This is a genomic window from Mesonia aquimarina, assembly GCF_003667275.1.
GTDB classification, from domain to species: domain Bacteria; phylum Bacteroidota; class Bacteroidia; order Flavobacteriales; family Flavobacteriaceae; genus Mesonia; species Mesonia aquimarina.
Map to the genome: position 1 here is coordinate 115,344 of NZ_RCNV01000004.1, position 97,414 is coordinate 212,757.

The 97,414-nt window shown below is 32.4% G+C and carries 94 protein-coding genes, 1 other RNA gene, 2 pseudogenes and 1 riboswitch (1 of these 98 running past the window's edge); of the genes and pseudogenes, 50 read left to right on the forward strand and 47 right to left on the reverse strand.

Going from position 1 to position 97,414, the window contains the following annotated elements:
• The 5 genes from D9R05_RS07590 to D9R05_RS07610 form a co-directional block, all read right to left on the reverse strand.
• Positions 1–608 carry the start of an HlyD family secretion protein gene (locus D9R05_RS07590; protein ID WP_121666623.1) on the reverse strand. It extends 763 nt beyond the left edge of the window, so the window shows 608 of its 1,371 coding nt (coding positions 1–608); the start codon lies at positions 606–608; the stop codon falls past the left edge of the window.
• On the reverse strand, positions 601–2,214 hold the full coding sequence (locus D9R05_RS07595; protein WP_121666624.1) for an ABC transporter transmembrane domain-containing protein: 1,614 nt from the start codon (positions 2,212–2,214) through the stop codon (positions 601–603). The genes D9R05_RS07590 and D9R05_RS07595 overlap by 8 nt, the downstream gene beginning before the upstream one ends.
• A gap of 3 nt (positions 2,215–2,217) precedes the next feature.
• Complete coding sequence (locus D9R05_RS07600) at positions 2,218–2,886, reverse strand: TetR/AcrR family transcriptional regulator (protein WP_121666713.1); 669 nt, start codon at positions 2,884–2,886, stop codon at positions 2,218–2,220.
• A gap of 92 nt (positions 2,887–2,978) precedes the next feature.
• Positions 2,979–3,206 (reverse strand): hypervirulence associated TUDOR domain-containing protein, encoded by a 228-nt coding sequence (locus D9R05_RS07605; RefSeq protein WP_121666625.1) that lies wholly within the window; start codon positions 3,204–3,206, stop codon positions 2,979–2,981.
• 61 nt (positions 3,207–3,267) lie between these two features.
• Positions 3,268–5,589 carry an ATP-dependent helicase gene (locus D9R05_RS07610; protein WP_121666626.1) on the reverse strand — a complete coding sequence of 774 codons (2,322 nt, stop codon included), beginning with the start codon at positions 5,587–5,589 and terminating at the stop codon, positions 3,268–3,270.
• 145 nt (positions 5,590–5,734) lie between these two features.
• Here D9R05_RS07610 and D9R05_RS07615 point away from each other — a divergent pair, with 145 nt between their 5' ends.
• Together D9R05_RS07615 and D9R05_RS07620 are read left to right on the forward strand one after the other, a co-directional pair.
• Positions 5,735–7,339 (forward strand): FMN-binding glutamate synthase family protein, encoded by a 1,605-nt coding sequence (locus tag D9R05_RS07615; RefSeq protein WP_121666627.1) that lies wholly within the window; start codon positions 5,735–5,737, stop codon positions 7,337–7,339.
• A gap of 28 nt (positions 7,340–7,367) precedes the next feature.
• On the forward strand, positions 7,368–7,889 hold the full coding sequence (locus D9R05_RS07620) for a DUF7935 family protein (RefSeq protein WP_121666628.1): 522 nt from the start codon (positions 7,368–7,370) through the stop codon (positions 7,887–7,889).
• A 2-nt stretch (positions 7,890–7,891) separates the two neighbouring features.
• On the opposite strand, the gene D9R05_RS07625 is transcribed toward D9R05_RS07620, so the two are convergent.
• Both D9R05_RS07625 and D9R05_RS07630 read right to left on the reverse strand, forming a co-directional pair.
• Positions 7,892–8,797, reverse strand: coding sequence for a patatin-like phospholipase family protein (locus D9R05_RS07625; RefSeq protein WP_121666629.1), 906 nt, complete (start codon positions 8,795–8,797; stop codon positions 7,892–7,894).
• Positions 8,797–10,878 carry a M1 family metallopeptidase gene (locus D9R05_RS07630; protein WP_121666630.1) on the reverse strand — a complete coding sequence of 694 codons (2,082 nt, stop codon included), beginning with the start codon at positions 10,876–10,878 and terminating at the stop codon, positions 8,797–8,799. Before D9R05_RS07630 ends, D9R05_RS07625 begins: the two co-directional genes overlap by 1 nt.
• Positions 10,879–10,967: 89 nt before the next feature.
• Between D9R05_RS07630 and recG the strand changes: the two genes are divergently transcribed.
• On the forward strand, positions 10,968–13,073 hold the full coding sequence (recG, locus tag D9R05_RS07635) for an ATP-dependent DNA helicase RecG (RefSeq protein ID WP_121666631.1): 2,106 nt from the start codon (positions 10,968–10,970) through the stop codon (positions 13,071–13,073).
• 1 nt (position 13,074) lies between these two features.
• Here the strand turns inward: recG and D9R05_RS07640 are convergent, their stop codons facing one another.
• Positions 13,075–13,254 (reverse strand): hypothetical protein, encoded by a 180-nt coding sequence (locus D9R05_RS07640; RefSeq protein WP_121666632.1) that lies wholly within the window; start codon positions 13,252–13,254, stop codon positions 13,075–13,077.
• Positions 13,255–13,301: 47 nt separating this feature from the next.
• Entirely contained in the window at positions 13,302–13,751 is a 450-nt protein-coding gene (locus D9R05_RS07645) for a hypothetical protein (protein ID WP_121666633.1), read from the reverse strand.
• A 129-nt stretch (positions 13,752–13,880) separates the two neighbouring features.
• Between D9R05_RS07645 and pheT the strand changes: the two genes are divergently transcribed.
• Together pheT and D9R05_RS07655 are read left to right on the forward strand one after the other, a co-directional pair.
• A complete protein-coding gene (gene pheT, locus D9R05_RS07650; RefSeq protein WP_121666634.1) occupies positions 13,881–16,310 on the forward strand; it encodes a phenylalanine--tRNA ligase subunit beta in 2,430 nt (809 codons plus the stop codon).
• Between the two features lie 191 nt (positions 16,311–16,501).
• Entirely contained in the window at positions 16,502–16,951 is a 450-nt protein-coding gene (locus tag D9R05_RS07655; RefSeq protein ID WP_121666635.1) for a hotdog fold thioesterase, read from the forward strand.
• Between the two features lie 38 nt (positions 16,952–16,989).
• Here D9R05_RS07655 and D9R05_RS07660 read toward each other — a convergent pair whose 3' ends face one another.
• Positions 16,990–17,547, reverse strand: coding sequence for a fasciclin domain-containing protein (locus D9R05_RS07660; RefSeq protein ID WP_121666636.1), 558 nt, complete (start codon positions 17,545–17,547; stop codon positions 16,990–16,992).
• A 176-nt stretch (positions 17,548–17,723) separates the two neighbouring features.
• Here D9R05_RS07660 and D9R05_RS07665 point away from each other — a divergent pair, with 176 nt between their 5' ends.
• The 3 genes from D9R05_RS07665 (at position 17,724) to D9R05_RS07675 (ending at position 20,389) form a co-directional block, all read left to right on the forward strand.
• Complete coding sequence (locus tag D9R05_RS07665) at positions 17,724–18,443, forward strand: hypothetical protein (protein ID WP_121666637.1); 720 nt, start codon at positions 17,724–17,726, stop codon at positions 18,441–18,443.
• 328 nt (positions 18,444–18,771) lie between these two features.
• Complete coding sequence (gene lysA / locus D9R05_RS07670) at positions 18,772–19,977, forward strand: diaminopimelate decarboxylase (protein ID WP_121666638.1); 1,206 nt, start codon at positions 18,772–18,774, stop codon at positions 19,975–19,977.
• Positions 19,978–20,146: 169 nt separating this feature from the next.
• On the forward strand, positions 20,147–20,389 hold the full coding sequence (locus D9R05_RS07675) for a putative signal transducing protein (RefSeq protein ID WP_121666639.1): 243 nt from the start codon (positions 20,147–20,149) through the stop codon (positions 20,387–20,389).
• Between the two features lie 49 nt (positions 20,390–20,438).
• Here D9R05_RS07675 and D9R05_RS07680 read toward each other — a convergent pair whose 3' ends face one another.
• Positions 20,439–21,254 (reverse strand): M48 family metallopeptidase, encoded by an 816-nt coding sequence (locus D9R05_RS07680; RefSeq protein ID WP_121666640.1) that lies wholly within the window; start codon positions 21,252–21,254, stop codon positions 20,439–20,441.
• A 132-nt stretch (positions 21,255–21,386) separates the two neighbouring features.
• On the opposite strand from D9R05_RS07680, the gene msrB (D9R05_RS07685) reads away from it, so the two are divergent.
• The 4 genes from msrB (D9R05_RS07685) to lpdA all read left to right on the forward strand — a co-directional run bounded on the left by msrB (D9R05_RS07685) (position 21,387) and on the right by lpdA (position 24,405).
• Complete coding sequence (gene msrB / locus D9R05_RS07685; RefSeq protein ID WP_121666641.1) at positions 21,387–21,866, forward strand: peptide-methionine (R)-S-oxide reductase MsrB; 480 nt, start codon at positions 21,387–21,389, stop codon at positions 21,864–21,866.
• A 12-nt stretch (positions 21,867–21,878) separates the two neighbouring features.
• Entirely contained in the window at positions 21,879–22,274 is a 396-nt protein-coding gene (msrB, locus tag D9R05_RS07690; protein ID WP_121666642.1) for a peptide-methionine (R)-S-oxide reductase MsrB, read from the forward strand.
• A 10-nt stretch (positions 22,275–22,284) separates the two neighbouring features.
• Positions 22,285–22,827 (forward strand): hypothetical protein, encoded by a 543-nt coding sequence (locus D9R05_RS07695; protein ID WP_162984922.1) that lies wholly within the window; start codon positions 22,285–22,287, stop codon positions 22,825–22,827.
• Between the two features lie 186 nt (positions 22,828–23,013).
• Positions 23,014–24,405, forward strand: coding sequence for a dihydrolipoyl dehydrogenase (gene lpdA / locus D9R05_RS07700; RefSeq protein ID WP_121666644.1), 1,392 nt, complete (start codon positions 23,014–23,016; stop codon positions 24,403–24,405).
• Positions 24,406–24,481: 76 nt separating this feature from the next.
• Here lpdA and D9R05_RS07705 read toward each other — a convergent pair whose 3' ends face one another.
• The 6 genes from D9R05_RS07705 to D9R05_RS07730 form a co-directional block, all read right to left on the reverse strand.
• Complete coding sequence (locus D9R05_RS07705) at positions 24,482–25,036, reverse strand: hypothetical protein (RefSeq protein ID WP_121666645.1); 555 nt, start codon at positions 25,034–25,036, stop codon at positions 24,482–24,484.
• Positions 25,037–25,132: 96 nt separating this feature from the next.
• Positions 25,133–25,852 carry a Dph6-related ATP pyrophosphatase gene (locus D9R05_RS07710; protein WP_121666646.1) on the reverse strand — a complete coding sequence of 240 codons (720 nt, stop codon included), beginning with the start codon at positions 25,850–25,852 and terminating at the stop codon, positions 25,133–25,135.
• Positions 25,845–26,276 carry a type II 3-dehydroquinate dehydratase gene (aroQ, locus tag D9R05_RS07715; RefSeq protein ID WP_121666647.1) on the reverse strand — a complete coding sequence of 144 codons (432 nt, stop codon included), beginning with the start codon at positions 26,274–26,276 and terminating at the stop codon, positions 25,845–25,847. The genes D9R05_RS07710 and aroQ overlap by 8 nt, the downstream gene beginning before the upstream one ends.
• Positions 26,277–26,350: 74 nt before the next feature.
• Entirely contained in the window at positions 26,351–26,869 is a 519-nt protein-coding gene (locus D9R05_RS07720) for a porin family protein (RefSeq protein WP_121666648.1), read from the reverse strand.
• A 133-nt stretch (positions 26,870–27,002) separates the two neighbouring features.
• Positions 27,003–27,500 carry a hypothetical protein gene (locus D9R05_RS07725; protein ID WP_121666649.1) on the reverse strand — a complete coding sequence of 166 codons (498 nt, stop codon included), beginning with the start codon at positions 27,498–27,500 and terminating at the stop codon, positions 27,003–27,005.
• 158 nt (positions 27,501–27,658) lie between these two features.
• Positions 27,659–28,288 carry a porin family protein gene (locus tag D9R05_RS07730; protein ID WP_121666650.1) on the reverse strand — a complete coding sequence of 210 codons (630 nt, stop codon included), beginning with the start codon at positions 28,286–28,288 and terminating at the stop codon, positions 27,659–27,661.
• A gap of 114 nt (positions 28,289–28,402) precedes the next feature.
• Between D9R05_RS07730 and xerD the strand changes: the two genes are divergently transcribed.
• Together xerD and D9R05_RS07740 are read left to right on the forward strand one after the other, a co-directional pair.
• Positions 28,403–29,302, forward strand: a complete 900-nt coding sequence (gene xerD / locus D9R05_RS07735; protein ID WP_121666651.1) for a site-specific tyrosine recombinase XerD — start codon at positions 28,403–28,405, stop codon at positions 29,300–29,302.
• A 102-nt stretch (positions 29,303–29,404) separates the two neighbouring features.
• Positions 29,405–30,341: pseudogene (locus D9R05_RS07740) on the forward strand (aldo/keto reductase).
• A gap of 313 nt (positions 30,342–30,654) precedes the next feature.
• On the opposite strand, the gene D9R05_RS07745 reads toward D9R05_RS07740, so the two are convergent.
• The gene (locus tag D9R05_RS07745) at positions 30,655–31,674 is read right to left on the reverse strand and encodes a threonine aldolase family protein (protein WP_121666652.1); all 1,020 of its coding nucleotides are present in this window, start codon (positions 31,672–31,674) and stop codon (positions 30,655–30,657) included.
• 100 nt (positions 31,675–31,774) lie between these two features.
• Here D9R05_RS07745 and prfB point away from each other — a divergent pair.
• From prfB to D9R05_RS07765, 4 genes are all read left to right on the forward strand, one after another.
• A protein-coding gene (prfB, locus tag D9R05_RS07750; protein ID WP_121666653.1) for a peptide chain release factor 2 occupies positions 31,775–32,870 on the forward strand; the annotation gives its coding sequence in 2 pieces (ribosomal slippage) (positions 31,775–31,837 and positions 31,839–32,870; 1,095 coding nt in all).
• Between the two features lie 54 nt (positions 32,871–32,924).
• On the forward strand, positions 32,925–33,266 hold the full coding sequence (gene arsC / locus D9R05_RS07755) for an arsenate reductase (glutaredoxin) (protein WP_121666714.1): 342 nt from the start codon (positions 32,925–32,927) through the stop codon (positions 33,264–33,266).
• Positions 33,267–33,338: 72 nt separating this feature from the next.
• Positions 33,339–33,710 (forward strand): hypothetical protein, encoded by a 372-nt coding sequence (locus D9R05_RS07760; RefSeq protein ID WP_162984923.1) that lies wholly within the window; start codon positions 33,339–33,341, stop codon positions 33,708–33,710.
• Between the two features lie 123 nt (positions 33,711–33,833).
• Entirely contained in the window at positions 33,834–36,317 is a 2,484-nt protein-coding gene (locus tag D9R05_RS07765) for a TonB-dependent receptor domain-containing protein (protein ID WP_121666655.1), read from the forward strand.
• A gap of 73 nt (positions 36,318–36,390) precedes the next feature.
• Here D9R05_RS07765 and D9R05_RS07770 read toward each other — a convergent pair whose 3' ends face one another.
• On the reverse strand, positions 36,391–36,573 hold the full coding sequence (locus D9R05_RS07770; RefSeq protein WP_121666656.1) for a hypothetical protein: 183 nt from the start codon (positions 36,571–36,573) through the stop codon (positions 36,391–36,393).
• Positions 36,574–36,678: 105 nt separating this feature from the next.
• Entirely contained in the window at positions 36,679–37,062 is a 384-nt protein-coding gene (locus D9R05_RS07775) for a VOC family protein (protein WP_121666657.1), read from the reverse strand.
• 167 nt (positions 37,063–37,229) lie between these two features.
• On the opposite strand from D9R05_RS07775, the gene fumC reads away from it, so the two are divergent.
• Positions 37,230–38,627 carry a class II fumarate hydratase gene (gene fumC, locus D9R05_RS07780; RefSeq protein ID WP_121666658.1) on the forward strand — a complete coding sequence of 466 codons (1,398 nt, stop codon included), beginning with the start codon at positions 37,230–37,232 and terminating at the stop codon, positions 38,625–38,627.
• Between the two features lie 152 nt (positions 38,628–38,779).
• Here fumC and D9R05_RS07785 read toward each other — a convergent pair whose 3' ends face one another.
• On the reverse strand, positions 38,780–39,859 hold the full coding sequence (locus D9R05_RS07785; protein WP_121666659.1) for a PAS domain-containing sensor histidine kinase: 1,080 nt from the start codon (positions 39,857–39,859) through the stop codon (positions 38,780–38,782).
• A 7-nt stretch (positions 39,860–39,866) separates the two neighbouring features.
• The gene (gene ccsA / locus D9R05_RS07790; RefSeq protein WP_240463000.1) at positions 39,867–43,091 is read right to left on the reverse strand and encodes a cytochrome c biogenesis protein; all 3,225 of its coding nucleotides are present in this window, start codon (positions 43,089–43,091) and stop codon (positions 39,867–39,869) included.
• Between the two features lie 126 nt (positions 43,092–43,217).
• Between ccsA and D9R05_RS07795 the strand changes: the two genes are divergently transcribed.
• The 7 genes from D9R05_RS07795 (at position 43,218) to D9R05_RS07825 (ending at position 50,965) form a co-directional block, all read left to right on the forward strand.
• Positions 43,218–43,967, forward strand: coding sequence for a Rossmann-like and DUF2520 domain-containing protein (locus D9R05_RS07795; protein WP_121666661.1), 750 nt, complete (start codon positions 43,218–43,220; stop codon positions 43,965–43,967).
• Positions 43,960–44,466, forward strand: coding sequence for a KdsC family phosphatase (locus D9R05_RS07800; RefSeq protein ID WP_121666662.1), 507 nt, complete (start codon positions 43,960–43,962; stop codon positions 44,464–44,466). Before D9R05_RS07795 ends, D9R05_RS07800 begins: the two co-directional genes overlap by 8 nt.
• A gap of 12 nt (positions 44,467–44,478) precedes the next feature.
• On the forward strand, positions 44,479–45,390 hold the full coding sequence (locus D9R05_RS07805; protein ID WP_121666663.1) for a geranylgeranylglycerol-phosphate geranylgeranyltransferase: 912 nt from the start codon (positions 44,479–44,481) through the stop codon (positions 45,388–45,390).
• 1 nt (position 45,391) lies between these two features.
• Entirely contained in the window at positions 45,392–45,973 is a 582-nt protein-coding gene (locus D9R05_RS07810; protein ID WP_121666664.1) for a Maf family nucleotide pyrophosphatase, read from the forward strand.
• Between the two features lie 85 nt (positions 45,974–46,058).
• Positions 46,059–46,598, forward strand: coding sequence for a mechanosensitive ion channel domain-containing protein (locus tag D9R05_RS07815; protein ID WP_121666665.1), 540 nt, complete (start codon positions 46,059–46,061; stop codon positions 46,596–46,598).
• Positions 46,599–46,670: 72 nt separating this feature from the next.
• Entirely contained in the window at positions 46,671–49,160 is a 2,490-nt protein-coding gene (locus D9R05_RS07820) for a PIG-L family deacetylase (protein ID WP_121666666.1), read from the forward strand.
• Between the two features lie 119 nt (positions 49,161–49,279).
• A complete protein-coding gene (locus D9R05_RS07825; protein WP_121666667.1) occupies positions 49,280–50,965 on the forward strand; it encodes a sodium:solute symporter family transporter in 1,686 nt (561 codons plus the stop codon).
• A gap of 57 nt (positions 50,966–51,022) precedes the next feature.
• Here D9R05_RS07825 and D9R05_RS07830 read toward each other — a convergent pair whose 3' ends face one another.
• Positions 51,023–51,865 carry a DUF2911 domain-containing protein gene (locus D9R05_RS07830; RefSeq protein WP_121666668.1) on the reverse strand — a complete coding sequence of 281 codons (843 nt, stop codon included), beginning with the start codon at positions 51,863–51,865 and terminating at the stop codon, positions 51,023–51,025.
• Positions 51,866–52,006: 141 nt separating this feature from the next.
• Between D9R05_RS07830 and D9R05_RS07835 the strand changes: the two genes are divergently transcribed.
• On the forward strand, positions 52,007–54,241 hold the full coding sequence (locus D9R05_RS07835) for a zinc-dependent metalloprotease (protein ID WP_121666669.1): 2,235 nt from the start codon (positions 52,007–52,009) through the stop codon (positions 54,239–54,241).
• A gap of 5 nt (positions 54,242–54,246) precedes the next feature.
• On the opposite strand, the gene D9R05_RS07840 is transcribed toward D9R05_RS07835, so the two are convergent.
• Positions 54,247–54,705, reverse strand: coding sequence for a hypothetical protein (locus D9R05_RS07840; protein ID WP_162984924.1), 459 nt, complete (start codon positions 54,703–54,705; stop codon positions 54,247–54,249).
• 175 nt (positions 54,706–54,880) lie between these two features.
• Here D9R05_RS07840 and D9R05_RS07845 point away from each other — a divergent pair, with 175 nt between their 5' ends.
• From D9R05_RS07845 to D9R05_RS07855, 3 genes are read left to right on the forward strand one after another with little or no spacing between them, the layout of a single operon-like run.
• Positions 54,881–55,345: an SRPBCC family protein gene (locus tag D9R05_RS07845; protein WP_121666671.1), complete on the forward strand. Its 465-nt coding sequence runs from the start codon at positions 54,881–54,883 to the stop codon at positions 55,343–55,345.
• A 2-nt stretch (positions 55,346–55,347) separates the two neighbouring features.
• A complete protein-coding gene (locus tag D9R05_RS07850; RefSeq protein ID WP_121666672.1) occupies positions 55,348–56,043 on the forward strand; it encodes an SDR family NAD(P)-dependent oxidoreductase in 696 nt (231 codons plus the stop codon).
• Positions 56,043–57,353 (forward strand): cryptochrome/photolyase family protein, encoded by a 1,311-nt coding sequence (locus D9R05_RS07855; RefSeq protein ID WP_121666673.1) that lies wholly within the window; start codon positions 56,043–56,045, stop codon positions 57,351–57,353. Before D9R05_RS07850 ends, D9R05_RS07855 begins: the two co-directional genes overlap by 1 nt.
• Here D9R05_RS07855 and kdsB read toward each other — a convergent pair.
• Complete coding sequence (gene kdsB / locus D9R05_RS07860; protein WP_121666674.1) at positions 57,350–58,099, reverse strand: 3-deoxy-manno-octulosonate cytidylyltransferase; 750 nt, start codon at positions 58,097–58,099, stop codon at positions 57,350–57,352. The genes D9R05_RS07855 and kdsB overlap by 4 nt on opposite strands.
• A gap of 6 nt (positions 58,100–58,105) precedes the next feature.
• A complete protein-coding gene (locus D9R05_RS07865; RefSeq protein WP_121666675.1) occupies positions 58,106–59,527 on the reverse strand; it encodes an ATP-dependent DNA helicase in 1,422 nt (473 codons plus the stop codon).
• A gap of 123 nt (positions 59,528–59,650) precedes the next feature.
• On the opposite strand from D9R05_RS07865, the gene D9R05_RS07870 reads away from it, so the two are divergent.
• From D9R05_RS07870 to D9R05_RS07880, 3 genes are read left to right on the forward strand one after another with little or no spacing between them, the layout of a single operon-like run.
• Positions 59,651–60,301 carry a hypothetical protein gene (locus D9R05_RS07870; protein ID WP_121666676.1) on the forward strand — a complete coding sequence of 217 codons (651 nt, stop codon included), beginning with the start codon at positions 59,651–59,653 and terminating at the stop codon, positions 60,299–60,301.
• A complete protein-coding gene (locus tag D9R05_RS07875) occupies positions 60,282–61,115 on the forward strand; it encodes a DUF3822 family protein (protein ID WP_121666677.1) in 834 nt (277 codons plus the stop codon). Before D9R05_RS07870 ends, D9R05_RS07875 begins: the two co-directional genes overlap by 20 nt.
• Positions 61,106–61,642, forward strand: coding sequence for an RsmD family RNA methyltransferase (locus tag D9R05_RS07880; protein WP_121666678.1), 537 nt, complete (start codon positions 61,106–61,108; stop codon positions 61,640–61,642). Before D9R05_RS07875 ends, D9R05_RS07880 begins: the two co-directional genes overlap by 10 nt.
• 404 nt (positions 61,643–62,046) lie before the next feature.
• Here the strand turns inward: D9R05_RS07880 and rnpB are convergent.
• An RNA gene (gene rnpB / locus D9R05_RS07885) (RNase P RNA component class A) lies at positions 62,047–62,350 on the reverse strand.
• A 135-nt stretch (positions 62,351–62,485) separates the two neighbouring features.
• Between rnpB and dnaX the strand changes: the two genes are divergently transcribed.
• Genes dnaX through D9R05_RS07900 form a run of 3 tightly spaced genes read left to right on the forward strand, consistent with a single transcriptional unit; the run spans position 62,486 to position 65,416 of the window.
• The gene (gene dnaX / locus D9R05_RS07890; protein ID WP_121666679.1) at positions 62,486–64,207 is read left to right on the forward strand and encodes a DNA polymerase III subunit gamma/tau; all 1,722 of its coding nucleotides are present in this window, start codon (positions 62,486–62,488) and stop codon (positions 64,205–64,207) included.
• A 3-nt stretch (positions 64,208–64,210) separates the two neighbouring features.
• Positions 64,211–64,792 carry a tRNA-(ms[2]io[6]A)-hydroxylase gene (gene miaE, locus D9R05_RS07895; RefSeq protein ID WP_121666680.1) on the forward strand — a complete coding sequence of 194 codons (582 nt, stop codon included), beginning with the start codon at positions 64,211–64,213 and terminating at the stop codon, positions 64,790–64,792.
• A gap of 9 nt (positions 64,793–64,801) precedes the next feature.
• Positions 64,802–65,416 (forward strand): class I SAM-dependent methyltransferase, encoded by a 615-nt coding sequence (locus D9R05_RS07900; RefSeq protein WP_317124595.1) that lies wholly within the window; start codon positions 64,802–64,804, stop codon positions 65,414–65,416.
• Between the two features lie 62 nt (positions 65,417–65,478).
• On the opposite strand, the gene D9R05_RS07905 is transcribed toward D9R05_RS07900, so the two are convergent.
• From D9R05_RS07905 to dnaK, 10 genes are all read right to left on the reverse strand, one after another.
• Complete coding sequence (locus D9R05_RS07905) at positions 65,479–66,381, reverse strand: Ppx/GppA phosphatase family protein (RefSeq protein ID WP_121666682.1); 903 nt, start codon at positions 66,379–66,381, stop codon at positions 65,479–65,481.
• A gap of 7 nt (positions 66,382–66,388) precedes the next feature.
• Positions 66,389–68,461 carry a polyphosphate kinase 1 gene (gene ppk1, locus D9R05_RS07910; protein ID WP_121666683.1) on the reverse strand — a complete coding sequence of 691 codons (2,073 nt, stop codon included), beginning with the start codon at positions 68,459–68,461 and terminating at the stop codon, positions 66,389–66,391.
• Positions 68,462–68,947 (reverse strand): SixA phosphatase family protein, encoded by a 486-nt coding sequence (locus D9R05_RS07915; protein WP_121666684.1) that lies wholly within the window; start codon positions 68,945–68,947, stop codon positions 68,462–68,464.
• A 17-nt stretch (positions 68,948–68,964) separates the two neighbouring features.
• The gene (pdxH, locus tag D9R05_RS07920; protein WP_121666685.1) at positions 68,965–69,612 is read right to left on the reverse strand and encodes a pyridoxamine 5'-phosphate oxidase; all 648 of its coding nucleotides are present in this window, start codon (positions 69,610–69,612) and stop codon (positions 68,965–68,967) included.
• Positions 69,613–69,720: 108 nt separating this feature from the next.
• Complete coding sequence (locus D9R05_RS07925; protein ID WP_121666715.1) at positions 69,721–70,629, reverse strand: ribonuclease Z; 909 nt, start codon at positions 70,627–70,629, stop codon at positions 69,721–69,723.
• Between the two features lie 11 nt (positions 70,630–70,640).
• Positions 70,641–70,979 (reverse strand): ribonuclease Z, encoded by a 339-nt coding sequence (locus tag D9R05_RS07930; RefSeq protein WP_121666686.1) that lies wholly within the window; start codon positions 70,977–70,979, stop codon positions 70,641–70,643.
• Between the two features lie 5 nt (positions 70,980–70,984).
• Entirely contained in the window at positions 70,985–71,914 is a 930-nt protein-coding gene (locus D9R05_RS07935) for an aspartate carbamoyltransferase catalytic subunit (RefSeq protein WP_121666687.1), read from the reverse strand.
• An 11-nt stretch (positions 71,915–71,925) separates the two neighbouring features.
• Positions 71,926–72,465 carry a bifunctional pyr operon transcriptional regulator/uracil phosphoribosyltransferase PyrR gene (gene pyrR / locus D9R05_RS07940; protein WP_121666688.1) on the reverse strand — a complete coding sequence of 180 codons (540 nt, stop codon included), beginning with the start codon at positions 72,463–72,465 and terminating at the stop codon, positions 71,926–71,928.
• A gap of 76 nt (positions 72,466–72,541) precedes the next feature.
• Positions 72,542–73,555: an LLM class flavin-dependent oxidoreductase gene (locus D9R05_RS07945; RefSeq protein WP_205589279.1), complete on the reverse strand. Its 1,014-nt coding sequence runs from the start codon at positions 73,553–73,555 to the stop codon at positions 72,542–72,544.
• Between the two features lie 76 nt (positions 73,556–73,631).
• On the reverse strand, positions 73,632–75,557 hold the full coding sequence (gene dnaK / locus D9R05_RS07950; protein ID WP_121666690.1) for a molecular chaperone DnaK: 1,926 nt from the start codon (positions 75,555–75,557) through the stop codon (positions 73,632–73,634).
• A 240-nt stretch (positions 75,558–75,797) separates the two neighbouring features.
• On the opposite strand from dnaK, the gene D9R05_RS07955 reads away from it, so the two are divergent.
• Positions 75,798–77,231: an L-serine ammonia-lyase gene (locus tag D9R05_RS07955; protein WP_121666691.1), complete on the forward strand. Its 1,434-nt coding sequence runs from the start codon at positions 75,798–75,800 to the stop codon at positions 77,229–77,231.
• Between the two features lie 75 nt (positions 77,232–77,306).
• Here the strand turns inward: D9R05_RS07955 and D9R05_RS07960 are convergent, their stop codons facing one another.
• Genes D9R05_RS07960 through D9R05_RS07975 form a run of 4 tightly spaced genes read right to left on the reverse strand, consistent with a single transcriptional unit; the run spans position 77,307 to position 79,344 of the window.
• The gene (locus D9R05_RS07960) at positions 77,307–77,870 is read right to left on the reverse strand and encodes a DUF4252 domain-containing protein (protein WP_121666692.1); all 564 of its coding nucleotides are present in this window, start codon (positions 77,868–77,870) and stop codon (positions 77,307–77,309) included.
• Between the two features lie 8 nt (positions 77,871–77,878).
• A complete protein-coding gene (locus D9R05_RS07965) occupies positions 77,879–78,403 on the reverse strand; it encodes a DUF4252 domain-containing protein (RefSeq protein WP_121666693.1) in 525 nt (174 codons plus the stop codon).
• A gap of 4 nt (positions 78,404–78,407) precedes the next feature.
• Complete coding sequence (locus tag D9R05_RS07970; protein ID WP_121666694.1) at positions 78,408–78,848, reverse strand: hypothetical protein; 441 nt, start codon at positions 78,846–78,848, stop codon at positions 78,408–78,410.
• Entirely contained in the window at positions 78,835–79,344 is a 510-nt protein-coding gene (locus D9R05_RS07975) for an RNA polymerase sigma factor (RefSeq protein ID WP_121666716.1), read from the reverse strand. The genes D9R05_RS07970 and D9R05_RS07975 overlap by 14 nt, the downstream gene beginning before the upstream one ends.
• A gap of 108 nt (positions 79,345–79,452) precedes the next feature.
• On the opposite strand from D9R05_RS07975, the gene D9R05_RS07980 reads away from it, so the two are divergent.
• From D9R05_RS07980 to D9R05_RS07990, 3 genes are all read left to right on the forward strand, one after another.
• Positions 79,453–80,856 carry a S41 family peptidase gene (locus D9R05_RS07980; protein WP_121666695.1) on the forward strand — a complete coding sequence of 468 codons (1,404 nt, stop codon included), beginning with the start codon at positions 79,453–79,455 and terminating at the stop codon, positions 80,854–80,856.
• Between the two features lie 99 nt (positions 80,857–80,955).
• Positions 80,956–81,432, forward strand: coding sequence for a hypothetical protein (locus D9R05_RS07985; RefSeq protein WP_121666696.1), 477 nt, complete (start codon positions 80,956–80,958; stop codon positions 81,430–81,432).
• A gap of 33 nt (positions 81,433–81,465) precedes the next feature.
• A complete protein-coding gene (locus D9R05_RS07990; protein WP_121666697.1) occupies positions 81,466–82,065 on the forward strand; it encodes a porin family protein in 600 nt (199 codons plus the stop codon).
• Positions 82,066–82,407: 342 nt separating this feature from the next.
• Here D9R05_RS07990 and D9R05_RS07995 read toward each other — a convergent pair whose 3' ends face one another.
• Positions 82,408–83,505 carry a YncE family protein gene (locus tag D9R05_RS07995; RefSeq protein ID WP_121666698.1) on the reverse strand — a complete coding sequence of 366 codons (1,098 nt, stop codon included), beginning with the start codon at positions 83,503–83,505 and terminating at the stop codon, positions 82,408–82,410.
• 6 nt (positions 83,506–83,511) lie between these two features.
• On the reverse strand, positions 83,512–85,344 hold the full coding sequence (locus tag D9R05_RS08000) for a TonB-dependent receptor plug domain-containing protein (protein WP_121666699.1): 1,833 nt from the start codon (positions 85,342–85,344) through the stop codon (positions 83,512–83,514).
• Positions 85,345–85,377: 33 nt separating this feature from the next.
• A riboswitch (cobalamin riboswitch) is annotated at positions 85,378–85,586 on the reverse strand.
• 68 nt (positions 85,587–85,654) lie between these two features.
• On the opposite strand from D9R05_RS08000, the gene D9R05_RS08005 reads away from it, so the two are divergent.
• The 7 genes from D9R05_RS08005 (at position 85,655) to D9R05_RS08035 (ending at position 91,512) form a co-directional block, all read left to right on the forward strand.
• The gene (locus D9R05_RS08005; protein WP_121666700.1) at positions 85,655–86,791 is read left to right on the forward strand and encodes an ABC transporter substrate-binding protein; all 1,137 of its coding nucleotides are present in this window, start codon (positions 85,655–85,657) and stop codon (positions 86,789–86,791) included.
• 1 nt (position 86,792) lies between these two features.
• Entirely contained in the window at positions 86,793–87,815 is a 1,023-nt protein-coding gene (locus tag D9R05_RS08010) for a FecCD family ABC transporter permease (RefSeq protein WP_121666701.1), read from the forward strand.
• Positions 87,816–88,595 (forward strand): ABC transporter ATP-binding protein, encoded by a 780-nt coding sequence (locus D9R05_RS08015; RefSeq protein ID WP_121666702.1) that lies wholly within the window; start codon positions 87,816–87,818, stop codon positions 88,593–88,595. It abuts the gene before it with no gap.
• A gap of 77 nt (positions 88,596–88,672) precedes the next feature.
• A complete protein-coding gene (gene rmuC, locus D9R05_RS08020) occupies positions 88,673–90,070 on the forward strand; it encodes a DNA recombination protein RmuC (RefSeq protein ID WP_121666703.1) in 1,398 nt (465 codons plus the stop codon).
• Positions 90,071–90,076: 6 nt separating this feature from the next.
• Complete coding sequence (locus D9R05_RS08025) at positions 90,077–90,442, forward strand: 6-phosphogluconate dehydrogenase (protein ID WP_121666704.1); 366 nt, start codon at positions 90,077–90,079, stop codon at positions 90,440–90,442.
• Between the two features lie 26 nt (positions 90,443–90,468).
• Positions 90,469–91,017, forward strand: a complete 549-nt coding sequence (locus tag D9R05_RS08030; protein WP_121666705.1) for an acyl-CoA thioesterase — start codon at positions 90,469–90,471, stop codon at positions 91,015–91,017.
• 105 nt (positions 91,018–91,122) lie between these two features.
• Positions 91,123–91,512, forward strand: a complete 390-nt coding sequence (locus D9R05_RS08035) for a hypothetical protein (protein ID WP_121666706.1) — start codon at positions 91,123–91,125, stop codon at positions 91,510–91,512.
• 44 nt (positions 91,513–91,556) lie between these two features.
• Here D9R05_RS08035 and D9R05_RS08040 read toward each other — a convergent pair whose 3' ends face one another.
• From D9R05_RS08040 to D9R05_RS08050, 3 genes are read right to left on the reverse strand one after another with little or no spacing between them, the layout of a single operon-like run.
• Positions 91,557–91,949 (reverse strand): DUF423 domain-containing protein, encoded by a 393-nt coding sequence (locus D9R05_RS08040; RefSeq protein ID WP_121666707.1) that lies wholly within the window; start codon positions 91,947–91,949, stop codon positions 91,557–91,559.
• Positions 91,946–92,974 (reverse strand): cytochrome d ubiquinol oxidase subunit II, encoded by a 1,029-nt coding sequence (locus D9R05_RS08045; RefSeq protein ID WP_121666708.1) that lies wholly within the window; start codon positions 92,972–92,974, stop codon positions 91,946–91,948. Before D9R05_RS08045 ends, D9R05_RS08040 begins: the two co-directional genes overlap by 4 nt.
• On the reverse strand, positions 92,968–94,275 hold the full coding sequence (locus D9R05_RS08050; RefSeq protein WP_121666709.1) for a cytochrome ubiquinol oxidase subunit I: 1,308 nt from the start codon (positions 94,273–94,275) through the stop codon (positions 92,968–92,970). The genes D9R05_RS08045 and D9R05_RS08050 overlap by 7 nt, the downstream gene beginning before the upstream one ends.
• 223 nt (positions 94,276–94,498) lie before the next feature.
• Here D9R05_RS08050 and D9R05_RS08055 point away from each other — a divergent pair, with 223 nt between their 5' ends.
• The 3 genes and pseudogenes from D9R05_RS08055 (at position 94,499) to D9R05_RS08065 (ending at position 97,169) form a co-directional block, all read left to right on the forward strand.
• The gene (locus D9R05_RS08055; protein WP_240463001.1) at positions 94,499–95,113 is read left to right on the forward strand and encodes a SatD family protein; all 615 of its coding nucleotides are present in this window, start codon (positions 94,499–94,501) and stop codon (positions 95,111–95,113) included.
• A complete protein-coding gene (locus tag D9R05_RS08060; RefSeq protein ID WP_121666710.1) occupies positions 95,110–95,817 on the forward strand; it encodes a DUF3307 domain-containing protein in 708 nt (235 codons plus the stop codon). The genes D9R05_RS08055 and D9R05_RS08060 overlap by 4 nt, the downstream gene beginning before the upstream one ends.
• 114 nt (positions 95,818–95,931) lie before the next feature.
• Positions 95,932–97,169, forward strand: a pseudogene (locus D9R05_RS08065) (IS3 family transposase).
• A gap of 63 nt (positions 97,170–97,232) precedes the next feature.
• Here D9R05_RS08065 and D9R05_RS08070 read toward each other — a convergent pair.
• On the reverse strand, positions 97,233–97,414 hold a 182-nt coding region (locus D9R05_RS08070), incomplete at its 5' end, for a T9SS type B sorting domain-containing protein (protein ID WP_162984925.1).

Below are 97,414 nucleotides of genomic sequence, written 5' to 3' on the forward strand. Positions count from 1 at the left end.
CTAGACTTCAACCCCTCTTCGTAAAGTGATTCAATTCGATCAAACTGATTTTCCGCGATTGACTGGTTTACTCTTGCTGCTTCTAACGCAATACTATCGCTTTTAATCTTTAAGCGAGCTTGTTGTAATTTATTTCTTGTTTGTTTTAATTTAAGTCCTTGTTCTTTTCGTAAAGCCTGTAATTGATTTCTTAATGCATTTACTTTCTCTTGATAAGATGATGCAGATTGATTTTTTGAATTAATCTGACTATCTGTTCTTTCAATTAAATTTGGATCAAAATATTCACTTTTTACTTCTGAAATATGCAAAATTGTATCTCCTTTATTTACAAAATCCCCTTCACTTACATACCATTTTTCAATCCTCCCAGGAATTGGAGATTGGATAGTTTGCGGGCGCTGCTCCGGTCTTAAAGTTGTAACATAACCATTACCTTGGATTGTTTGTGTCCAAGGTAAAAACAGTAAGATGACTAAAAATATAGCTACTCCCAGCATAATTTTAGCAATAAAATTATGCAAATTTCTATCTACTATAGATGAGTAGGCTTCATATTTAGAGAAATTTACCTCTGCATCTACTTCGCTATTCGATAAATTAAGCATCTCCGTTTGTATTTAAAGTTATGGTTCTTAAATTTCCTTTGAGCTCACTTTTACTTGCCAAAATAATAGTACAATCATAAGTTTCTGCATATTGAACCAGGTATTCTATATCACGATCGTACAGAATAAACTCCTCTTCAATCATTAAAAATTCAGGAAATTTCAATAATTCTCTTATTAATCTAATTTTTTGTACTAAGGCGTGACTTATCAATCTTGTGCCGGGAAAAACGTGTGTATCTACACTTTGTGATAGGCTATTAATTTCTTCAAGTACTCCAAATTCTTCTAAAAAATCATAAATTACATCCTCTTCTAGCGAAATATTATTTAAGGTTAAATTTTGCCAAATAGTTCCATCAAATAAATAGTTTGTATTTAATACCAAGCCAATACGCTTTCGGTAATCATCTAAATTGATATTGGAAATCTCTTTTCGGTTTAAGTAAATTTTACCATTACGAGTTTTTTTCATTGCAGCCAGAAAATGAAATAATTCATAAATATGTAAATGTTTACCTATTATATTTACAACATCTCCTCTTTCTATGGTAAAACTATTTGCTCTATTATAATCTACTTCTAGAGCTTCTACCTGAATTGGAAAAATGGTGTTTTTCTTATTACTGACACGTGCTTTTTTATCGATCTTTTTAGAACTTACCTCATCTATTTTCTCTATAGCTGTAACAACATCATAAATGGTTTCTAAGCTAAAACCTATTTTATCTATTGAATTAATAATTAAGAGAATAATAATTTCTGCAGCCACAAATTGACCGATATTCATTTGTTGCGATAAAACTAAAAGACCACCAATTAACAATAATCCTAGCGTCATAATTACTTTGAAGCCTACCAGTTGTTTAAACTGATTTTTTACAATTTTAAAATGACGTTGTCTATCATTTAAATAATTTTGGACCAAATCGTTATTTCGCTGTTGTTCATATTCGTGGGAAGTATTCTTAAAAGTCTTAAAATTTGCTGCTACCTGCTGTATCCAGAAAGCCACTTTATACTTCTGCTTTGATTCTGAAATGCTTGTAGCAACAGCTTTCTTCATACTGATTTTGAAAAAAATGTATAACAAAATAACTAACAGCAATCCTAAACCAATAAAAAATGGGTGATAAAAAGATAATAGAAATAAGCCAAAAACTATTTGTATAACGGCTGCGGGGAAATCTATCAATAATTTTTCTAATCCCTTCTGTAAAGTCAGTACATCAAAAAATCGATTTGAAAGTTCCGGTGGAAATGTATTTTCCAGTTCGCGAACTCTAATCTTCGGGAATTTATAAATAAACTCAAAAGCTGCTCTTGCAAAAACTTTTTCTTGTATATTTTCTAAAATATCTAATTGAAGCACTTGTAAAGCACCCATTAAACCAACTCCTATTGTTACCAATGCAGTTAATAAAATCCAAGAACTAGAAACTTCTGCGCCTTGAATTAAATTGATAATTGCTTGAATTCCTAACGGAAGTGTAAGACTTATTAAACCTGCAAAAACGGCATAATAAAGTACTTGCAACAAATCGCGGCGCTCTAACTTTAGTAAGTTGTAAAGTTTATTCCAAGGAGAAATTGAATTACTAGCCATAATTTAATCAAGTAATTTAAACGTTAAGGTTTGAAAATAGATTTTAATATGCTCGCAATTTTGCTGATTATTATCGGTTAAATGCGGAAAATGTTGATTTAAAAAATTATGTTTTAACGCTCCTTGTAAAATTGTATTTGCCAACATTTTTGGAAACTTAAAATCTGAATTATAGTCAAGAATTAATTGACTTAACCTATCTATTAATCTTCTATAAATAATAAAATATCCATTCTGATTTTCTTCATCTACATCTTTAGTCTGAAAAATTTTTGAATATTCATGAATTATGATTTGATGTAAAGCAACTTCGTCTATAAAACCAAAACTTTCGTCTTTTTTAGGATTTTCAGTTATTGCGCTTATTGCTCGACATAAGACTTCTTTTTTGTCGGTTAAGTTATTTGTAGAAAAAACCAACTTATATTCCAACCATCCCCAATACCAGGAAACAAGATAAAGCATAAGCATATGCTTGTTTTCAAAATAACGATAGATAGAACTTTCGTTAGACTGAATTTCTAGGGCTAATTTTTTAAAGGTAAAACCCTCAATCCCTATTTTATCTATTAATATAATTGAAAACTCTAAGATTCTCCTGCCTAATTTAGAAGACTGCGGATCTTTGATATAGATATTTTCAGGAATGGTTAACGTTAAACTTGATAGCATGTGACTTAAAAACAAAATTACAGCTTACAAAAATAAAAGTATTACTTTCATTTTCAATTTTTGGTAAAAAAATAGCATTAATTTAACATTTGTTAATGCTGCTTTTTTGAATTATGTTTTTCTACCTCACTTTCTAATTTTAGTACTTTACTACCGTCTTCTTGCATTATAAGTAAAGCCTTATTACCTTCTTCTCCTTTTCGGGTAATTTTACTGCCGTCAATAGTTTTGCTGATTTCATCTGTATAGGTTTCTTCAACCTTTCCGGTTGCGGTTCCGTTACCCCATTTCCACTGAACTTTACTTCCTTCTCTTATCATTTTTTAGTGAAAAGATAAGAATTTTCAGTCTTACTTAATCTCGGCCTAACAGAACTTTAACCTATAAAACTTTCAGTTTAGCAAAACGTAAAAGTAATTTTTTTAGTCCGCCTTTTTCAAAGTCTATTTCGGCTTTTTTATCTTGACCAATTCCTTCAATATTAATCACCTTCCCTTTACCAAAGCGCATATGCTCTACTTCTTGTCCACTTTGTAATTGTAGCGCAGGTGAATCACTTTTACTTGGTTTTTCTGCATCGGTTGGTCGTAACCTTCTCATTTTCCGCAATTGTTCTTCGGTAGGTTTATGAGCAGGTGGTGGCGTTCCTTTTTTAGGTTTGTTTTGTCGTAATTTACTTTTATCTACTTCGCCAAAAATATCGGAATCTATAAGTGGTTTATATTTATAATCGTCTTGCGGGACCATTAAATCTAAAAACTTTTCGTCTATTTCTTCAATAAAACGACTCGGTTCAGCATCTATTAATTTCCCCCAACGGTAGCGTGATTGCGTATACGTAAGATAAGCTTGCTTTTCGGCTCGGGTTAAAGCCACATAAAATAAACGGCGTTCTTCTTCTAATTCTGAACGTGTATTCATACTCATTCCCGAAGGAAATAAATCTTCTTCCATTCCAACAATATAGACGTATGGAAATTCTAGCCCTTTTGCCAAATGAATAGTCATCAGCGCAACGCGATCTTCATCGCCGGTATCTTTATCCATATCGGTTGCTAAAGCGACATCTTCTAAAAATTCTGATAAGGAACCATCGGCATCGGCGAGTTCTTTTTGTCCTTCCACGAAATCACTCATTCCGTTAAGCAACTCTTCTATATTTTCAATTCGGGCAATTCCTTCAGGTGTACCGTCTTTTTTTAATTCTTGTAATAAACCTGTTTTTTTAGCTACGGTTTCAGCAACGGTAAACGCATCTTTATTTTCAGCAATTAACTGAAAATGCTTAATCATATTCGAAAAATTGGTCAGTTTATTTTTGGTTCCTTTATTTATTTTGAGATCAATTTTTTCAATATTTTCAATGACTTCAAAAATGGAACGCTTATAATGATTTGCAGCGAGTGAAAGTTTATCCATCGTTGTCGCGCCAATTCCTCTCGCCGGGTAATTAATCACACGTTTTAACGCTTCCTCATCTTTCGGATTCACAAGCAAACGCAAATACGCCAAAACATCTTTAATTTCTTTACGCTGATAAAATGAAAGTCCACCATAAATTCTATACGGTATATCTTTTTTTCGCAACGCATCTTCCATCGCTCTACTTTGCGCATTTGTTCGGTATAAAATCGCAAAATCTCCATTCTGAAGTTGATGTTCCATTTTATTTTCAAAAATAGAGCTCGCCACAAAACGACCTTCTTCTCCATCGGTTAGCAAACGATTCACAATTATTTTTCCGCCATCTTCATTTTGCGTCCAAACCACTTTGTCTAATTTGGTTTGATTTTTATCGATAACTGAATTTGCTGCGTTGACAATATTTTTTGTAGACCGATAATTTTGTTCTAGGCGATACATTTCAACGCCATCATAATCACGCTGAAAGTTTAAAATATTATTGATATTCGCTCCACGGAAAGCATAAATACTTTGTGCATCATCGCCAACAACACAAATATTTTGAAACTTATCGCTCAAGGCTTTCACAATTAAATATTGCGAGTGATTGGTATCTTGATACTCGTCTACCAAAATGTAGCGAAAACGATTTTGGTATTTCTGAAGCACTTCCGGAAAACGATTTAACAATTCATTTGTCTTCAATAATAAATCATCAAAATCCATCGCACCGGCTTTAAAACAACGGTCCACGTAATTTTGGTAAATTTCACCCAACCGCGGACGTTTAGCCATCGCATCTGCCTCTTGCAGTTCTCCATTTTGGAAATATGCTTTTACGGTAATCAAACTATTTTTATAGGAAGAAATTCGAGAATAAACCTGTTTGTATTTATAAACATCTTTATCTAAGCCCATTTCTTTGATAATCGCAGAAATTAAACGTTGCGAATCTTGCGTATCGTAAATTGTAAAATTGGAAGGATAACCTAATTTATCAGCTTCAAAACGAAGAATCTTCGCAAAAATAGAATGGAAAGTTCCCATCCATAAATTTTTTGCTTCGCTATTTCCGACAATACTCGCGATACGACTTTTCATTTCGCGAGCTGCTTTGTTGGTAAAAGTAAGCGACAAAATATTAAACGGATCTACACCTTTACTCATTAAATAAGCAATTCTATAAGTAAGCACTCTGGTTTTACCGGAGCCCGCGCCGGCAATAACAATTAAAGGTCCTTCTTGATGCAATACGGGCGCTAATTGCGCTTCATTTAACTCTGCTAAATACTTTTCCAATCTACTTCCGTTTTAAGCCGTGAATTTACCAAAAATGGTAAAAATCCAATAAAGAAGGTGGAGTAATTTATAAACAAAATACTTAATCTCAATTTTATAAGAAATTATAAATATATTAGTAAACATCTATTTATAATTCTTCTTTATGGAAAATATTATAGACTTTTTAAGCGAAATTACCTGGTGGCAATGGATTATTATAGCACTTATTTTAATTGCTATTAAAGACATTTTTCTTAATAAAGAACATACAATAAAACATAACTTTCCTATTGTTGGTCATTTTAGATATATCTTAGAAAGTATTGGTCCAGAGCTCCGCCAATATATTGTAGCTAATAATAGAGAAGAGCTTCCTTTCGATCGTATTGAGCGTAGTTGGGTTTATGCTTCGGCTAAAAATGCTAATAATTATGAGGGCTTTGGAACGGATAGAGATATCAATGAGACAAATTATATTTTTATCAGTAATGCGATGATTCCTTTTGTGATGCCTGAAAAACATCCGAATAAAAAAGACCCCTATTTTTTACCTTGTGCAAAAGTCATGGGTTTAGCAAATAATAGAAAAAAACCATACCGACCAGCTTCAGTAATTAATGTATCGGCTATGAGTTTTGGTAGTCTATCTGCAAAAGCTATTGAATCTTTAAATAAGGGAGTAAAAAAAGCATCAGCATATCATAATACCGGAGAAGGCGGATTATCTCCTTATCATAAGCAAGGTGGCGATGTTATTTTTCAAATAGGTACGGGGTATTTTGGAATTCGGGATGAAAATGGAAATTTTTCAATGAATACACTTAAAAAATTGGTTGAAGAAAATCCCTGTATTAAAGCTATAGAAATAAAATTATCTCAAGGAGCTAAACCCGGAAAAGGCGGTGTTTTACCCGCTTCAAAAATTTCTAAAGAAATAGCCGAAATCCGTAAAGTTCCGATGGGGAAAGACGTAATTTCCCCACCATACCACACTGCCTTTAAAGGTATGAAAGGCTTATTAGCATTTATTGAATCTATTGCTAAAGAAACCGGATTGCCGGTTGGTATAAAATCAGCTATAGGAAAAATGGATCAGTGGGAAGAATTGGCAACAATGATGAAAGACAATAATAGCGGACCGGATTTTATAAGTGTAGATGGCGGTGAAGGGGGTACCGGTGCTGCACCGCCTAGTTTTGCAGACCACGTTTCTTTGCCTTGGGTTTTTGGTTTTAGAGATGTGTACAAGGTTTTTAAAAATCACGATCTAACAGATAAAATTGTTTTTATAGGAAGCGGAAAATTAGGTTTTCCCTCTCAAGCGGCAATGGCCTTTGCTATGGGAGCTGATTGTATAAATGTTGCTCGTGAAGCTATGCTGAGTATAGGTTGTATACAAGCTAAATCCTGTCATACAAATACCTGCCCTACGGGTGTAGCTACTCAAAACAGATGGTTGCAAGCCGGAATTAATGTTAAACAAAAATCTGAACGCGTAAATTATTACTTTAAAAATTTTAGAAAAGAGTTTATTGAAGTAACACATGCTTGTGGTTACGAGCATCCTTGTCAGTTTACAATGGATGATGTTCAAGTAAATTTAAGCGATCAAGATTTTACAAAAACGCTTGCCGCTTCTTATGAATATCATAAAGTAGAAGTTCCTTTTGAAGATATGCTTACTTTGCAAAAATGTAAGTATCTTGGCGGAAATTATAGGCGAAAAGAATCTGAATCCTCAATAAACAAAGAGGAAGTTCGTTATTAATCTGTAAACCAAAAATTTAACCGCCACTATGGAAGACATCAATTTAATGCAAATAGTTTTTTATACTTTACCTGCTTTAGTTATTGGTATTATTGCTTATTATTTTTTCAGTTCTCATTTAATGAATGAAGAAAAAATGCGTTATTTTTTAATGAGACGCGAAACTCAAAAAGAAGCTATTCCTTTTAAATTGCAAGCTTTAGAACGCATGACACTTTTTCTAGAGCGCATAAATCCCGGTAATTTATTAGTTCGTGTTAAACCGTATAATGACGATAAGCATGATTATGAAAACTTATTAATTCAACAAATTGAAAAGGAATTTGAACATAATTTAGCGCAACAAATTTATGTGAGCGATAAATGTTGGCAAGCTATTCGTGCTACAAAAAATGCAACCATTTCATTGATTAGAAAAACTAATATGAGCGAAAACGTAGATTCGCCAGATAAACTTCGTGAAGTTATTTTAACTGATTTACTGGATAAAAATGCGCCTAGTCATACTGGTTTAGCTTACATTAAAAAAGAAGCGCAAACTATTATGTAAAATTATTTAAGCTCATTTTCCTTATGTTCTAGTGTTTTTTTATCGGCATAATCAAAACCTTGTTGCCACCACTCTGTCATCAGTTTTTTATTGAATACTAAAGAATTTTCAGTAAGCCTACTCGGCGTGTAATACAAGTTCAAAATTACATCTCTATTTACGGCGGCTAGTTTTCCTTCAATTATGTTGCTACGCTCTATTTGGTCTATCACAAAACCGTATAAATTGACCATTAATGAGAATGGATTTTTACCTAAAACTTTATTATGTGCCATATTTTCTGACTCTAGAATAATGGCATCTATCTCTGTTGCACCTCTTCTAATGGCTTCGCGTATGGGTACAACACTACCAAAACCACCATCGGCATATTCGCAATTATTCTTGTTTACTAAACTCATAAACGGCACATAATTACAAGAAATCCAAATCCAATCGCAAAATTCTTTGTAGCTAAAATCGTTTATACTTTTATATTCAATTTTATTTTTAGTTAAGTTAGAGACGGTAACAACAATATCTTTTGTTCTTGCTTTTGCAACTTCAAATTCTTCTTCAGTAATATTTTTTTCAATTAATTTTCGCAAGTTTTTACTCTCTCCAAAAGTGCGCTTACTTTTTAGAAATTGTAATATTGTGTTTAAATAATTTATGGTTACATATTCTCGATCGTCTTTATGTTTTATAATAAACGGATTTAAACTAAAAATACTGTTCTGCTTAACGTTGGTATAAATATGATAGAGTTTATCAATTTTTCCGGTTGCCAAATGCGTCAGTAATAAACTGCCGGTAGACGATCCTATAAACATATCGTAATTACGTTTTTGCACTCGAATTAAATGTTCGGCTACGCCACCGGCATAAGCACCTTTACTTCCCCCTCCTGAAATGACTAATGCACGCATTATTTAAGTTGTTTTTGTAAATATTCTTGTTGCGACGCGGAATATTCTTGTTGAAATTGTAAAATTCTTTTTTGGTGATAATCATTAGTCAATAATTCTCGTAATAATTCTCTACAAAAACTTCTAAAACGCCATACTTGATGCTCACAACCTTGTAATAAATCTTTATAGTTTTCTGCTGAAAATGAATCGATTTGAAATAAATATCCAAAAGCATTTTCTCTAATCTCATATGCAAATTGAGGCGAGGTATAACCCGAAAGTTGCTGATAAATTTGCTGCTTTTTCTGAGGCTGATAATCTTGGGTAACCAAATGTAAGGTTAACCACAACAACTCAACATTTTTATTACTAAAACCTTCTATACCGGCTAACGCATCTAAATATTGATGTCGATTTTGAGGGAAATTTTGCCATAAATTAAAAAGTGCTTTTTCCTTTGTTAAATAGGAATCGTCTTGTAGCAAACTTTCATATTCAGTTTTTAATTGCTTCGGAATTTGCGTTAAGCTTGAAGCAATTGCTTGACGAACTAAGATGTTATTGGTTGCAAATGCTTTTTTATAAAGCTCAAGAACATTTTGTGGATTCTCCTCGGCTAATTGATAAACTACTTCTTGTCCAATATATTCATTCACTGGAAAATTTAAAGCTTTTGCTAACTGCTCCCGTTTTTCTTGAAGCGGAATTTTTCTTAAAGCCGAAATTTGAAAAAACTTCAGCATAAAAGGAGATTTCTTAAGAGAATTAAAAGCTTGCGTAGATTGAAAAGCTGATTGTTCTAGCCAGTCTACTTTAAAGTTATTTAAATCTATTCCGCTAACAGATTCTATTTCGGAGAGAAAATCTGAAGTTTCTACATTGTTAAATCCATTTTTTAACAAATAATTTTGCACTCCTTTTTTAAACGCCTCTGCCCCTACTTTTTCACGCAAAATATGTAACGCCCAAGCACCTTTTTGGTAAAAAGTAAGCGAACTTGCTTTTCCGTTTAAAAGTGCTTCGCCTTTTCCGTTATTACTCATTTCACGTAATTGCTCAGCAGTTTCGTATAATTTATGGTAATAATAATCTTCTCCAAAAATTTCTTTTTCGGCCATTAAAGCATAAAAAGTTGCAAAGCCTTCGTGAAGCCAATGATGCGTTGAAGATTTTTCGGTTACAAAATCACCAAACCATTGGTGTGCTAATTCGTGTGCGTTTACGTTGACATAATTTCGATCGATAAATCCAATAGAATCGGTTAAAAAACTATCAGAAAAAATTGTAGCGGTCGTATTTTCCATTCCTGCATAAAGAAAATCGCGTACAGGAATTTGTTTATAATTTTGCCACGGAAAAGGAACACCGATTTCTTCTTCAAAAAAATCGAAGATTTGTTGAGAATAGCGATAAGTTGGTTCTACTTTTAATGAGTCTTTCGGTTCAAAATACAATTTCATCGGAATACCACTAGCTGAAGAAATTTCTTTAGCTTGAAAATTTCCAAAGGCAACCGCGACTAAATAACTACTCATCGGATTTTTCATATCGAATTTCCAGGTCGTTGTTTTAGCTTCGGTATTTTTATCAACTAATTTCCCATTGGCAATTACGCTATAGTTTTTAGGCACTTTATATGAAAGATCAAATTCTATTTTATCATTCATATCGTCTATACTCGGCAACCAGTGCGAGGTGTATTTTCCTTGTCCTTGCGTCCAAACTTGATTGCTCGCAGAGTTTTCCCAGCCAACAAAATAAATGGTTTGTTTAGGTTTTACCGTGTAATTAAATTTTATAGTGTAGTTTTTTTCCGCTTTAAATTTTTTCTTAATCCAAATTTTATCTGCTGTTGTATTTAATTTCACTTTAGTTGAAGAATCTTCTGCTAATGCAACCTGAATGTTTTTAGCATCCAAAAAAATAGAATCAGTGTTTTTTAGTATTGAAAAATGATAACTGATTTCACCTTTTAGCAGTTTTTCTTGTGGTAAAATTTCTATTACACCTTCAGCTTTATTAAAATTTACACTTTCAAGTTGTTGCGCAAATAAAGACGTGCTAATAAAAAAAAAGACAATTACAAAAACGTTTTTCATACATGAAATTTGAATACCCCGCAAAATACAAAAAATCGTTTTCTCGGGATAACCAAAGTTGATTTTAGAAGTTTTCCTATCTTCGTTTTATGAATTCAGGAAATCTGCAAACTCCCATAGATTATCTAAAAGGCGTCGGACCGAATCGAGCCGATATCCTTCGCAAAGAATTGGGTATTCATATATTTGGCGACTTACTGAATTTATTTCCTAATCGATATATCGATAAAACGCGTTATTATAAAATAAACGAGCTTCAACAAAATTCTGCTGAAGTACAGATCGTTGGAAAAATAACACATATAAAATCGGTTGCACAAAAACGCGGAAAACGCTTGGTTGCTGACTTTGTAGATGAAACCGGAAAAATGGAATTGGTTTGGTTTCGCGGAAATAAATGGCTGAAAGAAAGCTTAAAAATTAATGAACCTTATGTAATTTTTGGGAAAGTAAATTGGTTTAACGGTAGTTTTTCAATGCCGCATCCCGATATGGAATTGCTAAAAGAGCATCAGCAAAATATGCGCGTGGCGATGCAACCTATTTATCCTTCTACCGAAATATTGAGCAACCGCGGAATTAGCAATCGCGTGATTATAAAAATTATTCAGCAGGTTTTTCTAGAAAATAAAAAAGGATTTTTAGAAACCTTGCCGCAATCGCTTCGGAAAGAATTAAAATTAATTTCAAAAACCGAAGCACTTTTTAATGTTCATTTTCCGCAATCGCCAGAAAAATTAACGCAAGCGCAATTCCGATTAAAATTTGAAGAGCTTTTTTATATTCAGCTTCAATTATTGATTAAAAATAGGTTACGAAAGCAAAAAATTAAAGGTTTTGTTTTCGATGAAGTTGGCGAATATTTTAATCAGTTTTATAAAAATTTTCTTCCGTTTGAATTAACCAATGCGCAAAAACGCGTTGTGAAGGAAATTAGAAACGATTTAGGAACCGGCGCCCAAATGAACCGTTTATTGCAAGGCGATGTGGGTTCAGGAAAAACCATTGTCGCTTTTATGTCGTCTTTACTGGCGCTAGATAATAAATTTCAGGCGTGTATTATGGCACCAACCGAAATTTTGGCTACGCAACATTATAACGGTTTACAAGAATGGTGCGAAAAACTCGGAATTACGATTGAGCTACTGACCGGTTCAACAAAAAAATCTGGCAGAAAAATCATCCACGAAAATTTAGAATCGGGCGAACTTCATATTCTAGTTGGAACACACGCTTTGCTAGAAGATAAAGTTCAGTTTCAAAATTTAGGACTCGCTATTATTGATGAACAACATCGTTTTGGCGTGGCGCAACGTGCTAAACTTTGGAAGAAAAATACTATTCCGCCGCATGTTTTAGTGATGACCGCAACGCCAATACCACGAACTTTGGCGATGAGTTTGTATGGCGATCTCGATATTTCTGTAATTGACGAATTACCACCGGGAAGAAAATCGATTAAAACGGTGCATCGTTTTGATAATAATAGGTTGAAGGTTTTTCGATTTATTCGTGATGAAATAAAAAAAGGAAGACAAATTTATATTGTTTATCCGTTAATTGAAGAAAGCGAGTCGATGGACTACAAAGATTTAATGGATGGGTACGAAAGTATTGCGCGTGATTTCCCGATGCCGGAATATCAAATTTCTATTGTTCACGGAAAAATGAAACCCGCCGATAAAGATTACGAAATGAAGCGTTTTGCCAATGGCGAAACGCAAATTATGGTGGCAACTACGGTAATTGAAGTCGGTGTAAATGTAACCAATGCCAGCGTAATGATTATTGAAAGTGCAGAACGATTCGGGCTTTCGCAATTGCACCAATTGCGCGGTCGCGTTGGTCGTGGCGCTGAACAAAGTTATTGCATTTTAATGACCGGCCACAAACTTTCTAGTGATAGTAAAACACGTTTAGAAACGATGGTAAAAACCAACGACGGTTTTGAAATTGCTGAAGTAGATTTAAAATTACGTGGGCCCGGAGATATTATGGGAACGCAACAAAGTGGCGTTTTAAATTTAAAAATTGCTGATATTGTAAAAGACAATCAGATTTTAAAAAGTGCGCGGTTTTATGCTATGAAATTATTGAAAGAAGATCCAAATTTAGAAGAGGAAGATCATAAAATTGTTCGTTATACTTATAATCTTATCGCTAAAGACAAAACCATTTGGAATTATATAAGTTGATTTAAAAAGATCTAAGCATAATTGCCTGCGCTAAAAATGCCAGAAACCATATTCCCCATAAAACAAAAAAAAGTTTATTTTCTTTAATTTTAGAAGCGTATTTTTGTGCAACTGTTTTTGCAAAATAGACTACTGCAAAAGAAGCAGTCACAGAAAATAAAATTAATAAAACGTTTTCCATAAAGAAATTTGGTGGGTGAAAATTTCAAATATATAGTTTTAAAATTTTTACTGCCTGATTTTTTTTAAAACAAATAAAACCTCTTTTTCATCATCAGCAATTCGAGCAATTAAATTTTCGTCTTTAATTTTATAATCAATAATTTTCGGAAAATAATTAATATCATTTCTAGCCCTAAAGTTATCTTTCTTTATATCCTCAAGCGGAAATAAAACCGGATTTTCGTGAACACCTTCCACTTTATAAATCCACTGATTTTTCTCCTTCAATAAAGTCAAATTTTCTTTAAAGACAGTATCGCTTTCTTTTAAAGTGAAACCAATACCTACATATTTTTTGGTATTAATTTTTTTCCAAATTTCAAATGTTCTTTCATCTGAATTTTCATTAATTCGCTGCCAATTTCCGATAAGCCAATCAAAGTTAACTTCCGGTTTTTCACAGCTAATAGATATGAATAAAAACCCAATAAATAATATTGAAAAATAGCGATTCATATTCAGAGAATTTAATTGTTAAAGATAAGTTTAAAATCAAGATTATTTTTCAAAAAACCTAGTGTAATTTTGCTTCTAGATTTGCCAAAATTAATCCTATCTTTGCCAACCGAAAAAAGCACATAAACCATGAAAGTTTCATACAACTGGATAAAACAATTTATTAAAACCGATTGGAATGCCGAAAAAACCGGAAAACTCTTAACCGACCTTGGTTTGGAGGTTGAAGGAATCGATAAATTTGAGTCGGTAAAAGGTGGCTTAGAAGGTATTGTGGTAGGTCACGTGCTTACCTGCGAAAAACACGAAAATGCCGACCGGTTAAAAGTTACCACGGTAGAAATTGGTGAAGATGAACCGGTGCAAATTGTATGTGGAGCGCCAAATGTAGAAGTTGGTCAAAATGTGCCCGTAGCCACTGTTGGCACAACTTTATATACTGAAGCCGGCGAAGCTTGGAAAATTAAAATGGGTAAAATTCGTGGTGAAGTAAGCCATGGGATGATTTGTGCCGAAGATGAATTAGGTCTAGGAAAAAGCCACGACGGCATTATGGTTCTTGATGAAAAACTTACTCCGGGAACACCCTTAAAAAAAGTTTTTGATGTTGAAACCGATAATATTTTTGAAATTGGCTTAACACCAAACAGAGCTGATGCGATGAGTCATTACGGCGTAGCTCGCGATTTAAAAGCAGGCTTTATTCAGCAAGAAATAAATACCGCTTTAGATTCTCCTTCGGTTAGTAATTTTCATGTAGAAAACAGAAGCAAAAGAATTTTAATAGAAGTTGAAGATTACGATTTAGCACCGCGTTATTGCGGAGTTACACTTTCTGAAATAAAAGTTGGTCCTTCTCCTAAATGGTTACAAAACCGATTAAAAGCAATTGGCCTAACTCCTAAAAATAATGTAGTTGATGTCACAAATTACGTGATGCACGAGTTAGGACAACCGCTACACGCCTTTGACGCTGACCAAATTTCCGGGAATAAAATAAAAGTTCAGCGTGCTAAAGCTGGTACAAAATTTACAACCTTAGATGAAGTTGAACGCAAATTGCACGAAGATGATTTAATGATTTGCGATGCCGAAAAACCGCTTTGTATTGCCGGTGTTTTTGGTGGACTAGATTCTGGAGTTACTGAAAAAACGAGTAGCATTTTTCTAGAAAGTGCCTATTTTAATCCGGTAAGCGTTCGTAAAACTGCTAAACGTCACGGACTTAATACCGATGCGTCTTTTAGGTTTGAACGCGGAATTGACCCTAACATTACAAAATATGCCTTGCGAAGAGCTGCATTATTAATTCAGCAAACTGGTGGTGGTTATGTTTCTAGTGATATTGATGATGTGTACCCAAAGAAAATTGAAGATTTCCAGGTATTTTTAACTTTTGATAAAATCAACAAATTAATCGGGCAAGAAATTGAAAGTGAAACCATTAAATCTATTCTAGCTTCACTGGAAATTCGTGTCAATAATGTAACTGAAAGTGGTTTAGGCTTAACTATTCCCGCATACCGAGTTGATGTGCAACGTGAAGTTGATGTAATTGAAGAAATTCTTCGTGTTTATGGTTATAACAATATTGAATTTAATGAGAAACTAAACGCATCCATTTCAAATTCAACTCGATTTGAAGATTATAAACTTCAGAATATTATTGCTAATCAATTGGTTGGACAAGGATTTTACGAGATGATGGCCAACTCATTAACCAGTAAAGAATACGCAGATTTATCTGAAGATCTAAAAGCAGAACACAATATAGAAATGCTAAATCCGCTGAGTCAAGATTTATCAGCAATGCGCCAATCTTTATTATTTAGCGGTTTAGAAGCTGTCGCTTATAATTTGAATCGGAAAAATGAAAATTTAAAGTTTTTTGAATTTGGAAAAAGCTATCATAATTTTCCCGGTTCCGGAAGAACAGAACAAAAGCATTTAAGTCTTTTAATAAGCGGAAACAGAACACAAGAACGTTGGAACAGCGCTCCTAAAAAAAGTGATTTCTTCTATGCAAAGGGAATAATCACTGCTGTTTTAGAACGTTTAGGAATTACAGATTTTGATTTTAAACCTTTAACTTCTACTAATTTTTCTGAAGGTGTAGCATTGCACTACAAGAAAAATAAATTAGTAGAATTTGGTGTAATTAAAAAATCGATTTTGAAAAAATTTGCAATAGACCAAGAAGTGCTTTTTGCAGATTTTGATTGGAGTAAAGTAATAGAATTTGTAAAAAAACAACAAACTAGTTTTACGGCTATTTCTAAGTTTCCGTCAGTGAGGAGAGATTTTGCCTTATTGTTAGATGATTCGGTGAGCTTTCAAGATATTTATGACATCGCTGTAAAAACTGAGAAGAAAATTTTAAAACAAGTAGAACTTTTTGATGTTTATGAAGGAAAAAATCTTCCGGATGGTAAAAAAAGTTATGCAGTAAGTTTTACTTTTCTGGATGAAAAGAAAACCTTAACCGATAAGCAAGTTGATAAGGTGATGAATAAACTTCAAACACAATTTGAAAAACAACTAAACGCATCCCTTCGATAAAAAATTAAAGAGGCTGTCTAAAAAGAATAAAAAAAATGTCATTCTGAATTTATTTCAGAATCTCATCTTTCTGAATTACAATTAAATATGAGAACCTGAATCAAGTTCAGGTTGACAAAAGTAGACTTTTTAGACAGCCTCTTTTTTTATGCCTAAAATTCCTATTTTTAGAAAAGTAACAATCAATTTTTATGGAAATTAATAAAGAATTCATTATTAAAATGGCAGAAAACTTAATTCCGCTTCATCAGTTTTTAGGTCTTAAAGTTTTATCTTTAGAAAGCGGTTATGCAAAAGTAAGAGTTCCTTTTAAAAAAGAAGTTGTTGGCGATGTTAGAAATAATCGCTGGCACGGTGGGATAATCGCAACAATAATGGATTCAGTTGGAGGAATTGTGGGAAGCACTTACGGCTCTTCTACCAAAGATAAAATGGCAACAATAGATTTGCGTGTAGATTATTTAAAAGCTGCTCAAGACTCTGCCTTAATTGTTGAAGGAGAACTGGTGCGCTTAGGAAACAGAATAATGGTAGTAAGAATGCGTGCATTTTCTGAAAATGATGAAAACAACTTGATTGCTGAAGGAAAAGGCGTTTATAATTTTATTAGAATGCAAAAAAAAAAGCGACCAATAAATTGATCGCTTTTTTGATTTTCAAAGCAATAAATTTTCCCAAATTATTTTTTAGGAAGTAAAACCGTATCAACAACGTGAATTACCCCATTAGATTGCATAACATTTGCAATAGTTACTGTAGCTACGTTTCCGGCAACGTCTTTAATTTTCACCATATCGCCATCCATCATTGCAGTTAACTTTTCGCCATTTACAGTTTTGAAGGTAAATTTTCCATCATTTTTTTTAATCATCTTCATGATTTTTTTTGCGGTCCATTTTCCTGAAGCTACGTGATAAGTTAAAATTCCTTGTAACATTTTTTTATTTTCCGGCTTCAATAAAGTTTCTACAGTTCCGTTAGGTAATTTTTCAAAAGCTGCATTGGTTGGTGCAAAAACCGTAAATGGTCCTTCTCCTTGTAAAGTTTCAACTAAACCTGCAGCTTTTACAGCAGCAACAAGCGTTGTGTGATCTTTAGAATTTACTGCGTTTTCAACAATATTTTTTGAAGGATACATTTCAGCTCCGCCAACCATTTTAGTTTGTGCATAAGTAAATCCACTTAGCAAAATTGTTATTGCTAAAATTGTCTGTTTTAAAACACTTTTCTTTTTCATAATAATTAATTTTTAGTTCGCTACATAAACGAGATTAGCTTCACGTAAGGTTTTACAAATTATCTACTTTAATAATTTTTTAACTATTGTAAATTAATAAGGCAGGTGTTAAACTTTGATTTTTAATTAAATAGAAAAATAAGATTGATTAATTTAGTTGAACTAATTTAGATGCTATGAAGATTTCTAAAACAAATATTCAAGAGAAACTTAGCAACTTAAAAAATAAACAGGTTGCCGAAAAGGAAATTTTAGATGATGTTTTTAAGATTTTAAAAGAAGATACTCTAATTGAAGAAAGCATTATTGAAAGCTTAGGCGAAGAATCTGCAGCTATAAAAAATGACTTCAATTTTGAATTATTAGAAACTGCTCATATTTATCATCTAGACCACATCAAAGAAATTTGTATTCAATACAGACTTCGGTTTTTAGATTCTCATTTATTTAAACATGAAATCCCAATAGAAGCCATTTATAAAATAAAACACTTACAAAAAACACATAATCTAAATTTAAGAGGCTTTAAAATCATGGCTCCGTCAAAGGCTTTTAAACTAAAAAATGCAGACGATCCGTTATTATTTGCGCCAATCGGTAACGGCTATTTTTATTTAATACATAAATGGGGAAATGATTTACATCCGTTTAGAAAATTTAAAATGTGGTGGTTTAAAAGTTTAGAAAATTTTCTGCTTTTACTATTCATAATGAGTTTTGCGATTACTGCACTATTGCCCTCTAATCTATTTACAAAAGATCAAAGTGGCGCAGAGTTTTTAATGATTGCTTTTTTTATGTTTAAATGGATTGGCGGAATGGCGATTTTTTACGGCTTTAAAAAAGGGAAAAATTTTAACACTTCAATTTGGAATAGTACCTATTTTAATGCGTAGTTTTGGCGCCGAATGATTTTAAAAAATGCCATAATCAGGTTTTCAACACCTTTTATAAGCTTACTATTTATTAGCATAGGCTTTTTTTCGGCTGTAAATTTAAATTCAATAAGCACTTATTTTCATACGTTTATAGCGCTTAATTTTGTTTTAATTTCATTCATTTTAAGCATAAATATTCTTTACAAAAAAGATAAACGTTTTTCTAAACGTGTCAAACAGGTCAAACCTGTGTTTATTAAGAAGTAACCTGTTGATAATACGCCATTACTTCTTTTCACTAACAATTATCCTAATTTTATTTTACTAGTTATTTTAACCATTTATCATGAAAAACAAAGACCTCTTAAAAATTGCAGAAGATTTTGGTAGTCCAGTATATGTTTACGACAGCGAAAAAATTGCTTCACAATATAAACGCTTAACAGGTGCTTTTAAACAGGTAAAAAAACTTAAAGTAAATTACGCTGTAAAAGCTTTATCAAACATCAATATTTTAAAATTACTTAAAAACTTAGGAAGTGGTTTAGATACAGTTTCTATCCAAGAAATAAAATTAGGTTTAGAAGCAGGAGTTCCAGCAGAAAAAATAATTTACACGCCAAACGGTGTTTCGCTAGAAGAATTAGAAATGGCGGTAAAATTAGGCGTTCAGATTAATATAGATAATTTATCAATTCTAGAACAATTTGGCACAAAATTCCCTAAAACTCCGGTTTGTATCCGTATAAACCCCCACGTTATGGCCGGTGGAAATACTAATATTTCTGTAGGACATATTGATTCTAAATTTGGAATTTCCATTCACCAAATGCCACATTTATTGCGCATTGTTGAAAATACCGGAATGCACATTAACGGAATTCACATGCATACCGGAAGTGATATTTTAGATGTTGAAGTTTTCTTATATGCTTCTGAGATTTTATTTGATGCTGCTAAAAATTTCAAAGAACTAGAGTTTATTGATTTTGGAAGCGGATTTAAAGTACCTTATCACGAAAATGATATTTCAACAGATGTTGAAGAATTCGGAAAAAAATTAAGTAAACGTTTTAATCAATTCTGTAAAACTTACGGAAAAGAATTAACCTTAGCATTTGAACCTGGAAAATTTTTAGTGAGTGAAGCTGGTTATTTTCTGGTAAAAGTAAATTCTGTAAAACAAACCACCTCTACGGTTTTTGCTCAAGTAGATTCGGGATTTAATCATTTTATTCGTCCAATGTTTTATGGCACTCAACATGAAATTGTAAATATAAGTCATCCTACAAAACACAAACGTTTTTATTCTGTAGTAGGCTACATTTGCGAAACCGATACCTTTGCTAACAATAAACCTATAGCTGAAATTTCTGAAGGAGATATTTTAGCCTTTAAAAATGCGGGAGCTTACTGTTTTTCTATGGCTAGCAATTACAACGCACGTTTTAAACCTGCTGAAATTTTATGGTATAATAACGAAGCTAAATTGATTAGAAAACGTGAAACATTTGAAGATTTATTGCATAATCAAGTAAGTGTTGATTTATAATTTTGTACGTTAAACTCTACTTAAATTGAATTTTCTATTGAAGTGAAAACCTTAACTTTAATAAACTATCTCGAGACAAACCCACGAGGTAGTTTTTAGAAACAAATTTTCAATTTTATGGCAAGTCATCGAGTTTTTCCCTTTGGCGGTGCCAATAAAAACTAAAGTTATGAGTAACGAAGAATCAATTTATGAAACCGTTTACACCGGAAGCGAAGTAAATATTCAATATTTACAGTCTATTTTAGAAAAAGCCGATATTCATTCTATTGTAAAAAATAATTTTGAATCTGGTTTACGTGCAGGTTTTGGCGGTGGTTTACCAGGTCAAGTACAATTATTAGTAGAAAAATCTCATTTAGACGAAGCAAAAAAAATTGTTGAGGCAACTTTTTCTTCAGAAAACGAATAAAAAAAGCCCGGAATATTTTCCGGGTTTTTTTTATGTGGTTTCACTCTAATTATTTTATAAAAGAAGTTACTCCAAATTTTTTAGCTTCAGCTTTCGCCTCATCAGACCACGCTTGCAAATTATTTATTCTTGTATCGTTAGACGGGTGTGTACTCAATAATTCTGATGGTGCTCCTCCTCCACTATTTGCTTTCATGCGTTGCCATAATTTAGCCGCTTCATCAGGATCGTATCCGGCAATTGCCATTAAAGTTAAACCAATTTTATCGGCTTCCGTTTCGTGACTTCTGCTAAAAGGTAGCATTACGCCCACTTGAGAACCTACACCATAAGCGGTATTAAAAATTTCTTGGTTTTCATCTTCAAGAGCTACATTTCCAACAACAGCACCAAGCTGTTGCAACTGTCCTGCACTCATACGCTGTTGTCCATGATTAGCCAAAGCGTGAGCAACTTCGTGTCCCATAACCACAGCTAAACCTGCTTCATCTTGAGTAATTGGTAAAATACCTGTATAGACTACAATTTTTCCACCCGGCATACACCAAGCATTTACAGCTTCATCTTTTACTAGATTATACTCCCACTTATAATTTTCTAAATATCCTTCATATCCATTTGCATTCAACCATCGTTCTGAAGCAGTAGCAATTTTTTGTCCTACGCTCTTTACCATTTGAGATTCAGAAGTTCCTCGTATTACATTATTTTCTTGTAGAAACTGATCGTATTGTTGAAATGAAGTAGCTAAAACATTAGAATTAGGAACTAAAGCTAAGGTTTTCTTACCGGTAAAAGGATTCTTATTACACGAGCTTAAGAGCATTAAAACACCCAAAAAAATACTAATTTTATTCAATTTCATAAGAGTTGGTTTTTTGTTATTGATATTAAAATTACAAAATTGATTTAGATGAATTTTAAAGTTTATCATCGCTTTAACAAAACCGAATAAAAAGAACGGTACAATATTTGTAATTTTATTAAAAAATAAATGATGAAAAAATTAAGTCTCTTGATATTATGCAGCGTTTTTCTTTTTAGCTGCAACGGAAATGCGCAGAAAAAAAAGAAAAGTGAACAATTTGAAATTCAAAAAACAGATGCCGAATGGAAAGCTGAATTATCAGATGAAGAATATTATATTCTCAGAAAAGCAGGAACCGAAAAACCATTTTCTAGTCCGTTAAATAGTATTAAAGAGCCAGGAACTTTTGTTTGTGCTGCTTGCGAAAATAAACTTTACAAAACAAAACATAAATTTAAAAGCGGTACCGGATGGCCAAGTTTTGACAGACCTATTGAAGGTGGTGTTTTTTATTCAACTGACAATAAATTAGGGTATACCAGAAACGAAGTTTTATGTGCAAAATGCGGCGGACATTTAGGACATGTTTTTGATGATGGGCCGCCAGAAACTACAGGAAAACGCTATTGTATGAATGGTGATGCAATGAAGTTTATTCCAGAAAAATAATAACATTTCAATATGAAAAAATATAGCATAGAAAAATCTGAAGAGCAATGGAAAAATGAACTCTCAGAAGAACAATATAGAGTTTTACGTAAACAAGGAACCGAAGCCCCTCACACCGGAAAATACAACATGCATTTTGAAAATGGTAAATATTTTTGTGCCGGTTGTGGCAACAAATTATTTGAAAGCGAAGCAAAGTTTAAAAGCAATTGCGGTTGGCCAAGCTTTGATAAATCTGTTGAAGGAAGTATTGAATATAAAAAAGACAACACCTTTAGAATGATTAGAACAGAAATTCTATGTGCTAATTGTGGCGGTCATATTGGTCATGTCTTTGACGACGGTCCAACAGAAACAGGCCAGCGCTATTGCGTAAATTCTGCAAGTATAAATTTTGATAACCAATAATATAAATACCATGAAAAAACTTATTCTTATATGTCTATCTATTTTTACATTGATCGCTTGTGAAGGGGATCGTGGTCCACAAGGACCTCCGGGATTTGACGGACAAAATATTTTAGGAAGTACCATAGAATTTACAGCTGATTTCCCGTTAAGTAACGAAGTCTACTTTGATTTTTTTGATAACGGAATTGAAGTTTTTGAATCTGACGCTATTTTAGTTTATCGTTCAGAACAAACTATTTCAGATCCTTCTGGTCCCATAAATGTTTGGAAACAATTGCCGCAAACTATTTATTTTAATAATGGTACAGAATTGGCCTATAATTTTGACCATACATTTGAAGATGTTCGCATTTTTATTGAAGGAACAACAAATTTTGACACCCTAAATCCGGATGAATATTATAACAATCAATTATTTAGAATAGTTATTGTTCCTTCAGACTTTGCTAACGATCCTAGTATAAATCTAGAAACTTATCAATCGCTACTTAAAGAAGTTCAAAAACAAGGATTTCAACTGGATCCAAAAACAATACGTGTAGAAAAATAGGCTAGAATAACACTATAACTAACAAAATATTGATGAAAATAACTTTTAATTTTTATTCAACTAAAAAATAAGATATTTAATAAAAGTAATTTTTATAAACTCACACTAAAAAATCCCTATAACTTTTCGTTATGGGGATTATTGTTTAAATTCGCAATTCTTAATTCAGCTTAAAAAGTATTAGACATGAGTAAATATGATATTATTGTTTTAGGTAGTGGCCCTGGAGGTTATGTAACCGCAATTAGAGCCTCTCAATTAGGTTTTAAAACCGCTGTAATCGAAAAAGAAAATCTAGGTGGTGTTTGCCTAAACTGGGGGTGTATTCCTACCAAAGCTTTGCTAAAAAGTGCAGAGGTTTTTGATTACCTAAACCATGCCGAAGACTATGGATTGAAAGTAGAAAAAGCTGACAAAGATTTTAGTGCGGTTGTAAAAAGAAGTCGAAATGTTGCTGAAGGAATGAGCAAAGGAGTTCAATTCTTGATGAAGAAAAACAAAATTGATGTTATTAATGGCTTCGGAAAAGTAAAATCAGGAAAAAAAGTTAGCGTTGAAGATAAAGATGGCAACAAAAAAGATTACGAAGCAGATAACATAATTATAGCTACAGGTGCACATTCTCGCGAATTACCAAATTTAAAGCAAGATGGCGAAAAAGTTATTGGCTATCGTGAGGCAATGAGCTTAAAAAAGCAACCTAAAAAAATGATTGTTGTTGGCTCTGGAGCAATTGGTGTAGAGTTTGCTCATTTCTATAATACGATGGGAACTGACGTTACTGTAGTAGAATATTTACCAAATTTAGTTCCGTTAGAAGATCAAGATGTTTCAAAACAATTTGAAAAATCATTCAAAAAAGCCGGTATAAAAGTAATGACCAACGCCTCTGTAGAAAGTGTTGATACTTCAGGTAAAACAGTAAAAGCGAAGGTTAAAACCAAAAAAGGTGAAGAAACTTTAGAAGCTGACGTTGTTCTTTCTGCCGTTGGTATTAAATCAAATATAGAAAATATTGGTTTAGAAGATTTAGGTATTAAAACCGATAAAGATAAAATTGTGGTAAACGAATGGTACCAAACTAACGTTCCTGGCGTTTATGCAATTGGAGATGTAGTAGCCGGACCGGCATTAGCGCACGTTGCTTCAGCTGAAGGAATTCTTTGTGTTGAAAAAATTAAAGGGATGAAAGTAGAAGCCTTAGACTACGGTAATATTCCTGGTTGTACTTATGCTACTCCGGAAATCGCGAGTGTAGGTATGACAGAAAAACAAGCTAAAGAAGCAGGTTATGAATTAAAGATTGGTAAATTTCCATTCTCTGCCTCAGGAAAAGCAAGTGCAGCCGGTAAAAAAGATGGCTTTGTAAAAGTAATTTACGATGCTAAATATGGTGAATGGTTAGGTTGCCATATGATTGGTGCCGGAGTAACTGACATGATTGCTGAAGCAGTTTTAGGTAGAAAGTTAGAAACTACCGGACACGAAGTCTTAAAAGCAGTTCACCCTCACCCAACCATGAGTGAAGCGGTTATGGAAGCTACTGCAGCAGCTTATGATGAAGTAATTCATATCTAGATATATAATTGATATATTTTGAATCAAAAAAAGTCCCGAAAAATTCGGGACTTTTTTATTAATTATGCTATTAGAATTATAATGATGGATTGATCTTTGCTTCAAACTCCATATCTAATTCTACTTCTAAGTTGTTAGCATCTTCTGTGCTTTCAAATTGTATAACTAACATTAAACTTTCAGATTTAGCATATTCATCTAAATATTGATCGGTAGTAGTGAGATCTATTGTTGTACTTCCCGAAGGTATATTATCTGTACTTGCAACCTCCAAATACTCTAAATTATCGGTTCTTAATCCTAAAGTCACAGAGTTTACAAAATCAAAATTCTCCTGATCGTCTGCACTTAGTAACGATATGTCCAAATCATCTAATTGAATATCTTCAACTTGGTCTATTGTCTCATCTGAACCTGTTTCATCCTCTAATGCTCCACGAAGATTAAGTTCAGTTTCTACCGGGATTTCAAAAATATTTGCGGGTAAATATTCAATACTGGCAGTTTCACTAACAGAAATATTATCAATAGTTCTGATTTGATCTACAGCATCTTCAACATCATCTTCACTACATGAAGTAAAAATAAGTCCTAAAAATAATGCGGGTAATAAAAAAATTCTCTTGTTCATAATAATAGTTTTTTGTTCAATTCAAAACAAGAAAAATTATAATGACTAGTCTCTCAAGTTCTCGTTAAATATTACATAACAAAAACTTAATACGTTTTATCCTAAAATCAAATCTTGATACCAGAATTGATAATCCCAAGAAGCTTTTTCTTCTTTAAAACAATCATCTTCATCAGAAGGAGTGTAATCTCTCAGAACTTTTTCTCCTAGTTTAAAACGAACAGGTTTATAGAATAATGGACCATCAAAAACAAATGTGTGAAACTCGCCATTTTCTCCACAAGGGTCTACATCTGAAGGTAAATCGTTTAAAAATTGATTATCTATTATTCTTCCGCAAAAGCTCTCATCTAAATATTTAGCGCTTGTACAAACCACAATTGCTTTATAGCCTAATTGAATAAATTCAGTAATTAGTTTATGTGTATTTTTTTTCCATAAAGGAAAAACCGGTTGTAAATTAACTACTAGTAGTTCCTTTTCACGATAGGCTTTTAAATCTTCCAAAAATATATCACCAAAAATAGCGTGGGTAAAACCTTCTTTCTTTAAAAGTTGTACATGGTTCTTCATTTTGGTATTGTAGGTTTCTATTGACACATTTCCACTTAGAGGAATTGTATGTAAAGGAATTTGTAAAGCTTCTGCTTGCTGTTCGAGTAAATTGATGGAGAGACCATGCATTGAAACTCTATTAAAATCTGTATTTACAGTGGTTACCAATTTTTCAATGGTATACTTTTTTTGATTTTTCAACATATGTAAAGCAAACATCGCATCCTTACCGCTACTCCAATTGATATAAGTCTTATTCATTCTTATCTAATTCTAAAAAACTTAATACTGCTAATTCATAACTTTTTAATCCAAAACCACTAATACTACCGAAAGCGTGTGCTGATATATATGATTTCTGACGAAATTTTTCGCGGGCATAAATATTAGAAATATGAACTTCTACAACTGGAATAGAAATTGCTCTTACAGCATCTGCTATTGCAATAGAAGTATGCGTATAAGCTGCAGCATTTAAAATTACTGCTTGAAAAGTTTGTTTAGCTTCTTGTAAGGCGGTTACTATATCTCCCTCACTATTACTTTGATAATGGGAAAGTTCTACATCTTTTAGCTTAAACTGCAGTTGCATAAAATAATCATCAAAACTTTTGCTACCGTAGATTTCCTGTTCTCGTTCTCCTAAAATATTAAGATTAGGACCGTTTATTATTAGTATTTTCATAGGTTAAAGATAGTATTTTCCATAAAAAAAGCGAAGAGTTTAAATCTTCGCTTTTTTCACATTGAGTGTTTATATTAGAATTTGTAACCTACACCAATCTGCAAAGAATTAATATGACCTTTAAAATCATCTCCTCCATCTTTGAAACGATTTGTTAACTCAAAACTATATCTAGCGTCAATAAAAAAGTTTTCTGTGATATCATAACTTGCGCCAAAAGTAGCATCAATTCCAAAAGTATTAACTCCTTCTACAGCTTCTTCTAAATCTAATGTTCCTTGAGGACCAGCGAGGATTGCAAAACCACTATCTGCAATATAATATTTTGCTAATATTGGAATAAATAAAGCACTTCCTTCTCCAGCATTTCCATATAAAAGTTCTGGTTGTACATGAAAGTTTTCTGAAACTCCTATATCAACCAATCCTCCAATTAAAAATCCAGCTTCGCTGTTAGAAACATCGCCATCGGGAGTTTCAATTTCTGCTTGAACATTTAAAAATCCAGCTTTAACGCCAAAATCTACTGTTTGTGATTGAGCTGTAAAAACACCCATTGCTACAACAACAGCTGTTAAAAATAATTTTTTCATAATTTGATTTAGTTTAAATTTTGCTGCAAATATATTATTTTAATACAAACAACTATTTCATATAAAACTTTATTTCATAAAAAAAGCGAAGACTTTAAATCTTCGCTTTTTAATAGTATTTAAAATTCTCGGTTTAGAATTTATAAGCTGCACCTATTCCTAAAGCACTAGCATTACCTCCATCTAAACTAATTCCTTTGTAAAATGCAAAAACATCAATTTTCATAGTTTGATACCCTGCTTTTGGTTGATAGTAAAAACCAGAATCACTAACTTCATCATCTGTACTTAAAGCATAACCTAAGTCTACTCCTCCAAACCAGTTTTCTGCGAAACTATATCTTGCAGAAGCAGCAACAGGAATATAACTTAAATCTTCGGCTTCAACTGTCCCTAATGGAGTGTCAAATTCTTCTCCTAAGAAAGTAGTATAACCAGTAGCAATACCAACATCAAAACCTTCTCCTACGTTCCAATGATAGCTAGCATCAATTCCTAAGTTTAAAGTAGTAAATTCTTCTACGTCACCCATAGGTAAACCTACATGTGCTCCTAATTTAAAACCCTCTTGAGCTTGTGCTCCAAAAATTCCCAGTGTTGCAATTGCAACAGTAAGTAACATTTTTTTCATAATAGATTTATTTTAGTTTTAATTTATAGCCAAATATAAAATTATTTTTAAATAATTATGTTAAAAAATTAACTTTAAACATAACTTAATTTTCAGATAACATTATAAAAAAAGAGGGGTTTAAAAAACCCTCTTTTTTCTTTTTGACTAAATTTTACTTAAAACATAAAACCTACACCAGCTTGCCATACAGAATTTTTAATATCAACGCCTGAGTCGTCATCACTAAAAATTTTCGATAATCCGTGGTTGTATCTTCCTTGAATAAAGAAACCATTATCAAACTTATACTCTACCCCGGCGGCTATGCTAAAATCAATATCATTTGGTTCTGGTAATAAATCTGAATTGATATCACCACCATCTGAATTTGGTTGGTAATCTACCTCGTCATTAATTAAAAATCCAATTTGTGGACCTGCGTGTACGTTTAGACCTTCAATTAAATAAATTTTTGCTAATACAGGAATTTGAATGTAATCTAATTGATATTCTATATTTTCATCATTATCAAAAAGATTGTCTTGATCTATTTGTTTGATGTCAAACCCTTGTCCGGAATACAAAACCTCTGGTTGAATAGAAAACCGCTCTCCAAAAGGAACTTCGGCTACAAAACCAGCATTAAAACTTGTTCTAGATTCTGAATCCCAAGAATCATCTCCTGTGAAGTTTGAAAAATTAACTCCTCCTTTTACTCCAATTTGCACTAAATCAGAATCGGCTTGTGCATGAGCACTTCCTAAACCTAATACTGCCAAAGCAGCTGTAAACAATAGCTTTTTCATATCATAAATGTTTTTTGTTCGAGGGCAAATTTATGAGTCATTACATCAACATTATCACAATAAAAATTAAAATTCACTTAAATATTTATTAATATTATTCCTAATTTTACCAATGTGAAATGGAATCAATTACTTAAAGATTATCAACATTATCTTAGAATAGAACGGGGTTTATCTTCAAATTCTATTGAGAATTATAGTTACGATATTCATAAGCTAATTAACTATTTAAAAGCGCATCAAATTAAAGAATCTCCAGCAGACATTCAAGAAAGTACCATTCAACAATTTATTTATTCAATTGCTAAAAGCTCTTCAAGTGTAAGAACTCAAGCTAGAATTATAGCGGGTTTACGAGGTTTTTTTTCTTATTTAATTTTTGAAAATTATAGAGAAAATAATCCGCTAGATTTAATTGAAGCTCCAAAGATTGGCAGAAAGCTCCCCGATACTTTATCTACACAAGAAATTGATGAACTAATAAAAAATATAGATTTAAGTAAGCCAGAAGGAGAAAGAAATAAAGCTATTATAGAAACTTTGTATAGTTGCGGATTACGTGTTACTGAGCTTGTTAACCTTAAAATTTCTGACCTTTTTTTTGAAGAAGGCTTCATAAAGGTAAGCGGAAAAGGAAATAAAGAACGTTTTGTACCCATTAGCAATTATACTACTAAACTAATTGAAACGTACAGGAATAAAATCAGGGTTCATATTTCTATAAAGAAGCAGTTTGAAGATACTTTATTTCTAAATAGAAGAGGAGGAAAACTAAGCCGAGCTATGATTTTTACAATTGTAAAACGTTTAGCAGAAGAAGCTCAGTTAAACAAAAAAATAAGCCCTCATACTTTTCGTCATTCATTTGCTAGTCATTTATTAGAGAATGGAGCAGATTTAAGATCTATTCAACAAATGTTAGGACACGAGAGTATTACAACTACTGAAATTTATATGCACACTGATAGGTCTCAACTAAAAAAAGCCATTCAAAAATTTCATCCTAGATCATAAAATTGAGCTATGTTAGGAATTCATATTAAAATTCTGCTAAAGTGACATTTATATTTCTAAACTCTTACTAATAAATTTATCTTAGGTAAAAAATTAATTACTATGAATTATTTAGAATTTAGAAACGGAGATAAAATGCCAGCAATAGGTATCTGAACCTAAAAAAGTAGAAAAAGCAGTTAAACACGCTTTAAAAAATGGATATGAACACATAGATTGCGCAGCGGTTTATGGTAATGAAACTGAAGTTGGAAATGCTTTACAAGCCGTGTTTAATGAAGGAGAAATTAAACGAGAAAATGTTTGGGTTACCTCGAAACTGTGGAACAATGCACATAAAAAAGAAGATGTAATACCTGCATTAAAAAACACTTTAAACGACCTAAAATTAGATTATTTAGATCTTTATTTAATGCACTGGCCAGTAGCTTTTAGACCAGGGTTAGAGGGGTTTCCTGAGAAAGATGAAGACTTTTTATCCTTAGATGAAGTTCCAATTATAGAAACCTGGAACGCTATGATAGAAGCTAAAAAACAAGGATTAGTAAAACACATAGGAGTTTCTAATTTTAGCAGCAAAAAATTAGCTGACCTACTTGAAAAAACAAATGATGCGCCAGAGATGAATCAAGTAGAACTGCATCCTTACTTACAACAAAAAGATTTAATAGATTATTGCAAAAAAAATAATATCCATCTTACTGCTTACTCTCCTTTAGGTAGTGGTGATAGAAGTGATGAAATGAAAGCTGAAAATGAACCATCATTACTCGAAAATGAAACTATAAAAGCAATTGCTGAAAAACATGAAGCATCTGCAGGCCAAATTTTAATTAAATGGGCAGAACAAAGAGGAACAGCGGTTATACCTAAATCTACCAACGAGGGAAGAATTGAAGAAAATATTAAAAGTGCTGCTATAAAATTAAATGAAAACGATTTAAATGAAATCAAAAAATTAGATAAACATTTTAGATATGTAACAGGAGAGTTTTTTGTAACCGAAGGAAACTCATATTCGAATATTTATGATGAGTAATTATTTGATAAATCCATTATAGGAATTAAAATATTTAATAACGATCAATAATTAATTCTTGTAATGGATTTATTAAACATCATCACTTTCTTGTTAAATTTATTAGTCTTTTTAATAATTATAACTTCAGACAATATTGATATAAAATTTCCTTTCAGAATAGTTGTTATAACACTCAATGCCTAACCCTTAATCTCATAAATAATTGGTAAAACATTGAAAAATGTTACTAAATTGAGCTCAGGAGAGTGGAACATTAATTTTTTTAATTGAGAATAATCTCAATATTTTATAACTTTTTAAAAATAAATTATTAGTTGAGGTTTTTCAAAATTGCTTTAAGCTCCTCGTGGTTTTGCTTGGTATAATCTAAATGAGTTACTATGCGTAACTTACCTTCACCCATTGCACTGATAATTATATTTTTTTCTTGAAGTAAATTTAAAAAACCTGACTGATCAATTTTATCTTTCAAATAAAAAATCACAATGTTTGTTTCTATAGGTTCAACCTTTTCTACATAAGCTTGTTCTGATAAAATCTCTCCTAATTCATACGCTCTTTTATGATCTTCAGCTAAGCGTTCAATATTATTTTCTAAAGCATATAAACCAGCAGCAGCCATGAATCCAATTTGTCGCATTCCGCCGCCTAAAACTTTTCGAACCCGCATAGCATTTTTCATAAGTTTTTCATCTCCTATCAAAACAGATCCCATTGGGGTTCCTAAGCCTTTAGAAAGACAAATTGATATCGTATCAAAAACTTCTCCGTATTGTTTTGGGGACTCTCCTTTTGCTACCAATGCATTAAAAAGTCTGGCGCCATCAAGATGTAATCCTAAACAATGCTTCTCACAAACTTTTTTAACACGTCTTATTTCTTCAAAATTATAGCAAGCTCCGCCTCCTTTATTTGTAGTATTTTCTAAACAAACCAAACGCGTTAACGGACTGTGGTAAAAATCTGGGGGGTTTATTGCTTTTTCAATTTGTTCTGCTCTAATCATCCCCCGATCTCCATCAATCAACTTACAAGAAACACCACTATTAAAAGAAGCTCCACCTCCTTCATAGTTATATACGTGAGCCCATTTATCACAAATTAGTTGTTCACCGGGCTGGGTGTGTAATTTTATTGCAGCTTGATTTGCCATACTTCCAGTAGGAAAAAAAAGGGCATGTTTTTTTCCAAACATTTTTGCTAAACGCTCCTCTAATAAATTTACTGTAGGATCTTCCTTATACACGTCATCTCCTACCTTTGCATTTAAAATAGCCTCCATCATCCCGGGTGTTGGCTTTGTAATTGTATCACTTTTTAAATCAATCATTATTATATTTTTGATCTTTAAAACTATAAAATAAACCTGAAATAATTTTGCAAAAACAAGCTAAATCCTATTTTTGTTTATAATAAATATTTCAAAAAAGATGATAACCCAAGAACAGGTAAAAAACTTAAAAGATCGTGTAACCTCTCTAAAACAATATCTTTGACATAGATGCCAAAAAGGTAGAAATTGCTAATGAAGAGGAAAAAACCTTTGCCCCAAATTTTTGGGATAATCCTCAAAAAGCAGAGAAAATTTTAAAAGCACTTAACTCAGAAAAGAACTGGGTGACTGATTACAAAGAGGTTAAAACCTTAGTTGAAGATCTTGAGGTGATTTTTGAATTTTTTAAAGAAGATGAAGCTTCTGCAGAAGATGTAGAAAATAGATACACAAAAGCACTTCACAAAATTGAAGATTTAGAATTTAGAAATATGCTTTCTGAAGAGGGCGATACGTTAAGTGCTGTTCTTCAAATAACTGCCGGCGCAGGTGGAACAGAAAGTTGTGACTGGGCTGCTATGTTAATGCGAATGTATTTAATGTGGGCAGAAAAACAAAACTACAAAATTAAAGAACTTAACTACCAAGACGGAGATGTTGCCGGCATTAAAACAGTAACCCTAGAAATCGAAGGCGATTATGCATTTGGATGGTTAAAGGGAGAAAATGGCGTGCATAGATTAGTAAGGATTTCACCATTTGACAGTAATGCAAAAAGGCATACTTCTTTTGCTTCGGTTTATGTTTACCCAATGGTAGATGATTCTATTGAAATTGATATAAATCCTTCAGACATAGAGATCACCACTGCTAGATCTAGTGGAGCTGGTGGACAGAATGTAAATAAAGTTGAAACTAAAGTTCAGCTAACCCATAAACCAACCGGAATTCAGATTTCTTGTTCTGAGACACGATCTCAACACGATAATCGCGCAAGAGCTTTACAAATGTTAAGATCTCAGCTATATGAAATAGAGTTACAAAAGCAATTGGCACAACGGGAAGACATCGAAGCTGAGAAAAAGAAAATAGAATGGGGTTCTCAAATTAGAAATTATGTGATGCATCCTTATAAGTTGGTAAAAGATGTACGTACAGCAGAAGAAACAGGAAATGTAGACGCTGTAATGAATGGACACATAGATCCTTTCTTAAAATCGTATTTAATGATGATGGGCCAACGTGAAGAATAATTGTTTAAACAGAAAAAATTAGTTATATTATATTCAAATAATTTAAAAAACACTATGATTAAAATTTACCACAATCCCCGATGTTCTAAATCTAGAGAAGGATTAAAAATATTAGAAGAGTCTGGTAAAACATTTACTATTGTTAAATATTTAAATCAGCAGTTAGAAAAAGAAGAAATTGAAGAAATTTTAAATTTACTGGATATTCCTGCTGAAAAGCTTATTAGAACCAACGAGAAAATTTGGAAAGAAAATTTTAAAGGAAAAGACCTTTCTAAAGAAGAGCTAATAAGTGCGATGCAAGAACACCCAAAATTGATAGAGCGTCCAATTGTAGTTACGAAAGAAAAAGCTATTATTGGTAGACCTCCTGAAAAAATTAAAGACATTTTATAGGTTTTTAACGTTAGAATAGCAATTAGATCATTTTTTTTATTTAATTTGTAAATTATACCTAAAACTTAAATTATGAAAAGAATACTATTACTCTTTACAATTATGATTTTTTCTTGTCAATTTTCAGTTGCACAAGACTTACTTCAAGGAGATCCTAAAAAAGGAGTTGAAGAAAACGTCAACCGGTACACAGAATACCTTAAAAAAGAACTTGTTTTAAATACAAAACAGGAAAACATTGTAGAAAGCAATTTAACAGAATTCTACATGAATATTAGAGACTTAAAGCAAGCTAACATGAATAAAAAAGACTTCAATAGAAGATTTGTTGTTTTAAAAGAAAATAATATTAATCGAATGCGCAATGTATTAACAAAACCACAATTTGATAAATACATTACAATTTTAGAAAAAGAACAAGAAAAATTAAATAAAAAGAAATAACTTTTTATTTAATTTTTTTATTGAACCACCTTTAAGACAAAGGTGGTTTTTTTATTAGCATAGATTTAACACACTTTCATTTAAACGTATTGCTTTTTTGAGTGTCATAAAATAAAAAACTACATGAAATTACTTTTTACAAGCGCAAAATTAAGTCTTGTCTTTTTTCTATTATTTATTCCGCTTTTGGTATTCTCTCAAGATTCTTATACTGTAAAGGGAAGTGTGGTAGATAAAGATGCAGGAATCCCACTAGAATATGCTACAATTACCTTTAAAGATACTGCTGGAAATTATGATGATCAAGGTGGAGTAACCGATTTTGATGGAAATTTTAATGTAGAAGTAAAAGAAGGTACTTATAATATATTGGTTGAATATATTTCTTTTGAACCAAAAACTTTTAAAAATAAGACTGTCAACAGTAATACCAATCTTGGTAAAATTTCTTTAGGAATTAGTGCCGATAATTTAAATGAAGTTGTAGTTACAGCAGAAACAACACAAGTAGATGTTAGGCTTGATAAAAAAATATATAATATAGGTAAAGACTTAACTACACAAGGAGCAACAGTAAGCGACGCTTTGAGCAATGTACCTTCAGTTACGGTAGATATTGAAGGTGGCATAAGTTTGCGAGGAAATGAAAATGTTAGGATTCTAATAAACGGAAAACCTTCTGCAATGGCAGGTTTTGGCGATACAAATGTTTTTCAACAATTACCAGCAGATGCTATTGAACGTGTTGAAGTAATTACCAGTCCCTCTGCGAGATATGATGCTGAAGGTTCTGCCGGTATTCTCAACATTATCTTAAAGAAAGAAAAAACACTTGGTTTTAATGGTTCGGTTTCAGCAAACTTAGGTTTTCCCGCAAATAGTCAAATTTCGACAAACTTAAATCTACGTACCGATAATTACAATATTTTTACAACCATTGGTAATTATTATAGAAAATCTCCCGGTAATGCTTTTTTTGATAATGACTATAATACTGGTAATTTTGATAGAATTATTGAAGATCGCGAATATGATAGAAACTATACGGGCTTTAATGCAAATGTTGGAATGGAATATTTCTTAAATGATCAATCTTCTATTACCGCTAGTATTTTCACACGTTTTGGTGATGATAAAGATGTTACCTCAAACAATACTTCTCGATTTAATAATAATAGCTTAGATAGTAGAACATTTAGAGAACAGATAGAAAAAGAAAAGGACGAAAGTTACCAAGCTTCAGTAAATTATATCAATCGTTTTAATGACGAAGGTCATGAGTTAACCGCAGATGTACAATATTCTTATGATAATGAGGATAAACCAACTTCTATTGAAGAAAACCTAACTTTTCCTTCTAGTTCATTAATTGCCAGAGAAAATATTTTTGAAATCGAAACTCAAAATGAATTTCTTATTCAAGCAGATTATGTTTTACCCATGGGTGAAGCACAATTTGAAGCCGGTTATCGTGGTAACTTTGAAGAAGAGATTACAGATTATACACTAGACACACTTGATATCTCTACAGGAAATTTTAATACTGACCTAACACTTTCAAACAAGTTTACCTACACAGAAAACGTAAATGCTTTTTACTCACAATACGGTAATAAATTAGGCGATTTCTCATTCTTGTTAGGTTTACGATTAGAGCATACACAGCTTAAAGGAGAAGTAGAAACTTTATTACCTGAAAATTCCTTAGAAGATATTTTAGGAGTTGATTTTGATACTAACTTCAACAAAAATTATTTAGGTTTATTCCCAACTGTAAATTTAATATACGAACTCCAAGAAGACGAAAATATTACCTTAGGATATAATAGAAGAATTAACAGACCACGTGGTTGGTATATCAATCCATTTCCTTCGCGTTCTAGTAGAACAAATGTTTTTCAAGGAAACCCTGATCTAGACCCTGCATTTTCCAACCAATTTGATTTAGGTTACTTACGTAAATGGGAGAAGCTTACTTTAACTGGATCTGTTTACTATCAACGGGAAACCGGTTCTTTTGAACGGGTACAATTAGATCCTGATGATTCTAATGTTACAGCAGACGGAATACCAATTGTACGTACAATTCCTATTAATCTTGCAACTGAAGAACGTTTTGGTGGTGAAATAGGAACCATTTATAATCCTGCAGATTGGTTGCGATTAAACGCAAGTTTTAACTTTTTCCGCTCAGTAACTGAAGGAGAATTTCAAGATGTAGATTACGGAAATGAAAATACCAGTTGGTTTGGACGTTTTAGTGGAAAAGTAACCTTACCCGGCCAGATTGATTGGCAAACTAATACTTTCTATCGTGGACCACGACAAAGCGCTCAAACAGAAACTGAAGGTATTTTTTCTATGAACCTTGCTTTTAGTAAAGAGGTAATTCCAGATAATTTAACCGCTTCATTTAATATAAGTGATGTATTTAATTCTAGAAAAAGAAATTCATTAACAGTGACAGATAATGTAACCACAGATAGTGAATTTCAGTGGAGAGAAAGACAATTTACCGTTTCTTTAATTTATAGATTTAATCAGCCGAATAAAAAAGGTAGAAACGAAAGCAGTAATTCTGATTTTGAAGGAGACGACGGCTTTTAGGCTCTAGAAAAAAGAGTATAAAAAAAAGGGAAGCAAAAAATTTGCTTCCCTTTTTTTTATTGAATACTATATATTATTTAGAGCTTAACTCTTTTTCTTTTTTCTTTTCGTCACGTTTTTCTTTAATCATTTCAATAATAGAACCTCCAATCCAATAAGGAACTACAAAAGTGATTAAAAAAATCATCAACCAAAAACCAATGGTTGCAATTGTTCCAAACGCTAAAAAACCAAGATACTGATCAAATTCAAACATAGTAGAGATGTTACATTTTAATGCAAATATAAAACAAAGCATTCACTAACTCCAAATGAAATTTTAATTTTATCAACAATAAAAATTCAAAACTTTGCTTTAGTATTATTGACTAGAATGTAAACCTATCATATTTCCCTCAGAATCTTGAACTAAAGAAACAAATCCGTGTTCACCGATAGACATTTTTGGCTGTATGATTTTTCCTCCAGCACCTTCTACTCTTCCTTCTTCTGCAGCACAGTCTATGCAAGAAAAATAAACAATGGTTCCATTTCCTTGTATTTGCATGTTTTTTATTTTCACCAAAGCACCAGAAGTATTCAGGCTTTTCTCATCCATCGGGAAAGCAAGCATTTCTAGTTCATCATTATCTATTGGTAATTTCGATAATTGAAATTGAAATACTGTTTCATAAAATTTTTTAGCACGGTTTAAATCATTTACATAAATTTCAAACCAGCCTACGGGATTAATTGGCTTTTCCATAATAATATTTTTGTTTAATATTTATCTCAACTCTAATTGTAAAATTACAGTTTAAAGGTATTTAATTAAATTATAATAAGTCAAATTCAATGTATTAAACATTGATTTTATAGCAGAATTAACTTCAAAATCTTATTTTTGAAATCCTAAATTAAAAACACCAAATCATGTCATATCGTATAGAAAAAGATACTATGGGCGAGGTAAAAGTACCTGCCGATAAACTTTGGGGAGCACAAACTGAACGCTCTCGTAATAATTTTAAAATAGGACCTGCAGGATCTATGCCATTAGAAATTGTGTATGGTTTTGCTTATTTAAAAAAAGCCGCTGCTTATACAAATGAAGCTGCTGGCGTTCTACCTACAGAAAAAAGAGATCTTATTGCTAAGGTTTGTGATGAAATTTTAGAAGGAAAACATGACGATCAATTTCCGTTGGTAATTTGGCAAACCGGATCTGGTACACAAAGTAATATGAATGTGAATGAAGTAATTGCAAATAGAGCTCACCAATTAGCAGGAAAAACAATTGGTGAAGGTGAAAAAAGTTTACTTCCTAATGATGATGTAAATAAATCTCAATCTTCTAACGATACTTTTCCTACAGGAATGCATATTGCAACCTATAAAAAAGTAGTAGAAACTACCATTCCTGGAGTGAAACAATTACGTAATACACTTCAGAAAAAAGCAGAAGAATTTAAAAAAGTAGTGAAAATTGGACGTACACATTTTATGGATGCTACTCCCCTAACTTTAGGGCAAGAATTTAGTGGTTATGTTTCTCAATTAGATCACGGCTTAAAAGCATTAGAAGCCACTTTACCTCATTTAGCTGAATTGGCTTTAGGAGGAACCGCAGTAGGAACAGGTTTAAATACCCCAAAAAATTATGCCAATGATGTAGCAAAATATATTGCTGATTTTACTGAACTTCCTTTTACTTCTGCTGAAAATAAATTTGAAGCTCTAGCTGCACACGATGCTTTAGTGGAAACACACGGAGCTTTAAAACAGTTGGCGGTTTCATTGAATAAAATAGGAAACGATATTAGAATGTTAGCATCGGGACCTCGAAGTGGAATTGGAGAAATTATTATCCCGGCAAACGAACCAGGTTCTTCTATTATGCCAGGAAAAGTAAATCCTACGCAATGTGAAGCTTTAACCATGGTTTGCGCACAAGTTATTGGTAACGATGTTGCGATGAGCGTTGGTGGTATGCAAGGACAATTTGAATTAAATGTATTTAAACCAGTTATGGCAGCCAACTTATTACAAAGCGCTCAATTACTTGGTGATGCTTGTGTTTCTTTTGAGGAGCATTGCGCAAATGGAATTGAGCCTAATCAAGAACGAATTGATGAGTTGCTTAAAAATAGCTTGATGCTAGTTACTGCTTTAAACACTAAAATAGGTTATTATAAAGCAGCAGAAATTGCAACAACAGCACATAAAAACGGAACTACACTAAAAGAGGAAGCTGTTAATTTAGGATACACTACAGCAGAAGAATTTGATGAGTGGGTAAAACCTGAAGATATGGTTGGAGAAATAAAATAAATATTATCTAAATTAAAAGAGGCTGTCTAAAAAGATTATAAAAGGGTCATTCTGAATTTATTTCAGAATCTCATATTACTGAAATACAAATCAATATAAGAACCTGAATCAAGTTCAGGTTGACAAAAGTAGACTTTTTAGACAGCTTTTTTTTATGCTTTAAAATTTAATGTAAACGTCGTTCCTACATTTACTCTACTTTCTACTTGAACGCTTCCACCCAAAGTTTCTATCAGGTTTTTTACCAAATATAAACCTATACCTCTACTCTCATGGTTTGAAGTAAATTTTTGATGTAAACTAAAAATTTTATCTCCTATTTTTTTCATATCAAAACCTATTCCGTTATCAGAAAAAATAAGTTGAGGGATGTTATTAATTTTACGAGACTTAATAGAAATGATTAGTCTACGATTGTTGCTAGAGTATTTTAAGGAATTAGAAATTAAATTTAATAATATGCTTTGAAGAAAAAACTCATTAGATGTAAGATGCGTTAATTCAGAAAAATCTACTTCAAATTTTGCATTAGATAAATTCACTAACTCATTTATTGAATTTTTCACATTAGAAAAAACGTCTTCTAAATATATTTTTTCAACAGACTCATTTATCTTTTTATCATTACTAACCGCATCAACATATTTATTGAGCGTATTATTCATCTCTAAATTAGCGTCATTTAAAAGTGCAACATACTTTCTCGTTTCCGAATCTTCAATTTTTGAAAGATCTAATAAACTGAATAAAGAAATTACATTACTTACTGGTGATCTTAAATCATGAGAAATCATATAAGTAAATTTCTTAAGATCTGCATTAGATTTTGCAAGCTTCAATAAAAGTGAATTTCGCTCCTCTTCTAATTTTTTTATATGAGTAATATTTTTAGCAACCGCATAAATTAAATCATTTTCTTCCTCAGAAATTGAAGTCCAAGAAAGCCAAACAATATCTCCATTTTTAGTGATGTATCGGTTTTCTAAATTTAGAAGTGGAACCTTATTCTTTAGGCTATTTCTGAATTCTGAGGTTTTTTTTTTATCTTCTTCATAAATCAAGTTATTTATGGGAATTTTTAATAACTCATCTATACTGTAACCAAGAAGATTAGAAAAAGCGGGATTTACTTTTTTTAAATAGCCATCATAACCCGCAATACAGAGAATGTCTGGAGTTAAATTAAAAAAACGTTCTAGATTAAATTCGCCTTCTTTAGTTGGATTGAGCATTTATATTTTACTTTTTGAAATAACGTTGGTATTTTCTTCTCGCTAAGAATCCAACTAAAATCCAAACTCCAAAAGCTATTCCTATAAATTTATAACTAATTATTTGATCTCCGCTTGCATAAGAATGTAAACCGGTTAAATAAAAATTCACACCAAAGTAAGTCATCATAATTGAAGAAAAAGCAAAAACTGCTGCCCAATTAAAAGCAAACTTACTACGCAAACCAGGCACTAATCGCATATGAATTACAAATGCATAAACCATAATACTAATTAAAGCCCAGGTTTCTTTAGGATCCCATCCCCAATAGCGCCCCCAACTTTCGTTTGCCCATTGACCACCTAAAAAGTTTCCGATCGTAAGCATTACTAAACCAACGGTTAAAGCCATTTCTGTAATGATTGTAAGCTCATTGATGTTGAGCTGCATCTTTCTTCGATTTTTATCGGTAGTTAAAATCATTAAAATTAAAGAAACCAATCCTAAAATCATTCCCAACGTAAACGGACCGTAACTTGCCACAATAACAGCCACATGAATCATTAACCAATAAGAATCTAGAACTGGGACGAGATTAGCTATTGCTGGATCCATCCAGTTCCAATGTGCAATCATTAAAATCATAGCAGCTACAAAAGCAGTAGATGCAATTGTTAAATCACTTTTTCTGCCAAAAGCTAAACCAAAAAACATAGTTGCCCAACCTACATAAATCATACTTTCGTATGCATCACTCCATGGAGCATGACCCGAAATATACCAACGGGCAATAAGACCTGCAGTATGCAAAATGAAGAGAAGCAGAATAATAACTTTACTAATATTTACAATTATTCTAACGCCTTTTTTATCATAGAAAATTTGAAGAATAACAAATAAAAACATCACTAAACCAGCCAGCATATATTGCCAAAATAAACCTCTAAAAACATCATATTTATTATAAAGAATTTCAGCTTCTATTTTTTGTTCTGAAGGCATTACTTCTGCACCATATTTTTTCTGAAAATCTTTTATACTAGCTAGCATTTCGTCTGCTTTACTATAATTATCTGTTGACTTTGCCGTTTGGATAACCTGCATATAATATGGAAGTATTTTACTTACATATAGCGAATCTGCCCCTGTGAATTTACCCGGATTTTCTCTAATTTCCATATAAGAAAGCCACTTGTTATTTTCGGCGTTTGGAATTGGAAATATCTTTAAAACTTTTCCTTCTAATGCATTATAAAGTAGATTCACCTTTTCATCTGCAGAAATAAAATCTTTTTGAAACTGATTTTTCACTTCAGTTCTATAGGCGTTTTCTAAATATGGAGAAAGTTTATAATTTCCTTTAGCATCAAAAAAGTTCGCCAAAGGAATGTGTTTTTTACCTTCTTCAACTCCTAAAATATGATGTAAACTATCGTTTTTTGCTTTTACGTTAATTAAAGGAACATTGTACCAAATGGTCGGGTTTTCTGTCATAGAAAATAAAACCTGATCACTATTTAAACCTTCATAAGAGTCGCTTTTACTTAGTTTTCTTAGCAATTCTGATGAATATGTATTTGCAGGTTTCATTCTTCCGCCGGCATCTTGAATAACTAAACGGCCAAAGTTTTTAGCATGCTTTTCTGAAATTGCATTGTTCTTTATAACAGAATCAATTTTAAATTTCTCAAACTGCATCGGCATAGTGTTATGCGTTTGGTGTGCATCAACTTCCGCTATAGTGTCGCGCTGTTCATTAATTTCTCCTGAAGTAGCATCTTGTGCAAAACTTGAAAAACCGATTAAAAATGCTAATACACCAAGCATTTTAGCTTTCTTATTTTTCACTTTATCTAATTGTACTTTTAGTTTTCCGAAGCGAGAACCTTTATCAAAAAGAATAAGCATCAAGCCCAAATAGAGTAAAAAGTAACCGATATAAGTTATCCAAGTTCCCCACCAATCATGATTTACTGAAAGAATGGTTCCTTTTTCATCAGGATCAAAAGAGGCTTGAAAAAAGCGATAACCTTCATGATCTAACACATTATTCATATAAATTTCGTGCGCAGTAGTTTCGCCATTATCTATTAAGTCAACTTTACTTTTAAACGATTGATAACTTGGAGTAGGATTATCTTCGGTTCCCGGATATTTTTTGGCGATAAAATCTTTTAAACGAATAGCAAATGGAAGTTCATATTCTTTACTTCCATAACGAACATTAACATCTAAACCACCAACTTTTATCGTTTTTAATTCATTAACCATTCCTTTGGCGCCCAGTAAATTTACTTCTTTAGATTCACCCTTACTTGTTACTTTTAAAACCACACCATCTGCTTGTCCTTTTTGCATTGTTTCTGAAGGTACCAAATCATATTTACCTTTTACCACAGGATCTGGAAATACAAACTGCATGCCTGCCATGTTGTAGAGAGAACGCATCATAAGCGGCTGTACAGAATCAGCTACAACATTGCCTTGTTTTCTATCTGCCATCCGCATATAGCTTCCTTCAAAAGGGGAAGAAATTTGATAACCTTCTTCACTTACTTGAATATTTATTGCACCTTCAGTAGGTTTATTATAAGCAAATAAAATATTGTGAATACTGCTAATCTCGCCTTCTTCTAAATAATGATCGTGTCGGTTTCCGTCTCCTGCTTCTACAATCTTTAAGTAATTTTTTCCGTTTTCATCAGGAATTAATCCTTCCTCTGCTCCTTCAATATAATTTACGACTTCAAAATTTACCGGTTGTCCTTTAAAATCTGTAGAAATCTTTTTATTGTTATTAATTCCCGGCGCTAAAAGCAGCTCATGGTTTTGAGATCTACGCAATGGTTCACCATTAAATTCACCATCAATTATAGTGGTTAAATATGTTTTTTCTGACAACATTTTATTCGTCATCTCGCCTTCTCGAATAGGCATAATTCCTTCGTATCCAATATAACGCGTTACGCCAGCACCTATAATTATTAAAAAGAAAGCAACGTGTAATAAAAGTGTGCTCCATTTTTCTCTTTTCCAAAGTTGGTATCGCTTTATATTTCCCGCAAAATTAACGGCAAAAAGCACCATAATTGCTTCAAACCACCAGGCATTATAAATCCAGACTCTTGCTGTTGCAGTGGTGTAAGAATTTTCTACAAAAGTTCCTACGGCCATTGCCAACGCAAAAACAATAAATAAAAGGGCCATTAATCGAGTTGAAAAAAGAAATTGAGTAAGCTTCTTTTGAATCATGAGAGGGTATTTAAAAACGCTGCAAAGTTATTGATTTTTGTCTGATTATAGGGCTTATAACAACAGCAAAATACACGTAAAAATGTTAATTTTAGACGACTCAAAGATTTTTAATATTTTAGCGGAATGATAAAAGTTGTTTTACTAGGCGCAGGAAATGTTGCAACCCATTTATTTAATGCTTTTGATGAAGCTAAAAACATTTCTATTGAGCAGGTTTTTAGCCGAAAAGAAAGCTCATTAACTTCTTTTGAAAAGAAAACTGCAGTTACAACTTCTTTAGAAAATCTTAAAGAAGCTGATGTGTATATTCTAGCTGTAAAAGATGATGCGGTAAAAAATGTGATTGAAAAAATTCAGTATAAAAATGGCTTAATTGTACATACTTCGGGCAGCGTTCCTTTATTAAAATCGGCTAAAAATAACGGTGTGTTCTATCCGTTACAGACATTTTCTAAAAATACTGCAGTAGATTTTTCTAAAATTCCGCTTTGCATTGAAGCTGATATTGATGAAAATTTAGCTTTATTGCATCAACTAGCAAATTCTATTTCTAATTCGGTTTACGAAATTTCTTCAGAACAACGAAAATCGCTTCATCTTTCTGCGGTTTTTGTGTGCAACTTTGTAAACCATTTGTACAGTATTGGCGAAGATTTATGTCAAGAAAATAAAGTTCCGTTTGAAATTTTGCATCCCTTAATTTTAGAAACAGCAAGAAAAGCAAGTGTTAATTCTCCAGCTTCTGTACAAACGGGTCCGGCGGTTAGAAATGATCAAAAAACAATAGATTTTCATTTAGCGCAATTAAACAAGGCTGATTATTCTAAAATTTATACCTTGCTCACCGATTCAATTCAGCAAAAAAATGGATAAAAATTATAAAGAAATTTTAAACGACATTAATACGTTTGTTTTTGATGTTGATGGCGTTTTAACCAACGGTTCTATTTTAGTTTCTACGGAAGGCGAATTATTGCGTTCTATGAATATTAAAGATGGTTACGCTTTAAAAAAAGCCGTAAAAGCCGGTTATACAGTTTGTATTATTTCCGGCGGAAAGAATGAAGGTGTTCGCCAGCGTTTGCGCGGTTTAGGAATTACCGATATTCATTTAGGTGTAGAAAATAAAGTAGATTGTTTAGATGAATTTTTTGATGTCTATAATATAAATCCAGATCATGTAGTTTATATGGGCGATGATATGCCAGATACGCATCCAATGAAATTAATTGGTTTACCAACTTGCCCGCAAGATGCGGTTTCTGAAGTAAAAGCAATTTCTAAATATGTGTCGCATAAAAAAGGCGGCGAAGGTTGTGCTCGTGATATTATTGAGCAAGTCTTGAAAGTGCAAGGAAAATGGAACTCTTAAAATTTTAGTCCGTTGAAATATTTAAAACTCATACAATTACCGGAAGTTTTTTTGGTAATTTTTACGCAATATTTAATTAAATATTATTTGTTTGAACCTTTTGGAATAGATATTACGCTAAATGGTTTCGGTTTGTTTTTAGTTTCGCTTTCGTCGGCTTGTTTGGTGATGGGAAGCCAAGTTATTTCGGCTATTTTTCAAGCAAAATCTATTCAAATAAACGAACCTGAAAGCACTATTGTTGGTAAAGATATTTCTGAAAAAAATGCCTATAATTTTTTTATCGTTTTAAATGTAATTGCTGTTTTAATTGGTTTTTATCTAGCTAACATTATTGGCAAACCCATGTTTTCTGCCCTATTTATAGTTGTTTCTGCTTTAACTTATATTCACGCTTCTTTCTTAAAAAATTATGCTTTTATAGATAACATTCTGTTGAGTATTTTAGGTGCTTTTAGTGTATTAGCGTTAGGTTTATTCGATTTGCTTCCAGCAATTACAACAACTAATCAAGCATCGCAAACAACAATTTTTTCAATTTTAATTGATTATACTGTTTTTGCTTTTTTAATGGTTTTATTACTTGAATTAATTAATGATCAAAAAAATGTAAATGGTGATTATAAAATTGTTATAAAAACTTTACCTATAATTTTAGGAAAAGAACGGACAAACAAAATTATTTTTATCCTGTCAATTTTGCCTATCGCCGCAGTTTTGTATTACATGTATACGTATTTGTATCATAATCAATATGCATTGTTATACGTTTTGCTTTTAATTGTAGCTCCACTACTCTACTTTATGGTAAAAATTTGGAACGCTTCAACACAAAAAAATTATAAGCATTTGGCTTTTATTTTGAAAATTATTTTGTTTCTAAGCGTTATGTCTATTGGACTTTATCAATACATCCTTTTATAATATGCTTCAAGAAAAATTAAAAAATAATCAACTTATTTTAGCTTCGGGTTCACCTAGGAGACAACAATTTTTAAAAGATTTAGGACTCGAATTTTCAATTGAATTAAAACCGGTTGAAGAAGTTTACCCGCCTGAATTAAAAGGAGCAAAAGTAGCTGAATATTTAGCTGAACTAAAAACAACTCCTTTCAAAAATAAATTAAAAGCGAATGAAATTCTAATCACCGGCGATACGATTGTTTGTTTAGATGAAAAAGTCTTAGGAAAACCCGCAAATGAAGAAGAAGCACACCAAATGTTAGAATTGCTTTCTAACAGAAGTCACGAAGTTATTTCGTCAGTTTGTTTAACTTCAGCGGAAAAAAGTGTTGTTTTTCACGATGTTACTAAAGTGCACTTTAAGGAATTAACTATTGAAGAAATTAGCTTTTATATTCAAGCGCATCAACCGTATGATAAAGCAGGAGCATATGGAATTCAAGAATGGATCGGTCAAATAGGCGTCGATAAAATTGAAGGTTCATATTTTAATGTCATGGGAATGCCGCTTCATTTATTGTACAAATATTTAATGGATTTTTAAGCCTATTTTTTAGTTTAAAATCTTATTCCTAAAGTTTTTCGAGTTTATAAAATGCTATCTTTGTCTAAAAAAGTAGGGCATTTTTATGCAAGAATTATTTCAACTTTACCAAAAAGAAATTACCTATACTATTGCCGTAATTATTATTTTATTGGTGTTTCGTTTTAGTTTAAAAACCACCGCAAATAAAGTAGGAAAACGACAAGATATAAATCTTGCGCGCATAAAATTAATGTTCCGCTACATTAATGTTTTAGTGATTTTTATTGCCATATTTTTATTGCTACTGGTTTGGGGACTAGAAGTTTCTCAACTTTCTCTGGTATTTTCTTCGGTTTTTGCAGTTGTAGGCGTAGCGCTTTTTGCGGTTTGGTCTATTTTAAGCAATATTACTTCTGGTGTAATTTTGTTTTTCTCGTTTCCCTATAAAATTGGTGATCAGATAAAAATTCACGATAAAGACGCACCTATAGAAGCTGTTATTGAAGACATTAAAGCTTTTCAATTGCATTTAAGAACAACCGATGGAGAGTTTATAACTTATCCTAACAATTTAATTTTACAAAAACCGGTTTCTTTAATAAAGAAAGATGCCTTTGTAGATGATGATAAAGATGCGCTCTAACAAAAGTTAAAATACTTTTCCTTGCTTATAAAGTTGTTATATTTGAAGTGATTTCAAAAAAAAAAGCTTCAAATGAAGAAATTCTTCCTACTTATTTTAGTAGCATTTACAAGTCTTAGCAACGCACAAGCTCCACAAAAATTAAACAGTTCAGAAATTTACCAGGCCATAGAGCAACTCAATTTTTTGGGTTCTGTTTTATATTTGGCAGCGCATCCAGATGATGAAAATACAAAATTAATCTCTTATTTTTCTAACAAAGTTCATGCTAGAACCGCTTATCTTTCTTTAACACGAGGCGATGGCGGACAAAATTTAATCGGCCCCGAAATTAGAGAAGCCTTAGGCGTAATTAGAACACAAGAATTATTAGCCGCTAGAAAAATTGACGGCGGAAATCAATTCTTTTCCAGAGCAAACGATTTTGGATATTCAAAAACACCACAAGAAACTTTAGAAATTTGGAACAAAGATGAAGTATTGAGTGATGTAGTTTGGATGATTAGAAAATTTCAACCCGATGTAATTATAAATCGTTTTGATCATAGAACTGAAGGTACCACTCACGGTCATCACACTGCTTCGGCGCAACTAAGCGTAGAGGCTTTTGATATTGCTCCAAAAAAAAGTAGTTATCCAGAGCAATTAAAATTTTATGATACGTGGCAACCTAAACGCCAGTTTTTTAATACTTCTTGGTGGTTTTACGGAAGTCAAGAACGTTTTGAAAAAGCAGATAAATCTAATATGTTTACCGTAGATATTGGTGCGTATTATCCTTCTAAAGGAGTTTCTAACACAGAAATTGCTTCAGCCAGTAGAAGTCAGCATAAATCGCAAGGTTTTGGAAATACTGCAAAACGCGGAAGCGAAACAGAATATATTGAATTTATAAAAGGTGATTTTCCTAAAAATCCTACAAGTGTTTTTGACGGAATTGATACAAGTTGGAATCGTGTAAAAGACGGTAAAAAGATAGGTGAAATTTTAGCTGAAGTACAAGAGAATTACAATTTTGAAAAGCCTTCAGCCAGCTTGCCAAAACTATTAGAAGCTTATCAACTTATCCAAAATTTAGGGAATAAACATTGGAAACGTGTAAAAACGGCAGAGATTAAAAATATTATTCTAGCCTGCGCCGGTTTATATTTAGAGGTTTCTACTAATCAAGAATTAGCAACACCTTCAGAAGAAATTCAGCTTTCTATTGAAGCTATTAATAGAAGTGATTTTGAAACAAAATTTACAACAATTTCTTTTCAACCGACTGATGAAAATTTAGAAATCGAAGAGAAATTAAATTTCAATGAAGTTTATCAAAAAAATATCAGCCTAAAAATTCCGAGTAATTTTCAATATTCTTCTCCGTATTGGTTAAATGAAAATAGCAGCTTAGGAATGTATAGCGTTAACGATCAAGAAAAGCGTGGTTTACCGGAAAATAAGCCAACATTAACTGCATATTTTTATTTAGACTTTAATGGCGTTAAAATTCCTTTTGAAAAACCTGTAGTTTACAAAACAAACGATCCCGTAAAAGGTGAAGTTTATAAACCTTTTTCTGTAGTTCCTAAAATTTCAGTTTCAACTGAAAATGCAAACATTGTTTTTAACAGTCAAAAACCACAACAAATCGAAGTTAGTTTAACTTCGTTTACAGATCATATTTCAGGAGAATTAGTACTTCCCGCTCCCAACGGATGGAAAATTTCACCAGAAAAAATTAGCATAGATTTTTCAAAAAAAGGGGAGCAAAAAAAGTTTTATTTCAATGTCACACCTCCAAAAAATAAAGATGAAGTTTTTCTTTATCCTGTTTTTAAAACTGAAGCTCAGCAATTTAATCAGCAATTAACCAGTATAGATTATAATCATATTCCGAAGCAATTAATTTTGAGTGCTTCAGCTATAAAACTGATTAAACTTTCTATTGAAAAACGCGGAAAAAATGTGGCTTATATCCAAGGCGCCGGTGATGTTGTTCCGCAAAGTTTACGCACAATTGGTTATCAGGTAGATATTATTTCACCTGAAAATATTACCAAAAACAGCCTAAAAAATTACGATGCACTTATCTTAGGAATCCGAGCGTATAATACAATTGAAAATTTAAATTATAAGCAAAACCTATTTTTTGATTATGTAAAAAATGGTGGAAATATGATTGTTCAATACAATACCACAAGGGGTTTAAAAACCAATAATTTGGCGCCCTATTCTTTAGAACTTTCTAGAAATCGAGTAACCGATGAGTTTTCGGAAGTCAATTTTTTAGCACCAGAACATTCTGTTTTAAACTATCCAAATAAAATTACAGCCGAAGATTTTAAAGGTTGGGTACAAGAACGCGGCTTATATTTCCCTGATAAATGGGATGAAAAATTCACCCCAATTTTGGCCATGAAAGATAAAGGAGAACAAGAAACCAATGGAAGCCTACTGGTTGCTCCATATGGAAAAGGACATTATATTTATACAGGATTAAGCTTTTTTAGAGAGTTTCCTGCCGGAGTTTCTGGAGCATATCGTTTGTTTGCCAACTTAATTTCAATCGGAAAATAATGAAAGAAAAACCCGAAAAATACCATTGGAAAAAAGCGTATACCTATATGCTAATTGCCAATGCCGTTTATTTAATTGCCTTTTACTTTTTGATGAAATTATTTTCCTAAGCCTTTTCTATGCATTATTTAGATTTAATTGTACTTCTTGCCACGCTTTCTTTCATTGTAATTTTCGGGTATTACAACACCCGAAAAAACACAAGCGTTAACGATTATTTAAAAGGCGGAAATGAAGCGCGTTGGTGGACAGTTGGTCTTTCGGTTATGGCAACTCAAGCAAGTGCAATTACTTTTTTATCTACCCCAGGACAAGCTTTTCATAGCGGAATGGGTTTTGTTCAATTTTATATTGGACTTCCTATCGCTATGATTATTATCTGCATGGTTTTTGTGCCCATTTATCACCGATTAAAAGTTTACACGGCTTATGAATATTTAGAAAGTAGATTCGATTTAAAAACACGTACGTTAACTGCACTACTCTTTTTAATTCAACGGGGTTTAGCAGCAGGAATTACCATCTTTGCTCCTGCCATTGTATTATCTGCTGTGTTGGGCTGGAATTTAGTTAGCTTGAATATTATTATCGGAATTTTGGTTATAGTATACACCGTTTCGGGCGGAACAAAAGCAGTTAGCATTACCCAAAAACAGCAAATGGCAGTAATTTTTATAGGAATGATTACTGCATTTTTTCTGATTACGAGTTATTTACCTGAAAATATTACCTTTTCTAATGCCATAGAAATTGCTGATGCAAGTGGTAAAATGGAAATATTAGATTTTTCTTTTGATTTTGATAATCGCTATACGTTTTGGAGCGGAATTATTGGTGGTACTTTTTTAGCACTATCGTATTTTGGCACAGATCAAAGTCAAGTACAGCGCTATCTCTCGGCAAGCTCTTTAAAGCAGAGTCAGATGGGACTTATTTTTAACGGCTTTTTAAAAGTACCGATGCAATTTTTCATCCTGCTGCTCGGGGTAATGCTGTTTGTGTTTTATCAATTTAATAATTCTCCTTTAAATTTTAATCCCGCCGCAAAAAATGCAGTTGAAAATACTTCTTATGAAAAAGAGTACAATCAGTTACAAAATCAATTAGAAAAAAATCGGCAAAAAAAATCTACTGCTGCTTTAAATTTTGCTCAAACACCGGCTAGTCAATTCGATAAAAAGAAAGCCTATAAAAATGAATTACAACAGCTTAATCAACGAGAAGTTGAGTTAAGAGAGAAAGGAAATGAAGTTGTAAATCAGGCTAATAAAACCATAGAAACCAACGATAAAGATTATGTTTTTATTCATTTTATTTTGAATAATTTACCGCGCGGCTTAATCGGTTTATTATTGGCAGTAATCTTAAGCGCAGCCATGTCTTCTACTGCATCAGAATTAAATGCTTTAGCTTCTACAACGGTAATCGATTTATATAAAAGAAACGTTTCTGAAGAAAAAAATGATGCCCATTTTTTAAAAGCTTCTAAACTTTTCACCTTGATGTGGGGTGTTTTAGCAATTCTTTTTGCGTGTACAGCTAATTTATTCGATAATTTAATTCAGGTTGTCAACATTATCGGATCCATTTTTTATGGAAATGTTTTAGGAATTTTTCTGCTTGCTTTTTTTATAAAATTTGTAAAAAGCAACGCTACTTTTATAGCTGCATGTATTACTCAAGCAATTGTTGTTACAGTTTGGTGGTTAGATATTATGCCCTATTTATGGCTTAATTTATTAGGCTGTGCATTGGTAATGGCGCTAGCAATAACATTTCAATTAACAAGCCCGAAAAAAGATTAATTATCGTAAAAAAAAGCCGGATAAAAATCCGGCTTTCTTGCATTTAGTTGTTGAATCTTAATTACTCCACTCCTCAATAGAAGCTTCATTCATTTTTACATAATCAGTATTTCCTGCTTTTTTAGCTCCTTCAATAGAAAGTTCAGCTGTTTTAATAGCTTCTTTTTGCATTCCTAATTCTGCTTGAATTAATGCTTTTTTACGCATCATATAAAAAGGTAAGCCATTTTTTTGCATTTTTTCTGATTTTTCAATCCACTCTAATGCTTGGTCCATATCTTTATTTGCTTCGTAATAATAATTTGCGGCAGCATAATAATCGTTTGCTGTTGGATTTCCTTTCAGTGTTGTCTTAATACTTTCCATTGTTTTTTCCTCAGTAGGAACTTCAATAGAAACATAAGCAACGGTAGATTCCCAAATAAAGTTCAAAGTTGCTGAATTATTTGATAAGTTATCTAGCATAATGGTAAAGGTTTCCATATTAAACGGAAGCTGATCTGTTTTTGCTTCTACATTTACAGCAACTTTACTTTTGTCCCATTCTTTTGGTAACCCCCAATTAGAGGCATCTTTATAAAAAATTACTTCCCAACGATCTTCCATCGGTTTTGTAAAAACTGCATAAGTTCCTTTTTCTAATTTTTTACCACCAATTTTCACATCATCACTAAAAGTAATTTTTGTATTTTCGTTAGCTCCTGTTCTCCACATTTTATTGTAAGGTACTAAGCCTCCAAAAATTGTTCTTTCACGCATTGCTGGTCTAGAATAAGCAATTGTAATTTCTGTAAGACCAACCATTTGTTCTGTTTTTGCAAGCGGACTTGGTTGTGGTGCTTTTACTTGTGCAGAGACAAAAGCTGTTGTTAAAAATAAAAGTAAGGCTAATTTTTTCATTGTATTTTTTTGTTTTTGTTCTAGGTAAAAATAAAAGAAATAATTGATTTAAAATTGAGAAAACTGAATTTATAAACTTATGTGTAAATTATTATTAAAAAAACAATAAGCTTGTTATCTTTACAATTACAATTCAACATTATGAAAAAAGTTCTACCATTTATAATTTTGCTATTTTCTGGTTTTATGCTATTTGCTCAAAACCCTTGGTCTAAAGCAAACCAGCGAGGTGCAAATGAAGATGACCTTTTAAATAAAAATTTAACTGTCAAAAATTATACACTTTTTGCTTTAGATGAATCATTTTTAAATCAACATATTTCTAAAGCACCACAGAGAAACACCACTGAAAAAAGTAATGCAGAATTATATTTTCCAGTTTCCGGTTCATCGTTTAAACTATTCAAGCTGTATAAAACGAAAACGTTGAGTGAAGGTTTAGCTAAAAAATTCCCATCAATAAAATCGTACATAGGAGAAACAGCAGACAAAAAATACAAGATTAGAATCACCTTAAGTCCGCAAGGTTTTTTTGGAATGATTTCTCATGGGGAAGAAATAACTTATATTAATCCTAACAACAAATCTGGAAGTATTTACACTGTATTCAGGAAGAAATCAATTACCGCTACAAATACTTTTCTAAACTGTTTATCTGATAAAAAAATATCCGCAAAGAAATCTACACAACCGGTAACACAGGCTGATGTAGATGATGCAACCTTACGAAATTATGAACTTGCCGTAGCTACAACAGGAGAATATGCCCAGTTTCATATTAATCAAATGAATTTAAATAATGCCTCTACATTTCAACAAATGACAGGAGTCTTGGCAGCAATCACCACAACGATTGATCGCGTAAATGAAGTTTACGAGCGTGATTTAGCAATAACATTTACATTAGTTCCTAATAATGATTTAATTATTTATTTAAATCCAAATACAGATCCTTTTACAAACTCCAACCCAGGAATTCTCATTAACGAAAGTCAAACAGAAATTAATAGTACAATTGGTAACTCAAATTATGATATTGGTCACACATTTAGTACAGGAGCTGGTGGATTAGCTGCACTTTTTTCGGTTTGTACTAATGCAAAAGCTAGCGGAGTTACTGGAATATCGGCACCTATAGGAGATCCTTTTGATGTGGACTATGTTTGTCATGAATTTGGCCACCAATTTGGCGCTAACCACACGTTTAATGGTGATAATGGAAGCTGTGGGAGTAACAGAAATAATGCAACCGCAGTAGAACCCGGAAGTGGTGTAACTATAATGGGATATGCCGGTTTATGTCCGGGTGAAAATATTCAAAATAATAGTATTCCCTTTTTTCACGCCATTAGTATAGATGAAATTTTTAATAATCTAACTAATGGTCCAGGGGGAGCTTGCCCTGATAATCAACCTATTTCAAATCAAGCTCCGGTTATACAAACGGTTCCTAATTATACTATTCCCTCAAGAACTGCTTTTGCCTTAGAAGCTAGCGCAACGGATGCTGATGGAGATAATTTAACCTATAGTTGGGAGCAGGTAGACAATGAAATTGCCATAGCACCACCTTCTGCTTTTTCTTCAGAAGGCGCTTTATTTAGATCTGTTGATGCTTCAAGTTCACCTATTAGATATTTTCCTCAATTAGCGAATATAGTAGATGGTAATCTAACACCCACTTGGGAAGTTATACCGATTGTAGCTAGAGATATAAATTTTAGCTTAACGGTCAGAGACAATAATCCTAATGGCGGTCAAAATACTCGTGAAGATTTTTCTATAAATGTCACTAGTAATGGACCATTTAGAGTCACTAGTCAAAATAACTCAAGTCTTTCCTATAATCAAAATGAAACCGTTCCTATAACATGGGATGTTGCAGGAACTACTGGCAACGGAATTAATACACCAACAGTTGATATTTTATTATCTTATGATAATGGAGTAACTTTTCCTGAAGTTTTAATAAGTAACGTCCCTAATGATGGATTACAAAATATTTCTACTCCAATAGGTACCGCTTCTGAAAATTGTAGAATTATGGTAAAAGCTGTAGATAATATTTTTCTGGCCGTAAATTCTGAGCCTTTTGAAATTACAAATATTTTGAGTAATCCTACGGTACAAAATATTCCATTTGCTTTATACCCTAACCCTACAAATAATGGAAAATTTGTTGTCAATTTAGATAATAGTGGAGAACCGGCAAGATTAACAATTTATAATTTACAAGGTAGATTAATCTACACTCAAGATTTACAACAGAATATTAATAAACATTCTATAAACTTAAACAATCCACAATCAGGCCTTTATCTTGTAAAAGTTTCTAAAGGATCCAATACTATTGTAAAGAAATTGCTTGTTAAATAGATAACTTAATAACTCAACTCTAAACTATCTATTATTTGCGGAACACTATTATTTTTGAAGTCTAATTGCAGCTTTCCATTTTTTATAGAAAGTCTACCTTCAGTAATTTTAAAATAACCTGCTGCACCTTTGCAATAGCAAAACCTACCATGAATTAATTTTACTTTCTGTAAATTATCATTTTCATAGAACAAAGTGTTTTCTTGTGAAGGGATTTCAAAAATAACTTCTTCTTTGTATTGAGCATCTTCTGCCTCTTGAGCCATTTTTTGTGTATAGGTAAATTTTATAACTTTAGAAGATGTATTTGTTATAAATTTTGGAAATAACATATCTGCGTCATCTTTTTGCATCAATATACTCGTGTCCTCCATAACTTCCACAATGCAATCTCCTGATTTTTTGCAAGCACTTTCTAAAGTAACATTCTGACTAATAGACTTTTCAAAAGATTCTGTTTTCACGGATTTACACGAAAAAAATAATGTCAACACTAGTAATAAAAATACTCTCATAAAATAGGGTTTTTTTAAAAATAAGCTTTTTCAAATGCTTTAAACCGTATTGAAAGAAAAGAATAACTTTTGTTTAACTTTTTTTGCTTTTATTTAAACATAAAGTTGATTAATTTAGTTTTTGATGAAAATATATACACTACACAAAAAACAAAATTTGCCAATATCTTTAGAAAAAGCTTGGCAATTTTTAGCAGATCCAAAAAACCTTAAAGAAATTACGCCAGACTATATGGGCTTTAATATTAAAGGTGGCGCAGATCGTCAAATGTACGAGGGTCAAATTATTGAATATATAGTTACACCAATTTTAGGAATTAAAACTAAATGGGTTACGGAAATTACGCACGTAAAAAATAAAGAATATTTTGTAGACGAACAACGCTTCGGCCCTTATAAGCTTTGGCATCATAAACATTTTATAAAAGAAATTGATGGTGGCGTAGAAATGGAAGATTTACTACATTATAAATTACCGATGGGAAAATTAGGTCAGCTAACACATCCTTTTTTGGTAAAACCAAAACTCGAAGAAATATTTCAATACAGAGAGAAAAAATTAGAAGAACTTTTCGGAAAATATAAATAGTTATGAAAAACATCTTACTCATTGGCGGAAGCTACGGAATTGGTTTTCAAGTTGCTAAAGAACTTCAAAACGATTACAACATTTTTATAGCCTCAAGAACAAATGAAAAATTAAACGATTTAAATGTAACGCATCTAGAATTTGATGCTTATAAAGACGAAATCGAAAATTTAGATCTTCCCGAAACCATAGACGGTTTAGTTTATTGTCCAGGAACAATCAATCTAAAACCTTTTAAAATGCTTTCGGCAGAGGCTTTTGAGAAAGATATACAGAAAAATTTCATTTCATTGGTAAATGTTCTAAAAGGCTTACTTCCAAAACTTCAAAATTCAAATCAAGCAAGTTTGGTTTTTTACAGTACTATTGCTGTGCAAACCGGAATGCCTTTTCATACAAGCGTTGCCGCAGCAAAAGGTGCAATTGAAGGTTTCGCAAAATCACTTGCAGCAGAATATGCACCAAAAATTCGAGTAAATGTAATCGCGCCATCGCTAACCGACACGCCACTTTCTGAGAAACTATTAAATAATAACAAGAAAAAGGAAAAAATGAATGAGCGTCATCCGCTTAAGCGTGTCGGTAAAAAAGAAGATTTGGCTTATATGACTGCTTTTTTACTGTCTGATAAAAGTAGCTGGATTACCGGTCAGGTTTTTGGAGTCGATGGCGGACTTTCTTCATTAAATTTAAATTAATGAGTACACAAAAATATAGCATATTTTGGTTTCGAAGAGACTTAAGAATAGACGATAATGTTGGTTTTTTAGCTGCTTTAAAAAGTGATTATCCGGTTTTACCCATTTTTATTTTTGATACTGAAATTTTAAACGATTTACCAAAAGATGATGCTCGTGTAACTTTTATATATCAGAAAACTCAAGAAATAAGAAGAATTTTTCAAGAGAAATATGACAGTTCACTTGCTATTTATCAAGGAAAACCTGAAGAAATTTTTAAAAAACTAGTTGAAGATTTTTCGATTGCTGAAGTTTATACTAATCGCGATTATGAACCTTACGCAAAAGAACGGGATGAAAAAATAGATGATTTTTTAGCTGACCATAATATTGAATTTAAAACCTTTAAAGATCAAGTTATTTTTGAAAAAAGTGAGGTTGTAAAAAAAGATGAAACGCCATATTTGGTTTACACGCCATATATGAAACAATGGAAGAAAAAATTTGATACTAAAAAATTAAGAATTCATTATACTTCGCAATATTTAAAAAATTTAATTCAAAATTCTCGCTTACCAAACTTATCACTTTCAGATATTGGTTTTGAAAAATCTACTATTGAAGTGCCAGAATATGAATTAACGCCTACTTTAATTGAAGAATATGATGAAAAAAGAAATATTCCTTCTAAAAACGGAACTTCAAATTTAAGTCCGCATCTGCGATTTGGAACTGTTGGCATCAGAAAAATAATAAAAAAAGCGATACAAGAAAAAGATGAAACTTTTTTTGAAGAGCTCATTTGGCGAGAATTCTTTATGCAAATTCTATATCATTATCCTAAAACGGTAACCGATGCTTTTAAAGAAAAATACGACCGAATTGAATGGCGAAACAACAAAGCTGAATTTAATAAATGGAAGGAAGGAAAAACCGGCTATCCTTTAGTAGATGCGGGAATGCGACAATTAAATAATTCTGGAATAATGCACAATCGAGTCCGAATGGTTGTGGGTAGTTTTTTATGCAAACATTTATTGATCGATTGGCGTTGGGGCGAAGCTTATTTTGCTGAAAAATTACTCGATTACGAAATGTCTTCTAATGTGGGAAATTGGCAATGGGTTGCTGGAAGTGGCGTTGATGCTACGCCTTATTTCAGAATTTTTAATCCGACTTCGCAACTCGATAAATTTGATAAAGACCGAAAATACGTAAAAAAATGGGTTCCTGAATTTGATACCGAAGATTACCCAGAACCAATGGTAAATCACAAAGAAGCACGTGAACGTTGTTTAAAAGTTTATAAAAAAGCGGTTAGTAATTAATTAGCTAATAATTTTCTAGCTTTTTCTAAATCCTCCGGGGTATCGATACCGATTGTTTTTAAATCGGTTTCTACCATTTTTATATTTTTCCCGTATTCTAAATAACGGAGGCATTCTATTTTTTCAGCATTTTCAAGCTCAAGCATAGGTAAGTTGTAAAAATCCATTATAGCTTTTTTTCTAAACGCATAAATTCCAATGTGTTTAAAATGCGTAACATTGGCTTCTTCATTTCGAACAAACGGAATTGGCGATCTTGAAAAATAAAGTGCAAAATCATTCTTATTGGTGATCACTTTTACATGATTCGGGTTCAAAATATCTTCTTCGGTTTCTAAAGCTGTTTTTAAGGAAGCTAAATCTATTTCGGCAGCATCTTCTGCATAAAAAACTTCTAGCAATTTTTCTAAACTTTTTTGCTGAATAAAAGGTTCATCTCCTTGAACATTTACGACAATATCAACCTCTAAATTTTCTACAGCTTCTGCAATTCTATCACTTCCGCAGTCGTGTTCTTTTTTACTTTTTATAGCCTTCCCTCCTATTTTTTCAATTTCATTAAAAATAATATCGCTATCGGTTACCACGTAAACTTCCTGAAAAAGATTGGTTTCTACTGCAGCTTCATAAGTTCGTTGAATTACTGTTTTTCCTGCTAAATCTTTCATTAATTTTCCGGGAAAACGAGAAGCGGCATAACGCGCCGGAATCATTGCAATAACTTTTAATTTTGAAGGCTTTTTCATAAAAAATTAGTTAAAAAATTCATCTTTAAATCCGATAAGGTATAATTTGTCTTTAGCGCGCGTACAAGCGGTGTACAACCATCGCAAATAATCTTCGGTAATTCCGTCTTTTAAATAAGGTTGTTCTACAAAAACGGTGCTCCATTGCCCACCTTGCGATTTATGACATGTCATTGCATAGCTGAATTTTACTTGTAAGGCATTAAAATATTTATTGTTTTTTACCTTCAAAAATTTCTTGTATTTACTGCGTTCATCCTCATAATCTTTCATTACTTCTTCGTACAATCGGTTAGATTCTTCGTAAGGTAAAGAAGGCGTGTTAGCATCTAAGGTGTCCAAAATTAAGACCGTTTCAAACGGGCGCATATTTGGGTAATCTACCATCTGAATTTTCACTTCAGCAAAGCGAAAACCGTATAAATTTTTAATGTCAAAAATTTCTAATATTTCAATTATATCGCCATTCGCAATAAATCCGGCATCAGAATTTGGTTTAATCCAAAAATAATTATTTTTGACCACCATTAAAAAATCACCGGCAGCTAATTCACTTTCGCGAAAAAGAATTCTAGATCTAATTTGTTGATTGTAAATGTTTGCTCGCTTGTTAGACCTTACCACAATTGCGGTTTCTTCGTGCCCATTATTATCGTAAGCTTCATTAATAGCGTTCATAATTTCGTAGCCATCGGTTAAGCGCTCGAAATCTTTCCCGACTTTTTCTTTAAATTTAAACGTATCGTAAAATTCATCTTTTAAGGCTTCACGAAGTAAGGTTGCGTTTTCTAAAATTCCGCTTTTTTCTTGCTGACGAACAACTTCGTTTAACTCCAAATGTGTTACTTCTTTTTGATAAGTTAAGCCTAGCTTATTTTGATCTAAAGCCGGACTCAATGTTAGATTTACCGGTGGTAATTGTGCAGTATCACCTATAAAAATTAATTTACAGTTATGTCCTGCGTAGACGTAATCTATTAAATCATCTAACAACGAACCGTTTTCAAAAAGTTTAGAATCGCTAGGATAATCCGAAATCATAGAAGCTTCATCTACAATAAAAATAGTATTCTTATGCTTATTGGGTTGAAGTGTAAACTGCAATTTTGCAGCTCCAGATTTTTTTGGGTAATAAATTTTTTTATGAATGGTATGCGCCTGATATCCTGAGTAATTACTCATCACTTTTGCAGCTCTACCGGTAGGTGCGGCCAATACAGGACTTTTTTTTAGCTTCCATAAATTTTTAACAACCGTACCAATTATAGTAGTTTTTCCAGTTCCGGCATAACCTTTGAGGACAAATAATTGATCTTTGTCATCGCTTACAATAAATTCTGAAAGTTTTTGTAAAGCTATATCTTGTTGACTTGTTACTTGATGTTCAAAGTCTTTTATTAAAAGTTTATAAAATTCTTGTGCAGTCATTAAAAAGTAAAGCTTTAGATAAAAACCAAAGATAACCACGGATTTTTATCTTGGAAACTTTTACGAATAAAAAAAAGTTGTAGATTTGCGTAGATACAAATTAAATTATAAAAATACTTGGGAATGAGACTTGTAATTCAATTGATTCTTTGGGCGGTTATTGGTGTTTTAGGTTACCTTACTTTTATGTCTGTGTATGAACCTATTCAATTTAATAAAGTAAAAGAAGCCCGTTACCAAAAAGTAATTGAACGTTTAAAAGATATTCGTAAGGCAGAACTTGCTCATAAAGAGGTAACAGGGAAATTTACCGGAAGCTTTGATAGCTTAGTTCGTTTTATAGATACAGCAGAATATACGATTACACAGCGTAGAGATACTTCATATTTAGATAAAGAATATCAAAAAAATTATGGAGTAGATAAAATGATTCAAGATGTAATTGTAGATACTATTGGTACTGCACCGGTAAAAGATTCTATCTTCAAAAACTCTAGTCGTTACAAGAAAATGATGTATGTTCCTACAACAGATAAGAAAAAGTTTGACTTAGCTGCCGGAACGGTTTATAAAAACAATACAAATATTCCTGTATTTGAAGTAAAGGTTGCAAAAGATGTAATCTTAGCAGATCAAGATTCTGATGAAGTTGCTTTAGAAAAACAAGTGATTTCTGTTGATGGCGTAAATGGAGAATACTTAAAAGTAGGTTCTTTAGAAGAAGTAAACACCAACGGAAACTGGCCTAAAGTTTATGGAGCAAACGACGAGTAAGCCTCATACAAAACAATATAAATTGTCCATCTTGATTAATCAGGGTGGACTTTCTTTTTGTATTTCTAATATAGAAAACAATAAACTTGTGTCTTTTTTTACCGAAGATTTTTCTGAAAAAAAAGATCCTGAATATATTGAAAAGCAATTAGAACATATTTTAGCATATAAATTGAAAGATTATAAAAGTCAAATTGAAAAAGTAATCGCAATTTATGCTAATCCTCTTTATACGCTTGTTCCACGGGCTATCTTTAATGAAAAAAAACTAACAGATTATTTAAAATATAATATTAAAATCTTACCGACAGATGTGGCGGCGGTAGACCAACTTTCCACAACTGCTATAAATACTGTTTTTATTCCCTTTACAAATATTAATAATTACTTATTTGATAATTTTGGAGAGTTTACATTTAAGCATGCTTCTAGTGTCTTAACTGAAAATGCAATCAAAAATAGCGGTGCAAAAACTCAAGTTTACATAAATGTACAGCATTTTAGTTTTGATATTTGTATAGTAGATAGTAATAATAAATTACTGCTTTGTAATAACTTTCCTTATGAAAGTCCAGAAGATTTTGTGTACTATATTTTATTTACTTTTGAGCAACTTTCACTAAATCCTGAAGAAATCCCAATTTATCTAAGTGGTTTTATTGATGAGGAAAAATCAGCTTACGCTCTGTTATACAAATATGTACGACATATAAATTTTGTAGAAAATACTAGTCAAATAAATTTTGATGAACGTATTTTTACCAAACAAAAATATCATCAACATCACCTTATATTAAGTACCTTATGCGAATAGTTTCCGGAAAATTTAAAGGAAAACGAATTGTAGCCCCAAAAAAGCTTCCAATCCGCCCCACAAAAGATATGGCAAAAGAGGCACTTTTTAATATTTTAGCTAATCGTGTACACTTTTCAAGTCTTTCTGTTTTAGACCTATTTGCAGGTTCTGGGAATATTAGTTACGAATTTGCTTCTAGAGGAACCGAAAATTTAATAGCAGTTGATGCTAATTATAATTGTATAAAATTTATTAGTCAAACCTCCAATCAACTAGAAACACCAATAAACACTATAAAAAGTGATGTATTTAGTTATTTAGAAACATGCAAACAAAAATTTGATCTTATTTTTGCTGATCCACCTTATGATTTTGAAACTGAGAAATTTCAAGAAATAAGTCACCTGGTTTTTTCTAATAATTTAGTAAATGAAGAAGGTCTTTTAATTATTGAGCATTCTAAGCATACAGATTTATCAACTACTAAAAATTTTAAAGAACAGCGAAAATACGGAGGCTCTGTATTTTCTTTTTTTCACACTTAACACTAATTAAATTTTTTTATGATTTCTCACGCCCCAGTTAAAATCATTAAAAATGAAATTGCATACCTAGAACTTTACGAAGATTATATTTTAAGTTCTGTAAATGAAGGAATTTTAATAGATGACGACATACTTCATTGGTTTCTTATGCTTTTTGATAAATATTATCCCAAAAAAAAATTTGGATATATTACTAATAGAATTAATCAGTATTCTCTAGATCCTACAGTTTACCCACTTTTGGCTATGCATAATAGTCTAGAAGCTATGGCTGTAATCAGTTATACAAATTTAGGTCAACAAAATGCTTTTTTTGAAAAAGGCTTTTTTAATAAACCTTTTGATGTTTTTTCTAATATAGAAGAAGCTAAAAATTGGGTCTTTTCAGTGTTACATATAAATAAGAAAAAAGTAGACCTGTAAGCCGGATTCTGTTTATTTTAAAATAAAATACCCTTATCATTTATCTAGAATTTTTGTTGCCAAAAATTTCTGAGCTGCCTACCCTCCAGCATTGACTGAGCAATCTTAAACGCTGGTTTACATGACATTGCACCGCATAGAGTTTACCTGATTTCACTACAGCATTACCTGTACATTCTTTCTGCTGCACTTGTCCTGATTTCACAACCGACGGCCGTTAGCCGCTATGCTGCTCTATGGTGTCCGGACTTTCCTCTAAAAATTAGCGATAAGGCGGTCTACTTTACTGCAAATATAATTTATCAAATAGTTTATCGTCATAATAATAGAGAAATTGTGAATAAAATTTTACAGAATTAAATTGAAAGCCTGTCATCTTTTTCAAGCTATTTATATATTTGCTGTAAGTTTATAATTTCTATGGAACAATTTGTAGTATCAGCCAGAAAATACCGCCCAGAAACTTTTGAAGATGTTGTGGGCCAAAAGGCTATTACAAACACCTTAGAAAACGCCATAAAAAATAATCATTTAGCGCAAGCTTTACTTTTTACGGGTCCGCGCGGTGTTGGCAAAACTACTTGCGCCAGAATTCTAGCCAAAAAAATAAATCAACAAGCTACCGAAGATACCCAAGAAGATTTCGCTTTTAATATTTTTGAGTTGGATGCGGCTTCAAATAACTCGGTAGATGATATTAGAAATTTAATAGATCAGGTTAGAATACCTCCACAAGTTGGAAAATATAAAGTCTATATTATAGACGAGGTTCATATGCTTTCGCAAGCAGCTTTTAATGCTTTTTTAAAAACCTTAGAAGAGCCCCCAAAACACGCAATTTTTATTTTAGCGACTACAGAAAAGCATAAAATAATACCTACTATTTTATCGCGTTGTCAAATATTTGATTTTAAACGAATAACTGTAACCGATGCTAAAGAATATTTAGCTAGAATAGCTAAAAACGAAGGAGTAAACGCAGAAGACGGTGCATTGCATATTATTGCTCAAAAGGCAGATGGTGCTATGCGTGATGCACTTTCTATTTACGATCGTGTTGTTAGTTTTAGCGGAAAAGATCTAACAAGAACTGCCGTTACAGAAAACTTAAACGTTCTTGATTATGAAACTTATTTTACTTCAACCGATTTAATTCTTGAAAATAAAATTCCAGAACTTCTTCTTCAATACAATGAGGTTTTAGCGAAAGGTTTTGATGGGCATCATTACATTGCTGGCTTAGCTTCTCATTTTAGAGATTTGCTCGTTTGTAAAAATCAGTCTACAATTCAACTTTTAGAAGTTGGCGAAGAAACTAAAGCAAAATATTTTGAACAATCTCAAAAAGCTTCACAAGAATTTTTGTTGAAAGGAATTGAATTAGCAAATGAGTGCGATTTAAAATACAAATCGAGTAAAAATCCGCGCCTGCTGGTAGAATTAACCATTATGCAATTAGCCTCTATCACTTTTGATGGAGAAAAAAAAAAGTCTGAGCGCTTCATAATACCGGCTTCTAATTTTATAAGCACTAAAAAAGCAGTTCCGGTTTCTTCAGCATCTAAAGAAATTATTCAGGAAAATGAGCATCCTGTAGATGCCTCTCCCGTAATAGCCGGTGAACGTAATTCTTTACCCGAAAAATCTACATCTACACGGCCTAAATTAGGGTTAAAATCTAAAAAGAAAACTTCAGGTTTATCTATAAAAAGTATTAGTGAGAAGAAAAAATTGCAAGAAGAACAGGCAAAAAAGGTAATGGCAAGTAAAGTAGAACTTGATGAAGACTTTACTGAAACGCAAGTTCTAGCTGCTTGGAACGAACATATTACTAAACTAAAAAAAAGAGGCGCAAAAATTTTAGCTTCCATTTTAGAAACAGACACACCAACTATAAACGGAAAAGTTTTACAAATAGAACTTCCAAATTCTACTATGAAAGTAGAGTTAAATCGAGCAAAAGGACCGCTTTTAAATTACATAAGAAAGCAAGTGAAAAATAGTTTTATTGAGCTCGAAATTACAGTAAATGAAGAAGTTTCAAAAAAATATGCTTTTACAACGCGCGAAAAATTTGAAAAACTTAAAGAAAAAAATCCGTTAATAGATAAATTACGTTCAACTTTTGATTTAGATATTTAATTTATGCTAGGTTTAAAACTTCCCACAGACCCAAGATGGGCAAATATTGCCGAAAAAAACATCAAAGAAATTTTAATAGATCACGCTTATTGCGAACAGAAAGCGGCTTCAACTGCAATTTCGTTAATTGTAAGTTTTCCGGAATATGAAGAATTAGTAATCGCAATGACCGATTTAGTGCAAGAAGAGATAAGCCATTTTAAAATGGTTCACGATAAAATCGTGGAACGAGGCTATACCATGGGAAGAGACCGACGCGATTATTACGTGGTAGAATTGATGAAGTTTTTCCCGAAAGGTGGAAGCAGAATCAACCAAATGGTTCATCGATTATTATACGCGGCATTAATTGAAGCAAGAAGTTGCGAACGGTTTAAATTGTTATCTGAAGAGCTAGAAGAAAAAGAATTACGCACGTTCTACAAAAAATTAATGATTAGTGAAGCCAATCATTATACCATGTTTTTAAATTTTGCCAGGAAATATGGAGATACAGAAGAGGTAAATCAAAAATGGCAAGAACTCTTAGAATACGAAGCCAAAATTATGCAGAGCTTTAGCGATGGCGAAGGAATTCACGGATAAATCATAAAAATGAGTAACAAGAAACAACATTGGGAAAATGTTTACGAAACTAAAGATTTAAATCAAGTGAGTTGGTATCAAACTACGCCCAAAACTTCACTAGAGAGTATAAAAAAAGCGGAGTTAAAAAAAGATGCAGCAATTATTGATATTGGTGGCGGACATAGTTTTTTGGTTGATCATTTAGTCAATTTAGGCTACACAAATATTAGCGTATTAGATATTTCTGAAAAAGCGCTAAAAAAAGCTCAAGATCGTTTAGGTGAACAAGCTACAAAAGTGAATTGGGTTGTAAGTGATGTTACTTCTTTCCAGCCTTCACAAAAATATGATTTATGGCATGACCGCGCGGCTTTTCATTTTTTAACTGAAGAAAATGATATTCAAAATTATTATAAAGTTTGTACTTCTGCTTTAAAAAGTGGAGCGCAATTAATGATAAGTACTTTTGGTGAAAATGGTCCAAAAAAATGTAGTGCTTTACCTACAGAAAATTATAATTCCGAAAAATTAAATCAAGTTTTTAACGAAAATTTTGATCAGGTAAATTGTTTTACTGAAAATCATATCACGCCAAATAAGAAAAATCAGGAATTTCAGACCTGTATTTTTCAGAGAAAATAAACTATTTCAGGTCAAGCCCACGGAGCATTTTAATAGAAAAAAAATTCAATTTCAAAACAAGTCTAATTTTCTTCGGCTTTTGCTTCGTTGTAAAGTGATTTTATAATTCCATCGGCAAGTCCAATTTTTGGAACATAAACTTTTCTGGCTCTGCTCCATTTCATGGCAGAAAGGTAAATTTTTGCTGCTGGAATAATTACATCTGCCCTATCTTGATTCAAATTCAATTCAGAAATTCGTTCTTCGTATGTAAGCGAATTTAACAGCTGATAATAAGAGCTCAAATAAAAATAAGATAAGGGTTTACCCATTTTTTTTCCGCTTGATTTGAATATATTATTAATATTTCCTCCGGAACCAATTAACGAAATTTTTGAGTAATTTTTTGTTTGCATTTTAATCCAATCTTCTACATCATCCCACATTTTATCTTCTACAATATCATTTAATAAACGTACTGTTCCTAATTTAAATGATTTTGAAGCAATAGTCTTTCCGTTAGAATACATGGTTAATTCGGTACTTCCACCACCTACATCTACATACAAATAGTTTTTATCATCTTGTATTAATTCGTGTAAATCTGTTGCTGCTATTATAGCCGCTTCGTGTTCACCATCAATTATTTCAATATCTATTCCGGTATCATTTCTTACTTTCTCCGCTAACATTTTTCCATTGGAAGCATCGCGCATTGCAGAAGTAGCACAAGCTTTGTAGCGTTCTATTTTATGAGATTTCATCAATAAATCAAAAGCGCGCATGGTATCTTCCATCCGAAGTAAATTTTCTTCAGAAATTTTTCCATTAACAAAAACATCTTCCCCTAGACGGATAGGTACACGCACTAAGGATGTTTTTTTAAACGTAGGTTCTTTATTTTCGGGTTCGGTAATAGTAGAAACCAATAATCTTACGGCGTTAGAACCGATATCAATTGCTGCGTATTTTCTGATTTTTAGCACGTAGTTTTTATTTATGATGAGCCAATTTTTCTAAGTAATAATCGTAAGTAGCAAACTGACTTCTTAATTTAGGCTTTTTATTTTTTCTATAATCGTTTTCTTTAGTTGATGAAAAATCGCGCGCTTTTACATTGTCATTCCAACAAATATTAAACGTGTCTAATAATTCTTTTTGAATGTCTTCTTGATAAATTGGGCAAGTAATTTCTACTCGATTATCGAGGTTTCTTGTCATCCAATCTGCGGAAGAAATAAAGGTTTTTCTATCGCCTCCATTTTCAAAAATATATAATCGCGGATGTTCTAAGTATTTATCAATAATACTAATAGCTTCAATATTCTCACTCATTCCCTTAACACCAGGGATTAAACAACAAATACCACGAACAATAATTTGTATTTTAACTCCCGCATTACTCGCTTCATATAATTTATCAATCATTTTTCGATCAGACAAACTATTAAACTTAATTTTTATACCGTTTGGCTTTCCTGCTTTTGCGTTGGCGATTTCTACATTAATTAAACGCTCAAAAGCATTTCTAGAATAATGTGGAGAAACTATAATATGCTTGTATTTATTTACTTTATAATTAATTTCAAAAAAGTTGAATACCTTATTTACATCTTTTAATAAAGATTGATGTGCCGTAAAAAGTGTATAATCAGTATAAATTTTTGCTGTTGCTTCATTAAAATTTCCGGTACTTATAAAACCATATTTTTTTAATTTTTTATCTTCTAACCGCTCAATAACACAAGCTTTACTATGTACTTTTAGTCCAGGAACCCCAAAGATTAATTTTACTCCTTCACGCTGCATTTGTTCTGCATAACGAATATTGTTAGCTTCGTCAAAACGAGCGCGTAACTCAATTGCCACTGTTACGGTTTTTCCATTTTTAACGGCATTGATTAACGAACTGGCAATGTGGGAAATTTCTGCTAATCGATAAATGGTAATTTTAATACTTTTTACCATAGGGTCTAATGCGGCTTCTCGTAAAAATTTAACCGTATAAGAAAAAGTATGGTAAGGTGTATATTGCAAATAGTCTTTATGCTCTATTTTTTGAAGTAAACTTCCGTTTAGCGATAAACCTTCTACCGGCAGGGCAGCATATTTTGGATACAATAAATTTTTTGCATTTAAGCTCGGAAAATTCATATAATCTTTCCTGTTATGATAACGACCACCGGGAATAATACTATCAGAATCATCAATTCCCATCTTAGAAAGTAAAAATTTAAGCGTATCCTTATCTATATTTTTATCGTAAACAAAACGAACAGGTTCTCCTTCTATTCTATCTTTTATACTTGATAATAGTTTTTCAATATAACTTTTATCTAAATCGCCACCCATATCCAATTCTGCATCTCGTGTAATTTTAATCATATGTGCAGAAATAGTTTCGTAATCAAAAATGCTAAAAAGGCTCTTTAAATTATATCGAATTAAATCATCTAAAATAATAATATATTTATCCTGATTTTCTGAAGGCAACTCTACAAAACGCCCGATTCCTCTCGGGATTTCGATTAAAATATAGCGTTTTTCTAAGGCTTTTCCTTCTTCTTTTTTCAAGGTCATTTTTACGGCTAAATAAGCAGCACTATCTTTTAAACGCGGAATTTCTTCTAAATCGTTTAATACAATAGTTACCAATGCTGGACTCACTTTTTGAAGAAAAAAATCTTGTACAAATTGCCCTTGTTTTTCTGAAACCTCATCTTCTTTAATAATAAAGATACCGTGTTCTTTTAACTTTCGTTGAATATTACTCAGAATCTTTAGACTTGTACTTTGCTGCTGAATAACTATTTGCGTAATTTCCTTCAGCAGTTCACTTGCTGTAACACCTCCCAGTGCTTTTTTACCACCTTTCCCGGCTTGATCAATTCGTTTTACGGTAGCGTAACGCACCTTAAAAAACTCATCTAAATTATTTGAAAAAATTCCTAAAAACCGAAGCCGTTCTAATAATGGTACGCTCTCATCTGCGGCTTCTTGCAACACACGTGCATTAAATTGTAACCAACTAATTTCTCTATTAATGTAGGTTTTTTTATTATCCATCTATTTAAAAGTCTTAGGAAATAAGGTTACTAATGTTTTTCCTTTGCTGATTTCTTTCCAAGAATTTACGTCAAAATCTATAACCACTAAACCTGTAGTCGGCACATTATCTATGGCTTTATCTCCCAGTAAATTCACTAAAACTGTCATAGCAGGATTATGACCAAAAACCATCAATTTATCTATTGAATTATCTTGATTTTTGATTATCGAAAGTAATTCATCTTCATCAAAAGTGTATAAATCGTCTATTACTTTAAAATCCTCATCAGCTACAGAAAGTCCTTTTTTAAAAAGTTTTGCAGTTTCTAAAGCTCTAACCGCTTTGCTTGAAATTAGTTTTATCGGTTTATTTGCATATAACTTAAATGCATTTATTATTAATTCAGCATCAGTATAACCACGTTTTTTTAGTGGTCTTTTTTCATCAGGCAAATTATTTTCCCAAGAAGATTTTCCGTGACGTACTAAAATTAATTTTTTCATTTTTAAAACGTTTTAAATTAAGGTGCTAAGCGAATTACATTCCACTTATTATCTTTATCTAACGAATATTTAAAGCGATCGTGTAATCTATTTGGTCTGCCTTGCCAAAACTCAATTGCATGAGGTATTACAAGATAACCGCCCCAATTAGACGGCCTCTTTATAGTTTTGTTTTTATATTCTTCTTCAGTTGCTTTTAATTTTTTTTCCAGCACTTCTCTATTGGCTACTGGTTCACTTTGAGGCGAAACAATTGCCCCTAAACGACTTCCTTCTGGTCTGGAATTAAAATAAGCATCAGATTCTTCTTCAGAAACTTTTTCTGCTGTACCTGTAATAATAACTTGACGTTCTGCTGCAGGCCAAAAAAAAGATAATGAAACGCGCGGATTTTTAGCGATTGATTTTCCTTTTTCACTTTGATAATTGGTATAAAAAACAAAACCTTCTTCTTTAATTTTTTTAAGAAGTACTACTCTATTTTTAGGAAATCCATCTAAACCAACTGTACTAATTGTCATAGCGTTAGCTTCATCTATAGCTCCTAAACTTTCGGCATAAGCAAACCACTGCTGAAAAAGTGTAATCGGATTTTTTTCTAAATTCTCTAAACGAAGCTCGTCCTTTTTATAGACTTTACGATAGTTTTCTAAATTTTTTTCCATACTGCAATTTACAAGAATACAGCTTAAGGAAAAAGTGAAATTTAAAAGTTTAATTGATAATTAAAGGTTAATGATCCAAAATCTATTTTAAACTTTTTTGTCCAAAAATTAATCAAATTGAATTTTCTTTCCGTCTTGAGCTAAAATCACTTGACTAAAAACGCTTTCTGCTTCTTGTTTAAAAACCTCAGTTCCATCATAACGCGTGGAATAGTGACCTAATATTAAATTTTTTGCTTCAGCTAATTTTGCTATTGTAGCAGCTTCTTTTGCTGTAGAATGCTTTGTGGACTGACACAAATGTGAGTGAGTTTCTAAAAATGTTGCTTCGTGATACAAAGCGGTAACCCCTTTAATTTGTTCGGCAATTTCTGGCTTAAAAGCTGTATCACTGCAAAAAGCATAACTTTTTGGTGACGTTGGCGGCGCAGTCAATTTTTCATTAGAAATTACAGTCCCGTCTTCTAAAATTGCGTCTTTACCTTTTTTTATGCTTCTGTAATAGGCTACATCAATTTCATAATTCAATACCTCATTCATCAATAATTTTCTGTCGCCTTCTTTTTCTTTAAATAAAAAACCATTGGTATAAACTCGATGATCTAACGGAATGGTTTCTACACTTACTTTTTGATCTTCAAAAATAAGTTCTGAAGATTTATCTTCTAATTCATGAAAAATTAATTGATAACTAGTCCAAGATTTTGAAAGCTTCAATTGAAGCATAATTATTTCTTTAATTCCTTTTGGACCGTAAATATGAAGCTCCGTTTTTCTATTCAGTAAACTAAAGGTTGAAATTAAACCAATTAATCCAAAAAAATGATCGCCGTGTAAATGTGAAATAAAAACGTGCTTAATTCTAGAAAATTTGATTTTATGCTTGCGTAAAGCAACTTGAGTTCCCTCTCCACAATCAATTAAAAAAAGTTGGTTATTAATTTCTAATACCTGAGCTGTAGGATTATTAAAGGTTCTAGGAGTTGCAGAATAACAGCCTAATATGTTAAGCTTCATACAAGCCAAAATTAAAACGCGCCTAAATCGCGCTCTATTTCTTCCATCTGAATGATGTCTCCGGCTTCTCTTAGGGTAGGAACTACCAATAATTCTTCTGGTACGTTATCAACATCAATTGCTGAAGTTACTAAAACAAATGAATGATTTTCTGAACGATGCTTGTTAGATAAATTCAAAAAATTAAAAATGTCTTCTAAAGTTGTTTGTTTTTGATTCAATAAATTTACAACAACATTTTTATCGCTAAACTGATTGTAAGCTTCATTCTCTAAAAATTGAGCAAATTCTTTTAAACTTTTATTGTTGTCTTCAAGAATCCAATAATTTTCTTCTTTTTTAATATCCATCTTGCTTACTGTTTAATTTTTGAGGCCAATAAATAAATAATTGCCATTCTTACTGCTACGCCATTTTCTACTTGATTAAGAATAATTGCGTGATCAGAATCGGCTACATCACTGGTTATTTCTACTCCTCTATTTATAGGACCCGGATGCATTACCGTAATTTCTTTAGATAGCGAATCAAGTATTTTTTTATTTAAACCGTATTGCTGTACATATTCTCTTGTACTTGGAAAATAACTAATTTCCATTCGTTCATTCTGTACGCGTAACATATTAGCTACATCGCACCATTCTAGTGCTTTTCTTAAATTAGTTTCTACCTCAACACCTAAACTTTCTATATATTTTGGCATTAAAGTTTTTGGACCACAAACTTTTACATTTGCCCCTTGCAATTTCAAAGCAAAAATATTACTTAATGCCACACGACTATGTAGAATATCGCCTACAATAACCACATTCTTTCCGGCAACTTCACCTAGTTTTTCTCTTATGGAATAAGAATCCAATAAAGCTTGAGTTGGATGCTCATGAGCACCATCCCCGGCATTTATTATACTGGCATTTACGTGTTGTGAAAGAAAAACGCCAGCTCCTGGATTGGGGTGTCTCATCACAACCATATCTACCTTCATTGATAGGATATTATTTACCGTATCTATTAAAGTCTCTCCTTTTTTTACGGAAGAAGAAGCTGCAGAAAAATTAACTACGTCAGCGCTTAAGCGTTTTTCTGCTAACTCAAATGAAAGTCGAGTTCGGGTACTATTTTCAAAAAATAAATTAGCAATGGTAATATCTCTAAGCGAAGGAACTTTTTTAATAGGCCTATTGATCACTTCTTTAAAATGATCTGCTGTTTTAAAAATTAAATCTACATCTTCTTTAGTGATGTATTTTATTCCCAATAAGTGGTCTACACTTAATTCACTCATGCTAATATTTATTAATTATTTACAAGGTAAACACAATCTTCTCCTTCGTTTTCTTTCCAATTTACCTTTACACGTTCCTCATTTATCGCGTCAACTTGTCTTCCGTTATAATCTGGTTGAATGGGTAGATGACGGCTAAATCTTCGGTCTATTAACGTCAATAATTCTATTTCTTTAGGTCTTCCAAAAGATTGAATAGCAGTTAAGGCTGACCGAATACTTCTTCCGGTATATAATACGTCATCTATAAAAATTACACGTTTGTCTTCAACTAAAAAATCAATTCTAGTTTTATTGGCTTCTAAAGGTTTTTTACTTCGTCTAAAATCATCTCTATAAAAAGTAATATCAAGTTTTCCTGTTTTTACTTCAGTAATTTGATAATCCCTTTCTAATTTTTGTTGTAAACGTTCGGCTAAAAAAGTACCTCTAGGCTGAATTCCAATAAACACCGATTCAGAAAAATCATTGTGTTTTTCTATAAGTTGACAAGCCAAACGGTGAAGTATGATCTCTATTTCTGTTTCGTTCAGTAAGATTTTTTGGCTCATCGATGTCAATTTCTAATTGAATTCTTGTCACAAAAGTAAGGAAAATTATTATTTTGATAATCAAGCCCGGCAAGTTTTACGAGGCATTATTTTTTAATTCTTTCATTATTTCAGAAAATAACTTATAAGAGTTTATACGGTCTTCGTGTTTATAAATGTGAGAAGCTACAATTACCTCATCTACTTTTGTTTCTTCTAAAAAAGCTTTTGTTTTTTCTTTAACAGTCTCTTTGCTACCAATAAAGGCATAACGTGTCATTTGCTGAATGCTTGGATGATTTGCTATTTGCAATAGGTCCGGAGTCATTTCTGTGGGTGATTGTATGTAATCTATATTTCCTGTAACTACTCCTAAAATCATTTTCAACATAGAAGTAGAAAGTACCTCAGCTTGTTCATCTGTTTCTGCCGCAATAACATTTATACCTGCAATAGTATACGGTTTATCCAAAAATTCTGATAGCTGAAAATTTTGATGATAAATTTGTAAAGCTTGGTGTAATTGCGCAGGAGCAAAATGACTTGCAAAAACATAAGGCAATCCTTTTTTTGCTGCTACATGTGCGCTATCTGTACTGGAACCCAAAATATAAATAGGAACTCCTACGCCTTCTGAAACGTAGGAACGTACTTTTTCAGAATTTTCTTTTGAAAAATATTGTTGAATTTTACTAACCTCTTCTGGAAATTGATAAACCGCTTTCATTCTATCGGAACGAATTTCGTGTGCAGTTTCTTGATCCGTTCCCGGTGCTCTTCCTAAACCTAAGTCAATTCTATTGGGGTAAAGATTTCCGAGCGTTCCAAATTGTTCTGAAACCACTAAAGGTGAATGATTGGGAAGCATTATTCCTCCAGAACCTATACGAATTTTTTTAGTTCCACCCGCAATATAACCTATTAATACAGAAGTAGCTGCGCTGGCGATACTTTTCATATTATGGTGTTCTGCCAACCAAAATCTGTTATAACCAAATTCTTCTGCTTGTTGAGCAAGGTCTAAACTTTTAGCAAAAGTTTCTGCTGGAGTAGAATTATTGGCTACTGTTGCTAATTCTAAAATTGAATATGGAATATTTTTGCTCATTATTTTTTTGTTTAGAAAAGAAAACGCAACTCCAAAGAGTTGCGTTTTTCAAATATATTATTTCAAAAGATATTGTGTATTACTTTACTTCTTCAAAATCTACATCTTCTACACCACCATCTTTATCTTTCTCTGAGTTATTGTCTGCTTCACCTTGCGCTCCAGTTGCTCCTTGTTGCGGACCACCTTGTTGCTGCGCTTCGGCTTGTGCTTTATACATTTCTTCAGAAACAGATTTCCAAGTTTCGTTTAACTTTTCTAAAGCTGGTTCTATCTTTTCTAACTCTTTAGTTTCATATGCTTTTTTCAATTCTTCTAAAGCATCTTCAACTGGTTTTTTCTTATCGTCAGAAAGTTTATCTCCAAACTCTTTTAATTGCTTTTCAGTTTGGAAGATCATAGTATCAGCCTCATTAAGCTTATCTACTTTTTCTTTCGCTTTTTTATCGGCATCAGCATTTGCTTCTGCTTCTTGCTTCATTTTCTCGATTTCCTCTTCGGTTAATCCAGAAGAAGCTTCAATACGAATATCCTGCTTTTTACCAGTTGCTTTATCTTCAGCGCTTACTTGAATAATTCCGTTTGCATCAATATCAAAAGTTACTTCAATTTGAGGCGTTCCTCTTGGCGCTGGTGGAATTCCATCTAAGTGGAATCTACCAATGGTTTTATTATCTGCTGCCATTGAACGTTCACCTTGCAATACGTGAATTTCTACAGAAGGCTGATTATCTGCTGCAGTAGAGAATGTTTGTGACTTTTTAGAAGGAATAGTTGTATTAGCTTCAATAAGTTTTGTGTTAACGCCACCCATTGTTTCAATTCCTAAAGAAAGTGGAGTTACATCTAATAGCAACACATCCTTAACATCTCCGGTTAAAACTCCACCTTGAATTCCTGCTCCAATTGCAACAACCTCATCTGGATTTACACCTTTACTTGGTTTTTTACCAAAGAATTTTTCTACTGCTTCTTGCACTGCAGGAATACGTGTAGAACCACCTACTAAAATTACTTCGTCGATATCTCCTTTTGAGATACCAGCGTCTTTCATCGCTTTTTCACACGGGGTGATTGTTCTTTTTACTAAATCTGCAATTAATTGCTCAAATTTAGATCTAGAAAGACTTCTTACTAAGTGTTTTGGTCCGCTTGAAGTTGCTGTTACGTATGGTAAATTAATTTCAGTTTGTGTTGAAGAAGACAATTCAATTTTGGCTTTTTCTGCAGCTTCTTTTAAACGTTGCAATGCCATCGGATCTTTTCTAAGATCTATATCTTCATCTTTTTGAAATTCTTCTGCTAACCAATCGATAATTTTTTCATCAACATCATCACCTCCTAAATGTGTATCTCCATCTGTAGAAAGTACTTCAAAAACGCCATCTCCTAATTCTAAGATAGAAACATCGTGCGTACCACCACCAAAATCAAATACTACAATTTTTTGGTCTTGCCCTTTTTTATCTAAACCATATGCTAAGGCGGCAGCAGTTGGTTCGTTTATAATTCTGCGTACTTTAAGTCCTGCAATTTCACCAGCTTCTTTTGTAGCTTGACGTTGCGAATCATTAAAGTAAGCGGGAACAGTAATAACTGCTTCCGATACATCTTGTCCTAAATAATCTTCTGCTGTTTTCTTCATTTTCTGAAGAATCATAGCAGATAATTCTTGTGGAGTATATAAGCGTCCATCTACATCTACCCGTGGTGTATCGTTATCTCCTTTTTTTACATTATAGGCTACTCTACTCGCTTCTCTAGAAGACTCTGAGTATTTATTCCCCATAAAACGCTTAATAGAAGAAATTGTTTTTTCTGGGTTTGTTACCGCTTGTCTTTTTGCTGGATCTCCAACTTTAATCTCTCCTCCTTCTACAAATGCAATTACAGAAGGTGTTGTACGTTTTCCTTCGGCATTAGGTATTACCGTAGGCTCGTTACCTTCCATTACAGAAACACAAGAGTTGGTTGTCCCTAAGTCTATACCAATTATTTTACTCATAGTTATGTATTTTATTTTTTTTTCTATTTTTTATTACGCTTACAAATAGTCAATCTTTATGCCAGCAGATTTTTTATGACAGGATGTCACTTCGCTCGAAAACAATTGATCAAAATGGCATTTTACGAATTAACATACACTTTTTTATGCTCATAAATTTTTCAATCTTATTTAATGAAAAGCTCAAAAATTTCTATAATATTTGTGCCTGACTATTTTGACTCATAAATTTGTGATGATATGAAGAAAATTGAATGTATTAGCGTTTTTGATATGCTGAAAATTGGCGTTGGGCCGTCGAGTTCTCACACCTTAGGTCCTTGGCGTGCAGGACAACGTTGGTTAGCTGAGTTGAAAGAAGAAAATATTTTTGATTTAATTGAAGAAGTTAAGGTAGATTTATACGGTTCTTTATCTTTAACCGGAAAGGGACACGCCAGCGACATTGCTTCTATTTTGGGTTTATGCGGTTACGATCCTGTAACAATGGATTTAGATAAGCTAGATCCTGAAATAAAGAAAATTCAGAAAGAAAAAGAGCTACTTTTAAACGGCGAAAAAAAGGTCAATTTCGATCCGCAAGAACAAGTGGTTTTTAATAAAGAGTTTTTAGATTTTCACCCTAACGGAATTACATTTACCGCGACTTTAAGTAATGGTAAAAAAGAAACCTCAACTTTTTTCTCGATCGGAGGAGGTTTTGTTGTTAAAGAAGAACGAAAAAACGCAAAAAAGAAACAGGAAATTTTTCAAGAATTTCCTTACCCTGTAGAAAAAGGTGAAGATCTTTTAACCTTATGCAAAAAACATAATAAGAAAGTTTCAGAAATTGTTCTTGAAAATGAACGTTCCTTAAGAACTGATGAAGAAATTGATAATGGCTTAAAAGCTATTTGGCAAGTGATGTTAGAATCTATGTACACTGGCTGTCATACCGAAGGAACTTTACCTGGCGGATTAAATGTAAAACGTCGTGCTTTTGAAATGCATCAAAAATTGATTGGTGATGTCACTTATTCTTCACCACAAGAATGGTTAGAAGGGATTAGAAAAACCGAAGTTAAATTTCGTCAGATTTTAAAATGGGTAAGCTGTTATGCCATTAGTGTTAATGAAGTAAATGCTTCTCTAGGTCGTGTGGTTACTGCTCCTACAAACGGTAGTTCAGGAACCGTTCCTGCGGTAATGATGTATTACATGACAATTGAAAATCACGATGCTACTTTTGAAGATCTAAAACAGTTTATGTTGGTTGCCGGAGAAATAGGAAGTTTGTTTAAAAAAGGAGCTACAATTTCTGCTGCAATGGGAGGTTGCCAAGCTGAAATTGGCGTATCTTCCGCAATGGCTGCAGGCGCATTAACAGAGCTTATGGGCGGAACTCCTGAACAAGTTTTAATGGCAAGTGAAATTGCAATGGAACATCATTTAGGCTTAACTTGCGACCCAATTGCCGGCTTGGTTCAAGTTCCTTGTATAGAGCGAAATGCAATGGGTGCAATTAAAGCGATAAACGCTGCCGAAATTGCTTTAGACAGTGATGCTAGTAAAGCAAAAGTACCCTTAGATAAAGTTATTGAAACTATGTGGGATACTGCTAAAGATATGAATTCTAAATATAAAGAAACTTCTAAAGGTGGCTTAGCAGTAAAAGTAAATTTAAGCGACTGTTAGACTTATAAAGTTATAAAAAAAACAGGCTGAAAATATTATAATTTTTCAGCCTGTTTTTTTCTGTAAATTTAGCGCTTATTGAACACTATCTTTATCCTCTAAAATGTCATCTAACTGATCAAAAGCACTCATATTTACATCTATATCTCCTTCTCCAGCAGATTTCATTAGTTTCATGATTGCTCCGGGATTCATATCATCTCCTAAAATTCTAGCCACAGCAAAACCTTTTTCATTATGAACTCCATATAAAATAAATTCGTCTATAGCGTCTTCTTCTCCTAAGTACATTAATCTCACCCCCTTTGCTACAGAACCCATTCTAAAAAGTAGTTTGTATTTTTTCTGAGTGAAAATCTGATCTACATTCTCTTTTTCCTTTTCAAAAATTTCTTGGTTATCACCGCTAATTGGAAATGCTAGTACATTGGCTTTCTCTATACTTTTTAGTGCTGTTTGTTGCTCTTCAGATAAAGTTGAATTGCTACCTAAAAAAAGACTTGCCGGTACATCTATTACTATAAAATTAGCATCGTTTTGCTTCTCTACATAATATTTTTGTAAAGATGGTTCTGTGTTGCACGCAATTGCTGCAAAAGCTAGCAAGCACATTAATAATATTTTTTGTATACTTTTCATCCTTTTTACTATTTTTCTTCTATTTTCTTTAATTCTTCTGCACCCGGAACTTTTAAATCTTGTGCTAGTTTAGAGATCTCCTTTAGATTGATATTTCCGGTAATTGAAAGGGCTACAGTTATTGGTTCTCCTTCTTCTTCTCCTTTAAATAACATTACCAATTGTTTTACAAAAGCCGGTTTGCTGCCCGGTTTAGAATAAAAACGAACATTTTTATTTTCATCTTTAAAACGCATCAATTCTTCTAACGCATTGCTGGTAATGTAAGTATTTACGTCATTTTCCATTTGTTTGCCAATACTAATATTATTGGTAGAAATTACTTTAATGTCTTCTAAACTTTCTATCAACTTTATGTATTGCTGAACTTCAGCATCATCACTTTCTACGTCTATTTCTGCTAAAAGTTTAAACATATTGCTCGTCATAACCATTGCATTTACTTCCTTCATATTTTCATACTTCTGAAAGTTTTGCGCTTTACTTAAAAAGGGTATGGTTACTAGCAGACTAAAAATTATTAACTTTCTCATAGTTTTATTTATTTCTGATTATTTGATTTTTTGTTGTTTCAAATTCTTTTAAATATTTCAATTGATTTTTACCATCATTCATTACATTGGTCATCATGTACAGTAAATCTTGTGTGTTTTTCATCGCTAATTCATGATTTACTTTTCTTGTATTATTATGTTCTTCTTTTTGTTGACTAAAAAAATAAACTGAACAAACTAGCACAATACTCGCCGCAATACTTAACCATTGAAATGATATTTTTTTGGTTTTATTAATTTTTGGCTTTTCTATATATTTTATCTCTTGCTCTTTTTCAAAAAAGGTAAACAGAGGTTTAAATTCTTCAAAAGCTGGATCTATTGCTGAGGAAGTAAAATACTCTCGTAATTTTTTTTCTTCAGCAAGACTTGTTTCGCCTTCTAAATATTTATCTAATAATTCTTTTATTTTAGACCGTTCCATAGCGGTGTTTTTTTAAAATTTCTTTTCGTATTTTTTTTCTAGCTCTAGACAGAGAAACTCTAATTGCAGTTTCCTTCATTCCGGTAGTTTCTGAAATTTCCGTATATTCGAGTTGCTCTACATCTCTTAATTGAATTAAAATCTGTTCTTGTTCACTCAAACTTTTTAATATTTCAGAAACATGATTCAATTCATCTTTCGCTTCTATTTGTTTTTGAAGCGAGGTTTTTTCATCTTCATAATTATTATGTACAATTCGTAAATTGTTATTCTTCTTTAATTTTAACTGATCTAAACAGTGATTTTTAGTAACCGTCATTGCAAAAGCTTCAGGACTATTATAATTTTTTAGTGTACTTTTTTTATTCCATAATTTCACAAAAACCTCTTGCGTAGCGTCTTCTGCTGCTTCTTTTGAAACCAGCAAACGTAACGACAACCGATACATTTTATCTTTTATGGGTTCTAAAAACGCTAAAAACTCTTGCTGGTTCATTTTGTGCTTGGTTTCATCTTGATGACGATTCAACTTAAATTTTGTTACAATATATTTTTAAATTACAATATTGTCTTTACTTTTAATGTTTTATATAAAAATTCATTTATGAAATTTACTCGGGCCTTTTTTCTTTTGCTAAGTTTTAGTTTTTTATGCACTGCTTGTTTTGAAGATCAAGACGATGTACGCGTAGCTGCATCTACTGCAGAAATTCAAGATTTTATTTACCGTGGACTAGATTTTACTTACCTCTATAAAAGTGATGTTCCACAATTAGCTGAAGATGCTTTTGCTGATGAAAATGCGTACACCAATTTTTTACAATCTTACGCAACGCCAGAAGCACTTTTTGATGAACTTATTTTTCAAGAAGAAGACCGATTTAGTTTTTTAATTGAAGATTACCGCGTGTTAGAAGAAGCCTTAAACGGCATTAGCTTAAACAATGGAATGGAGTTCGGCTTGGTACAATTACAGGAAAACGGACAAATTTTCGGCTATGTTCGTTATGTAATTCCAAATTCATCTGCAGACCAACAAGGCGTTAAACGTGGCATGCTATTTAATCGTGTTGATGGAACTACCTTTACCGAAAATAATTTTAATGATTTATTATCGCCAAATTCTTATACCATCGGTTTAGCCAGTTTTGACGGCGAAAACCTTAATGATTTACCCGAGACAATTACACTAACAAAGCAAGAACTTACAGAAAATCCGGTTTATATTGCCAAAACACTTGATGTTGAAAGTCAACAAATAGGTTATTTAATGTACAATGGCTTTACACGAACTTTTGATGATGATTTAAATGCTGCTTTTGCAGATTTTAAAGCACAAGGAATTTCTGATTTAGTAGTCGATTTACGCTATAACAGTGGCGGAAGCATAGAAACCAGTAATGATTTAGCGAGTATGATAACCGGGCAATTTCAAGGTGATTTATTTTCGACACAAGTCTATAACGAAAATTTTGAAGACGAAGAACTTCTTTTTAATACTGAAGTTTCTTCCGGTGGAAGTATAAATAGCCTTAATTTAAATCGTGTGTATGTTTTAACAACAAGCTCTACGGCTTCTGCAAGCGAATTATTGATTAGTTCCCTACGTCCGTATATTGAGGTTATTCAAATTGGCGATGTTACTACCGGAAAATTTCAAGGGTCTACCACATTATATGATTCGCCAGATTTCTCTAGAAATAATGTAAATATTGGTCATCGTTATGCTATGCAACCACTAATTTTAAAATCGGTTAATGCAAATGGTTTTACGGATTATGTTGATGGACTTACGCCTACAATTCAGCAGAAAGAAGACTTCTTTAATTTAGGAGAACTCGGCGATCCACAAGAGCCTCTTTTACAAACTGCAATAAATACTATTATTGGTGGCGGCAGACCTTTTTATTCTTCCTCTTCTGTAAGAGAGTTTTCTGAATTAGGAAATAGCGATATGAGCTCTCCTATTTATCAACGTATGTATGTGGATTTTAAAGTACAAGAGTAAAATTAAGCTGTTCTATTTGTAAAATATTTAACTACTAACAGTTTATAATAAAATTATACTTTTGTTTTTATATAATTAGTTGTACGCAATACACATGATATGACCCGAAAAGAAGCAAAATTAGCGGATAAGTTACTTCTAGAACTTGTTAAAAAAGAAAACAAAGATCGACTTAGTTGGGTTAATATTCATAATTTAAATTTTAGTGAAGCAGATACAAAAAAATTAATACAACTCACCTATTTGATTAGAAGAGAACAGAATGAGTTGCCAGATAAGCTAATTACCGGAAGTAATGTATCGTTAAGACCTAACGAACCTCATATTAATGATTTTAAGGCTTCTGGCGGTTTTTATAGAATATATAAGCAACGAAAAAAACAAAGATTGGTTGAAATTCTTAAAATATCTATAGCTATAATTACTTTGGCTATATTAACCTATTCAACTTTTATTAAAAACTCACAAACTGAAAAAAAAATAAAATCAGAATCGATAGAGTCTTTAAATCAAAATCAAATTAAAAATGAAACTCCTTCTAATATTAAGAATACTGTAAATATAAAAAACAATTAAAAAGTACAGCTGCCAAAAATATAAAACCAAAAAATGAAAAAAATACATCTTTCTTTCCTATTAATCATTTTAAACTTTTTTTTTATAAACGCTCAAGAAAAGGATAATATAAAAAATACTCAGTTCGGCTTTAAAGGAGGGATTAACATTTCCACCATAAGCGGATTACCAAGTAACAATTTCTACACTTTAAAAACATATAATGGATTTTATGGTGGATTTTTATTGCAAATAGACCTAAATAATTATTTTTCTATACAACCAGAAATATATTACTCTCAACAAGGATTTGAACTGAGAAACAACGATTCTAGTAGAATAATATACAGAGTAGATTATCTTCAATTACCTGTACTACTAAAAGCTTATATAATTGGTGGTCTAAATGTACAATTAGGACCACAATTAGGATTAAAGCTAAGCGAAGAAATTAATGGAACTAAACAAAGTATATTTTCAGAAAAAGATAAATATTTTGAAAAGACGGATATAGGATTTATTTTCGGTCTAGAATATAATTTTGATAAGACATTTTTATTAAATGTTCGTTACATACCAAGTATCACAGAAATTCAAGAAGGTACAGAAATTAGAAACTCTGTATTTCAAATTGGAGTAGGATTTTTATTTTGAAATAATTTTTAAAAAAATCAATAAACAATATAGAACCATTACGGCAATATTAATCTCAAGTACTTTATTCAGCGCAGGACACTTAGATTATTCTTTTTATTAAACAGTATTTTTTATTGGTGTGATATTAAGAAGTACTGTTGTAAAAAGCAAGTAAAACTCATTAATTTTTGACTAAAGTACTTCTATGAGAATCATCATAAGACAAACGATTTACCACCAACAGAGTTAAAAAACTGAAATAAAAAAACAATTCTAAACTTAAACATTTCAACTAATAAAAAATCCCACTTAAAAAAGTGGGATTTCAGATCAATTCAAATAAATGAATAATAGCTCACATTATTCATTAAAGTAAAACCCATTTGGAGCTATACCAACCTCTTGAGTTTTTATTAAATTACCTTCTATATCGTAGATTTTCACAAAACTGTCAGAAGCAAAATCGCCACCATCAGCAACAAAAATCCGGTTATTCTCTACTTCAAAACCATACATAACTCCATAAGCTGAAGAAGTTTCATAAGAAAACAAAGCTTCATTTGGTGCGTTTGTTTCACCTAAAGCAAATTTATATACAGAATTTTCTACCGTAAAATAAACTTGATCATCTTCAATATTTAAATTATTAGCTAAAAGCGGTTCCTCTGCTGTTCCGTAAGCTAACTCCATTTCATTAAGCAAATTGGTATTGCTTAAGTTAAAAGTTTGCAATTTTGTTCCTGTTAAAGCGTAAAGGTTTCCGTTTTCAATTTCAAAAGAATTTAAGCCATCTGCGGTGCTAATAACATTTTCAATCTGCATAGAAGCCATATTCATTACTGTAACAGATCCGCCAGAACCATAATTAGAATTTTGAATATATAATTTTCCATTTTCTTCTTCAATATTGGCAACATAATCGCCAACGGTAACGGTATTTTCAACCTCGTAAGATTGTAAATCAATTACAGCTACATAATCATCTTCACCAGAATCAAAGCTAGCTAAGTTGGTAACATAAGCTTTTCCATTTTCAGCAACTCCATAATAAGGAACATCTAAACCGCTGTCAATTCTTGCCACCAACTCAAATGTATCACGATTTACAACCGTAATTAAATTAGATCCGTTGGAAATAATAAACGCTAAATCGTCTTCAAAGAAAATAGATTGTGCATAAGCGCCTATATCTTCTCCATTATTATTTTGTTGAAAGATAGCCTGTTCAACTGTTTCTAAATCCTCACTAAGGTAGGTTACTGTTCCTACTCCACCTTCATTTAGCACAAAAATTCCTTGAGCATATTTTCCTTCTTCTTCGCCTGGTTCTTCAGGGTTTTCTGGATTTTCCGGATTCTCAGAATCTTCCGGTGGCGTAAAAGCATCATCATCACTACAAGAAACTAAAAAGAATACGCTGCAAAAAATAAGAGCTAAAAATCGTGTTGTTTTTTTCATAATAAATTAAAAATTAAGGGTTATATAAATTGAATAATTAATACCGGGCATTTGCCGGTTTTCTACGTTTTGGTAAGGAGCATTAAAAAGATTGCGGATTTTTGTACCGAGCGTAAAATCTCTTTTTTTACCAAAGTGATAACCAAAACCTAGGTTCGAAAGCAAATACGTATCTAAATTATGGGCAGAATCATTATCAGTTCTGGTAAAAACTTCTCCATTATATAAAAATTGATATTCTAAAAACCAGTTTTTATATCCATAATAAAGTGAAGCCGTCGCCTTGTGAAACGGAACATAAATCAGTTGATTTCCGGTTGCTTTATTTTCTGAAATAGTATAAGCATAAGTTCCATTAACTTGAAGTTGATGTTGTTGCCAATTCTTTTTCCAATTCAGTAAGAACTCGGCGCCATAGGTTTCTACTTCATCTACATTTTCAGGTTGCCAAAATCCATTATTGGTTGGAAGCCAGCGAATCATATTTTCAATAGAATTATAATAAGCGGTTAAACTGAATGTAAAACTGTTGAAAGAAAATTTATTTCCAATTTCAAATTGCTGCGCTTCTTCGGCAGCTAAACTTGGATTTCCACCGGTTGACCAATACAAATCGTTAAACGTGGGAATTCTGAAGTTTTTTGATATTTTTGCCTGAAGTAAATAAAATTCTGTTGCTTGAAAATCTGCAGCAACCGCATATAAAAATGGACTTTCATAAGCTGCAGTTACTTCCTTCCTAAAAGAAATTTCATACTGAAGTTTCTCTAGAGCTTGATGTTTAAACAATAGTGAAGCCGAAGAAATTTCCCGGTTTTTTTCAGTAATATTACTTCCTACACCTTTTGTATTATTGTATGATAAAATTCCGTTAAGCTGCATGACAGAAGAAATATCATAATTCAAATCATATTTTGCGATCCACGTTTTTGCCTTGCTCGATGAAAAATTATCTCGCTTTATATTTTGGAAGTATTTATATTCTTCTTCTAAATAAGCAATTTTTGCTAGCGAAGTAAATTTACCAAAACCAATTTCCCATTCCAGTAAATTTCTGCTATTAACATCATCGTATTTTGTTCTATTTTCCGAAGGTCTAATCAAAGAAAAATGCCGCTCACTCTCGTAAAACTGACTATAAAATCGAATAATATTTGCTGAAGAAAACCGATAACCAACCGCAGTATTTAAACTGGTGTTGTAAAATTCTCCATTTAAATTTTTACCGTCATTTTCAGGATAATCGTAATCATTATCAGATTGATTTCGCGTCACCGAAATTTGCGTACTCCATTTTTTACTTGAAATATTTAAACGATAGCGCGCATCCAAAGTATTGAAACTTCCATAACTCAAATGGACTTGATTTTCAACTTTTTCATTAAAAGCAAGTGTATTGTTCAAATGAACCGTACCGCCAATTGCACCGGTTCCGTAAACAATACTTCCACCACCGGGACGCACGCTAATTTCATTAAAACTTCCTGCATTTATTGTATTAAAATCGGTTTGGCCGTTAAATTGTGAATTTATATTTATTCCATTCCAAATTACCGCAGTTTGTTGGGCAGTTGTGCCGCGAAAGCTTGGCGAAGAAACCATTCCCAAACCATTTTCTTTAAAATAAATGGGCGTATTATAATTTAAAACCGAGCTTAACGAAGGCTGATTGTAATTCAGCAAAGAATCTGAAATGGTGGTTAATTGCTGACCGGTAGAAAAATCGGCTAACTTTTTATCAGTTAATACAACTGTTTGCAATTCGGTTATAGAATCCGATTGCGAAAATAAGGGCAAAATCGCGCCAAAAAATAATATAAGTGCTAAAAAATGTTTCATAAACCGAAGACCTTTTACCCGAAAGTCTTTGCGTTAAAATTTATAAAACTGGCAGGTCTCCTGGCTTGCGTCTTTTGGCGATCCTTCCCGTCTAAAAAGACAGTGGAATGAAGTTTACCAAAAGCATTTCTTAACGAAACAAAGCTTACAGTTGCGGGAACAGCTTAGGATTTTTACACCTAATTCCCTTTTAATAAACAGTCTTTTACAAATACTGTTTAACCAATTTGCTTGCAAAAGTAAACATTTTGTTGTCTTTGCGCATCAGAAAATGAAATAATCTTACTTTTGTGGCATAAAATCTTTCAGCGTGAAAAAAATAATCATACTTTTTAGTTGCATTTTTATAGTAGCTTGTAATCAAAAAAACAAGCATGAAAAATCTGTTTCAACTGCTGAAGGAAAAAAAACGTCCATTAATTATGCTGAAGGTTTTACCATTACAGATTTTGGCGATTATAAAATCATAAACGTTCCGAGTCCGTGGCCAAAAGCCGAAAAAAAATTCACTTATCTTTTAGCTGAAAAAAATGCTGAAATCCCTGATGATGTAAACTACGATCAAAAAGTAACTATTCCGGTTCAAAAAATTGTCGTTACTTCTACTACGCATATTCCTTCCTTAGAAAGTTTAGGTGTAGAAAATACCTTAGTTGGTTTTCCGAACCTCGATTATATTTCTTCTGAAAAAACCCGAAAATTAATTACTGAAGGAGAAATTCAAGAACTCGGCGAAAATGAATCGATTAATACCGAAGTTTTACTGAATTTACAACCCGATGTAGTCATTGGTTTTGCGGTAGAAAGCGGAAATAAAACCTTTCAAACCATCAATAAAAGTGGAATTCCTGTGATTTATAATAGCGATTGGACCGAAGCAGATCCGTTAGGAAAAGCTGAATGGATTAAATTTTTTGGAGCCTTCTACGGAAAAGAAAAACTAGCCGATAAAATTTTCGAGGAAATTGAAAATGAATATAATTCAGCGAAAAAACTAGCCGAAAAAGCGCAAAAAAAACCGAGTGTTTTAAGCGGCGCGATGTATAAAGATGTTTGGTATTTACCGCACGGAAAATCTTGGCAAGCACAATTTATAGCAGATGCAAACGCAAGTTATTTGTACAAAAAAACCGATGGAAACGGGAGTTTATCACTCGCTTTTGAAAGTGTCTTGGTAAAAGCGAAACAAGCCGATTATTGGATTGCGCCCGGCGCTTTCACCTCTTATGAAGCGATGAAAAACGCAAGCGAACATTATGCTAAATTTGATGCTTTTCAACAGAAAAAAATTTATTCGTATGCCGGTGTAACAGGAGAAACTGGCGGGGTTTTATTTTATGAATTAGCACCTAACCGACCTGATTTAGTGCTGAAAGATCTCATTAAAATTTTTCATCCGGAATTATTAGAAAATTACCAACCTACTTTTTTTAAACCGCTCGATTAATTTGAAAAAAGTCGCTACATATCTTTTACTCGGAATTATTTTACTTCTCATAGCTTTACTTATTAATGTAAGTTTGGGTTCGGTTTCCATTCCGTTAAAAGATGTAATAAAATCTTTTTTTAATCAGGAAGTTTCAAACGATACTTGGCGATATATCATTTTAGAATATCGGTTACCAAAAGCATTTACAGCAATTTTAGTAGGTTCGGGTTTAGCGCTCAGCGGACTTCTTATGCAAACGCTTTTTAGAAATCCGTTAGCCGGACCTTACGTGTTAGGCTTAAGTAGCGGCGCAAGTTTAGGCGTTGCGTTGGTTATTATGGGCAGCAGTTTTTTTGGCGGAATCGCCGCAGGATTATTCCTTTCAAAGTGGACCTTAGTGATTGCATCGAGTCTAGGAAGTTTTTTGGTTCTACTCGCCGTTTTAGGAACTTCATTTAAAATAAAAGATACTATGGCTTTACTGATAATCGGGTTAATGTTTGCTAGCTTAACTTCAGCAGTAGTAAGTGTTTTGTCTTATTTTAGTCCGTCGCAACAATTACAACAATACATTTTTTGGTCATTCGGAAGTTTAGGGAATTTATCGTGGACAGAACTTAGCCTTTTATTCCTTTTTTGGTGCTGCGGAATTTTACTCAGCATTTTTTGTATTAAAAATTTAAACGCCCTTTTATTAGGAGAAAAATATGCAAAAAGTTTAGGAACCAATTTAAAACAAAATCGGTTTTTTGTGATTTTAGCTACCAGTTTACTCGCCGGAAGTATAACTGCTTTTGCCGGACCAATCGCTTTTATCGGCTTGGCAGTTCCGCATTTAGTTCGGCAAATTATTCCGAAAAATAATCACTTATTTTTGATGCCTTCTGTTTTAACTGGTGGAGCAATTTTAATGCTTTTTTGTGATAGTATTTCGCAAATTCCGGGTAGTGAACTTACGTTACCAATTAATGCGATCACGTCAATTATTGGCGCGCCGGTCGTAATTTGGTTGTTGGTGAGAAAAAAGAAATTGATTTTTTAGATGAAAAATTCAGCTTCACATACAAAATTATCAACCAAAAATTTATGTATTGGTTATGCTGATAAAACAGTTGCCAGCGGAATTAATCTGAATATAAAATCGGGAGAATTAATCGCGGTAATTGGTACAAACGGTTCAGGAAAATCGACACTTTTAAAAACAATTATTGGTGAATTAGAAGCAAAATCTGGGGAAGTTTTCTTAGAAAATGAGAAAATTCAGCAATTTTCAGCAAAAAGCATCGCCGAAAAAATCAGTATCGTTTTAACCGAAACACATTTCTCTAAAAATTTATCGGTAGAAGAATTGGTCGCACTCGGCAGACATCCGTATACAAATTGGTTAGGAATTTTGACGGAGGATGATAAAAAAGCGATTAAAAACGCCTTAGCATTAATCGATCTTACCGATAAAGCCAAACGAAAATGCAGCAGTTTAAGTGACGGACAATTACAAAAAGTAATGCTCGCGCGAGCCTTGGCGCAGGATACTTCGCTAATTATTTTAGACGAACCCACAACGCATCTCGATTTATATCATAAAGTTTTTGTTTTAAAATTATTGAAGCAATTAACTAAAGAAACGCAAAAAGCTATTGTTTTTGCTTCGCACGAAATTAATCTTGCGCTTCAATTATGTGATCAAATTATTTTGGTGAATAAAGGTGAAGTGATTCAAGAAACGCCGGAAAAGTTGATTGAAGATGGACATTTAGAAAAACTCTTTCCTAAAAATTTAATTCAGTTTGATGCTGAAACCAAGAACTTTAAAGTGGTTTAATTCAACTGAATTTCCTTTAACATTAATCGAATAAATTTCAGTCGAATATTTTCCGTAAATTTGAGAAAAACTAACGCATGACCGAATATATTGTTTTTGCTATTGTGGCAATCATTATGTTGATTATCGGCTTTTTTGCCGGAAAAAATGTTTCTAAACTCAAACAAGAAGCGGCTTCTAAAGAAACCGAAAACCAGCTGTCTACTTTACGACTTCAGCTGGAAAATACCGAGCAAAAATTGGCAGAAGAAAAACAAGAACAACGGGATCAATTAGAAAAAACCGAAAAAGATTTTCAACAACAACTGGAAAAAATCAGATTAGAACGCGAAGAAATCAGAAATGAAAAAGAGCGTTTTAAAAATGAACTCACCCGAAAAAATGTGGAGTTTGATAATCTTCAGCAAAAAAATGAAGAGCAAAAAGCAGAAGTAGAAAAGCTACAAGAAAAATTCACCAAAGAATTTGAAAATTTAGCCAATAAAATTCTCGATCAAAAATCTGAAAAATTCACCCTTCAAAATAAAGAAAATATTCAGAATATCTTAAATCCGCTTCAAGAAAAAATAAAAGGATTTGAAGAAAAAGTAGATAAAAGTTCGCATGATTCTATTAAACGTCACGCAGAATTAGGGAAGCAATTACAACATTTAAACGAACAAAATTTAAAAATTAGCGAAGAAGCCACAAATTTAACTAAAGCCTTAAAAGGCGACACCAAAATGCAAGGGAATTGGGGTGAAATGGTTTTAGAGCGCGTATTAGAACGCAGCGGATTGCAAAAAGACAGCGAATATTTTGTGCAGCAAAGTTTTACCACCGATGAAGGAAAACGCGTAATGCCCGATGTGGTGATTGAATTGCCGGGCGATAAAAAAATGATAATTGACTCAAAAGTTTCGCTTAATGCTTATGAGCGCTACATTAATGAAACGGACGAAAGTCAGAAACCGCTTCATTTAAAAAATCATTTAATATCGGTTAGAAAACGAGTAGATGAATTGAGCCAGAAAAATTATCATCAACTCTATCAAATGGAAAGTCCGGATTTTGTTCTGCTTTTCATTCCCATTGAAGCCGCTTTTGCGATTGCTTCTAACGAATATCCGCAATTATATAGCGATGCTTTCGAGAAAAATATCATTATTGTTACACCTACTACATTACTGGCGGTTTTAAAAACCATCGACAGTATGTGGCAAAATGAAAAACAAAAGCAAAATGCGATAGAAATTGCAACCCAAGCCGGCGCTTTATACGATAGTTTTACTAACTTAACCGAAGAATTATTAAAAGTCGGGCGGCAAATCGGGACGGTACAAAATAGTTATGAATCGGCGATGAAAAAACTTACCGGAAAAGGAAATTTAATTCGCCGTGTAGAAAAACTGAAAAAATTAGGTGCAAAAGCTAGTAAACAAATCGATCAGAAATTAATGGCACGAGCTGTTGATAATGATGACGAAGATGAATAAACTATTATGAAAAAAATACTTACTTATATTCTCGTAGCCATTGTAGTTATTGCTACCATTTACTACAGTTTTCTTTATTTTGTTCCGTATAGCGAAGGAACGCGCGCGGGAGAACTTATAAAATTTAGTAATAAAGGTGTAATTGTAAAAACTTGGGAAGGACAAATTAGCCAAGGAATTAGCGGTGCACAGATTTTTAGTTTTTCGGTATTAGATAAAAATGAAGAAGTAATCGAAAAATTGAAAAAGCATCAGGGTGAATACGTAAAACTAACTTATATTGAGCGCTACGGAACTTTTATTTTCTGGGGCGATACCAAATATTTCATTACAAATGTAGAACTCGCGCAATCGCCTCATTTTAGAAGATAATTTAAAATTGAAGAACAAAAATTTTTATGGAAAAACCTTTTAAGCACGTAGAAGAATCGCAGGTTGTGATTTCAGAATTAATGCTTCCCTCCCATTCCAATTTTAACGGAAAAATTCACGGTGGTTACATTCTTTCATTATTAGATCAAATTGCGTTTGCTTGTGCTTCAAAACATAGTGGCGATTATTGTGTAACGGCAAGTGTTGATACCGTTAACTTTTTACGACCGATTGAAATTGGTGAATTAGTTACGATGAAAGCTTCGGTAAATTATGTAGGAAATACCTCAATGGTTATTGGTATTCGCGTTGAAGCTGAAAACATACAAACCGGAAAGAAAAAGCACTGCAACTCTTCATATATTACAATGGTTGCTAAAACAAAAGAAGGAAAATCTGTAAAAATTCCAGGATTAATTCTTACTAACGATCATCACGTACGTCGCTTTTTAAAAAGTATGAAACGTATTGAAATGAAGAAAAACAGAACCGAAGAATATAAAGAATTGCAGTTTTCAACTGAAAAATATTATGAAGAATTAGAAGGTAAAAGAGTTCAGTTAAAGCTAAAATAGATTAACAAGCGTTAAACTATTAATAAACCTATCATAAATTGAATAAAAAAAATTGCTTTAATAAAGAAAAACAAGTTTATTGATACAACCAAAAAATTATATTTTATGAAAATTAAATTACTTATTGTCGGACTTATTTTTGCAATGGCTAGCTGTTCTCCAAGAATCGTGAATACTTGGAATATCGATAAATATAAAGTTACCAACGATAAAGGAAAAAGCATGACTTCTGAAAATATTGGAACTATTACTTTTAAAAAGAACGGGAAAGGAGAGAAAAGCTTGAATTACAATTTATTTCAGAATGATTATTCTGACACCTCACCTTTTGAATGGAATATGTACGATGATTATATTGTGTTGAAAACTTCAAACAAAGAGAAAGATTCTGATTTAAATAAAACGTGGATCATTGTTGAAGATAGTTCTAAAAAACAAGTTTGGAAATCTACCGATGGAAAAAACATGGTTCAAGTTATTGAACTTAGTAGATAACATATATAAACATTATACAAAGCTCCCAAAAATGGGAGCTTTTTTTATAAATAAAATCCGTAAGAAGCGAAAATAATAATCAGTAGAATCCAACCAGTTATCAGGCATAACCCTCCAAGTGGAGTTACAGGACCTAAAATTTTTAATTTTTTACCTTTACTCAAAGTAATACACAACCCATAAATACTAAAAGAGAAAAGAAAAATCCCTACAATAAAAAAAATTGCTGTCACGTGTTCTATAGTATTTACCATTGGAAGCGCTAAACCAAGAATCACCAATAAAATTGCGTGATACATTTGATATTTTACGCCAGTTTCATAACTAGCCAATTGCTCTTTTGTAAATTTCTCTTTTAATGCATGTGCGCCAAATGCTCCAAGAAGCACAGCTAACATTCCATAAAGAGCGCCAAAAACTAATACTATTTCTTTCATTTTTTTTCTTTAAAAAGTTTAATCAGTTGAAAAGATTGCATTAGGTGATACAAGCCTGGTAAAATTAAAAAGCCTCCAATAATTAAAGCAATTCCAAGCGAATTGATTACGGAGTCTGAAGCAACATCATTTAAAATACTAATTTCATTTGTGCTTGTAATAATAATATGAGGAAAATGAGCCAACATAGCAGCAGCAACAATTAAAAAAACTTGCACTGCAGCTAAGATACGTGACCATCTTTTTTCTCGTTTTTTTATCATTATCCATAACGGAATTAACACCAGTGCTGAAATAATTATTCCTATTATTGAAATTTTGTTTTCAATAAAATCTGCTACAAAAGCAATATCATTAAAATAACCATATAAAATAATCACAAGACCTAGTAACACTAAAATTATAGTAGTGTAACTTGCTTTTTTCTTGTAGGCATTTTTTTCATCTTCTTCTCCTGCTTCACCTATTAAAAAATTTGCTGCAATAAAAGAGCATAAAGCTACATAAAACAACCCAATTAAAATAGAAAATGGATTAAACCAACTATCCACATAAATTTCTTTAAAACCTAAAGAAGAGTTTTCTTCATATAAATTGATACTCCCTCCTACTAGCCCACCGAAAATCATTCCCAAAAAAAGCGGAGAAAAAAAACTTCCTAGTTTAAATAAGTGATTATACCAATTTTGCGACTTTCCTTTAATAGCATCGTAGTGTCTAAAAATAAATGCAACCCCACGCATTGTAATTCCTAACAACATTAAAGTAATAGGAATATGCAAGTAAACCACAAAAATATTGTAATACGCCGGGAAAGCGATCCATAGAATTACAATAAGAATGATGATCCAAATATGATTGGCTTCCCAAATTGGACCCATTACCCGATAAATTGTTTTCTTGGTGAGCTCTTGATTTTTCCGTGAAGAAAATAATTCAATTATTCCTGCACCAAAATCAGCTCCAGCTAAAAGAACGTATAAAAAAAGTGAGAAAAATAAGAAAAACAAAACTACTGTTAACATTCTTCTTTGGTTTGATTAAGTACTCTAATTTGCCGCCACATAAGCCAACTTACAACAAAGGTTAGTAATAAGTAAATACCAACGTACATTAATAGACTATAAAATATTCCCGGCATTGGTGTTACTGCATCTTTGGTTTTCATCACATTATAGATAATCCAGGGTTGTCTACCAACTTCCGTAACAATCCAGCCAGCTTCTAAGGCAACAAATCCCAATGGAGCGAGTAATACAAAAAACAACCAGTATTTTTTTGAATTTTGCCAGTTTCTAAATTTTAAACTCAAAAAATATAAAACTCCAGCTAAGGCTAATAAAGTGCCAAGCGCTACCATTAATTGAAACGCATAATGAACAATAGCTACCGGCGGTTGTTCGTCTTTTGGAAAATCATTAAGTCCTTTTACTTCAGCATCAAAATCTCCAAATGCTAAAAAAGAAAGTGCTTTTGGAATTTCAATTTTATAATTCACCTCTTGATGTTCTTCATCTACAATTCCGCCAATATAAAGCGGAGCCCCTTTTTCTGTTTCATAATGTGCTTCTAAAGCTGCCAGTTTTGCGGGTTGTCTTTCTGCAATATCTTTTGCGGAAATATCTCCGCTAATTGGTTGTAAAATTGCAGCAACTGCAGCAATACTTATTGAAATATTAAATGCTTTTTGATGTAATTCTTTTCGTTTTCCTTTATAAATCTGAAAAGCATGAATTCCCGCTACCGCAAATCCTGTTGCCACAAAAGCAGCTAATGTCATATGTAAAGCTTGCGTAAACCAAGCTTCATTTAACATAGCTTCCATTGGCTGAATGTTTGAAAACACACCATTTTCATAATCAAAGCCTGAAGGAGAATTCATCCAGCCGTTAGCGGCAACTACTAAAATTCCTGAAGCTACGCCTGAAATCCCAATAATTACACCAGTAAACCAATGAAATTTTTCGGGTAGTTTTTTCCATCCGTACAAATAAAAACCTAGCGCAATAGCTTCAACAAAGAAAGCAGCCCCTTCTAATGAAAATGGCATTCCAATTATTGGTCCCGCATGTTTCATAAACTCAGGCCATAATAAACCTAGTTCAAATGAAAGTGCTGTTCCTGAAACTGCTCCGGTCACAAAGAATATAGCTACACCACGTTGCCATGCCTTTGTTAATTCTAAATAAATTTTTTTACGAGTTTTTAGCCATTTAAAATGAGAGATTACCATAAAAAATGGCATAACCATTCCTATACAGGCAAATACAATGTGAAAGATTAAGGTTAGTGCCATTTGAAGTCTTGCGGCTTCCAAATTTTCCATAAGCTTTTATTAAATTGGCTCTTACAAATATAAATAATCATTCAAGGATTTTTATGGGTAATTCATGAAGATTATTGTTAGATTTATACTTTAACTTTTTATAAGGTAAGCCCTGAAAACACGATATTGATATTGATATTTATCAACTTAAAAAGCGATAAAACAAATTATCGTTTTTTTAGACGATATTTTTATTTATCGTATTTTTTAACGATATTTGAATATGATGATAAGTATTTTAACCGGAGATATTATAAATTCACGTGCTGCAAAAGCGCCAAAAGATTATCTTAAAATTTTACGAAAGACGCTTTCTTTGCTAGGAAAAGAAAACGAGCGGTGGGAAATTTTTAGAGGTGATAGTTTTCAACTAGAAATTGAAGATGCTGAAACTGCTTTTTGGAAAAGTCTTTATATAAAGGCTGCCTTAAAAAGTATAAAAGGACTTGATGTTCGTATTGCAATTGGCGTAGGCGAAAAAAGTTATCGTGCTAAAAGCATTTCAGAATCAAGTGGATCTGCTTTTATACGTTCCGGAGAGATGTTTGAATTACTTAAAAAAGAAAAAACAAATTTGCTCATTCATTGTGGCAACAAACAACTTAACCGAGAAATAAATGTAAGTTTTAAACTTGCTCTTATTGCTATGGATAATTGGACTCAAAATTCTGCTGAAGTTGTAAAATTAAGTATAGAATATCCAGATTTTAATCAACAAGAATTAGGCGAAAAAATTGGAATAAAACAAAATACAGTAAGCGAAAGACAAAAAAGAGCATTCTTAGAAGAATTAAAAGAATTTGATCTTATTTTTAGAGAGAAAATAAAAAAACTATGATTATACTAATCAAACTTATTCTAGCACATTTAATAGGCGATTTTTTATTACAACCTTATACATGGGTTCAAGAAAAAGAGGCTAAAAAATTTGCTTCACCAAAGTTGTATTTACACATTTTTATTCATCTTTTACTTAATTTTTTAGTGCTTTGGGATTTTTCTCTGTGGTATATTCCACTTATAATAGCCGGAACACATCTAATAATTGATGGATTGAAATTAAGCTTACAAACTGCAAAATCAAAAAGACTATTCTTTTTTATTGATCAGTTATTTCATTTTACCGTAATTTTTTTAGTGTATTTTTTCTGTATTAATTCAACTATAGATTTTAAATTTCCGCCACAATTATTACTGATTATTACAGGAGCGTTTTTTTTAACCACGCCGACATCGGTTATAATTAAAATGATAATTTCTGTTTATAAACCCCAAACGGAAATTGAAAAAGACGAATCGCTTGATAATGCCGGAAAATATATCGGGATTTTAGAGCGATTACTTGTTTTCGTTTTTATTATAAGTAATCATTGGGAAGGTGTTGGTTTTTTAATTGCTGCTAAATCAATTTTCAGGTTTAGCGATTTAACAGCCTCGAAAGACCGTAAACTTACCGAATATATTTTAATAGGAACTCTCCTTAGTTTTGGTATCGCTATTCTTAGTGCAATTTTATGCAATTCTCTAATGTTTGTCTTTTAGGTCTTTAATAAAAAATATAGTACCGATTAAGTTACTCACTATATTACTTCCACTAGCTAATAAAGTTAGTTTTCTAATCTAAATGAAAAAAGTTGACACAAATTCGACTTATTTGTGAAGCTTTCCGAAAAAGCTGAGAAAAAGCGTACTCAGCGCGATTACAATTTAGGCTTTAAATTAGCCGTTGTATCTCAAGTAGAAAAGGGCGAAATGACTTACAAGCAAGCTCAAAAAGCTTATGGTATTCAAGGTAGGAGCACTGTTTTGGTTTGGTTACGAAAACACGGTACCTTAGACTGGAACAAACCTAAGACGAGATTTACCTGTAACAAAATGAAAGAAACACCTGCTCAAAAGATCAAGAGGCTTGAAAAAGAGTTGTCAGATGGGAAGCTCAAGAATAAGATTCTCAATACGATGATCGATATCACAGATCAGCATTACGGCACTTCTATCCGAAAAAAGCATTCGCCCAATCAATCCAACGAATCCAGCAAGAACACCGACTGAGCCTGTCACGTTGTTGCAGATTGTTTGGGATAAGCAGACAGGCTATCTATCAAGCAGAAAAGCGAGCAAAGATAAGGGCTAATGAACTTGCCCTGATCAAACCGCTGATTTTAAAAGTACGCCGGCAAATGCCAAGACTAGGTACTCGTAAGTTGTATTATTTGCTCAAAGTTGAATTTGAAAAGATGGGGATTAAAATAGGCAGAGATACGCTGTTTGATTACCTGAGGTCCGAATCAATACTGATAAAACCAAGAAAGAATTACACAAAAACAACTGATTCTAAAAATTAGTTAAAAAAGTACCCTAACCTAATGAACAATGTTGTACCCGTAAGACCAGAGCAGTATTTTGTAAGTGACATTACTTATATCAAAAGTAGAAAAAGGACTCATTATCTTTCCTTGGTGACTGACGCTTTTAGTAGAAAAATAATGGGCTACCATCTAAGTGATGATATGAGTGCAGAAAATGTAGTTAAAGCAATGAAAATGGCTAATAAAAGTAGAACTACCTCTCACCAAATAATACATCATTCCGATAGAGGTTTGCAGTACTGCTCGGCTATTTATCAGGCAGAACTGAAGCGCTCTAATACGATACCCTCGATGACCGACGGGTATGACTGTTATCAAAATGCCTTAGCAGAACGAATAAATGGAATATTAAAGGAAGAATTTTTATTTAATAAATGTAACACGGGTAAAGAACTCAAAGTTCTTATCAAAGAATCAATAAAAACCTATAATAATATAAGACCACATTTAAACCTTAAATATAAAACACCTAATTTTATACATAACAAAAAATCCCTCGAAGCTAGCTTCGAGGGATTGATTTAAACCTTTAAAAACTGTCAACCTATTTTAGGACGACTCAAGATATTTTCTCTATAGGTTTATCTTTTATCGTTTCAAAGTGAAGTTTGCTTTAAACTTTCTTGGTTGCAAACTACCATCGGGCAGGGTTTCCATATACTCTACTCTAAACCAATAGTCATTAGACGATACCGGATTACCATTATAGGTTCCATCCCATCCCGGACCACTCGGACTTAACTGTTTAAGCAGCTTTCCATAGCGATCAA

Coding starts and splice junctions, on each gene's coding strand:
- D9R05_RS07595 (WP_121666624.1), bottom strand. CDS start 2,214: ATGGCTAGTAATTCAATTTCTCCTTGGAATAAACTTTACAACTTACTA.
- D9R05_RS07600 (WP_121666713.1), bottom strand. CDS start 2,886: ATGCTATCAAGTTTAACGTTAACCATTCCTGAAAATATCTATATCAAA.
- D9R05_RS07605 (WP_121666625.1), bottom strand. CDS start 3,206: ATGATAAGAGAAGGAAGTAAAGTTCAGTGGAAATGGGGTAACGGAACC.
- D9R05_RS07615 (WP_121666627.1), top strand. CDS start 5,735: ATGGAAAATATTATAGACTTTTTAAGCGAAATTACCTGGTGGCAATGG.
- D9R05_RS07620 (WP_121666628.1), top strand. CDS start 7,368: ATGGAAGACATCAATTTAATGCAAATAGTTTTTTATACTTTACCTGCT.
- D9R05_RS07625 (WP_121666629.1), bottom strand. CDS start 8,797: ATGCGTGCATTAGTCATTTCAGGAGGGGGAAGTAAAGGTGCTTATGCC.
- D9R05_RS07630 (WP_121666630.1), bottom strand. CDS start 10,878: ATGAAAAACGTTTTTGTAATTGTCTTTTTTTTTATTAGCACGTCTTTA.
- recG (WP_121666631.1), top strand. CDS start 10,968: ATGAATTCAGGAAATCTGCAAACTCCCATAGATTATCTAAAAGGCGTC.
- D9R05_RS07640 (WP_121666632.1), bottom strand. CDS start 13,254: ATGGAAAACGTTTTATTAATTTTATTTTCTGTGACTGCTTCTTTTGCA.
- D9R05_RS07645 (WP_121666633.1), bottom strand. CDS start 13,751: ATGAATCGCTATTTTTCAATATTATTTATTGGGTTTTTATTCATATCT.
- pheT (WP_121666634.1), top strand. CDS start 13,881: ATGAAAGTTTCATACAACTGGATAAAACAATTTATTAAAACCGATTGG.
- D9R05_RS07655 (WP_121666635.1), top strand. CDS start 16,502: ATGGAAATTAATAAAGAATTCATTATTAAAATGGCAGAAAACTTAATT.
- D9R05_RS07660 (WP_121666636.1), bottom strand. CDS start 17,547: ATGAAAAAGAAAAGTGTTTTAAAACAGACAATTTTAGCAATAACAATT.
- D9R05_RS07665 (WP_121666637.1), top strand. CDS start 17,724: ATGAAGATTTCTAAAACAAATATTCAAGAGAAACTTAGCAACTTAAAA.
- lysA (WP_121666638.1), top strand. CDS start 18,772: ATGAAAAACAAAGACCTCTTAAAAATTGCAGAAGATTTTGGTAGTCCA.
- D9R05_RS07675 (WP_121666639.1), top strand. CDS start 20,147: ATGAGTAACGAAGAATCAATTTATGAAACCGTTTACACCGGAAGCGAA.
- D9R05_RS07680 (WP_121666640.1), bottom strand. CDS start 21,254: ATGAAATTGAATAAAATTAGTATTTTTTTGGGTGTTTTAATGCTCTTA.
- msrB (WP_121666641.1), top strand. CDS start 21,387: ATGAAAAAATTAAGTCTCTTGATATTATGCAGCGTTTTTCTTTTTAGC.
- msrB (WP_121666642.1), top strand. CDS start 21,879: ATGAAAAAATATAGCATAGAAAAATCTGAAGAGCAATGGAAAAATGAA.
- D9R05_RS07695 (WP_162984922.1), top strand. CDS start 22,285: ATGAAAAAACTTATTCTTATATGTCTATCTATTTTTACATTGATCGCT.
- lpdA (WP_121666644.1), top strand. CDS start 23,014: ATGAGTAAATATGATATTATTGTTTTAGGTAGTGGCCCTGGAGGTTAT.
- D9R05_RS07705 (WP_121666645.1), bottom strand. CDS start 25,036: ATGAACAAGAGAATTTTTTTATTACCCGCATTATTTTTAGGACTTATT.
- D9R05_RS07710 (WP_121666646.1), bottom strand. CDS start 25,852: ATGAATAAGACTTATATCAATTGGAGTAGCGGTAAGGATGCGATGTTT.
- aroQ (WP_121666647.1), bottom strand. CDS start 26,276: ATGAAAATACTAATAATAAACGGTCCTAATCTTAATATTTTAGGAGAA.
- D9R05_RS07720 (WP_121666648.1), bottom strand. CDS start 26,869: ATGAAAAAATTATTTTTAACAGCTGTTGTTGTAGCAATGGGTGTTTTT.
- D9R05_RS07725 (WP_121666649.1), bottom strand. CDS start 27,500: ATGAAAAAAATGTTACTTACTGTTGCAATTGCAACACTGGGAATTTTT.
- D9R05_RS07730 (WP_121666650.1), bottom strand. CDS start 28,288: ATGAAAAAGCTATTGTTTACAGCTGCTTTGGCAGTATTAGGTTTAGGA.
- D9R05_RS07745 (WP_121666652.1), bottom strand. CDS start 31,674: ATGATTGATTTAAAAAGTGATACAATTACAAAGCCAACACCCGGGATG.
- arsC (WP_121666714.1), top strand. CDS start 32,925: ATGATTAAAATTTACCACAATCCCCGATGTTCTAAATCTAGAGAAGGA.
- D9R05_RS07760 (WP_162984923.1), top strand. CDS start 33,339: ATGAAAAGAATACTATTACTCTTTACAATTATGATTTTTTCTTGTCAA.
- D9R05_RS07765 (WP_121666655.1), top strand. CDS start 33,834: ATGAAATTACTTTTTACAAGCGCAAAATTAAGTCTTGTCTTTTTTCTA.
- D9R05_RS07770 (WP_121666656.1), bottom strand. CDS start 36,573: ATGTTTGAATTTGATCAGTATCTTGGTTTTTTAGCGTTTGGAACAATT.
- D9R05_RS07775 (WP_121666657.1), bottom strand. CDS start 37,062: ATGGAAAAGCCAATTAATCCCGTAGGCTGGTTTGAAATTTATGTAAAT.
- fumC (WP_121666658.1), top strand. CDS start 37,230: ATGTCATATCGTATAGAAAAAGATACTATGGGCGAGGTAAAAGTACCT.
- D9R05_RS07785 (WP_121666659.1), bottom strand. CDS start 39,859: ATGCTCAATCCAACTAAAGAAGGCGAATTTAATCTAGAACGTTTTTTT.
- ccsA (WP_240463000.1), bottom strand. CDS start 43,091: ATGATTCAAAAGAAGCTTACTCAATTTCTTTTTTCAACTCGATTAATG.
- D9R05_RS07795 (WP_121666661.1), top strand. CDS start 43,218: ATGATAAAAGTTGTTTTACTAGGCGCAGGAAATGTTGCAACCCATTTA.
- D9R05_RS07800 (WP_121666662.1), top strand. CDS start 43,960: ATGGATAAAAATTATAAAGAAATTTTAAACGACATTAATACGTTTGTT.
- D9R05_RS07810 (WP_121666664.1), top strand. CDS start 45,392: ATGCTTCAAGAAAAATTAAAAAATAATCAACTTATTTTAGCTTCGGGT.
- D9R05_RS07815 (WP_121666665.1), top strand. CDS start 46,059: ATGCAAGAATTATTTCAACTTTACCAAAAAGAAATTACCTATACTATT.
- D9R05_RS07820 (WP_121666666.1), top strand. CDS start 46,671: ATGAAGAAATTCTTCCTACTTATTTTAGTAGCATTTACAAGTCTTAGC.
- D9R05_RS07825 (WP_121666667.1), top strand. CDS start 49,280: ATGCATTATTTAGATTTAATTGTACTTCTTGCCACGCTTTCTTTCATT.
- D9R05_RS07830 (WP_121666668.1), bottom strand. CDS start 51,865: ATGAAAAAATTAGCCTTACTTTTATTTTTAACAACAGCTTTTGTCTCT.
- D9R05_RS07835 (WP_121666669.1), top strand. CDS start 52,007: ATGAAAAAAGTTCTACCATTTATAATTTTGCTATTTTCTGGTTTTATG.
- D9R05_RS07845 (WP_121666671.1), top strand. CDS start 54,881: ATGAAAATATATACACTACACAAAAAACAAAATTTGCCAATATCTTTA.
- D9R05_RS07850 (WP_121666672.1), top strand. CDS start 55,348: ATGAAAAACATCTTACTCATTGGCGGAAGCTACGGAATTGGTTTTCAA.
- D9R05_RS07855 (WP_121666673.1), top strand. CDS start 56,043: ATGAGTACACAAAAATATAGCATATTTTGGTTTCGAAGAGACTTAAGA.
- kdsB (WP_121666674.1), bottom strand. CDS start 58,099: ATGAAAAAGCCTTCAAAATTAAAAGTTATTGCAATGATTCCGGCGCGT.
- D9R05_RS07865 (WP_121666675.1), bottom strand. CDS start 59,527: ATGACTGCACAAGAATTTTATAAACTTTTAATAAAAGACTTTGAACAT.
- D9R05_RS07870 (WP_121666676.1), top strand. CDS start 59,651: ATGAGACTTGTAATTCAATTGATTCTTTGGGCGGTTATTGGTGTTTTA.
- D9R05_RS07875 (WP_121666677.1), top strand. CDS start 60,282: ATGGAGCAAACGACGAGTAAGCCTCATACAAAACAATATAAATTGTCC.
- D9R05_RS07880 (WP_121666678.1), top strand. CDS start 61,106: ATGCGAATAGTTTCCGGAAAATTTAAAGGAAAACGAATTGTAGCCCCA.
- dnaX (WP_121666679.1), top strand. CDS start 62,486: ATGGAACAATTTGTAGTATCAGCCAGAAAATACCGCCCAGAAACTTTT.
- miaE (WP_121666680.1), top strand. CDS start 64,211: ATGCTAGGTTTAAAACTTCCCACAGACCCAAGATGGGCAAATATTGCC.
- D9R05_RS07900 (WP_317124595.1), top strand. CDS start 64,802: ATGAGTAACAAGAAACAACATTGGGAAAATGTTTACGAAACTAAAGAT.
- ppk1 (WP_121666683.1), bottom strand. CDS start 68,461: ATGGATAATAAAAAAACCTACATTAATAGAGAAATTAGTTGGTTACAA.
- D9R05_RS07915 (WP_121666684.1), bottom strand. CDS start 68,947: ATGAAAAAATTAATTTTAGTACGTCACGGAAAATCTTCTTGGGAAAAT.
- pdxH (WP_121666685.1), bottom strand. CDS start 69,612: ATGGAAAAAAATTTAGAAAACTATCGTAAAGTCTATAAAAAGGACGAG.
- D9R05_RS07925 (WP_121666715.1), bottom strand. CDS start 70,629: ATGAAGCTTAACATATTAGGCTGTTATTCTGCAACTCCTAGAACCTTT.
- D9R05_RS07930 (WP_121666686.1), bottom strand. CDS start 70,979: ATGGATATTAAAAAAGAAGAAAATTATTGGATTCTTGAAGACAACAAT.
- D9R05_RS07935 (WP_121666687.1), bottom strand. CDS start 71,914: ATGAGTGAATTAAGTGTAGACCACTTATTGGGAATAAAATACATCACT.
- pyrR (WP_121666688.1), bottom strand. CDS start 72,465: ATGAGCCAAAAAATCTTACTGAACGAAACAGAAATAGAGATCATACTT.
- dnaK (WP_121666690.1), bottom strand. CDS start 75,557: ATGAGTAAAATAATTGGTATAGACTTAGGGACAACCAACTCTTGTGTT.
- D9R05_RS07955 (WP_121666691.1), top strand. CDS start 75,798: ATGAAGAAAATTGAATGTATTAGCGTTTTTGATATGCTGAAAATTGGC.
- D9R05_RS07960 (WP_121666692.1), bottom strand. CDS start 77,870: ATGAAAAGTATACAAAAAATATTATTAATGTGCTTGCTAGCTTTTGCA.
- D9R05_RS07965 (WP_121666693.1), bottom strand. CDS start 78,403: ATGAGAAAGTTAATAATTTTTAGTCTGCTAGTAACCATACCCTTTTTA.
- D9R05_RS07970 (WP_121666694.1), bottom strand. CDS start 78,848: ATGGAACGGTCTAAAATAAAAGAATTATTAGATAAATATTTAGAAGGC.
- D9R05_RS07975 (WP_121666716.1), bottom strand. CDS start 79,344: ATGAACCAGCAAGAGTTTTTAGCGTTTTTAGAACCCATAAAAGATAAA.
- D9R05_RS07980 (WP_121666695.1), top strand. CDS start 79,453: ATGAAATTTACTCGGGCCTTTTTTCTTTTGCTAAGTTTTAGTTTTTTA.
- D9R05_RS07985 (WP_121666696.1), top strand. CDS start 80,956: ATGACCCGAAAAGAAGCAAAATTAGCGGATAAGTTACTTCTAGAACTT.
- D9R05_RS07990 (WP_121666697.1), top strand. CDS start 81,466: ATGAAAAAAATACATCTTTCTTTCCTATTAATCATTTTAAACTTTTTT.
- D9R05_RS07995 (WP_121666698.1), bottom strand. CDS start 83,505: ATGAAAAAAACAACACGATTTTTAGCTCTTATTTTTTGCAGCGTATTC.
- D9R05_RS08000 (WP_121666699.1), bottom strand. CDS start 85,344: ATGAAACATTTTTTAGCACTTATATTATTTTTTGGCGCGATTTTGCCC.
- D9R05_RS08015 (WP_121666702.1), top strand. CDS start 87,816: ATGAAAAATTCAGCTTCACATACAAAATTATCAACCAAAAATTTATGT.
- rmuC (WP_121666703.1), top strand. CDS start 88,673: ATGACCGAATATATTGTTTTTGCTATTGTGGCAATCATTATGTTGATT.
- D9R05_RS08025 (WP_121666704.1), top strand. CDS start 90,077: ATGAAAAAAATACTTACTTATATTCTCGTAGCCATTGTAGTTATTGCT.
- D9R05_RS08030 (WP_121666705.1), top strand. CDS start 90,469: ATGGAAAAACCTTTTAAGCACGTAGAAGAATCGCAGGTTGTGATTTCA.
- D9R05_RS08035 (WP_121666706.1), top strand. CDS start 91,123: ATGAAAATTAAATTACTTATTGTCGGACTTATTTTTGCAATGGCTAGC.
- D9R05_RS08040 (WP_121666707.1), bottom strand. CDS start 91,949: ATGAAAGAAATAGTATTAGTTTTTGGCGCTCTTTATGGAATGTTAGCT.
- D9R05_RS08045 (WP_121666708.1), bottom strand. CDS start 92,974: ATGTTAACAGTAGTTTTGTTTTTCTTATTTTTCTCACTTTTTTTATAC.
- D9R05_RS08050 (WP_121666709.1), bottom strand. CDS start 94,275: ATGGAAAATTTGGAAGCCGCAAGACTTCAAATGGCACTAACCTTAATC.
- D9R05_RS08055 (WP_240463001.1), top strand. CDS start 94,499: ATGATGATAAGTATTTTAACCGGAGATATTATAAATTCACGTGCTGCA.
- D9R05_RS08060 (WP_121666710.1), top strand. CDS start 95,110: ATGATTATACTAATCAAACTTATTCTAGCACATTTAATAGGCGATTTT.